The organism is Caulobacter vibrioides OR37 (genome assembly GCF_000372645.1).
In the GTDB taxonomy this organism is placed as follows: domain Bacteria; phylum Pseudomonadota; class Alphaproteobacteria; order Caulobacterales; family Caulobacteraceae; genus Caulobacter; species Caulobacter vibrioides_E.
The window spans coordinates 56,948-143,965 of sequence record NZ_APMP01000008.1 but is presented as its reverse complement, the minus strand read 5'-3'; the positions used below and the strand labels follow the sequence as shown (position 1 = coordinate 143,965).

At 67.8% G+C, this 87,018-nt stretch carries 71 protein-coding genes and 1 riboswitch (1 of these 72 running past the window's edge); of the genes, 29 read left to right on the top strand and 42 right to left on the bottom strand.

Annotated features, from left to right (window positions below; genetic code table 11):
• Positions 1-46: 46 nt before the first annotated feature.
• Entirely contained in the window at positions 47-1,030 is a 984-nt protein-coding gene (gene galE / locus OR37_RS09285; RefSeq protein ID WP_004618541.1) for a UDP-glucose 4-epimerase GalE, read from the bottom strand.
• Between the two features lie 51 nt (positions 1,031-1,081).
• Positions 1,082-1,735, bottom strand: a complete 654-nt coding sequence (locus OR37_RS09280) for an exopolysaccharide biosynthesis polyprenyl glycosylphosphotransferase (RefSeq protein WP_035017136.1) — start codon at positions 1,733-1,735, stop codon at positions 1,082-1,084.
• Between the two features lie 330 nt (positions 1,736-2,065).
• On the opposite strand from OR37_RS09280, the gene OR37_RS09275 reads away from it, so the two are divergent.
• Positions 2,066-2,428, top strand: coding sequence for a CZB domain-containing protein (locus tag OR37_RS09275; protein WP_004618538.1), 363 nt, complete (start codon positions 2,066-2,068; stop codon positions 2,426-2,428).
• Positions 2,429-2,518: 90 nt separating this feature from the next.
• Here OR37_RS09275 and OR37_RS09270 read toward each other — a convergent pair whose 3' ends face one another.
• The 4 genes from OR37_RS09270 to OR37_RS09255 form a co-directional block, all read right to left on the bottom strand.
• Complete coding sequence (locus tag OR37_RS09270; protein ID WP_004618536.1) at positions 2,519-3,502, bottom strand: glycerophosphodiester phosphodiesterase family protein; 984 nt, start codon at positions 3,500-3,502, stop codon at positions 2,519-2,521.
• 193 nt (positions 3,503-3,695) lie between these two features.
• Entirely contained in the window at positions 3,696-6,446 is a 2,751-nt protein-coding gene (locus OR37_RS09265) for a TonB-dependent receptor (protein ID WP_004618535.1), read from the bottom strand.
• 101 nt (positions 6,447-6,547) lie between these two features.
• Positions 6,548-7,690 carry an ROK family transcriptional regulator gene (locus OR37_RS09260; protein WP_004618533.1) on the bottom strand — a complete coding sequence of 381 codons (1,143 nt, stop codon included), beginning with the start codon at positions 7,688-7,690 and terminating at the stop codon, positions 6,548-6,550.
• Positions 7,691-7,744: 54 nt separating this feature from the next.
• Positions 7,745-9,013, bottom strand: a complete 1,269-nt coding sequence (locus OR37_RS09255; protein ID WP_004618532.1) for an MFS transporter — start codon at positions 9,011-9,013, stop codon at positions 7,745-7,747.
• A gap of 387 nt (positions 9,014-9,400) precedes the next feature.
• On the opposite strand from OR37_RS09255, the gene OR37_RS09250 reads away from it, so the two are divergent.
• From OR37_RS09250 to OR37_RS09240, 3 genes are all read left to right on the top strand, one after another.
• Positions 9,401-11,215 carry a methyl-accepting chemotaxis protein gene (locus OR37_RS09250; protein ID WP_004618530.1) on the top strand — a complete coding sequence of 605 codons (1,815 nt, stop codon included), beginning with the start codon at positions 9,401-9,403 and terminating at the stop codon, positions 11,213-11,215.
• 73 nt (positions 11,216-11,288) lie between these two features.
• Entirely contained in the window at positions 11,289-11,519 is a 231-nt protein-coding gene (locus OR37_RS09245; protein WP_004618528.1) for a hypothetical protein, read from the top strand.
• Between the two features lie 426 nt (positions 11,520-11,945).
• Positions 11,946-13,844 (top strand): methyl-accepting chemotaxis protein, encoded by a 1,899-nt coding sequence (locus OR37_RS09240; protein ID WP_004618526.1) that lies wholly within the window; start codon positions 11,946-11,948, stop codon positions 13,842-13,844.
• 113 nt (positions 13,845-13,957) lie between these two features.
• Here OR37_RS09240 and OR37_RS09235 read toward each other — a convergent pair whose 3' ends face one another.
• From OR37_RS09235 to OR37_RS09215, 5 genes are all read right to left on the bottom strand, one after another.
• Complete coding sequence (locus tag OR37_RS09235) at positions 13,958-16,639, bottom strand: TonB-dependent receptor plug domain-containing protein (RefSeq protein ID WP_004618524.1); 2,682 nt, start codon at positions 16,637-16,639, stop codon at positions 13,958-13,960.
• A 335-nt stretch (positions 16,640-16,974) separates the two neighbouring features.
• The gene (locus OR37_RS09230; protein WP_004618521.1) at positions 16,975-18,348 is read right to left on the bottom strand and encodes a S41 family peptidase; all 1,374 of its coding nucleotides are present in this window, start codon (positions 18,346-18,348) and stop codon (positions 16,975-16,977) included.
• Between the two features lie 56 nt (positions 18,349-18,404).
• Positions 18,405-19,475, bottom strand: a complete 1,071-nt coding sequence (locus OR37_RS09225) for an Acg family FMN-binding oxidoreductase (RefSeq protein WP_004618520.1) — start codon at positions 19,473-19,475, stop codon at positions 18,405-18,407.
• Between the two features lie 67 nt (positions 19,476-19,542).
• Positions 19,543-21,381, bottom strand: coding sequence for a phosphomethylpyrimidine synthase ThiC (gene thiC, locus OR37_RS09220; protein ID WP_004618518.1), 1,839 nt, complete (start codon positions 21,379-21,381; stop codon positions 19,543-19,545).
• A 71-nt stretch (positions 21,382-21,452) separates the two neighbouring features.
• Positions 21,453-21,558, bottom strand: a riboswitch (TPP riboswitch).
• A 55-nt stretch (positions 21,559-21,613) separates the two neighbouring features.
• Entirely contained in the window at positions 21,614-21,814 is a 201-nt protein-coding gene (locus OR37_RS09215) for a hypothetical protein (protein ID WP_004618516.1), read from the bottom strand.
• A 392-nt stretch (positions 21,815-22,206) separates the two neighbouring features.
• On the opposite strand from OR37_RS09215, the gene OR37_RS21020 reads away from it, so the two are divergent.
• Positions 22,207-22,776 (top strand): ester cyclase, encoded by a 570-nt coding sequence (locus OR37_RS21020; RefSeq protein ID WP_165570593.1) that lies wholly within the window; start codon positions 22,207-22,209, stop codon positions 22,774-22,776.
• Between the two features lie 291 nt (positions 22,777-23,067).
• On the opposite strand, the gene ypfJ is transcribed toward OR37_RS21020, so the two are convergent.
• The 3 genes from ypfJ to OR37_RS09195 are packed head-to-tail and all read right to left on the bottom strand — an operon-like array spanning position 23,068 to position 24,960.
• The gene (ypfJ, locus tag OR37_RS09205; protein ID WP_004618512.1) at positions 23,068-23,922 is read right to left on the bottom strand and encodes a KPN_02809 family neutral zinc metallopeptidase; all 855 of its coding nucleotides are present in this window, start codon (positions 23,920-23,922) and stop codon (positions 23,068-23,070) included.
• Positions 23,923-23,941: 19 nt separating this feature from the next.
• A complete protein-coding gene (locus OR37_RS09200) occupies positions 23,942-24,352 on the bottom strand; it encodes a hypothetical protein (protein WP_004618511.1) in 411 nt (136 codons plus the stop codon).
• A gap of 47 nt (positions 24,353-24,399) precedes the next feature.
• Positions 24,400-24,960, bottom strand: coding sequence for a tetratricopeptide repeat protein (locus OR37_RS09195; RefSeq protein ID WP_004618509.1), 561 nt, complete (start codon positions 24,958-24,960; stop codon positions 24,400-24,402).
• A 138-nt stretch (positions 24,961-25,098) separates the two neighbouring features.
• On the opposite strand from OR37_RS09195, the gene OR37_RS09190 reads away from it, so the two are divergent.
• Together OR37_RS09190 and OR37_RS09185 are read left to right on the top strand one after the other, a co-directional pair.
• Positions 25,099-26,100, top strand: coding sequence for a D-cysteine desulfhydrase (locus tag OR37_RS09190; RefSeq protein WP_004618507.1), 1,002 nt, complete (start codon positions 25,099-25,101; stop codon positions 26,098-26,100).
• A gap of 41 nt (positions 26,101-26,141) precedes the next feature.
• The gene (locus tag OR37_RS09185) at positions 26,142-26,837 is read left to right on the top strand and encodes an aspartate/glutamate racemase family protein (RefSeq protein WP_004618505.1); all 696 of its coding nucleotides are present in this window, start codon (positions 26,142-26,144) and stop codon (positions 26,835-26,837) included.
• 46 nt (positions 26,838-26,883) lie between these two features.
• Here OR37_RS09185 and OR37_RS09180 read toward each other — a convergent pair whose 3' ends face one another.
• From OR37_RS09180 to OR37_RS21660, 6 genes are all read right to left on the bottom strand, one after another.
• Positions 26,884-27,066: a hypothetical protein gene (locus OR37_RS09180; RefSeq protein WP_035017134.1), complete on the bottom strand. Its 183-nt coding sequence runs from the start codon at positions 27,064-27,066 to the stop codon at positions 26,884-26,886.
• A gap of 312 nt (positions 27,067-27,378) precedes the next feature.
• On the bottom strand, positions 27,379-28,134 hold the full coding sequence (locus OR37_RS09175) for a hypothetical protein (protein ID WP_419144080.1): 756 nt from the start codon (positions 28,132-28,134) through the stop codon (positions 27,379-27,381).
• A gap of 299 nt (positions 28,135-28,433) precedes the next feature.
• Entirely contained in the window at positions 28,434-28,700 is a 267-nt protein-coding gene (locus OR37_RS09170) for a helix-turn-helix domain-containing protein (RefSeq protein WP_004618499.1), read from the bottom strand.
• 77 nt (positions 28,701-28,777) lie between these two features.
• Entirely contained in the window at positions 28,778-29,233 is a 456-nt protein-coding gene (locus OR37_RS09165) for a hypothetical protein (RefSeq protein ID WP_004618496.1), read from the bottom strand.
• Between the two features lie 29 nt (positions 29,234-29,262).
• Positions 29,263-32,088: an ATP-dependent DNA helicase gene (locus OR37_RS09160; RefSeq protein ID WP_035017132.1), complete on the bottom strand. Its 2,826-nt coding sequence runs from the start codon at positions 32,086-32,088 to the stop codon at positions 29,263-29,265.
• A gap of 54 nt (positions 32,089-32,142) precedes the next feature.
• Positions 32,143-33,114, bottom strand: a complete 972-nt coding sequence (locus tag OR37_RS21660; protein WP_004618491.1) for a tetratricopeptide repeat protein — start codon at positions 33,112-33,114, stop codon at positions 32,143-32,145.
• 117 nt (positions 33,115-33,231) lie between these two features.
• On the opposite strand from OR37_RS21660, the gene OR37_RS09150 reads away from it, so the two are divergent.
• Both OR37_RS09150 and pdeM read left to right on the top strand, forming a co-directional pair.
• Entirely contained in the window at positions 33,232-35,772 is a 2,541-nt protein-coding gene (locus tag OR37_RS09150; RefSeq protein WP_004618489.1) for a ligase-associated DNA damage response DEXH box helicase, read from the top strand.
• The gene (gene pdeM / locus OR37_RS09145) at positions 35,769-36,476 is read left to right on the top strand and encodes a ligase-associated DNA damage response endonuclease PdeM (protein WP_004618487.1); all 708 of its coding nucleotides are present in this window, start codon (positions 35,769-35,771) and stop codon (positions 36,474-36,476) included. The genes OR37_RS09150 and pdeM overlap by 4 nt, the downstream gene beginning before the upstream one ends.
• A gap of 10 nt (positions 36,477-36,486) precedes the next feature.
• Here the strand turns inward: pdeM and OR37_RS09140 are convergent, their stop codons facing one another.
• Both OR37_RS09140 and OR37_RS09135 read right to left on the bottom strand, forming a co-directional pair.
• On the bottom strand, positions 36,487-36,951 hold the full coding sequence (locus tag OR37_RS09140) for a DUF3429 domain-containing protein (RefSeq protein WP_004618485.1): 465 nt from the start codon (positions 36,949-36,951) through the stop codon (positions 36,487-36,489).
• A 172-nt stretch (positions 36,952-37,123) separates the two neighbouring features.
• Positions 37,124-40,108, bottom strand: coding sequence for a peptidoglycan-binding protein (locus tag OR37_RS09135; RefSeq protein ID WP_004618483.1), 2,985 nt, complete (start codon positions 40,106-40,108; stop codon positions 37,124-37,126).
• Between the two features lie 208 nt (positions 40,109-40,316).
• On the opposite strand from OR37_RS09135, the gene OR37_RS09130 reads away from it, so the two are divergent.
• Complete coding sequence (locus OR37_RS09130; RefSeq protein ID WP_004618481.1) at positions 40,317-40,532, top strand: hypothetical protein; 216 nt, start codon at positions 40,317-40,319, stop codon at positions 40,530-40,532.
• On the opposite strand, the gene OR37_RS09125 is transcribed toward OR37_RS09130, so the two are convergent.
• Positions 40,529-42,181: a phosphatidylglycerol lysyltransferase domain-containing protein gene (locus OR37_RS09125; RefSeq protein WP_004618479.1), complete on the bottom strand. Its 1,653-nt coding sequence runs from the start codon at positions 42,179-42,181 to the stop codon at positions 40,529-40,531. The two genes, OR37_RS09130 and OR37_RS09125, sit on opposite strands and share 4 nt — an antisense overlap.
• A gap of 289 nt (positions 42,182-42,470) precedes the next feature.
• Here OR37_RS09125 and OR37_RS09120 point away from each other — a divergent pair, with 289 nt between their 5' ends.
• The 4 genes from OR37_RS09120 (at position 42,471) to OR37_RS09105 (ending at position 46,911) form a co-directional block, all read left to right on the top strand.
• Entirely contained in the window at positions 42,471-43,676 is a 1,206-nt protein-coding gene (locus OR37_RS09120) for an acyl-CoA dehydrogenase family protein (protein ID WP_004618477.1), read from the top strand.
• Between the two features lie 458 nt (positions 43,677-44,134).
• Positions 44,135-44,746 carry a 2-hydroxychromene-2-carboxylate isomerase gene (locus tag OR37_RS09115; RefSeq protein WP_004618475.1) on the top strand — a complete coding sequence of 204 codons (612 nt, stop codon included), beginning with the start codon at positions 44,135-44,137 and terminating at the stop codon, positions 44,744-44,746.
• Complete coding sequence (locus OR37_RS09110; RefSeq protein ID WP_004618473.1) at positions 44,746-45,888, top strand: acyl-CoA dehydrogenase family protein; 1,143 nt, start codon at positions 44,746-44,748, stop codon at positions 45,886-45,888. The genes OR37_RS09115 and OR37_RS09110 overlap by 1 nt, the downstream gene beginning before the upstream one ends.
• 300 nt (positions 45,889-46,188) lie before the next feature.
• Entirely contained in the window at positions 46,189-46,911 is a 723-nt protein-coding gene (locus OR37_RS09105; protein ID WP_004618471.1) for a Crp/Fnr family transcriptional regulator, read from the top strand.
• Here the strand turns inward: OR37_RS09105 and pyk are convergent.
• The 3 genes from pyk to OR37_RS09085 all read right to left on the bottom strand — a co-directional run bounded on the left by pyk (position 46,908) and on the right by OR37_RS09085 (position 52,197).
• The gene (gene pyk, locus OR37_RS09100; protein ID WP_004618469.1) at positions 46,908-48,338 is read right to left on the bottom strand and encodes a pyruvate kinase; all 1,431 of its coding nucleotides are present in this window, start codon (positions 48,336-48,338) and stop codon (positions 46,908-46,910) included. The genes OR37_RS09105 and pyk overlap by 4 nt on opposite strands.
• A gap of 40 nt (positions 48,339-48,378) precedes the next feature.
• On the bottom strand, positions 48,379-50,847 hold the full coding sequence (locus tag OR37_RS09095; protein ID WP_004618467.1) for a glycoside hydrolase family 3 protein: 2,469 nt from the start codon (positions 50,845-50,847) through the stop codon (positions 48,379-48,381).
• A 330-nt stretch (positions 50,848-51,177) separates the two neighbouring features.
• Complete coding sequence (locus OR37_RS09085) at positions 51,178-52,197, bottom strand: LacI family DNA-binding transcriptional regulator (protein WP_004618465.1); 1,020 nt, start codon at positions 52,195-52,197, stop codon at positions 51,178-51,180.
• A 184-nt stretch (positions 52,198-52,381) separates the two neighbouring features.
• Between OR37_RS09085 and OR37_RS09080 the strand changes: the two genes are divergently transcribed.
• Entirely contained in the window at positions 52,382-53,128 is a 747-nt protein-coding gene (locus OR37_RS09080) for a hypothetical protein (RefSeq protein ID WP_235046560.1), read from the top strand.
• Positions 53,129-53,137: 9 nt separating this feature from the next.
• Here the strand turns inward: OR37_RS09080 and glk are convergent, their stop codons facing one another.
• From glk to fliL, 9 genes are all read right to left on the bottom strand, one after another.
• A complete protein-coding gene (glk, locus tag OR37_RS09075) occupies positions 53,138-54,133 on the bottom strand; it encodes a glucokinase (RefSeq protein WP_004618461.1) in 996 nt (331 codons plus the stop codon).
• 14 nt (positions 54,134-54,147) lie between these two features.
• Positions 54,148-55,956: a phosphogluconate dehydratase gene (gene edd / locus OR37_RS09070; protein WP_004618459.1), complete on the bottom strand. Its 1,809-nt coding sequence runs from the start codon at positions 55,954-55,956 to the stop codon at positions 54,148-54,150.
• Positions 55,957-55,961: 5 nt separating this feature from the next.
• Positions 55,962-56,654 (bottom strand): 6-phosphogluconolactonase, encoded by a 693-nt coding sequence (pgl, locus tag OR37_RS09065; RefSeq protein WP_004618458.1) that lies wholly within the window; start codon positions 56,652-56,654, stop codon positions 55,962-55,964.
• A gap of 4 nt (positions 56,655-56,658) precedes the next feature.
• Entirely contained in the window at positions 56,659-58,122 is a 1,464-nt protein-coding gene (gene zwf, locus OR37_RS09060; protein ID WP_004618456.1) for a glucose-6-phosphate dehydrogenase, read from the bottom strand.
• A gap of 246 nt (positions 58,123-58,368) precedes the next feature.
• Positions 58,369-61,242 (bottom strand): tetratricopeptide repeat protein, encoded by a 2,874-nt coding sequence (locus tag OR37_RS09055; RefSeq protein ID WP_004618454.1) that lies wholly within the window; start codon positions 61,240-61,242, stop codon positions 58,369-58,371.
• Between the two features lie 9 nt (positions 61,243-61,251).
• Positions 61,252-62,112, bottom strand: a complete 861-nt coding sequence (locus OR37_RS09050; RefSeq protein ID WP_004618451.1) for a MotE family protein — start codon at positions 62,110-62,112, stop codon at positions 61,252-61,254.
• Positions 62,109-62,699 carry a DUF6468 domain-containing protein gene (locus tag OR37_RS09045; protein WP_004618450.1) on the bottom strand — a complete coding sequence of 197 codons (591 nt, stop codon included), beginning with the start codon at positions 62,697-62,699 and terminating at the stop codon, positions 62,109-62,111. The genes OR37_RS09050 and OR37_RS09045 overlap by 4 nt, the downstream gene beginning before the upstream one ends.
• Positions 62,696-63,832: a flagellar motor switch protein FliM gene (fliM, locus tag OR37_RS09040; protein ID WP_035017130.1), complete on the bottom strand. Its 1,137-nt coding sequence runs from the start codon at positions 63,830-63,832 to the stop codon at positions 62,696-62,698. Before fliM ends, OR37_RS09045 begins: the two co-directional genes overlap by 4 nt.
• Positions 63,833-63,858: 26 nt before the next feature.
• A complete protein-coding gene (fliL, locus tag OR37_RS09035; protein WP_004618447.1) occupies positions 63,859-64,482 on the bottom strand; it encodes a flagellar basal body-associated protein FliL in 624 nt (207 codons plus the stop codon).
• A 226-nt stretch (positions 64,483-64,708) separates the two neighbouring features.
• Between fliL and flgF the strand changes: the two genes are divergently transcribed.
• From flgF to OR37_RS09010, 5 genes are all read left to right on the top strand, one after another.
• Positions 64,709-65,446: a flagellar basal-body rod protein FlgF gene (gene flgF / locus OR37_RS09030; protein WP_004618446.1), complete on the top strand. Its 738-nt coding sequence runs from the start codon at positions 64,709-64,711 to the stop codon at positions 65,444-65,446.
• A gap of 13 nt (positions 65,447-65,459) precedes the next feature.
• Complete coding sequence (flgG, locus tag OR37_RS09025; protein ID WP_004618443.1) at positions 65,460-66,248, top strand: flagellar basal-body rod protein FlgG; 789 nt, start codon at positions 65,460-65,462, stop codon at positions 66,246-66,248.
• A 4-nt stretch (positions 66,249-66,252) separates the two neighbouring features.
• Positions 66,253-67,029, top strand: a complete 777-nt coding sequence (gene flgA, locus OR37_RS09020) for a flagellar basal body P-ring formation chaperone FlgA (RefSeq protein WP_004618441.1) — start codon at positions 66,253-66,255, stop codon at positions 67,027-67,029.
• Between the two features lie 12 nt (positions 67,030-67,041).
• Complete coding sequence (flgH, locus tag OR37_RS09015; protein ID WP_004618439.1) at positions 67,042-67,776, top strand: flagellar basal body L-ring protein FlgH; 735 nt, start codon at positions 67,042-67,044, stop codon at positions 67,774-67,776.
• A 114-nt stretch (positions 67,777-67,890) separates the two neighbouring features.
• Positions 67,891-68,352: a hypothetical protein gene (locus tag OR37_RS09010; protein ID WP_004618437.1), complete on the top strand. Its 462-nt coding sequence runs from the start codon at positions 67,891-67,893 to the stop codon at positions 68,350-68,352.
• Positions 68,353-68,565: 213 nt separating this feature from the next.
• On the opposite strand, the gene OR37_RS20705 is transcribed toward OR37_RS09010, so the two are convergent.
• From OR37_RS20705 to OR37_RS08980, 5 genes are all read right to left on the bottom strand, one after another.
• Positions 68,566-69,540 (bottom strand): DUF6624 domain-containing protein, encoded by a 975-nt coding sequence (locus OR37_RS20705; protein WP_054508534.1) that lies wholly within the window; start codon positions 69,538-69,540, stop codon positions 68,566-68,568.
• Between the two features lie 456 nt (positions 69,541-69,996).
• The gene (gene dxs, locus OR37_RS08995) at positions 69,997-71,919 is read right to left on the bottom strand and encodes a 1-deoxy-D-xylulose-5-phosphate synthase (protein WP_004618432.1); all 1,923 of its coding nucleotides are present in this window, start codon (positions 71,917-71,919) and stop codon (positions 69,997-69,999) included.
• 17 nt (positions 71,920-71,936) lie between these two features.
• The gene (locus OR37_RS08990; protein WP_004618430.1) at positions 71,937-72,821 is read right to left on the bottom strand and encodes a polyprenyl synthetase family protein; all 885 of its coding nucleotides are present in this window, start codon (positions 72,819-72,821) and stop codon (positions 71,937-71,939) included.
• Positions 72,822-72,858: 37 nt separating this feature from the next.
• A complete protein-coding gene (locus OR37_RS08985; RefSeq protein WP_004618428.1) occupies positions 72,859-73,113 on the bottom strand; it encodes an exodeoxyribonuclease VII small subunit in 255 nt (84 codons plus the stop codon).
• A 98-nt stretch (positions 73,114-73,211) separates the two neighbouring features.
• Entirely contained in the window at positions 73,212-73,826 is a 615-nt protein-coding gene (locus tag OR37_RS08980; protein ID WP_004618426.1) for a histidine phosphatase family protein, read from the bottom strand.
• 212 nt (positions 73,827-74,038) lie between these two features.
• Between OR37_RS08980 and OR37_RS08975 the strand changes: the two genes are divergently transcribed.
• Together OR37_RS08975 and OR37_RS08970 are read left to right on the top strand one after the other, a co-directional pair.
• Positions 74,039-74,560, top strand: a complete 522-nt coding sequence (locus tag OR37_RS08975; protein WP_004618424.1) for a GNAT family N-acetyltransferase — start codon at positions 74,039-74,041, stop codon at positions 74,558-74,560.
• 109 nt (positions 74,561-74,669) lie between these two features.
• The gene (locus OR37_RS08970) at positions 74,670-75,848 is read left to right on the top strand and encodes a vWA domain-containing protein (protein WP_004618422.1); all 1,179 of its coding nucleotides are present in this window, start codon (positions 74,670-74,672) and stop codon (positions 75,846-75,848) included.
• An 89-nt stretch (positions 75,849-75,937) separates the two neighbouring features.
• Here OR37_RS08970 and OR37_RS08965 read toward each other — a convergent pair whose 3' ends face one another.
• Positions 75,938-76,546, bottom strand: a complete 609-nt coding sequence (locus tag OR37_RS08965) for a TetR/AcrR family transcriptional regulator (protein WP_004618419.1) — start codon at positions 76,544-76,546, stop codon at positions 75,938-75,940.
• A 112-nt stretch (positions 76,547-76,658) separates the two neighbouring features.
• Between OR37_RS08965 and OR37_RS08960 the strand changes: the two genes are divergently transcribed.
• From OR37_RS08960 to OR37_RS08950, 3 genes are read left to right on the top strand one after another with little or no spacing between them, the layout of a single operon-like run.
• A complete protein-coding gene (locus OR37_RS08960; protein WP_004618417.1) occupies positions 76,659-78,086 on the top strand; it encodes an efflux transporter outer membrane subunit in 1,428 nt (475 codons plus the stop codon).
• A 26-nt stretch (positions 78,087-78,112) separates the two neighbouring features.
• A complete protein-coding gene (locus OR37_RS08955; protein WP_004618415.1) occupies positions 78,113-79,276 on the top strand; it encodes an HlyD family secretion protein in 1,164 nt (387 codons plus the stop codon).
• 29 nt (positions 79,277-79,305) lie between these two features.
• Positions 79,306-80,841: a DHA2 family efflux MFS transporter permease subunit gene (locus tag OR37_RS08950; RefSeq protein WP_004618413.1), complete on the top strand. Its 1,536-nt coding sequence runs from the start codon at positions 79,306-79,308 to the stop codon at positions 80,839-80,841.
• Between the two features lie 141 nt (positions 80,842-80,982).
• On the opposite strand, the gene OR37_RS08945 is transcribed toward OR37_RS08950, so the two are convergent.
• Positions 80,983-83,997 (bottom strand): TonB-dependent receptor, encoded by a 3,015-nt coding sequence (locus tag OR37_RS08945; protein WP_004618412.1) that lies wholly within the window; start codon positions 83,995-83,997, stop codon positions 80,983-80,985.
• 248 nt (positions 83,998-84,245) lie between these two features.
• Here OR37_RS08945 and OR37_RS21800 point away from each other — a divergent pair, with 248 nt between their 5' ends.
• The 4 genes from OR37_RS21800 to OR37_RS08930 form a co-directional block, all read left to right on the top strand.
• Positions 84,246-84,383 carry a hypothetical protein gene (locus OR37_RS21800; protein ID WP_165570592.1) on the top strand — a complete coding sequence of 46 codons (138 nt, stop codon included), beginning with the start codon at positions 84,246-84,248 and terminating at the stop codon, positions 84,381-84,383.
• Positions 84,384-84,521: 138 nt separating this feature from the next.
• Entirely contained in the window at positions 84,522-85,742 is a 1,221-nt protein-coding gene (locus OR37_RS08940) for a rhamnogalacturonan acetylesterase (protein ID WP_004618409.1), read from the top strand.
• On the top strand, positions 85,738-86,700 hold the full coding sequence (locus tag OR37_RS08935; protein WP_035017145.1) for an alpha/beta hydrolase: 963 nt from the start codon (positions 85,738-85,740) through the stop codon (positions 86,698-86,700). Before OR37_RS08940 ends, OR37_RS08935 begins: the two co-directional genes overlap by 5 nt.
• On the top strand, positions 86,697-87,018 hold the 5' portion of the coding sequence (locus OR37_RS08930) for a rhamnogalacturonidase (RefSeq protein ID WP_004618406.1). 1,061 nt of this gene lie beyond the right edge of the window; 322 of the gene's 1,383 nt are visible here — the first part of the coding sequence; the start codon lies at positions 86,697-86,699; its stop codon lies off the right edge, out of view. Before OR37_RS08935 ends, OR37_RS08930 begins: the two co-directional genes overlap by 4 nt.

Genomic DNA, 87,018 nt, shown 5'->3' with positions numbered 1-87,018 from the left:
TTGAGCGTCCATGGGGGTTGGGCGCGGGCCTTGACCGCCCGCCCCCTTATCGTCCGGCCAGAGCCTGGGCCTGGTGCCAGCGCCAGGCGCTGGACAGGATGGCGTCCAGGTCGCGCGACGGCCTCCAGCCCAGTTGCTCGCGGGCCTTGGCGTTGTCGCCGACCAGCACCGGCGCGTCGCCTGGGCGTCGCCCGGCGACCTGGACCGGCAGCGCTTGACCCACCGCCCGGCCGACGCCATCGACCAGTTCGCGCACGGTGGTGCCCGCGCCGGTGCCGAGGTTGTAAGACTCCGACGCGCCGCCAGACAGCAACCGACGCAGCGCCGAAACGTGGGCGTCGGCGAGGTCCAGCACGTGCACGTAGTCGCGAACGGCCGTGCCGTCCCGCGTGTCGTAATCGTCGCCGAAGATCGTGAAATGCGGGCGCTGGCCCAGCGCGACCTGGATCGCCAGCGGAATGGCGTGGGTCTCCGGCTCGTGCCACTCGCCGATACGGCCTTGAGGATCGGCGCCCGCCGCGTTGAAGTAGCGCATCACCGCGCTGCGGAATCCGACATAGCGGTCGTAGTCCGCCAAGGCCTGTTCGACCATCAGCTTGCTGCGGCCATACGGATTCAGGGGCGCTTGCGGATGGGTCTCGGGCATCGGCAGGATCACCGGATCGCCGAAAGTCGCGCAGGTCGACGAAAAGACCAGGGCGTTCACCCCCGCCCGCCTCGCCGCCTCGATCAGGGTGATCGTCCCGCCAACATTGTTGTCGAAGAAGGCCCCGGGGTTCTTGACCGACTCACCGACCTCGATGCGGGCGGCGAAGTGCAGAACCGCCACGGGCCTGTGGGCGGCGAACACCGCGTCCAGGCGAGCGCGGTCGCGGATATCGCCCGCCTCGAATGGCCCCCACTGGACATGCTCCCTATGTCCATTGGACAGATCATCGAACACGACGGGGCGAAACCCAGCCTCGGCCAGGGCCAAGCAGCAGTGCGAGCCCACATAGCCAGCGCCGCCGGCCACCAGAACGGTTTGCATGAAATCCCCTCGAACGCGGCGCGGCCATCATCCGCTTCGCCGACGGAAAACCTAGTAGGCGTTTTCCGTCATCAACAGGTGCGGCGCGGTCATCAGGAGAATTCCGATGTCGCCCGCCAGCGTCCAGCGTTCGATATATTCGTTGTCGGCGTCGATCCGCGCCGCCATCGCTTCGATCGCGCTGGTTCCGCCCCGCAGACCCTTGATCTGGGCCAAGCCCGTCAGGCCCGGGCGCGCGCGGAAGCGCAGGTGATAGTTCGGGATCAGCGCGCCGTAATGTTCGTCATGGGCCAGGGCGTGCGGACGCGGGCCGACGATCGACATGTCGCCCTTCAGGACGTTGAGCAGTTGGGGCAACTCGTCGATGCTGGTCTTGCGGATGATCCGGCCGATCGCCGTGATGCGGTCGTCCTCACGCTGGGCCTGCACGACCTTGGCGCCGTTTTCCTGGCACCGCATCGAACGGAACTTGAGGATCGTGAACGCCTGACCATTCAGCCCACCGCGCGACTGCCGAAACAGCACCGGCCCCGGCGACTCGAGCTTGATCAGGACGGCGACGAGCGCCAGCAAGGGCGCGAAGAACAGCAGGGCGCCGCCCGCCACCAGAATATCCATCGCGCGCTTGAGCGGATCTTGCGCGACCGGCGACGCTTTCACGACGCGTGTTCGCGGCTCCGCCGACGAATTAGAAGCGGTTAGCACGTGGTCCCCACCAGTCTATCGCTCGGGTCTTTGCCCGAAAATTTAAAAAGTCTTTACTAAATCGGCGTTCGTCAAACAACCGCGCATGGAGGTTGTTAACCAACCTTTTTCGCCTCGCGACGTTTCTCGCACGCTCCGATGACAATCTTGCCTCATCGGCGCCGCCAAAAGGGGCGAGCGCCGCGCTCCGACTGGAGATCAGCCCGCCTATAAAGCCTCCCCCAGACCGTGGATAAGCCGGCGTCGCTGTGGATGGAGAGGCCTCCTGAAAACCATTCGGAAACCACGCCGTTGGACAATCAGGGCGTGATTGAACCGAGAGGTTTGGCCATGGATTTTCACGAACAAGCGCAGACGCACACTCAAATCCGCGAAACCCTGAGCGCGGCGATCGCCGACCAGATCCCGCTGGACGCTTCCACCCTGAAGTCCGACCGCCTGTGCCCCACGGGCTGCTGGCTGCATGGAAACGGCGCGCGGCGCTGGGCCGGCAATCACGCCTTCATGGGCCTACTGGAAGCCCATCGGGCGTTCCACGCCCAGGCCGGCGCCCTGGCCGACCAGATCAATCGCGGGCACTATAACGAAGCCCAGCGGGCCCTGCGAAATGGGACGCCCTTCGCCCAAGCGCTGGCCGACCTCAACGCCGCGTTTCGGCGCATGAGGACCGCCGCCACCTCGATAGCGGCGTAGCCGCGCGGCGGCGCTCAAGCTCGGACAGGCGATACGCCGCGACGACCTTCGACTTCCCCTCGAAGACGCCGCGGCGCGGTTGGCGATCACTCAGCGCGCGCTTTGGGCGCCCCGCCGCACGGCCAGATAGTCCAGGAGAGCGGCGGGTTCGTCGGTCTGGAAGGCCGAGACGCCAGCGGTGATCTGGCGTCCCCAGACCAGGTCCGGGGCGCGCATGGCGTCCTGATCACCGCCATAGCCGATCACGCCCGTGACGCCGACGGAGGTTAGGGTGTTGTTCCAGAGCCTGACGCCCGCTCGGCGGGCGGCGTCCCGTACAGCCTCGAAGTCCTGGGCGCGAACGAATACGAGTTCGACCGCCGGAATGCGATGTTGTCCCGAGGCTTGCCGCGTCAGGATCGCGGCGAGGTCCGCCCCTTCGCCGGTCCGGACCGTATTCAGCATCGGCATGAACAGGGCGTCGCGATAAGGCGCCTGGTCGCTCAACGGCGGAGCGCCTGGCAAGGCGTCCGCCTTGATCAGCATCTGTTGGACCAGTCCCGCCTTGACCACGGCCGCCACCACCTCGGGGTAGATCGCCTCCTTGATATCGAGATTGAGCATGATGCGTCCCTTGGCGCGCGCCATGAACTCGTCGAGGGTCGAAGGCGCCTCGTCGGTCAAGGTGGGCGACATCAGACCGCCGAAGTTCTGGCGCAGGCGCAGGCGCTTGAACTCGGCCGCCGTCATGTCGGCCACGCGACCAGTTCCGTTGGTCGTGCGATTGACCGTCTCGTCGTGCATGATCACCAGGACACCATCCTTGGTGCGGCGCACGTCGGTTTCGACCATGTCCACGCCCAAGGCCACGCACCGCTCGAGAGCCTGCAGCGAGTTCTCCGGCGTCGGATCATAAAGGCCCCGGGACGGCGCGGGATTGTGGCAGCCGCGATGGGCCACCACGAAGATCCCGCCCTGGGGATCGTTCAGCTTCGCCACCGCCTGGTCCGCCGAGGCGCTGGCGGCCGACGTCAAGCCGGTCGTCATCAGCACGGTCGCCAAGGCTCCAATCAGTCGGGTCGTGTGTCTGCGCATGGGAGCCGTCTCCATTGGCGTCGTAATTTCTGAAAGGGGCGCGGGGCGGCGCCAAGGGGATCAAGCGCCGCCCCGCGAAGACGCGCGAAGGACGCGCGCCTGTCGGTGGGCCGGGGCCCGCCTCCGGTTCGAGAAGCGGGCACCGACTTCAATCATTGGAGCGCGGTCCGACGATCCGACCGCGCGACGCGTTCTAGAAGCGCGGCGTGAACCGCACGCCCAGCCAGAAGACCGTCGGCACCGAATAGGTGTCCTTCAGCAGGTTCTTGTTCGGTCCATAGAAGCTGGTCATGCGCGTATGGGTCAGGTTGCTGGCCTGGCCGTACACCATCAGGCCGGGGCGAACCTCGTAGGTCGCCTGGAAATCCACCTGATCGCGCGGCGCCCAGTAGAGGTCCTGCCAGGCGATGTCCGGCGTGATGGACCTAAGCGCCCTGCCCTGGTGGTTATAGGCGGCGCGGAGCTCCAGACCGGCATGGCTGTAGAAGATGGTCGCGTTGCGGGTCTCGTCCGGCTGGCCGGTCAGGCGGTCGAGAGTCCGCGAAACGCCATTGCCGCGCAGCACCTTCAGCTCGCCGTCCAGCTGGCTCCAGTTGCCGCTGACGCCGATGTTCTTGAGCCAGGGATGGACCCACTCCAGCGAGTTGACGATTAGGTTCGCCTCGACCCCGCGCACCGACGCCTTGCTGGCGTTGACCGGCCGGGTGACCACCGCGTTGGCATAGGTCACGCCGTCATAGGTGAAGCCCTGCGAGCTGGCGTTGAAGATCTCGTCCTTGATGTCCTTGTTGAACACCGCGACCGAGAAGAGGCCGCCGTAGCGGTTCGACAGACGCCAATCCATGGCGAGATCGAGATTGGTCGACAGACGCGGCTTGATGTCCGGATTGCCGACCGTGACGGTTACGCCCGTCGCGTTGGCGTTCCCCTTATCGCTCGCCTGGGTGAAGTTGATCGCGGTGCGGGCGGCGTAGCTGTCGTAGCTGGGGCGACCGATCGTCTGGCTGGCGCCGAAGCGCACATCGATCGTCGGCGTGATGTCGTAGGTCACCAGCGCGGAAGGCAGCAGGAAGTCGTAGGAGGACTTGGTCGGCAGCTTGGTCCAGACACCGGCCACGCGCGCGCGCCCGGTCGTTTCCTGCTGGGTGGAGTCCTCATGCAGGCCGAACTGAGCCTTCAGCTTCTCCCCGGCATAGGCGGCGACGCCATAGGCGCCGATGGTCTTCTCGCGGTGCTCGAAGTTATCCTGGTTGCTGAAGTTGCTCTGGTCGGTGCTGTTCAGCCCGCCGGCCGCTCGGACCGCCTCCCACTGAGCGGCGGCCTTGACCGGATCGATGGTCAGCAGGAACAGCCCGTTGGAATAGCGCATCGGCGCGCCCGCCGGACCGGCGGCGTTGTTCAGCGTCATGAGCGGCGCATTGGCGTTCGGACCGTACTCGACGCGGTACACATTGTACTCAGGCGTGTCCTGCGTATAGCTGACGCCCGCCGAGAAGCCCCAGCCGCGCGCGTCGCGCGCCATGTTCTTCCGCCAGTCGATCCGGCCGCTGTAGATGTTGTCGCTGGCCGAACGCTTATAGTCCGGGCGGTAGTAGAAGGCCTTGTACGCCGACAGATCGTAGAACGCCGCCGGGTTCATGTTGAAGCGTTGGTTGAAGCGGCTGGTGTCGTAGGTGAAGGCGTAGGCCGCCGTCGGGACCACCACGGCTCCGGCGTTGGCGCCGGGCGTCCCGTAGGCCGCGTTGGTGATGTATTTGATCATCGTGATCGGCTCGCGATAGGTCGCGCGCGAAGCCGACCCGCGCGCGCTGAGCACCTGGTCGTCGCCGATCTTCCAGTCCAACCCGGCCTGGAGCAGTTGGGTGTTGGTGATGATGTTGGCGTGCTCGAAGCCGACTTCGACGTCGCCCTTGGGATATTGGCCGCTGGTGGCGGTCTGGTTGAACACCGTCCCGCGCTGGTTGGCGTCCATGATGAGCTCGTTGCGCTCCATGGTGTCCTGGAAGCGGTAGAGGCCGCCGGTCACGAAGCCGTACAGCGCGTCGGTGAAGTTGGCCTCGCCCTTCAGGGTCAGGCCATAGCGCGAGCGGCGGTCCTGGACGTACCAGTACTTGTCCTGCTGCGGCACCGCGAAGCCATTGCCCAGATTCTCGCCGCTCTGGGCCACGCCGGCGTCATTGTAGAAGACCGCGTGAACCGTGTCGGTGGTCATGTGGGTTTCGGTGAAGGTGTCCAGCTTCTGATAGTTGGCCGAAGCGGTCAGGCCGTACTTGCCGTCGGGACCGAAGGTGAAGCTGCCGGTTGTCTGAACCCGTCCGCCGATCGGCGCCTGCTTGCGCGGCTGCCCCTGGTCGTTGGCGCCGCCGCCGGCGATTTCGAAGGTGAAGAACGGCTTGCCGCCGCCCGCGAAGGCGCTGCGCGTGCGCAGATCGATGGCGCCGCCCACGGCGTTGGGATCGAGATCGGCGGTGAAGGTCTTGGTGACCGCCATCTCGCTGATCATCGACGACGGCAGGATGTCCAGGCGCACGCCGCGACCGATCGAGCCCAGATTGCCGTTCGGCGTGCCCGGCGAGGCGATCGGAGAACCGTCGATCGTGACGTTGTTATAGGCCGGGCCCAGGCCGCGGATCACAGGCGTGGCCGCCTCGTCGCGCGGGTGTTCGTTATCGGTGGCCGGAAGGACCGAAAGACCCGGCACGCGCCGCAGGGCTTCGACGATGGTCAGGTCCGGCAGGGCCTGGACCTCGTTGGAGCTGACGACGTCGACCACGCCCGTCGCCTTCAACTTGCTGTCGATGGCCTTGACGTTGGCGCGACGGATGCCGGTGACGACGACCGCGTCGACCGTCGCGTTCGGATCACCGACCGCCTGCGCCAAGGCTGGCGCCGCCGCGCCGAGAAGCGCGCAGAACGCGACCCCGTGAACAAGATACTTCTTCATTGCCGACCCCAGATTTTTCTCGCGCCCGACAGCGCTATGGGACGGCCGAGTAAGGTCGGGCGGCGACAGATTTATTTATTTCTGTTGAAATAAATAACCTATTAGCTCGCCCCCGGCCGACCGATCTCGTGGATGGGCAACAGAGCCGCGCCGATGGAGACGGCGCTGCTGCCCAGGGTCGAGGCCTTGACCAGCGGCGGCGCCAGATGCGGCGGCTCATCGGGCGTCATGAACAGGCGCGTCGAGCTCTCGAGGTGACTCGCCAGGCCTTCCAGGATCGACAGCGGCAAGGCGCCGGAGATCACCACGGCCCCGGGGTCCATCCAGACGATGCCGGCGTTGACCACCAATTCCAGCTGTCGCGCCGCGCGGTCGATCCAGGCCGAGATCACCTCGGGATGTGTGCGCAGACAGCCTTCCACGTCCAGAAGGGACGTGACCTCGGCGCCCGCGGCCCGCAGCGACGCCAGCAGATCGATGCCCGAGGGACGCGGTCTTCCGCCGGGATAGAGACGCCCCACCTCCCCGGCGTTGCCGTACTCGCCGACGAACATCTCACGGCCCGCGATGACCCCGCCGCCGACGCCGTGTCCGATGAACAGGGCCAGGGCGGAGTCGCAGACCTTGAGGAGATTTCCCGTATAGTATTCCGCCAGCGCCGCGGCGCTGGAGTCGTTCTGGAGCCAGACCGGCAGGCCCAGCCGATCCGTCAGAAAGGCGACCAGATCCAGGTCGCGCCAGCCCTTCAGCCACTCCACGGCCCACCAATGGTTCGGCCGCCCTACGATCGCCGGTCCCGGAATTCCGACGCCCAGCCCCAGGAAGCGGGAGCGCAGCATGTTGTGATTGACGGCCAGCCCGCGCAGGCGTCGCTCGACCGCCTCGGCGAAGATGGCCGGGTCATCGCTCTCCATCGGTTCGATGTCGCGCGCCACCACTTCGCCCGCGAAATTGACCAGCGAAATCTCCAGCCAACCTGGGTGCACCGTCGCGCCAGCGGCATAGCCCGCGCGGTCCGACACCGTCAGCGGCACGGTGGGCCGCCCCCGCGCCGCCCGCTCATTCTGGTTCTGCTCCTCGACCACGCCAAGGGCGACCAATTCGCGGCTGAGCCGGGTCAGGGCGCCGTTGTGAATGCCCAGCTCGCGCGCCAATTCCGTGCGAGACGCGGGTCCGCCGGTCCGAAGACGCCAGACAATTCGCTTTTGATCCTCGGAAAGATGAATGACGGGCGACGGCCGCATGGACTTCACCAAAGCGTGTAAGGAGCCTCGCACATATTTCTTTTGTGAGAACTATTAAACAAGCTTCGGCGCGAAGCGGCGCGGCGCGAACAGTGCGAGAAAGCCCACGCCTCCGACGGTCACGAGCGCGCCCAAGGCGAGCGCGGTCGCGGGGGCGCCGGCGCGAAATCCGTCCAGAGCCAACCCCACCGCGCCGCCAGAGAGCGCCGAGGCCAGTTTCAGGACGGCGGTCAGCAGCGCGAAGGCGGCCAGGTCGGTGCGCACGCCCGTGCGCAGGGCGTGCTCTCGGACCGCGACGCTCATGCCCCGCCAGAATAGGGTCATGGTTCCGCCAAGACCGACCCCATAGGCCAAGCAAGCCGCGAGGGCCGGCGCGCCCGACCGGGGAGCGACCGCGAAACCGACGCCGCCGAAGACGGCCAGCGCCGTAAAGACCAGCGCGGCGCGAAACTCTCCGTCCTCGAAGCGCATACGACCGAGGCCGATCGGACCCATCAACGTGCCTAGCACCAGCGCGAACAGCAGAGCGGCCCCCGTGTGATCGTCCGCGCCCGCGCCTTGAACGAAGGTCACCATGCGCGCGGCCATGCTGAAAGGTCCGGAGTGGATCGCCGCCGCCAGCAATAGCCGCCCAGCGCCTCTGGGCAGGCGAAGACCAGGGACGCTCCGTCGCTCGACGCCTCCCGAGGCGGGCCCCGCCCAAGCCAGGATCCACCCGCCCGTCGCGACGATCAGCACCGCGATCACGGCGACCAACCCGGCTTCGCGCCCCATCGGCGCGGTCTTGCTGATGATCAGGAACGATAGGGCCGCCACGCAGAGGCGCGCCACGGCGCTGAGCGTTTGACGCAGGATCACGTACCGATGAGCGTCTGCTTCATTGGCCGGCAGCAACGACACCAGGGCGTTCTGAGCCACGTCGTAGACCGCGTAGGCAGTTCTCAGAAAGAAGAGAGCCGCGAGAAGATAGGCGAAAGATCCGACGCCCTCGACCGGCGGCAAGAACACCACCAGCAAGGCGCCGGCCGTCAGCACTCCAGCCAAGAACTGGATTTGCAGAATGCGACGTCGGCTTCCTTCGGCGTGACGCAGGAAATAGGCGACGGCCGGGTCCAGTCCCGCCCCATAAGCCATGGACAGGAACAGCAAGAGACCCGTCTGATGCGCCGAAAGACCTACGTGAACGTTCGCGTAATAGGCCAGAAGCAGGTCGGTGAACGTCCAGGCCAGACTCTTGGCGAAATGGCCAGCGCCATAGGCCGAACGCCGGGGCGCTTCTCCCTTGGCGTCGCTGTGTTGGCTCGGCGTCTGGATCACTCCCATGCACGGTCTATGACGCCGCGCGGAAACGATTCAATGACAGTCGAAGCCGAGGCCCCGGCGATGCGGCGAAGAGACGCGAGGAGCCAGCTCGCTCGGCCAAGGCTAACGCCGCCCGAGGGCGGCGGCCGACGACTTGAATTTCCGATCACGGCAATTTTCATCAACGCCATAGGACAAATTGTCACTGGTCGCGGCAGGCAATACAAAAAATGCAATTATCCATTGCAATGGAACCACCAAAGAATGCCTCGCAACCGAATATACCATCCCCTTTTTGGGTCCGGTTTTATTCGCTCCCAAGCGCCTAATCTTTGAGTTTAAGCCGTCGTTAAAGGATTCAAGTCAGGCATTTAAGGAACGACACTACGAGATGGGATGAGGCCGAAGATGATCAATTTTAAAGGCGCCGCCCGCAAACGGGCCTCCGACACCGCCTCGGCGCTCGCCGCGCTCCGCGCGAAGGTGATGATCGCCGACGCCAATCTGAACATCACCTACATGAACCCGGCGCTCGAAGAGCTGATGCGCGAGGCCGAACAGGAATTGCGCGCCGACCTGCCGCAATTCCGCGCCGACCGGATCATCGGCAGCAATATCGACATCTTCCACAAGAACCCCGCGCACCAGAGGGCCCTGCTGGCCAAGCTGACCCAAGCCTATGACGCGACGATCAATGTCGGCGGCCGAGCGTTCGATCTGCGCGTCATGCCGCTGCGGCAAGGCGACAAGATCACCGGCTATGTCGTCGAATGGGCCGACGCCAAGGAGCGCCTGCTCAATCTCGACTACATGGGTCAGATCGCCGCGATCGGCCGCTCGCAGGCGATGATCGAATTCAAGGTGACCGGCGAGGTCGTCAACGCCAACGAAAACTTCCTCGACGCCATGGGCTACCGTCTCGAGGAGATCCAGGGACGACACCACAGCCTGTTCGTCGCCCCCGGGGAACGCGACACGGAGGCCTATCGCGCGTTCTGGGCCGATCTGGCGCGCGGCCAGTTCTTCTCCGGCGAGTTCAAGCGGATCGGCAAGGCCGGCAACGACGTCTGGATCCAAGGGGCCTACAATCCGATCCTCGATCACAGGGGCGTGGTGAGCAAGGTCGTCAAGTTCGCGACGGTCGTCACCGGCCGGGTCGAGGCGGTTAACGCCATCAGCTTGGGCCTTGAGCGCCTGGCGGCCAACGATCTGACCTATCGCATCGAGCAAACGGTGGATCCGGCCTTCGCGAAGGTCCGGGACGACTTCAACGCCGCGATGCGCGTGCTTGACGACACCCTGGCGTCCGTGGCCCAGGTCACCGACACCGTCGGCGCCGGAGCCGGCGAGATTTCCAATGCGTCGGACGATTTGTCGCGTCGCACCGAGCAGCAGGCCGCCACGCTGGAAGAGACCGCCGCGGCCCTGGACGAGATCACCTCGACGGTCAAGCGCAGCGCCGAAGGCGCCAAGCAGGCCTCCAGCGTGGCCTCGACCACGCGGATCGACGCCACGCGCTCGGGCGACATTGTCGCCGAGGCCGTTTCGGCCATGGGCGAGATCGAGTCTGGCTCTAACCAGATCACCCAGATCATCGGGGTGATCGACGAAATCGCTTTCCAGACGAACCTCCTGGCGCTCAACGCGGGCGTCGAGGCGGCCCGCGCTGGCGAGGCTGGCCGCGGCTTCGCGGTCGTGGCTCAGGAAGTGCGGGCGCTGGCGCAACGCTCGGCCGACGCCGCCAAGGAGATCAAGACCTTGATCTCCAACAGCACCGCCCAGGTCGAGCGCGGGGTGCGCCTGGTGGGCGACACCGGCAAGGCGCTCAACACCATCGTTGATAAGGTCGGTCAGATCGACGCGCTGATCGCCGAAATCGCCAAGTCCTCACAGGAACAGGCCACGGGGATCAATCAGGTCAACACCGCCGTCAATCAGATGGACCAGGTCACCCAGCAGAACGCCGCGATGGTCGAAGAGGCCACCGCCGCCGCCTCCGGTCTGAAATCCGAGGCGCGCGAGCTGGCCGGCATGGTGGGGCGCTTCCAAACCAGCAAAGCCTCGGCCGCGCCGAGGGCGGTTGGCGATCAACGCAATCCGGTGGTCAGCACCCCGCGCAAGCCGGAGGTCAGCGCCCGCCCCGGCGCGGCCGTAACCGCCTCGCCCGCTCGCCGCCTTCAGCAGAGCGCCGCGCTGGCCGTGGAGACCTGGGAGGAATTCTAGAGCGGGTTAATCGCCGGAACACGCCAGCGGTCGCCGCCCGCGCGGATCACTCCTTGAAGGCGTAAGACCGACCATGAAGGCTGAAGACGAGCTCCTCTTTCTGATCAAGTATCAAACCGGGCTCTTTACCGCGCTCGCCGGCATTCTCATCGCGCGCGGCGTGACGGAAAGAGCGGAACTGGCGGCGGCCTTGTCGTTGGTCGCCCAGCAGGAGGCCGATGCGAGACTGCGGGCTTTCTACGGGTCGGTCATAGACACGTTGGAGGATCGGAACGCCCCGCCCATCGGCGCGGCCCTCAACTAGAGCGTGACGCCGAAAGTGGGAACCAGTTTCGGCGCGAGTCACGCTCTAAGTATTTGATTTAAAGCCCCAAGGCAGGCCGAACCACGCCGGACACGATGATGATCCAGATGGTCCCTGACGGCCACCCGCATCTCACCCCGGTTAGATTTCACAAAAATTCAATATTATCCCAGGCCAAGCCGACAAGCGGATTCGGATATTTTCGAATTCAGCTCACACCTGATCTATGCAATTATCGGTTGATACAACCGTGAATATTCAGAAATTGCAGGAATAGATCGCGGAATACATGTGACAAATTGATCATTCACCTGCGCGGTAACTCCACCTTAACCAACACAAATCGTATTCTTAAGGCGAAGCTTCGCTTTATCGTCGCGCGGTCCGTCGCGCGCATTCAGTGCGCCAAGTTTGGGGGAGTTCGAAGTGGCCAACTTGAAGATTGGGCAAAAGCTCAGCCTCGCCTTCACGCTGATGACCTTGATCTCGGTCGTGGTCGCGATCGTCGTGTTCATCAATCTCAGGGATATCCGCTCGACCTCCCAATGGAACGACCACACCCGGCTGGTGCTCGATCAGGTCGATCGCGTGGGCGCGGCCATGGTCGATCAGGAGACAGGGGTTCGCGGCTACCTGATCTCGAACAATTCGAACTTCCTGGAGCCCTATCGCAAGGGCGCCGCGAGCGCCGACGCGGCCTTGGAGCAGCTTACGTCCCTCACCGCCGACAACGCTCAGCAACAGGCGCGGATCGCGACCCTCAAGGGGCATATCGCCACCTGGCGCGCCAAGGTCGCCGCCGTTGAGATCTCGCAAATGCAGTCCGTCGGCGGGGCCGAAGCCGCCCGAAGCCTGGAGGCGTCCGGCGCCGGCAAGAAGGCGATGGACGGCGTGCGAACCACCTTGGGCGAGATGCGCGACGCCGAAACGGGGCTTCTGGCGGTTCGTTCGGCCAAACGCGATCAGGCGATCTCCCTCGGCCAGGTCGCCCTGATCGTGAGCGGCCTGATCTCGGCGAGCATCTCGGTTGTGCTGGGCTTCTTGATGTCGCGCTCGATCGCCCGTCCGATCGGCCAGATGACCGGCGTCATGGGCCGACTCGCCGCTGGCGATCTGGACGCCGAGGTCAACGGCCTGAACCGCGGCGACGAGATCGGGTCGATGGCCCGCGCCGTTCAAGTCTTCCGAGACAATGGCAAGCGCGCCCGCGCGCTCGAAGAGGAAACCGAGAAGATGCGCGCGTCGGCGGAAACCGAACGCGGCCGAACCGAAGCCGAACGTCGCAAGATCGAGGCCGAACAGGCCGCCGTCGTCGCGACCCTGGCCGCCAACCTCGGACGCCTGTCGAAGGGCGACCTGACCTGCATTATCTCCGAGGATTTCCAAGGCCAGTACCGCCAGATCAAGACCGACTTCAACACCGCCGTCGAGAGCCTGAAGGCCGCGATGACCACCATCGCCCAGGCGACCGGCGGCATCCGCGGCGGCTCCGAGGAAATCGCCGCCGCCTCCAATGACCTGTCGCGCCGCACCGAGCAGCAGGCCGCCAGCCTTGAGGAAACCGCCGCCGCGCTCGACCAGATCACGGCGACCGTCAAGACCAGCGCCGAGGGCGCCAAGCAGGTGTCCGCCGCGGCGTCCGCCGCCAAGGGCGACGCAGAGCGCTCCGAGACCGTGATGCGCGACGCCGTCACGGCCATGAGCGAAATCTCGGAAAGCTCGGGTCAGATCAGCCAGATCATCGGCGTCATCGATGAGATCGCCTTCCAAACCAACCTTCTGGCGCTCAACGCCGGCGTGGAGGCCGCGCGCGCCGGCGAGGCCGGCAAGGGCTTCGCCGTCGTCGCTCAGGAAGTCCGGGCCCTGGCCCAGCGCTCGGCCGAGGCCGCCAAGGAGATCAAGACCTTGATCGCCAGCAGCTCCGACCAGGTCGAACGCGGCGTCAAGCTGGTGGCCGAAACGGGCGTCGCGCTCAACGCGATCTCCGCCAAGGTCAACGAAATCGACAAGTTGATCTCCGAGATCGCCCGATCGTCACAGCAGCAGGCCACGGGGCTCAGCGAAGTCAATGTCGCGGTCAACCAGATGGATCAGGTGACCCAGCAGAACGCGGCGATGGTCGAGCAAGCCACCGCGGCCGCCGCCAGCCTGAAGGGCGAGGCCGGCGAGCTGGAACGCCTGGTCGCCCGGTTCGAAACCGGGGCGGGATCCTCATCCGCCCGTGCTGTCGCCAAGCCCCAGCCGGCCCGACCGGCCCCTTCGCCCAGAGTCAAGCTGGTCGCCGGCGGACAGCAGGCCCTGGCCGAGCGTTGGGACGAGTTCTGAAGCGACCGAGCCTGTTTGGTTTAGATGGTCCCATCCAAACCAAACAGGCTCTAAATCTTGGACTTGGAGCGCGTTCGAGCGGCTTAGCCGCTCGCACTTAAACCTAATGCGCTCTAGCTGATCAGCTTTCGAAAGCTGATGCGCACCGTGCGCCCCAGGGGATCCAGATAGTCGCGCTGGTAAGCCTGGGGCGTGACGCCGTTCTGGTCATGCACGGTCTGCTTGGCGTTGGTCAGGTTGTCGAAGCTCAGCGCCAGACGGCCGCCCTTAAGCCAGGGATGGGCCGCCACCAGCTTCTTCTGCGAGGTGTTGAGGTCGGCGAAGAAATTCAGCCCCACCGTCGCCAGGTCCGAGAAATACAGCGTCTGGCCGCCGGTCGAACCGCCATTGACCCAGGTCGAGCTGGACCAGTTGCCGGTGAAGCGCGCGCCCATGCCGTTCCTGAAGTAGCCGCCCTGGATCTGCACCTGGTGTCGCGCCTGACCGTTGCGCGATGTGATCGCCGCGCCGTCCAGTTGGTCCAGCGTCGCCATGCCCTTGCGGATGGTGACTTCGTCGCTGAGACGCCAGGTGTGGTAGATCGAGAACTGGAACATGCCCTGGCCAGGACGGATCGGCGGCGGACCGCCCATGCCGCCGCCGGGCCCGCCAGGGCCGCCGCCAGGGGGGCCGCCGCCAGGACGTCCGCCCATGCCGCCGAACCCGCCCGGCGTCGGCTGGCCGAACGGCTTGAACAGGTTGAAGCCCCAGCGGATCGTCTCGTTCTCGGCGCTGTCGAAGTTCACCGGCCGCGCGTCGATCGACAATAGCCGCCCGGTGGCGTCGCGCACGAAGCGGTCGGGGAAGGCGCGCTCCAGGTCGGGCGTGATGGCCGGGAAGCTGGCGATGACGTCGCGCGTCTCGGCGCGGGTATAGGCGGCGTTGAAGGTCAGTTCGACCTTCTCGAACGGCTTATAGTTGGCCGCCAGCTTGATGACCTTGCGATCGTCGTTGCGCAGGTTCGGATTGCCGCCGTCGGTCCGGACGATGGTCACCGTCTGGCCGGAGGTGAAGTCGAACACCGAGACGTTCGGGGTCACGACCACCGGATCGTTGATCTGGTTGGTGGTCGGCGCGCCCTCTTCGTCGGTGTAACTGACGATGAAGCTGAGCGGCTTGATCGGCGCCCAGTTCACGCCGGCGCCCAGGGTGGTCAGGCCGCCCAGGTCGGACAGGTTCTCGTAGCCCAGATTGAAATTGATCGAGAGATCGCCGGCCTTGGCCAGAAAGTTCTGGCGGGTGCTGGTCAGGGGGATGTTGAAGCTGCTCTGGAAACTCTCGCTGTTGCGCGTCACGTCGCGCGCGGTCGAGACGCCCGAGCGGACAGTCTTGGAGTCCAACCCCTTGCTGTTGGCCCCGACCTTGAGGGTGGTCTGCAGGCCGCCGGCCGGCAGCTGGAACAGGTTGCCGTTGGCGACCAGCTCGGCGGTGGCCGCGGTCGAGATCGAGCGGGCCGTGTCGGCCGCGACGCTCTTGTAGAGGTTCGAGGCGATCGGACCGAACGGATTGACGGGGGGATCGCCCGCCGCCACCGCCGCCTGGAACGCCGAGGCGTCGACGCCCCGCCCCGTGGTGGTGTCGGTCTTGATGCGGTCGAAGTCGCCGGTCAGGTTCCAGCGCCAGTCCTTGATGCGGCCGTTGGCGGCCATGCTGACCTGGGTGCGCAGGGTATCGACATCGCGCGCCAGGGCGCCGGGCGCGTCGATGTATCGGTAACCGGTTACTGCGTTCGAAAACGGCGAGAACGGGCTTCCCGCGGGCAGGGCGAAGACGACTCCGGGCAGGCCCAGCAGCGAGTGGCTGCTGCTGTCTTCCAAGTTGCCGCTGACGGTCAGCTGGGTGTCGCGATTGATGTCGCGGCTCATCGAACCGCGCAGCGTCCCCTTGTCGGAACGCGCGATCAGGCTGCGGTCGGCGGTCAGGTCGCCGGTATTGGCCCGCCCGGCCAGGGGCGCGAAATCGCTGATCCCGACGCGGCCGTTCAAGGCCGCGCGCGGAACGCCCGCGATAGTCACCAGGGTTCCGGCCTGCCTGGACAGCACCGGATCGATCTCGCCGCCGTTCGCGCCGGTGACATTGCCCAGCAGGTCGAAGGGAAGGCCGTTCGGCGAGCGGACGATGTCGCGGTCGGTTTCCAGCAGCGACGGCTCGTGCTGCAGCGTCACGTCGACGTTCCAGCGCTTGTTGCCGTCGATGGTCAGGCGGTTGCCCTGGAAGCTGGGAACGGTGCGGCCGCCGTCGGTGGCCACCCTGGCCGCGCCTTCCATGGCCAGCGCCTTGAAATTCTTTTTCAGGATGAAGTTCACCACCCGCTGCTCGGCCTTGTAGCCGTAGCTTAGGGCGACCTCCTCGGGCAGGATCTCGACCTTCTGGATCGCCTCGGGCGGGATGCCCTGGATCTCCTGGAAGCCCGAGATACGGCGACCGTTGACCAGCAGCACCGGGCCGGCGCTGGCGTCCCGGCCCCGGGTGCTGGTGGTCTGAGGCGTCAGCATCGTCAGCAGGTCGGCGATGTTCGACGCGCCAAAGCTCTTGATGTCTTCTTCGTTCAGCGTCAGATCCGGCTCGATCGGCCCCTCGACCTTGCCGCGCTTCTCCGCCTCGATGACCAGCCCCTCCACCTCGTTGGGGACCTCCTTGACCTGGGGCGTCTTGGGTCCTTCCTCGACGACCGGAGCGGACGCGATCGGCGCGGCGACGGCGGGGTCCAGCGAGGCGGCCGCCAGCCCGTAGAAAAGCATGGTCGAAAGGGTCATGAGGCCCACGGAAAACAAGATCAGGGAGGGCGCCGGCGCCCGACACGCCAACGCGAAGTTGTTGCTCCTTACGAGCGCGAGCGCCCCGCCGCAACGCTTGAGCGGATTAAGAAAAGGCAATGCGGACGATTGCCCGCCAAGCTGTGGCTTTCGGGCGCCGCATCGCGCTCAAGCATTGAAATCACGTCACAATTCGGACGACGACTTAGCGAGCGGCGCAAACATGTTTCCCATTGGAAATATTGTCCGCAACCTTGATGCGGCTTGGCGGAAAGAGGGATTCGGCGATCCCCCAACGCCATCGCCGCAACCTAGGATCGGCCCCGAGCAGCGATCTAGTTGGCGCCGGCCCGGATCTTCTGGATCAAGGCTTCGATCGCCTTGGCGTGACCGCCGGAGAGGTCGTTTTCCGGGAATATCGTCAGGGGCAGGTCCGGCTTCAGCCCCTGCCCCTCCACGTCGTCCCCGTTGGGAGCCTTGTAGAGCTCGGCCGGCAAGGCCAGGGCCCAGCCGTTGGGCAGCGGCTTAGGCAGCTGGTCCGAGAACGCCCCGTGCGTGATCCCCCCCGCCAGCTTCACATTGGGCAGGGCCTTCATCATCAGGGTGAAAGTCTCGCCCGCGCTGACGGTGATGTCGCTGGTCACCACATAGACCGGACCGGTGAACCGCGCGCCCGGGGCGGGCTCGACCTTGACCGGCTGGAGCGGCGCCTTGGCCCCGACGCCGACCTTGGAATAGGCTAGGCGCGGCTGGTCGGTGAAGCGGCCGGCGATCCGACGGCTGATCCCGTCATAGCCGCCGCGATTGTTGCTGACGTCGACGATGACCGCCTTGGCGCCGACGAACGCGGCCATGGCCTCGTCCAGCACGGCGTCCAGCGGACGCGGATCGTCCGGGGCGGCGTTCTTGGCGAAGGCGCCCATGGTCACCACGTTCAGATAGCCGATATCGTCGACCCGTCCCCAGAAGATCCGATTGTTGGCGGCCTGCCGCCCGCGCCCCTTCAGGATCCCGGTCAGGATCCCTTCGCGATAGGCTTGCAGCCACGCCTTCTCGTCGCCTTGCGGATCGGCGGCGTGGACCCTGGACAGGGTCGGTGAAAGGCCGGGCTCCAGGTCGCGGCGCTCGCCGCCCACCATGCCATGCAGCTCGACATGCGGATCGTCGAGCCCCGCCAGCAGGCCCGACAGCGCCGTCCAGAGCTGGGCCTCGGAGGCGTTCGGCGAGACCTGGGCCAAGGCGGCTGTCTTGCGGGCCTGCCAGTCCAGCCCGCGCTCGGCCGAGCGGGGATAGAACGCGGCGAAGGTGTCGGCGGCGAAGGCGACGATGCGATCAGGCGTCCAGCCGGCGGCGCTGATGCAGGCGTTGGGCAGGTTAGGCAGCCGGTCGAACAGATAGCGCGCGGCGTCCGGATCGCCGGTCAGGGTGATCGTCCCCTGCCCTTCGGCGCGCCAGCCGGTCATGATCCCGTCCGGATCGAACTCGCGGCGCGGATCGGGATAGCAGGCCTCGCCGACGGTCTGGAACAGTTGCGCGCCCTCGGGCCCGAACTGCACAATCCAGCCATAGCCCCTCGATTTCCAGACGCCGTTCAGCTCCGGCGCGACCGCGCCGCCCTTGGCCTTGACCGGCCAGAACGGGCTTTCGGCGAAGGCCGGCGCGGTGATGGACAGGGCGGCCGCGACCGCGATCAGACTCAGGCGCTTCATGCCGCCGAAGGTGACGGCGTCGGGGCCTCGCCGCCAGCGAATTCGCCTCAAGCCGATCAGGAGACGAGGAGGTCCCTGGACGGGCGACGCAAGGACCGCGGCAGATCCGGGCCTCGACCAAAGCGAACGACGAGATCGGGGCGCTTGGCCGGCTCGCCCAGCCAGGCCGCCAACCGGCGCCGGGTCGACAAGTCCTCGACCGGCTGGTTCATAAAGGCCAGTTTCAGGCCCTCGGCGGTGGCGGTCAGCGCGAACCGGGTGAAGGCGCGGCCCACGGCGATCCACGCTTCAGGGGTTTCGGCGGGGCCGGTGAAGATCGCCAAGCCCGGCGAGCTTGCGACCACGCGACGAAGCCGATCGGCCTCGCTGCGCCGGGTCATGACGAGCGGCAGCAGACGCTGGCCCAGCCAACGCGGCGCGGCGAGATTGCCCGACGCGGCCGTGAACAGTCCATCGCGTCGCGCCAGGGCCTCGCCGGCGTCGAAGCGGATCCAGGCGACGAGCTCGCGCATGAAGGCCGGATCGGCCAGTTGGGCGTCATTGCCGGCCACGATCATGTCGCTCAGCTTCGCGCGCGCGTCGCCGTCGAGCACGAGGCGAAGTCCGACAGACTGTCCGACGGCGGCTTCCAGCCGCCGCAGCGTGGCCGCGTCCACGGGCGTTCCATCATAGGGCGTCCGGGTCGAGGCGCGATGGGGAATGGCCTGGAACAGGGCGTCGGGCCGGGCCGGGACGCTGGAGAAGACCACGCGGACGCCGCCTCCCGACAGAACCGCCGGCTCGCCCGCCCAGCCATAGCCCAGCCCCGCCTGGAGAAGGGTTTCCAGGGCGCAGCCCAGGCTGACGAAAAGGTGGTGGTTGTCGGGATCCACGACCGGCGTGCGTCGTGTCGGGTCCGGCAGGATCTCGATGACGCGAGGCTCGACCTTGAACCGCCAGGGCTGGGTGTTGTGCCCATTCGCCGCCAGGGTCGCGGCCCCGATCAAGGCCATGGCCGGAAAGCCGCCGCCGCTCAGGTCGGGCAGACGCCAAAGGCTCCGCACCGCCTCGTCATAGGGCGAAGCGCAGCGCGAGCATCCGGCGACCAGCAGGGGCGCGGCGGTGATCAGGGCGCGGCGGGTCGGCATGGCGGGGGCTCCGAAAGCGCGATCCTAGCCCCCGCCCGCCGCGTCGCCCTTGCGACGCCTCAATCGCCTATTCGGTCTTCAGATAGATCTCCGAGCCCTGCTCGCGGAACTTCTCGCTCATCTGCGCCATGCCCAGTTCGGCGCTGTTGGGCGCCTTGCCGGCCGCGAAGTCGCGGACCTCCTGGCTGATCTTCATCGAGCAGAACTTGGGACCGCACATCGAGCAGAAGTGGGCGGTCTTGTGCGCTTCCTTCGGCAGGGTCTCGTCGTGGAACTTGCGAGCGGTTTCAGGATCGAGGCCCAGGTTGAACTGGTCCTCCCAGCGGAACTCGAAGCGCGCGCGGCTAATGGCGTCATCCCACATCGCCGCGCCCGGGTGGCCCTTGGCGAGGTCGGCGGCGTGGGCGGCCAGCTTGTAGGTGATGACGCCGGTCTTCACGTCGTCGCGGTCGGGCAGACCGAGGTGCTCCTTAGGCGTGACGTAGCAGAGCATCGCCGTGCCGAACCAGCCGATCATCGCCGCGCCAATGGCCGAGGTGATGTGGTCGTAGCCAGGCGCGATGTCCGTGGTCAACGGGCCGAGCGTGTAGAACGGGGCCTCGTGGCAGTGCTTCAGCTGCTCGTCCATGTTGGCCTTGATCTTGTGCATGGCCACGTGCCCCGGCCCCTCGATCATCACCTGAACGCCGTGGCTCCAAGCCACCTTGGTCAGCTCGCCCAGGGTGCGCAGCTCGGCGAACTGGGCCTCGTCGTTGGCGTCGGCGGTCGAGCCTGGACGCAGGCCGTCGCCCAGCGAGAACGACACGTCGTAGGCGCGCATGATCTCGCAGATGTCCTCGAAGTGTTCGTAGAGGAAGTTCTCCTTGTGGTGCGCCAGGCACCACTTGGCCATGATCGAGCCGCCGCGCGAAACGATCCCCGTGACCCGCTTGGCGGTCAGTGGCACGAACGGCAGGCGTACGCCGGCGTGGATCGTGAAGTAGTCGACGCCCTGCTCGCACTGCTCGATCAGGGTGTCGCGGAAGACCTCCCAATTCAGGTCCTCGGCGACGCCGTTGACCTTCTCCAGCGCCTGGTAGATCGGCACCGTGCCGATCGGCACCGAGCTGTTGCGGATAATCCAGTCGCGGATGTTGTGGATGTTGCGGCCGGTCGACAGGTCCATGACCGTATCGGCGCCCCAGCGCGTGGCCCAGACCAGCTTGTCGACCTCGTCGGCGACGGTCGACAGCACCGCCGAATTGCCGATGTTGGCGTTGATCTTGACCAGGAAGTTGCGGCCGATCGCCATCGGCTCCAGCTCGCCGTGGTTGATGTTGGCCGGGATGATGGCGCGGCCGCGAGCCACTTCCTGGCGGACGAACTCGGGCGTCACGAAGTCGGGGATCGACGCGCCGAAGTCCTCGCCGTCGCGGACGCACGGAGCGTTCTGCTCGCGGCGCAGGTTCTCGCGGATGGCGACATATTCCATCTCGGCGGTGATGATCCCGGCGCGGGCGTATTCCAGCTGAGTGACCAGCTTGCCCGGCTTGGCGCGATAGATCTTGCGGCCGGTGTCGGGGAACTCGGGGGCCAGGTGCTTGCCCTGGGCGAAGCCGTTGTCCTCGGGCTTGACCTGGCGGGGATCGGTCACGACCTCCACGTCGCCGCGCGCCACGACCAAGGCTTCGCGTGAGCGCGGCAGGCCCTTCTCGATGTCGATGGTCACGCTGGGATCGCTATAGGGACCCGACGGGTCGTAGATCGTCACCGGCGGTTCGTTGGCCGAAGGGTGAACGGCCACCTCGCGGAACGGCACGCGGATGTCGGGGAACAGCTCGCCGGCCTGATAGACCTTGCGCGAGCCGGGGATCGGGCCGGTCGAGATGGTCTCGGCCACGGCCTTTATGGTCGTCTGAACGTTCATTTCGGGCGCTCCTCAAGCGGCAAGGAGACCCGGACGTGTCGTGCTTGAGTCGGTCTGACGGACGCCACTAGGCCGCGCCCGCGTTCCCTCCCTTCGCCGGCATGACCCGGATCAGGTTCTACGGGTCAGGGCGAAAACCCAATCTCAGCCGCGCGCGCGGCCCCCCGGTGAACAGAGGGCGCAGACTAGGCGCGTTGACGCTCAGGTCAAGCGTTGTCGCGAGCCGCGCTTCTCAGGCGTCGTCGCCGGCCTCGACGATCCCGCGCATATGGGCCATGACGCCGAACGCGTTGCGCCCGACCTGGACGAAGGTTTCCGCCAGTTCCTTGGTCGCGTCCCGCAGATCGTACCGTTCGTCGGCGAACCTCAGCAGGACGCTCTCGATGTAGCGCTCCAGCAGGGCCCGATCTTCATCCGTGAAGGTCATGTGCATGGCGCGATCCTAGGCCGCCGCGCCCTGGACGCGCCTTGACCGTGATCAAAGCCTATCGGCCGAGAACGTACCCGCCGCATCGCAAGATCATGAAATCTCGACCGATAATTTTGACTCAGACACTCAAGATGCCGATGCACGATGTTTCCGCATCGCTCAGCAAATTGGACGCGAGCCGTTGCACCGGGGCAGGAAAGCGGGGATGTTGGCTTAGTCGATCACGGTACCTTGGCAGATCAGCGATATCGAATCCCACGCGAACAGGCTGTCGAACATGCAGCTAAAGCGCCCCGAATGTTGTTCTTTTGCGGCCGGAACGGCGGCCCCAGCCATTTGGGGGCATGCATAGATGGGTCTCGATTTGCAACCCTGTCTTGCGAAGGAGAAACCTTTTGAACTTTGTCCTCCTGGCGCTTGCGGCGGGGTCGGTAGGATCGGGTGCGGCACCGCCCAGGGCTAACTGGGTCGCGACCTGCATCGCTTCATGCTCGCAAGAGAATTTGAGGGGAAAGACGCCGATGGGCACAATGATGACGGCTGCCGATCCTGCCTTTGCCCCATCGGATGAAGCGGTGGTTCGCGCGTTTATCGACCAAGCCTGGAACAAGGGCGATTATCGCCATCTGCCGTCGCAGCTTGCGCCGGTCGTCACCCTGCATTTCCATGGCAAGGACATTCCGCTGCGCGTCGAAGATATGATCGGCTTCGTCGAACGGTTCCGCAATGCGTTCGCCGACTTTAATTGGCAGGTTGATGAGGCGGTCTCCCAAGGCGGAACGGTCGCGATGCGAACGACCTTCTCGGGCACCATGACGGGCTCGTTCGATGGTCATCCGCCCAACGGCAAGCAAATGCGGGTTTCCTTTCAGCTTTTCGCCCATGTTCGTGACGGCCGAATTCAGGAATTATGGGAAGAATATGATGTCGCGGGCATGCGCCGGCAGCTTGGTCTGGAGCCTTAAATCGGCTGAACTCTTCCTTACCGAGAGCGGTGCGAGCGCATGCTCTAATTGCTCCGGTCTCAGCTCCGGGCTAAAGCACCGGCGTCGCTAGAGGCTTCAGGCCGTGCAAGCGCGTCCCCCGGACACTCGGAGCCGTGCAAATCGCTGACGCCCGACGAAACAAAAAAGGCCCCGGAGTCGCTTCCGGGGCCTTCTCGGTCTTGGAGGTCGCCTTACGCCTTCTTCATCCGTGAAGGTCATGTGCATGGCCCGACCCTAGGCCGCCGCGCCCTGGACGCGCCTTGACCGTGATCAAAGCCTCTCGGCCGAGAACGTATCGCAGGCTGCCGGATCGCCCTGGTCGTAGCCGCGCGTGAACCAGCGCATCCGCTGGGCGCTGGTGCCGTGGGTGAAGCTGTCGGGCACGACCTGGCCCTGGGTTTCCTTCTGCAGGGTGTCGTCGCCAACCGCCGCCGCCGCGCCCAGGCCGTCGCGGATGTCGGCGCGGTCGATGACGATCTTGCCGCCCGAGGCCTCGCCCGCGTGGGCCGCCCAGACGCCGGCGTAGCAGTCGGCCTGCAGCTCCAGCCGCACCGAGCCGCTTTCGGCGCCGCGCGCGCCCAGGCGGCGGGCCTGGTCGGAGGTTCCCAGCAGGGTCTGCACGTGGTGGCCGATCTCGTGGCTGATCACATAGGCCCGGGCGAAGCGACCCTTGGCGCCGAAGCGGCTTTCCAGCTCGTTCCAGAACGACAGGTCCAGATAGACCTTCTGGTCGGCCGGGCAATAGAACGGCCCCATGGCCGACTGCCCCGTCCCGCAGCCCGTGGGCGTGGCCCGATCATACAGCACCACCGCGCGCGGCGGCCGATAGCGAACGCCCTGCTGGGCCAGGATCGGGGTCCAGACGTCGCGGTTCGAGGTCTCGATCACGTCGACGAAACGGCCCTCCTGATCGGTGACCCGCCCGCGCGCGCCCTCCTGCTGTACGGCCGCTGGCTCCTGGAGTTGTTGGGTCGCCTGCAGGGTCGCGCGCGGGTCGATGCCGAACACGAAATAGCCGATCGCCGCCAGAACCACCGCCCCGACGCCGCCCCCGACCACGCCGACCGGCCCCATGCCGCGCCGATCCTCGATATTGCCTTCCTGGCGGCCGTCTTCCCACTCCATGAAACCTCGACCTCCTCGATCAGCGCATCTTGGGCTGGCTGGCCGGGCCGATGGCCCGCATCCGCGCGTTGCTCCGCGCCAAGGCGTCCTGAGTCAAGCGCTCAAGGCGGTCCATCGAGGCGGTCAGGTCCGCGTCGCGCCGGTCGACCTCTTCCGCCGGCCGAGGCGGCGTCACGGTCAGAGCGCCGGAAGGCTGGCCGGCGCCCGCTAGCCGCTGATCGTTCAGATCGCGCAGCAGCACCTGGCTGCGCGCCCGCTCCTGGGCGGCGACCGCCTCCATTTGGGTCGAGAGCTGGTCGCGGCGCGCGGCGTCGGCGGCCTGGTGAGCGGCGTTGCGGGCCTGGATGTCCCAAAGGGCGTTCTGCGCCGCGACCGACCAGGCGCCGGTCAGGGCCAGAAGGCCGACGGTCAGAAACAGAACCTGGCGCATGTTCGAGCTCCTCGCCCGCGGCCGGCGCGAACGCATGACGCGTCAGCTCAGGGCCGCTTGACCGAGAAACGCGCCAGTTCGGTTTTCGGCGCCGCCCAGTCGGGCTTCAGCTCGGCCGCCCGCGAATAGTCCCGATAGGCCGCCTGCAGATCGCCGAGGGCCTCGTTGGCCAGGCCCCGGTTGAAGAAGGCCTTTTCCGGATCCTTGACGCCCAGGGACAGGCCTTTGTCGATCTGCTCGACGCCTTCGCGGAAGCGGTCCTCGCCAACCAGTGTCGCGCCCCGGTTCACATAGGCCTCGCCCAGCTGCGGATCGATGCCGGTCGCTTGGTCGAAGTCGGCCCGAGCCGCCGCGAACTGGCGCTGGCGCATCTGAAGAACGCCCCGGTTCACATAGGTGCGGGCGCGGTCGCGGAAATTCAGGGTCTCGACCTCAAGGGCCGTGGTGCAGGCCATGATCGCGTGGCTGTCGGCCTTGCCGCCGAGGGCCGCGTCGGAGCATTCCTTGGCCTCGCCATTGCCGATCACGAGGGTCGAGGCGCCGGCCATGCCCGCGCCGGCCAGCAGGGCCACGGCGCAGAGACCGGCGATGGGGATCGCTCGGGTCATTTCGTCTTCCTCCCGGCGGGCGGCCTCGTGGATTGGGACGGCCTCGCCAGGATTCATCATAGCACGCGCGACACGGCGGGTCGCGCGCGGCGCTGAGCGTGCTAACACAGCCGGCGAGTCTTTCGAGGAACCTTCCCCATGCACCTCGCCCGCTTTCCCCGCGCCCGCTTCGCCCACCTGCCCACGCCGCTGGAGCCCCTGCCCCGTCTGGGCGCGGCGCTGGACGTCGACCTTTGGGTCAAGCGCGACGATTGCACGGGCCTGGCCGGCGGCGGCAACAAGACCCGCAAGCTGGAATTTCTGCTGGGCGAGGCCCTGAAGCAGGGCGCCGACACCCTGGTCACCCAGGGCGCGGTCCAGTCCAACCACGTGCGCCAGACCATCGCGGCCGGCGCCCGCTTCGGCCTCAAGACCGAGGTGATCCTGGAAGAGCGCACGGGCTCCAAGGCCGGCGACTACATGGGCAACGGCAACGTTTTGCTCGACAAGCTGATGGGCGCGGCGATCCGCCATGTTCCGGCTGGCAGCGACATGGTCGCCGAGCTGGAAAGCAGCGCCGAGAGCGTCCGCCAGCGGGGCGGCAAGCCCTATGTCATCCCCGGCGGCGGCTCGAACACGATCGGCGCGCTGGGCTATGTCGACTGCGCCCGCGAGCTGGTGGTTCAGGCCGACCAGATGGATCTGAAGATCGACCGCCTGGTCACGGCCACCGGCAGCGCCGGCACCCATGCGGGCCTGGTCGCCGGCTTCGCGGCGCTGTCGGTCGACATCCCGATCCTGGGCTTCGGCGTGCGCGCGCCCAAGCCCAAGCAGGAAGAGAACGTCTTCAACCTGGCCGTCGCCACGGCCGAGACCATCGGCGCGGCCGGCCGCGTTACGCGCGAGATGGTCGTGGCCGACTGCGACTATGTCGGCGAAGGCTATGGCCTGGTCGACCAGGGCGTCATCGACGCCTTGACCCTGGCCGCCCGCGCGGAAGGGCTGCTGCTGGATCCGGTCTATTCGGGCAAGGCCATGAAGGGCCTGATCGACCAGGCGCGAAAGGGCGCGTTCACGGGCGAGCGCGTGGTGTTCCTGCACACCGGCGGGGCGCAGGGTCTGTTCGGCTATCAGTCGGTGCTCGAACCCGCTCTGGGCTAACGGCGATTCACGCTCCCGTGTCCGATCGAGAGACCCCCATCATGAGCACGACACCCCACGGCAAGGTTCTGGGCGTCCTCGGCGGCATGGGTCCGGCGGCGACCCTGGACTTCCTGGCCAAGCTCCAGGCGGCCACGCCGGTCAAGCGCGAGCAGGACCACCTGCGCGTGCTTGCGGACATCAATCCCAAGGTCCCCGACCGCAACGTTTCGACGTCCGATCCCGGCCCCGTGCTGGCCGCGATGGCGGTCGGACTGCGCGATGCCGGCGCCCAGGTGCTGGCCATCGCCTGCAATACCGCCCATGCCTACGCTCGAGCGGTCGAGGCTTCGGGCCTGCCGCTGGTCGACATGCTGGAAACCGCCGGCCTGGCCGCCCAAGCGCGCGGCGCCCGGGTGGTCGGCGTGCTGGGCACCAGCCTGGCCCTGGCGCTCTATCGCGACCGCTTCTCGCACATGGGGCTCGAGGTGGTGATGCTGGACGACCACGAGCAGGTCGAGTTCATGGCCCTGCTGTATCGGATCAAGCAGGGCGACCTGGGCGCGGCCTCGCGCGAGACCATGGCCGCCCTGGCCCATCGCCTGGTCGGCAAGGGCGCGCAAAGCGTGGTGGCCGGATGCACCGAAGTGCCCCTGGTGCTGTCGGCGGCCGACCTGTCGGTTCCGTTCCTGGACGCGACGGAGGAACTGGCCAAGCGTTGCGTGGCGGTCTGCCTGGAGACTCCGGCCGAGGTCTAGAACCCGCATATCTGGTTTAGAGGGCGCCCTCTAAACCAGACGGGCTCTAAGGCCGAAGCGGCGAGGGGCCGTCTTCACGACAGGCCTCGAACATGCGCGCCAAGGCGGCCGCGCCGCGAGACGCCTGGGCCATGCGCAGCAACGCCGCGCGCGCGTGCGCGCTATCGGCGATCTCGGCCTGGCGCTCGAGCCGCTCGGCTTCTCGCAAGTGATCGTCGCGTTTCCCCATGGGCGCGAAGGTTTATAGGACCCTAACGCCGCCGCCATGCGACCACTGGACGCACGCCGTTCATTGACCGCGGCTCGATAGCGGGAAAGCCGACATGAAAACGCCCCCGGCCCTGGGGCGCGGGGGCGTCGTCCTGTTCCCCAACAGGACGGCGTCGGTCGCGCTGAGCTCCGAGCGCGGCGGCGTCGCCTCAAAGCCGACGCGCTCATTTCGCTGAACACGGAAGTAGAGACAACGCGTCCGCGTGTCGCAGACCCCAGAATGGGTAGACGCCACGCTCAGAAATCGTTTGCGAGGCCGGCCCCGTGGCGCCTACGCGATCAGCCGCACTTCGACCGGCGCGGTCTCGGTCAGCAGGCGGTCCAGAGCGTGGCGGTAGATGGCGATATCGTTCTGGTTCTGGGCCAGCAGCTGCCGATAAGCCCTTGGGCCCAGAGCCGCGCTGTGTGACTCCGCCTGGGTGACGTTCAGCCGCGCGACGTCGCCCAGGCGCCCTTCGAAGGCGGTCTGGGCCCAGTCCAGAGACTCGTAGGGATGCTCGCAGACATAGAACCACACCATCTGGTCGATCAGGTCCCTCGCCGCCTTCAGGTCGCGCTCGTAGTGCGGCGACCAGCCCGACCCCGTCAGCTGGCGATAGTGGTGGTCATAGGTGTGGATCACCACCGCCGGGTCGTCGCAGGTGACGAAGTCGTCCAGCGCCAGCCGCTTGGCCAGGGCCACCGCGCGATAACGCGGATCGCGCGCCTGCTCGTCGGAAATCTCGACCATGTAGCGGAAGTAGCGATGCACCGAGACAACGCGGTCGATCGGCCAACGGAAGTTGGTGGCCATGGGCATGCGCGGCCCCACGACGTCGCGGATGTCGCGTCCATAGTGGCCGGCATAGAGGTCATAGCCTCGGAAGACCCCATAGCGCCCGCCGCGATCGGCGTGCTCGGTGGCGTCGTTCTCGATGCGCGGACACTGTCGCTCTTCCGGAAACAACCGCTTCAACGCGTCGACGACCGATGTGCCGCCGGCTTTCGGGTTGTGAAAGAAGAAGAGCTGCTCGACCAAGTTCCACACTCCGGCGTCGGAAATCCACGCCCCTTTCCCCGTCTCTAACGGGCGAGCGTCACCATTCCGTCGCGGCTGCGAAACATTCCATACTTAAAATTCTAGTTTCCAAGCGCCTTAACTCTTTGCGAGGCAAATAGTCGGGCGCCACCGGTTTCCCTCATGGGAAGACGCCAGTGAGAAATCGCCGTTCTCCAAAAATCGGCCAATATTGCCGACCTCTTCGAGCCGGGGGCGCGAGTCGCTAAAGACGAGCTTCAGCCGAAATCAGGCCCGTTCGTGACTGATCAGGGCTAGCGCCGGACGCTTCAGCCCGGCGCGCGCCGCAAGGCCTCAAGAACCGCCTCGGGCGCGTGATCAATGACCCGCAGATAGGCGGTGAGCGCGGTGTCGGGACGGGCGTCGCCGCGCTCCAGGTCTTCCAGCAGCGTCAGATCTATCCGGAACACGCGGGCGAAATCGGCTTGGGAGAGGCCGGTGCGCCAGCGCACCGCCTGGATCAGGGCCCGAGCCGAGCGGGCCCGGGCGGGCGTGGCGGCTTCGTCGATCGCGGGGTCGGCGGGTCGAGTCATCATCGGTACGCTCCTGAACTGTTCCCTCCCTATGAAGGGCTTCTAGGGCGTGGCGATTGCAGAATTTCGACGGCTTTGAGTCAGTGCGTCGTCGTCAGCGCTCGCGCCTTGGTCTCCACCTGGTCCACGCCCCGCAGAGCGTCGCCGGAGGCGTTCAGTATCCCGTTGAAAACCCGCAGATCGCGGGTGTCGATCCGGCGGATCTTCTTTTCGCGAGACCACTCCAAGCCGATCAGCTGACCCAGCCGACAAGCCTTGGGCAGCAAGGCCGACTGCTCGGACGGACCGCCCTTGACCACGAGCTTGCCGACGATGTCGTTCCAGTTCGGCGCGCCCGAGATGCAGAAGAAGGGCAGATTCGCGCAATCGCCCGTCCAGAAGCGCCGATACCAGAGGGCGTGCTCGGGGGTATCGAACTTGAGGCTGGACGTGGGCGCGACCGCGCCGCGACAGTCGGGGCGGACGAACTCGTCGGCCTGGGCGACATTGGCGGCCAGAAGGGCGGCGGCGAAGAGCGGCGCGGCGAGACGGACCAACGGGATTTCTCCAGCGAAACTGGACGGTTCTAGGCTTTCGTCTTCGATAAAAATGCGGCGGTCGCCTCGATGGCGTCAACCAGGCCGACGCGCTCGATGCTGACGCCCTCGGGCAGGCTCGAAAACAGGCGGGTGGGCGCGGCGGCGTCCAGCATGACGAAGACGCCGCGGTCGTCGGCCCGGCGGATCAGGCGGCCAAAGGCCTGGCTGATCCGCGCCCGCGCCACCGCGTCGTCATAGCCCTTGCCGCCGAACCGCAGCCGGCGGGCCTTGTGCAGAACATCCGGACGCGGCCAGGGCACCCGGTCGAACACCAGCAGTCGCAGCGAGCGGCCTGGCACGTCGACGCCATCCCGGATCGCGTCGGTGCCCAGCAGACAGGCGTCCTCCTCGGCGCGGAAGATGTCGACCAGCGCCCCGACTTCCAGCGGATCGACGTGCTGGGCGTAGAGAGCCAGGCCGTTATCGGCCAGCGGCGCGGCGATGCGCTCATGCACCGCCTTCAGACGGCGGATGGCGGTGAAGAGCCCCAGCCCCCCGCCCCCGGCCGCCAGGAAGAGCTCGCGCATGGCCGCCGAGACCTGGCGCGGGTCTTCCTTGTTGACGTCGGTGACGACGAAGGCCCTCGCGTTGTTCTCGTAGTCGAACGGCGAGACCAAGCGAAGCACCTTGGGCGCGGACGGCAGGCGCGCCGCGCCGGTGCGCATCTCGGCCAGGGCGAACGGGTCCTGCAGGGCCGGATCGACCAGGGTGGCGCTGGTGACCAGCACGCCATGGGCGGGCGACAGCACCGCCGCGCGCAGCGGCTCGGTCGGATCGACCCAGTGACGCCGGCACGCGGCGTCGACGACACGGCCATAGAGGAACGTCGCCTCGAACCAGTCGACGAAGTCCGGATCGGTCTCGGTCGGCTCGATATCGTCGTCCTCGATGGCCTTCAGGATCGAGCGCCAGGCCGGCAGGGTCATGCGGGCCCGGCGATCCAGGCCTCGCAGCGCGCCTTCGATGCGGGCGCGCTCGGACGGCCCCAGATGCTCGGCGTCCTCGTCCAGCACGTCCTCCAGAGCGCGGGCCAGGGCCAGCAGCGGCGCCTCGATGGCCGCCAAGGCCTTGGCCGCCTCCGGCGCGCGCTCGCGGACGAGGTCGATCGCGGGTCGGGCGTCGCACTGCAGGCCCAGATCGGCGCCGCCCCGCTCGCTGGTGCGGGCGCGTAGCTGTTCAATGACGGCGACGAGGAAACTCTCGATCGGTCCGATCGGATTGACCTGGCCGTCCGGCGGCGCGACGCGGCCCGACCAGCCCTCGCCCGGCAAGGCGGCGGCGGCCCGCAGCGCCTGGTTCATCGCCTCGCGCGCGCCCTCGCGATCGCCCAGGATGTCCAGCAGGCGCGCTTCGAGACCCCTGCCCCGCCGCCCGCGCCCTTCGGGGCCCCGGATCCAGCGGCGCAGCTCGGCGGCCTCGGCGCCGGACAGGGCGGCCGAGAAGGCGCTGTCGGCGGCCTCGAACAGGTGGTGGCCCTCGTCGAAGACGATGCGCTTGAGGCTGGTGGTCTCGTTGTCGCCCTTCAGGCCCCGCGCCGTCCGCGCGCCGTCGAACGCCGCCTGGGTCAGGACAAGCGCGTGGTTGGCGATCACCAGGTCGGCCCGCTTGGACGCCCGCACGGCTTTCTCGATGAAGCAGATGCGATAGTGCTGGCAGCCGGCGTGAATGCATTCCCCGCGCCGGTCGACCAGGTTCGACGGACTCGCCTGGGCCGAAGGCGGCACAGCGGAAAGCGTCGGCAGCCAGGCCGGAAAGTCGCCGCCGGTCATGTCGCCGTCCCGCGTCGCCCGCGCCCATCGGGCGGTCAGGGCCAGGCCGATCAGGTCGCCATTGCCCAGCTGGGCGCCGTTGATCTGCTCCTGGAAATTCAGCAGGCAGAGATAGTTCTCGCGCCCCTTGCGGACGACGGCCTTGCGGGCTCGCTCCTTGGGGTCGGGATAGATCGAGCGGCTCTCGCGCTCGATCTGGCGCTGTAGGGCGCGGGTGTAGGTGCTGACCCAGACCGACGGCCCGTTGGCCTCGGCCCACAGCGAAGCCGGGGCCAGATAGCCCAGGGTCTTGCCGACGCCGGTGCCGGCCTCGGCCAGCATCATGCGCGGCTCGCCCTCGCGCTCACGCGGCTGGAAGGCGTAGGACGCCTCCTTCGCGAAGGTCGCCTGGGCTTCGCGCACCTCCTCGAGGCCCGAGCGTTGCAGCAGTTCGGCCAGGCGCTGGCCGGCGCGCTCGGGATCGATCGGCCGCGAGCCGGCCTCGCCGGGCGGGGCCTGATCCTCCCATTCCGTCAGTCGCGCCCAGACGTCCAGGCCCGAGCCCCGGAACTGGTTGCCGGCCTGCACCGAGCGCAGCGCGCCGATCACCCAGGCGCCCCAGGACCAACCGGCCTTGGCCAGGGTCTCGGCCACGGCCAGGGCCTCCTCGCGCGAGGGGACCGGCGTCAGGGCCAGTTCGCGCAGCAGGGCGTCCGCGCTTTCGCGCAAGCTCTGGGCCTGCTCGGCCGCGCCGTGCGGTTCACGAAGCCCCAGGGCCATGGCCAAGCCCACCGCCGACGGCGCGCAGAACGCGGCCGGCCGGACAAAGGCGTGGAGCTCCAGAACGTCGAACAGCCTGGGCCCGCGCGAGGGCGGCGCCAAATTGAGGCGGCGGGCGGTCATGGCCGCGTGGGCCACCAGCACCGGGCCGTGCTCGAAGAGGTCGCGCGCGTCGGGGGCCCTCAGCATCCGCGCCTCGCCGCTTCCGTCGGCCACGCCCGCGCGCGGCCCCGGCAGCACCACGAGCGCGGGAGCGAGATCCAGAGTCGGCGGGGAGACGGTCACGCGAGTCTGTTAGCAAAAACCCGCCCGAAACAGAATCGGAACGTTCGCGCGGCGTCAGGTCACCGGCGCGCGGGAGGCCAGCTCGTCCTCCAGCCGGTCGACCGCCGCCTGGGCTTCCTCCTGCTGGTCGGCGTCGGGATCCTCGGCCGTCTTGCGATAGAGGGCCAGGGCCGCGTCCTTGTTCTTCTTCACGCCTTCACCGGCCTCGTACATCAGGCCGATCCTATAATAGGCGTCGGTGTCGCCGGCGTTGGCGGCCGCCTTGTACCACTTCAGCGCCTCGGCGTAGTCGACGGGCACCCCCTCGCCGTTGTGATAGACCACAGCCACATTGGCCATGCCCGTCGCCGAGCCCTGGTCGGCCGCGGCCTTGTACAGCGCCAACGCCTTGCCGTGATCGACGGCCACGCCATAGCCGTCGGAATAGAAGTCTCCCAGGTCGTTCAGCGCGTCGACGAACCCGGCCTCGGCGGACTTGCGCATCCAGGCGGCGGCCTGGGCCTTGTCCTCGGCCACGCCGCGCCCGTTCTGATAGGCCTTGGCCAGGTCGTACATGCCTTCGCGATCGCCGGCCGCCGCGGCGCGGCGGAACCAGCGAACCGCCTGGGCGAAGTCCTCCTGGACCCCTTCCGCGCCGCTGTAGACGAGGCCCATCCGGTCGTAGGCGCGGGCATAGCCCTTGCGCGCGGCGGCCTGGTAGAGCTTGGCGGCCTCCGCCGCGCTGGCGTCGACACCTTCGCCGTCCAGATACAGATCGCCCAGGTCGACCATGCTGGCCGGGTCGCCGGCCGCCACGCCGGCCTTCAGCCAGTGCAGAGCCTTGTCGAGGTCGTAGTCCTCGTCGGGTCCGTCCAGATAGCGCAGGGCCAGCGCATCGTAGGCCGAGACGTCCCCCGCCCGGGCGCGGCGCGTGAGCTCGGCCAGATCGGCGGGCGCGGCGCTCTTGGCGGTTGCCGGCGGCGAGGCCGCTCCGGCGACGGGCGCCTGCCCAAGAGCCAGCGCCAGAACAAAAGCCAGTCCGATCAAGTCCGAACCCCGTGTTTCGATCTTCTCAAGGTGTGGCGATATCGATCGTCTCGCGCAAGGGCGCGCGGCGCGCGAAAGACAGGTGAAACAGAAAGGGAACATGCTATATCGGCCACAATGCTCGCGGCCGACGCCCTTCCTCCCAAGTTTCAGCAATGGTTCGCCAGCCGAGGCTGGAGCCCCCGCGCGCATCAGCTCGAGATGCTGGAGAAGGCCCGGGCCGGGCGTGGCGCCCTGCTGATCGCGCCCACCGGCGGCGGCAAGACCCTGGCGGGCTTCCTGCCCAGCCTGATCGAGCTGACCGAACGGCCCAAGCGCAACGCCCCGGCCGGCGTGCACACCCTCTACATCTCGCCGCTGAAGGCGCTGGCGGTCGATGTCGAGCGCAACCTGCTGACGCCCATCCGCGAGATGGACCTGCCCATCGTCGCCGAGAGCCGGACCGGCGACACCGGCGAGGCCCGCAAGGCGCGCCAGCGGGTGCGCCCGCCCGACATCCTGCTGACCACGCCCGAGCAACTGGCCCTGTTCTGCGCCTGGGAAGGCGCGCGCGAATACTTCGCCGACCTGCGGTGCGTGATCATCGACGAGGCCCACGCCATCTGGCCCAGCAAGCGCGGCGACCTGCTGGCGTTGGGCCTGGCCAGGCTGCAGGCCTTCGCGCCGGGGATGCGGCGCGTGGGCCTTTCGGCGACGGTCGATGATCCGGATCTGGTGCGGCGGTGGCTGGGATGCAACTCCCCTCCCCCTCGCGGGGAGGGGGCTGGGGGTGGGGGCGCCGGCTCCGAGTTAACACCCCCATCCCCAACCCCTTCCCCGCAGGGGGGAAGGGGCTCGAATATCGACCTCGTGCTCGGCTCGGGCGGCGCGCGACCGGTCGTGGAGGTGCTGATCTCCGGCGGTCGCGTCCCCTGGGCGGGCCACACGGCCGAGCACGCCATGGCCGAGGTCTATGAGATCATCAAGAGCGCTAAGACGGCCCTCGTCTTCGTCAACACCCGGTTCCAGGCCGAGTTCGCCTTCCAACGCCTGTGGGAGCTGAACGACGAGGGTTTGCCGATCGCCCTGCATCATGGCAGCCTGTCGGCCGAACAGCGGCGCAAGGTCGAGGCGGCCATGGCGCGCGGCGCGCTGCGAGCCGTGGTCTGCACCTCGACCCTGGACATGGGCATCGACTGGGGCGACGTCGATCTCGTCATCCAGCTCGCCGCGCCCAAGGGGGCGTCGCGGATGGTGCAGCGCATCGGTCGCGCCAACCACCGCCTGGACGAGCCCAGCCGCGCCCTGTTCGTGCCGGCCAGCCGCTTTGAAATGCTGGAGTGCCGCGCCGCCGCCGACGCGATCCTGGAGAACCACCTGGATGGCGAGCCGCCGCGCGTCGGCGCGCTGGACGTCCTGGCCCAGCACGTCATGGGCTGCGCCTGCTCAGAACCCTTCGAGCTTACCGCTCTCTACCAGGAGATCCGCTCGGCGGGTCCCTACGCGGACCTCTCCTGGGAGGACTTCGAAACCGTCGTCGACTTCGTCTCGACCGGCGGCTACGCCCTGCGCACCTACGACAAGTTCCGGCGCATCGTGAGGAACGCCGACGGTCTTTGGACTGCCCGCAACGCCCAGGCCCGGCAGCAGCATCGGATGAACGTCGGGGCCATTGTCTCGCCGGGCATGATCAATATCCGCGTCGGCGGCGGAAAGAGACCGATGGGGGGCAGGAAGATCGGCGAGGCCGAGGAAGGCTATTTCGAGCAGCTGACGCCGGGCGACACCTTCGTCTTCGCGGGGCAGGTGTGGCGCTATAACAGCCTCGTGGGCGCCGACGCCTTCGTTTCGCCCGCCCCGAACGACGACCCGAAGATGCCCAGCTGGGGCGGCTCGAAATTCCCGCTTTCCACCTATCTGGCCAGCCGTGTGCGCCAGATGATGCACGACGAGCGCGAATGGGCCGCCCTGCCGCCGGACGTTCAGGAATGGCTGACCTGGCAGAAGGTCCGCTCGGCCATCCCGAACGAGGGCGAGATGCTGCTGGAGACCTTCCCGCGCGGGAAGCGCTTCCATCTGGTCTGCTATCCGTTCGACGGCCGCCTGGCCCACACCACCCTGGCCATGCTGCTGACCCGGCGGCTGGATCGCCTGGGCGTCGGCCCGCTGGGCTTCGTCTGCAACGACTACGCCCTCAACATCTGGTCCCTGCGGCCGATGGACGACCTGGACCTCGACGAGCTGTTCGCCCAGGACATGCTGGGCGACGACCTGGAGGCCTGGCTGGACGAGAGCTTCATGATGAAGCGCGCCTTCAAGCACTGCGCCCTGATCGCCGGCTTGATCGAGCGTCGCCATCCCGGCGCCGAGAAGTCGGGGCGGCAGGTGACCTTTTCGACGGATTTGATCTACGACGTGCTGCGCAAACACCAGCCCGACCATCTGATGTTGCGCTGCGCCCGCCACGACGCTGCCACTGGAATGCTGGACATCGCCCGCCTGGGCGACATGCTGGCGCGGGTGAAAGGCCATATTCGCCACAAGTCGCTCGATCGCGTGTCTCCCTTCGCCGTGCCGATCATGCTGGAGATCGGCCGCGAGCGCGCGCCAGGCGACGCCGCCGGCGAGATGATCCTGGCCGAGGCCGAGGAAGACCTGATCGCCGAGGCCATGCCATGACTCGCTTTCAGCCCTCCGCCTGCGGCGGTCTGCGGATCCATCTGGCCAATGTCGAGGTCATGCTGCGCTGGTCGGGCGCCCTGTGGCTGGAGACCGAATGCGCCCTGGTCGTCGCCGACCTGCACTTCGAGAAAGGCAGCAGCTACGCGGCGCGCTTCGGCCAGATGCTGCCGCCCTACGACACGCGCGAGACCCTGGACCGCCTGGACCGCGAGATCGCCCTGCTCTCGCCCGCCCGGCTGCTGTTCCTCGGCGACAGCTTCCACGACGGCGGCGGCGAGGCCCGGCTGGCGCCCGACGAGGCCCGGCGGCTGGAGGGATTGGCCATGGGGCGCGAGCTGGTCTGGGCGGTGGGCAACCACGACGCCGACGGCCCCAAGACCCTGCCGGGCGCGGTCATCGATGAAGCCAGCCTGGCCGGCTTGGTCTTTCGCCACGAACCCGAACCCGGCGCGCGGCCCGGCGAGGTGGCCGGCCACCTGCACCCAGCCGCCAGGATCACCAGCGGCCGGGCGACCACGCGCCGCCGCTGCTTCGTCACGGATGGCCAACGCCTGGTCCTGCCGGCGTTCGGCGCCTATACGGGCGGGCTCAACATTCTGGACGAAGCCTTCTCGAACCTGTTCGCCGGACCGATGCTGGCGGGCGCCCTGGGACCTCGGCGCGTCCACGCGGTGGGGCCAAGGTCGTTGCGTCCGGATTAGAGCGCTCGCCTTACGGCATGTGCAGCGCCTGCTCCAGCGCGAAGGCCAGCGAAACCGCCGCGCCAGCGGTCATCAGAGTGCGCATCCTAGGACGCCAAGCTGGGCCCTCGTGATTGGTGACGTCCCACAGCCATTGCAGCAAAAAGAGCAGCAGAAAGCCCGACAACTGCCAGGCCGGCTCGAACATCAGTTCCCCTAGCAGCAGGCCGAACGCGGCCAAGGGGAACAGCAATGAGATGCCCAGAACCGACCAGCGTGGGCTGGGATTCTCGATCTCCAGCCCGGTCCGCACCCCGCCGAAATACGAGACCATCGCCGCCGCATAGGCCAGCATCGCCGTCAGGCTGCCGTTCTGGACGCTCTCGGGGCCATAGCAGAACAGGGCCGAGGTGACGAAAAAGGGAATGAGGGTCGACAGACCGAGGACCCAAACCGCCGGCGGCGCCGGCGCCCGCTCCTCCGCGGACTGGCTCATGGTGTTACTCCTTCGAAGGCGACCAGACCCGCCTCCCTGCCCGGAGCGCGACTATTACCGACCCGACGCCAGAGGTCCACGGACCATTTTCGGCTAAAAACCGGAAATTTCAGGTCATTCCGAACCCTTGGGTCGGGCTTCGCCCGGACGACTTCGACGCCGGGCGACCCGATCAGCGGGCGTAGACGGACAGGCGCTTATAGGTCTCGGCGTCCACCGAACCGTTGGCCGGCAGGCCCTGGTCGCGCTGATAGGCCGAGATGGCCATCTGCAGGGCCGGCGACGGCACGCCATCGCGGGGACCTTGGTAATAGCCGAGCTGCGACAGCACCCGCTGGGCCATGCCCAGGTTCGTGCTGGCGGCGGTCGAGGCGGCCGCGCTGGCGGTCTGGACCTGGGTCTGGGGACGGAAGGCCAGGGCGGAGCGTTCGGCCGTGCGCTGCGCCTCGGCGGTCAGCTGGTTGCGAAGGCTGGCGGCGCGGCCGCGCGCGGTGGCGTCGCCGGAGCGGCCGGCGATCTCGAACCACTTGTAGGCCTCGGCCGGATTCTGGCTGACGCCCAGGCCTTGCTCGTAAAGCTGGGCCAGATTGAACTGACTGTCGACCAGGCCCATGTCGGCGGCCTTGCGGAACCAAGTCGCGGCCGTGGTCGTGTTGCGCGGACCGCCCTCGCCCTTGAAGTAGTAGAGGGCCAGGTTGTGCATGGCGCGCGGATCGCCGGCGTTGGCGGCCCGCTCGCTCCAGCGACGCGCCTCGGCCATGTCCTTCTTCACGCCGCCCTTGCCGCTCTCGTACATCTTCGACAGGTAGAACTGCGCGGCCGGGTGGCCCAGGTTGGCGGCGCGTTTCAGGATCTCGACGCCCGAGCGGTCGCCGCTCTCGATCTTGCGAACGCCGTCCTCGAACAGCGCCTTGGCGTTTTCGGCGGCCTGGCCGGCGGCCGGCGGGGGGGTGTCGACCCGCGCGGGATCGGCGGGCTGAGCCTGGGCCGACATGGCCACGGCGACGCGCGGCGCGCCCGGCGTGGTGTCAGCCTCGGGCGTGTTGACGACCGCGTCGGCCTTGCGGCCGGCGATGGCCTCGGCGACTCGAGCCGGCGTGGCGCTGGAATTGTCGGCGTTCACCAGCAGCAGACCGCCGACCCCGGCGCCCAGGGCCGTGGCGGTGGCGACAGCGACCGCGACGGTGGCGACCGTCGCGCCTAGACGCGGCTTGGGCTTCTTGACCCCGAAGCCGCCAAAGCCGCTGAACAGCGACGAACTGGGCGCCTTCTCCTCGGGGATCTTGGCCGCCTTCGACGCCTTGTCCTTCTTGGCCGGCTTCGCGCTCTTGCCGCCCTTGGCGTCGGCGGCGGCGGCGGCGCGCGCGGCGGCGCGGGCTTGCTCGATGATGTCGCGCGTCGACATCGGGCGCGACGGCTCGGCCGGCGCGAAGTCCGACATCTCGGACTCGGCCGCGTAGACCGGTTCCGGGTCGGGTTCGAAACCGTCGGCGACGGCGTAGTCGTCGTGGCCGAACGAACGATGCTCGGGCTCGACGGCGGGGAACTCGGCGACCTCGAACGCCGGGGCGCGGGACGTCGGCGCCGGCATGTCGAAGACGTCGTCCGGCTCTTCGACGGGCCCGCCATGGCTGAACGAGGCGGCCTGGCCGAAGCCATACCCGTCGACGGCGAACGGCGAAGCCGGCGCGGACGGACGGACCGGCGCCGGCGCCGGCGCGGCGACGACCGGCGCGGCGGCGGCCTGCTCGACCTTGCGCTGAGCCTCGTGCAGGCGGCTGTCGATCTTCTCGCGCGCCTCTTCCAGTAGACGGACCGTGCGCTCCTCGCTCTGGCGGATGCGGTCGATCAGTTCCTGGCTGGAACGCTCGTGGCGCTGGTTCAGGCGTTCGGTGACGCGGGCCACCTGCTCGCCGACATCGTCGATGGCCAGGGCGTTGCGGCGCTCGGCGGCGCCGATGCGCTCGGCCAGTTTCTCGGTGATGCGAGCGATCTCGCCGCCGAGCTTTTCCAAGGCCTGAGCCTGGACGCTGTCAGCGCGGTTCAGCTTGTGCTCGACAGTCGAGGCGATGCGGGCCACCTCTCCGCCGATCTGTTCGATGGCGGCGCTGTTACGGGTCTCGGCGGCCTGGACGCGACGGTTGAAGGCGTCGGCGACGCCCACGACCTCGCGGCCCATGCGCTCGATGGCCTGGGCCGAGCGCTGCTCGGCGGCCTGAACATGCGCGGCCATCTCGCCGAGCTTGCGCTCCATGCGGTCGAAGCGGCCGTCCGCGCTTTCGCGCAGCTTGGCGGCCATTTCGAGACGGGCGGCCTCCATCTTCTGGCTCAGGCTGGCGGCCAGGCTGTCCAGACGCTCCTGCACGCCGGCGGTCGGATTGGCCCCCTCGACCGCGCCGATGCGCTTGTCGAGAGCCGCGAAGGACGAGCCGAGCTCGCGCAGAGCCTCGTTGGTGCGGGACTCGGCCGCTTCCAGGCGTTCGCCCAGACGGGCCACGACGGCGTCGACCACGGCGGCGGGATCCTGGGGCGCGGGGGCGGACTGTTCGTTCAGGCGGGCTTCCAGGGCCGCGATCGCCTCGCGGGTCCGGGCCTCGCCATCATAGAGATGGCTGGCGACCTTGCCCAAGGCCCCCTCCAGCGCGCGCAGGGCTTCGGCCGAACGCGGCCCGGCGGCCTCGGTCTCGATGCGGCGCATCCGCTCGGCGGCGCGGGCCTGCTCGGTCTTGAGTTCGTCCACCGCCCCTTCGAAGCGGGCGGCGACGGCGATCTGTTCGCGCTCGGCCTGCCCCAGGCGGGTCAGGGCGTCGCGGACCGAATGGTCGATGCCGGTGATGGCGGCGGCGTTGCGGCCTTCGGCGGCTTCGATCCGCTGAGTCAGGCGATCCAGGGCGATGGCCACGCGCCCCACCTCGTCGGCGGGGTGCCCGGCGATCTCCATCCGGGTGGGCGCGTCGCCGTTGGCGATCTCGAGATAGGCGCGGTTCGGAGCATCCTCGCCGGCGGCGCGTGTGTCCGCAGGCTGACCATCGCCCTCGATGATCATGCGATTGAGCCACTCGCCCAGAGTCATGCCGGAGCGACGCGCGAGGTCCTTGGCGACCTCCCGTGCCTTGGGATCAATCCCTTTAACGCTCCATGGCGAAGCCGCCGTCATGCGAATCGATCTCCCCGCATATGGGGAAAACGCTAGTCACCGATTCCTAGGGTGTAAACGCGACGAACACGCCAGATGTAGTGGCCGAGCGATTCACTGTGGAGGAATCAGGACAGAGTCTTGACGTTCTGTAGCGCGCTTCAAATGCAAGAGGGTTAACGCATGTTAACCATTTGCCAGGCCGATTGTCGCAGGCCTACAAGCCGCCATGGATCTGGCGACGACTCTCATCGCGGCCTCGGCGCTCTTCGTGCTCGCCGCGTTCTTCGGATGGCGAGGAGCCCGTCCGGCCGATGTTTCAAAGGGCCCGCGCATGGTTCCGTGGCGCCCGATGATGATGGTCTGCGTGGTCGGACTGATGCTGATGATCGTGCATCTGGTGAACCTGCTGGGCGTCCAGACCGGCAACGCCCCGCGCTACTAGGTCGCGGCCTTCTTGGGCCGCTTGGCCAGCCCCGAAACCCCGCCCGAGGACAGCAGACCGATGTCGGCGAGCAGAAAAGGGATGGCCCATTTCTGAGGCGCGGCAATGTAGCGCGGCTGCCAGACGGGGTCGTACTTGTCCTTGTAGCGCCGCACGCCCTGGAAATTATAGATCTCCTCGCCGCGCTCGTAGAGCAGTCGACCGACGCGCGACATGATCGGCGCCAGCGGCCGGTCATCCAGCCCCGCCAGCGGCGCCATGCCGAACTCGAACGCCTGATAGCCCTCGTCCTTGCCCCAGTGCAGGAGCTCGACGAACAGGTAGTCCATGACGTTCTTGGGCGCCTCGTCGGAATAGCGCATCAGGTCCATCGAGAACGAGGTCTTCGACGCCGTCAGCCACAGGGTGGCGAAAGCGACGATCTTGCCCTCCTCGCCCCGCACGATCGCCACCGGGAACTCGGCGACGTAGCGACGGTCGAAGCCGCCCATGGAGAAGCTCTTCTCGCCGCCGGCGTGGTGGGCCAGCCAGGCGTCGGAGATCGCCGCCAGTTCGTCCATGATCTCCACGGCGCCGCCGACCGGCAGCACCTCGAAGGCCGCCCCGCCCTCCCCGGCCTTGCGCCAGTTGCGCCGGAGCACCTCGCGGCGGCGGCCGGCCAGGCTGAACGCCTCCAACGGCACGGCGGCGCTCTCGCCGGTCTTCTGAATGGCCAGACCCAGGTCGACGGAGTCCGGCAGGTCGTCGGGACCCAGGGCGTAGAAGCCCGCGCGGGCGGCGTGGGCGTCGGCCAGCTCGCGGAACCGCCAGAACAGCTCCATGCGCTCCTCGCGCTTGCCGACCGGCGCGCCGAGGGCGATCCACGACCGGCCGCGCACGCCGAACATCAGGAAGCTCTCGCCCGAGGCCGAGAACAGGAAGCGCTTGTCGCCCAGCAGCGCCAGGTTGGCTGCGGGCTCGGCGTCCTCGGCCTTGGCCAGGATGGCGCGGACGCGCCCGAACTCGGGATCGGTGTCGTCGACCACGGCGGGCGTGGCGGCGGTCGAGATCATGCGCCAGACGCCGACGGCCAGCAGCACGACGGCGGCCGCGACCGAGGATCGGATCGCGCGTCCGGCCTCGTCGTGATCCTGCAGCAGCTTGATCACCGACTTGTCGGCGAATTCGGTGTGGGTGAACGACCACCAGCCCAGCAGACCGGCGCCCGCGATAGCCGCGCCGGCCGACAGCAGCCAGCCAGGCGTGATCTCCATCCGCGTCAGGGCCGCCTTGCGCGGGAACGCGTCATGGAACGGAACGATGGCCAGGAAGCAGACCGACAGCATCGCCGTCTCTTCCCAGTTCAGGCCCTTGAAGATCGCCAGCACCGCCGAGGCCGCCAGCACGATCAGCGCCGCCCACCAGGCCGCGCCCAGGCGCGCCCGCAGGCCAAAGGCCAGCATCAGCAGGACAATGCCCAGGATCGAGGAGAAGAAGTGGCTGATCTCGATCAGCAGGTCCGGCGCGAAGGCCAGAAGAAGCAGAAAGCGCGTCGGGTCCGACGGCGTGGCGCCCGAAGCCAGCAGCATGACACCGGCGCACGCGGCCAAGATCGCCGCCAGGGTTGGGGCGATCGCCAGGGCCGCGGGCCTGAAAACCGTCGAGGACATTCAGATCCCGAAGTGACGAATCCCGAGGGGGATCCAGCTTTGGCCTCTCTATAGCGCGCGAACGCCGGGGCGGTCCCGCTTCAAGACGCGAACGATCGTTTGAATCGACTTGCCCGCGCCGCGCGCTGGCGTAGTGTGTCGCCAAAGACGTCCGCCTCGGAGCCTTATCCACTCGAATGGAATCATTCGAGTGGAAAATAAGGCTCTAAATCAAACATTTAGAGCGTGATAACCACCGAAACCGCTTACACTTTCGGCTATCACGCTCTAGGAATTAGGGAGAACGACCATGGCCGACTTCGGGGGAACCGAACTCGACGCCTTCCGCGCCGAGACGCGCGCCTGGCTGGAGGCCAACTATCCGCCGTCCCTGAACGCCCCGATGAGCGAGGACGAGGCCCCGTGGGGCGGCCGCAAGATGGTCTGGAAGAATCCCGACGCCAAGCTGTGGCTGGACCGTATGGCCGAGCGCGGCTGGACCGCGCCGATGTGGCCAAAGGAATACGGCGGCGGCGGCCTCTCCAAGGCCCAGAACAAGGTGCTGGAGCAGGAGCTGCGCCGGATCAAGGCCCGCCCCGCCCTGATGAGCTTCGGGGTCTGGATGCTGGGCCCGGTGCTGCTGGAATACGCCACCGAGGAACAGAAGCAGCGCTTCCTGCCGCAGATCGTGCGCGGCGAGATCCGCTGGTGCCAGGGCTATAGCGAGCCTGGGGCGGGCTCGGACCTCGCCTCGCTGCAAACCAAGTGCGAGGACAAGGGCGATCATTACCTGATCAACGGTCAGAAGGTCTGGACCAGCTACGCCGACCAGGCCGACTGGATTTTCTGCCTGGTTCGCACCGACACGTCGAAGAAGCACGAGGGCATTTCGTTCGTGCTGTTCGACATGACCACGCCCGGCGTCGAGGCCCGCCCGATCAAGCTGATCAGCGGCTCCTCGCCCTTCTGCGAGACCTTCTTCGACAATGTGAAGGTTCCCAAGGACCAGTTGGTCGGCAAGCTGAACGGCGGCTGGGACATCGCCAAGCGCCTGCTGCAGTACGAGCGCCAGAACATCAGCGCCTCGGGTTTTGGCGGCGGCGGCGGTCTCTCGCCCGTCGAGGCGGCCAAGACGGAGATCGGCGTCGATGGCGAGGGCCGCATCGCCGATGGCGACTTCCGCGCGCGCCTCGCGGCCCATTCCATGGACGCCCACGCCTTCATGCTGACCGTGCGCCGGGCCGAGGCGGAGTCCAAGCAGGGCTCGGGCCCCAGCGCCGCCGTCTCGATCATCAAGTACGCCGCCGCCAAGATGAACCAGGAGCGCACCGAGCTGCTGGTCGAGGCCCTGGGCCTGCAAGGCCTGGGCTGGGAGGGCGAAGGCTTCAGCGGCGAAGAGCTGGCCGCGCCGCGCGCCATGCTCCGCGCCAAGGGCAACTCGATCGAGGGCGGCACCAGCGAGGTGAACCTCAACGTCGTCGCCAAGCGCGTCCTGGGCCTGCTGGACCACCAGTAGGATGATCGAGTTCTGGTACGAGTTCGCCTCGGTCAATTGGGAGGTTGCAGCAGCAAGACGGGAAAAAAGGGAACCGTCAGGCTCGATTAGCGGACCAAGATCGAGGCACAAAAGAGCAGAAGCATTAGAGTGAAAAGCCCCCTCGCGAGAGACACGTCACGTTTCAATCGCACATCACCCGCCGCTCTATAATTGTTGGACCACAGCCAGAAGAATATTGTTCCAGTCAGAAAATGAGCCTGCGAAGGTAGACCGGACGAAATACCTTCGTTCCGTAAGCTCCCGACCCTGAACCAGATCGCAATTACACTGGCCATGTAACCAACTGCTGCAAGAAAGAAGCCCGTGTGTATCAAGACCATCGCCGCCACCTACCACCCAAGGAAGTATAGGCGCATGTCTTTCAACCCTCCGCAACACAGTGGACAGCAAGGCGACCGCGCAAAGGAGCAGGCCGCTTGCTGAGCTTTTTCTATGACATGGCCTCGACCTACTCCTACCCTGCGGCCATGCGCATCGAGCGGCTGGCCGCCGACAAGGGCGTGGCGGTGGCTTGGCGGCCGTTTATCCTGGGTCCGCTGTTCCACGAGCAGCAGGGGATGAACGACAGTCCGTTCAACGTCGTGCCGGTCAAAGGCCAGTATATGTGGCGGGACCTGGAGCGGGTCTGCGAGGACTCGGGCTTGCCGCTGCGCCGCCCCAGCCAGTTTCCGCGGGGCAGCCTTCTGGCCGCGCGCGTGGCGCTGGTCGGGCTGGAGGACGGCTGGACGCCCGCCTTCAGCCGCGCGGTCTACCAAGCCAATTTCGTCGATGACCTCGACATCGCCAGCCCGGACGTTCTCGCCCCACTGATCGCCGAGGTCGGCGCGGGTCCCGAGCACGTGCTCGCCGCCGCCCAATCCGACCCGATCAAGGCCCTGCTGAAGGACCATGTCCGCATGGCCAAGGAACGCGGCCTGTTCGGGGCGCCCAGCTTCTTAACCGCCGACGGCGAGCTCTTCTGGGGCAACGACCGTCTGGAACAGGCCCTCGACTGGGCCGCCCGTCATCAATCCAGGGAGCACGCCTGATGGCCGTCCTGACCGAAGAACAGACGATGCTGCGCGACGCCGCCAAGGGCTGGGCCAGCGAAAGCGCCCCCGTCGGCGCCCTGCGCAAGCTGCGCGACGGCGGCTCCAAACGGAGCTTCGATCCCGCCGCCTGGAGCGAGATGGGCGAGATGGGCTGGGCCGGGGTCATCGTCCCCGAGGAGCATGACGGCTCGGCCTTCGGCTATCTGGGCCTCGGCCTGATCCTGGAAGAAACCGGCCGCACCCTGGTCGCCTCGCCCCTGCTCTCCACCGCCATGATCGGCGCCTCGGCCCTGAAGTTGGGCGGCTCGGACGCCCAGAAGTCGGCCTGGCTGCCCAAGATCGCCACCGGCGCGGCCGTCGCCACCCTGGCCATCGACGAGGGCTCGCACCATAACCCGGCCCGCACGGCCCTGACCGCGACCAAGAGCGGTTCGGGCTATGTGCTGAACGGGACCAAGACCTTCGTGCTGGACGGCGAGGCCGCCGACCTGCTGATCGTCGTGGCCCGCACCGGCGGCGCGGGGACCTCCCCGAGTGATACTGGCGGCCTGACCCTGTTCCTGGTCCCCGGCGACGCCCCCGGCGTGTCGCGAAGCCATCTGTCGCTGCTGGACTCGCGCGGCGCGGCCCGGATCGCCTTCGATGGCGTCGAGGTCGGCGCCGACGCGGTGCTGGGCGAGGTCGACAAGGGCTGGTCCGTGCTGGAGCCGGTTCTGGACCGCGCCTATGCCGGTCTCGCGGCCGAAATGCTGGGCAGCGCCTCGCAGGCCTTCGACATCACGCTGGAGTATCTGAAGACCCGCACCCAGTTCGGCCAGGTCATCGGCACGTTCCAGGCGCTGCAACACCGCGCCGCCAAGTGGTTCACCGACCTGGAGACCACCCGCTCGTGCGTCGAGGCCGCCCTGGAGGCCCTGGACGCCGGCGCCGACAGCCGCGCCCTCGCCTCGCTGGCCAAGGCCAAGGCTTCGGACCTCGTCCATCTGGCCTCCAACGAGATGGTCCAGATGCACGGGGGCATCGGCATGACCGACGCCCACGACGCCGGCCTCTACATGAAGCGCGCCCGCGTCACCGAGGCCCTGTTCGGCGGCGCCAGCTTCCACCGCGACCGCTACGCTCGACTGATGGGCTTCTGATTTCCATCCTCGAGCCGCCCTCGCGGGCGTCCCGCATCGCTTCGAAAAAGCCGTCCTTTGGGCGGCTTTTTTATTGGCCGACGCCAAGATTTCGAAGGTCGATGACCCACTCTATTGAGCAGTTTTGTCGGGAATCCGACAGATGCTCTAGGGGTCTAATGATGGCGAAAAGCAGACCCTTTCGAGGCGTCGCCTGCTTTCGTCGAGCATCTTGCTGGATTGTGTCGGCTAAGCGACGGCGCCACGAGGACGACCTGCCTATAGCTTGCAACCCTTGCCGCGAGACGGCGTTCGATTCCCATGACTGGGCCGTTAGCGACCTTGAAGAACCGCCTGCTTTCCGCCCTGCCGCCCGAAGACAGGGCTCTGCTCTCGCCGCACCTTTTCACCACGGATCTCGAAAAGGGTCGCCTGCTGTGCGACCCCGGCGACCCTATCGAACAGGTCTATTTCCCAAACGACTGCGTCATCTCGCTGATGACCTTGATGGAGAACGGCGCGGCGATCGAGTCGGCCACGATCGGCCGCGAGGGCGCGATGGGCCTGATGGCGGCCGCGGCCCCGCGCGCGTCGCTGAGCCGGGCGATCGTCCAGGCGCCCGGGTCGGCCCTGCGCATCGGCGCGGCCGCGCTGCATGACGTCTGGAAGCGGAGCGCCGCCCTGCGCGACCTGGTCGATCGCCATAACGAGGCCCTGTTCGGCCACGCGATCCAGTCGGTGGCCTGCAACGCCCTGCACGCCGTCGAGGCGCGCTTCTGCCGCTGGCTGCTGGGCTGTCACGACCGGATCGACAGCAACACGGTCAACCTGACCCAGGAGTTCCTGGCCGACATGCTGGGCGTCCAGCGCACCACGGTGACCGCGGTGGCCGGCTCGCTGAAAGGCAAGGGGCTGATCCGCTACCGGCGCGGCGTGGTCGATATCCTGGACCGCCCCGGCCTCGAGGCCATGGCCTGCGAGTGCTACGGCGCGGTCCGCAGAGGCTACGAGCGGCTGCTGCCGGCGTCCTTCACGAGACTCTAGCGACGACGCGCGGGGGCCGGCGCGTGGGCCAGGCGTAGCAGGTTGGCCGCGCCAGGCGCGCCGAACGGCGTGCCGGCCACGACCAGCAGGCGCTCGCCCGGCGCCACCAGCCCCAGGTCCAGCGCCTTGCTCGAGGCGTCGGTGGTGACGACCTCCAGGCTGTCGGGCTGGGCGCTGACCCGGGGCTCGACGCCCCAGACCAGGGCCATGCGGCGCACCGCGTCGATATTGGGCGACAGGGCCAGCACCGGCTGCAGCGGCCGTTCCCGAGACAGGCGCCGCGCGGTGGCGCCGGTGGTGGTGAAGGCCACCAGGCATTTTGTCGAGCCGGCCTTGGCCGCGCCAGCGGCGGCGACCACCAGCACGTCGGCGTCGACGTCGTCGTGCACCTGCTCGGCCTGCATCAGCTCGGGCCAGCGCGGGTCGCGCTCCACCCGTTCGATGATGCGGTTCATCATCGACACCGACTCGATCGGATAATCGCCGGCCGCCGATTCCGCCGACAGCATCACCGCGTCCGCGCCCTCATAGACGGCGTTGGCCACGTCGGAGGCCTCGGCGCGGGTCGGGGTGGGCGAGCTGATCATCGACTCCAGCATCTGGGTGGCGACGATCACCGGAATGCCGCGCTCGCGGGCCGCGCGCAGAATGCCCTTCTGGGCCACGGGCACTTCCTCGGGCGCCATCTCGACGCCAAGGTCGCCGCGGGCCACCATGACGCCGTCGCAGAGGTCGAGGATCGGACCCAGCACCTTCAGCGCCTGGGGCTTTTCGATCTTGGCCAGCACGGCGGCGCGCCCTTCGACGATGCGACGCAGTTCGGCCATGTCCTCGGGGGCCTGGACGAATGACAACGCGACCCAGTCGACGCCGAGACGCAGGGCGAAGGCCAGGTCCTCGCGGTCCTTGGCCGTCAGGGGCGACATCGGGATGACGACGTCCGGAACGGCCACACCCTTGCGCTCGGAGAGCTTGCCGCCGTTGACCACGGTGGTCTCGGCATAGCCCGGCCCGGCGTCGGTCACGGTCATGCGCAGCTTGCCGTCGTCCAGCAAAAGGGTCGCGCCGGGCCGCATGGCGGTCAGGATTTCCGGATGCGGCAGGTGCACCCGGGTCTCGTCGCCCGGCGTCGGATCGTCGTCGAAGCGGAAGGCCTGCCCCGGCTTCAGCATGACCGGGCCGTCCTTGAACTTGCCGACGCGCAGCTTTGGCCCCTGCAGGTCCGCCAGGATGCCCAGCGGACGTCCAACCACGGCCTCGGCCTCGCGGATGGCGGCATAGACGGCGGCGTGGGTCTCGTGCGCGCCGTGACTGAAGTTCAGACGGAAGACGTCCGCCCCGGCCTTGGCCAGGGCGACGATCATCTCGGGTGAACTGGAGGCCGGACCGATCGTGGCGACGATGCGGGAGCGACGGGCGCGGATCATGCCGTCGCTCCTTCTTTTCGTGTCAGGCGGGCTTTTTGCGTCAGGTGGGCGGGCAGACGGCGTCGCCCTCGTTGGACGCCAAGCGGATTTCCGTGAACGTCAGGGTCATGCGCCCCGAGCTGGATAGCGTGAAGGGGGACGAAACATGCGTCATGTCCGCGCCCTTGGCCTTGAAGCAGGAAAGTTTGATCTTGGCCGTACGCCATTCGCCGATTTTCGCACCTGACAACGTTGACGTTACGTCTACCGCCGCCCCGCAGGATTCGCCACAGGCCAGCGCCAGGGAAACGGGCTTATCCGGCGAAGCGTCCACACGGAATTTGATCGAGATCGCCATGTCGCCGGTGGTCTGCCGCGACAGATCCGCCGGCGGCCCGACGACGCCGAGGGCGCCGTTCCCCTCGCCGCTCCAGACGGCTTGCCGCGCGTTTTCCTGGGCCCCAGCGTCCAGGGTCTTCAGCGCCACGGCCCCGGCGGCGTTCAGCGTCCAGGGCGCGGGGACCCGTCCCGCCACGAAGTAGCGATCGACATTGACCGCCGCCGACACCGCGCCGGGATCCTCGGACAGCGTCCCGACCTTGCCCGGCCTGGCGTAGCCGAGGCCATAGCCATAGGCGAACTGGGGGTCATAGCCGGGGTCGCCGACATTGATCGGCTCCTGGTCGGCGCGCTTGGGCCAGCTGTACGATAGACGTCCCTGGAAATCGTGGCGCGGCCTGCCGGCCTTGTCGCCGATCAGCACATCGGCGATCCCGCCCCCCTCGCTGCCGGGCAGCCAGGCCGCGACGAAGGCGTCCGAGGCGTTGATTTCCGGGTTGGTCCACAGCGGCCGGCCGCTGATGAACACCGACACCACCGGAATGCCCGCCGCCTTCAACCGCTTCAGCAGGGCCAGGTCGCGCTTGTCGCCGGGCTGATATTCGACATTGGTCAGATCGCCCTGGAATTCGGCGTAGGGGTTCTCGCCGAAGACGACGATGGCGACGTCGGGCTTGACCTTGAACGCCCCATCCACCGCCAGTTCGGCGCTGCCCCCGCCGGCCTTTACCGCCTCGGCGATGCCGGCATAGATCGACTGACCGTGCGGGAAGTCGCTGTTCTTGTTGCCCGTGCCCTGCCAGGTCAGGGTCCAGCCGCCCGACGCCTTGCCGATGTCGTCGGCTCCGTCGCCGGCCACCAGCACGCGGGCCGAGCTCTTGACCGGCAGGACGCCGTTGTTCTTCAGCAGAACGAGCGACTTGCGCACCGCTTCGCGGGCCACGGCCCGGTGCTCGGGCGCGCCCAAGAGGTCGAAGCGGCCCTCCAGCGGCCGGTTGTCGTCGAACAGACCCGCCTTGATCTTGACCCGCAACACCCGGCGCACCGCGTCGTCCAGGCGCGTCATCGGGATCGCGCCATCCTTCACCTGCGCCAGGGTGTTCTCGAACAAGCCTTTCCAGCTGTCCGGCGCCATCACCATGTCCATGCCCGCGTTCCAGGCCTGAGCGCAGTTGGTGTTGCTGCAGCCCTCGACCTGGCCGTGGGCGTTCCAGTCGCCGACCACGAAGCCCTGGAAGCCCATTCGGCCCTTCAACACGTCGGTCTGCAGGCTCTTGTTGCCGGTGTGCTTGACCCCGTTCCAGCTGGAGAACGAGACCATGACGGTCAGCACGCCCGCGTCGATGGCCGGCGGGTAGCCCTGAGCGTGCAGGCGGATCAGCTCGGTCTCGGCGATCTGGGCGTCGCCCTGGTCCTTGCCGCCCGCCGTGCCGCCATCCGCGAGAAAGTGCTTGGCCGAGCCGACTACGTGGCCAGGGGCCAGCGGCTTGCCGGCGACGAGCGCGCCCTGCAGGCCCAAGGTCATGGGCCCGGCATAGGTCTTCACCACCTCCGGATCCTCGGCGTAGCCCTCGTAGGCGCGGCCCCATCGCTCGTCGCGCGGCACGGCCACCGTGGGACCGAAAGTCCAGTCGGCGCCGGTGGCGGCCACCTCGCGGGCCGTCACCTCGCCGATGCGGCGGATCAGGTCCGGATCGCGCGCCGCGCCCAGGCCGATATTGTGCGGAAAGATCGTCGCGCCGACGATGTTGTTGTGGCCGTGCACGGCGTCGATTCCGAAGATGATCGGGATCGGCGTGTGGCCCGGACGCTTCTCCAGCGCCACGGCGCGATAGGCCTTGATCCAGTCCACCCACAGCGGCGGCGCGGCGCGATCATCGCCGCCGGGCGCGGTGTTGCCGCCGGCCTCCACGGAGCCCAGCGGATACTTGCGCAGGTCTTCCGGCGTGATCGAGGCCGCATCGGCCTGGATGGTCTGCCCGACCTTTTCCTCAAGCGTCATCCGGCTCATCAGCGCGGTAATGAAGGCCTCGGTCCGAGCGTCGGTGATCGCCGCCGGACTGGCGGCCTTGGGCCAGAGATCGGGATGGGCCAGGGCCGAAGACTTGCCCTGGGCCAAGGCCACGCCCGCAAGGCCGCCGGCGAGAACGAGAGCCAGGGCGGAGACCCGGCCGAGACGGACTGAGGACATGGTTCTTCCCAAGATGCGCCCGCGCCCGGCGGACCATGGTGGTGCGATGTCGAGAAAGGCGCTCGGCGCGGCGCTTGCGGGGGGTGACCGCGCCGAGCGAAAGAGCGGTCAGGGCCGCTTGGAGGGGATTGATCGCGCGCGAGAAGCGCGACGGACGCGGGTCCGGTCAGGCGGGGTCATGTCGTTTCCTCCCGACGCCGCCTTACCGTGGGCGACCGTCTTGATCGCCATCATGACACGATGATTGGACAGCGCTGTCAAGTATCAATGATTGCGGTAACAAGTCCACTCACGCACGCGTTTGACGGATTTGCGGCCTGGAGGCGCGTCCTATGCCGGCGCCTGGCCCGTCGACTCCCGGACCACCAGCTCGAAGTCGAGAACCTTGGACGGCGGCGGCGCGCCCTCTTCCCGCTCAACGCCATCCATCAACATGTCGGCGGCGGCGCCGGCCATGGCGAAGATCGGCTGGCGGACGGTGGTCAGCTGCGGCCAGGTGATCCGCGCGCCGGGCGTGTCGTCGAAGCCGGCGATGGACAGGGCGTTCGGAACGTCCAGGCGCAGACGGTTGGCCACGGCCATGACGCCCAGGGCCATGTCGTCGTTCGAGGCGAAGATCGCGGTCGGGCGATCCGAGCCGCCCAGCAACCGCTCGGCCGCTTCGAAGCCCGAGCGGAACGAGAACATGCCCTGCTCCACCCGCCCGTCGCGCACCGCCAGACCCGCGTCGCGCATCGCGTCGAGAAAGCCCTGGTGACGCAGGCGCGAGGCCCCGTGGTCGGGGTGTCCGATGATGAAGCCGATGTCGCGGTGACCCAGGTCGATCAGATGCTTGGTCATCTCGTAGGCGGCCAGGCGGTCATCCATGCTGACCCACGGCGCGCGGTCGATATCCCCGCCTGGCGCGATGCGGACATAGGACACGCCCTCTCGCTCCAGCGCGGACAGCACCACCGGATGGTCGCTGAGCGGCGGGGTCAGGATCACCCCGTCCATGCGCAGCGTCGCCAGCATCGGCGCGACCTGGTCCTCGACGTCCGCCGTCGAGTCGATCGGCTCGACGATCAGGTGATAGCCCTCCTGCCGGCAGCGCGCGATCGCGCCCAGCTGCACGTCGGTGACGTAGCCGGGGCTGGGGTTGTCGAAGAAGACGCCGATCAGATAAGCCTTCGAGCCCGCCAGGCTGCGGGCCGAGATGTTGGGACGATAGTTCAAGGCCGCCACGGCCGCCTGGACCCGGTCGCGCGTATCGGCCTTGACGTTGGGCTCGCGATTAAGCACCCGCGAAACGGTCTTGATCGAAACTCCGCTTTCGCGGGCGACATCATGGATCGTGACTTTGGCGCTCAATTCCGTCCCTCGACGCCCCGATTCGACCGGGTTCGCGTTACTAAGCCATGACAACCTTGTCATGGCGAGCCCTTCTCAAGCCCCGCCTCGAAACTGTCAAATCCGTGGGGTTGCGTGCTCGCCACGACCGGGCGAGAAGGCGTCGCCAGGGTATGTGGGGCTCTGAACGATGAAATCCGTGGGCATGTTCGCCGCGCTCGCCGTGGGCGCCTGGATCGCGCCGACGCTGGCCAGCGCCCAGCCTTCGCCGCTGGTCATGGGGCGTCTGGAGACCTATGGCCGCTTCGCGGGCGACGCGCCGTTCTGCGAGGCGGCCGGCTACAAGCGGCTGGACCCGAGCGGCGAGGCCTATCGCCAGGCCGTCGACAAGGTCGCCGACCGCGCGGGCGTCGGGGCCCAGGACGCGGAGGCCGCCGCCGCCGCCGCCCAAGCTCGGGAAAGCCAGGAGATGCAGGCCGGCCTCGACAAGGTGAAGGCCAGGTTGGCCGATCCCAGCGGCGACGCGGACCTGCGCCTGTTCGCGACCGAGGTCGCCGCCCGCTGCCACCGCGTCGCCGACGATCCTCTGGGCTCGATCCTGCTGGAACCGCCGCCGCGCAGCCGCGCCTCGTCGGTGGCTCTGCGCTATGCCGACAGCCTGCTCGAGCCGCTCGGCCGCGCGGGCTGGCAGACGCCGTTGATCAAGGCCGGCGCGGCCTTGGCCGAGGCGGCCGGCGCGTGCGAGGCGCATCTCGGCAAGGGGGCGGCGGACGCCGCCATGGCGCCGCTGCGCGAGCCGTATGTCGTGCCGCCCGACATCTACGACCAGGCCTTCGCCTATTTCGACAAGCGCCGCGCCGCCGGCCGCGCGCACCCGGAAACCGCGGCCCAATGCCGAGGCCTGATCGCCAAGCGCGCGGCGGAGTTTCGGAAGATCCCGAAGCTGAAGTAGGCTAACGCCTTATGACACCGCCGCCCTGCCCTCCGGCGTCAGGGCCACCGCCGCGCCGATCAGGGCGGTGTGCGGGTGCAGGATGACGTGGGTCGGGATCGCCTTGGTAAAGCCCGACAGACGCCCCTTGGCCTCGAAGCGCTCGCGGAACGGACTCTTTTCCAGGATGTCGATGATGCGGGGCGCGATGCCGCCAGCGACGAACACGCCGCCGCGCGCGCCCAGGGTCAGGGCGATGTCGCCCGCCGTCGAGCCCAGCACCGCGCAGAACCGGTTCACCGTGGCCAGGCTGTCGGCGCAGCCCTCGACGGCGTGTTCGGTGATCTGCTTGGCGGTCAGGGCCTCGACCTGACGTCCCTCGGCCGCGCCCAGCGCGACGTGCAGGTCTTCCATGCCCGGGCCCGACAGGATGCGCTCGACCGAGACGCGGCCGCCTTGCAGATCCTTGGTCAAGGCACACAGCACCTCGATCTCGACCTCGTCGACCGGGGCGAAGGCCACGTGACCGCCCTCGGTGGCCAGCGGGATCTCCTGACCGTGGCGACGCACGAGGCCCGCGACGCCGAAGCCGGTGCCGGGCCCGAGGATCGCCAGATCCCCCTCGCCCGAGGTCGGCAGGGGACCGATTTGGCGCAGGTCCTTGGGGCCCAAGCGCGGCGCCGCCAGGGCTTGGGCGGTGAAGTCGTTGATAAGCTTGGCGTTTCGGAAGCCGCCGGCGCGACGCAGGCTGTCTTCCGAGATCCGCCAGTCCAGGTTGGTCATGTGGACCGAGCCATGCTCGATCGGACCGGCGACGGCCACCACAGCCTGGTCCGGATGTCGGACGCCGACCTTCTGGAGATAATGCTCGATGGCGTCCTCGGCCGTGCGGTAGTCCCCGCCCCTGTAGGCCGTGGGCTCGATCAGGCGCGGGTCCTGACCGTCGAATTCGACCAGGGCGAAGCGGGCGTTGGTGCCGCCGATGTCGCCGACGAGGCCAAGCCCCCCGCTGTGATTGCCATCCATGCGTTAGCGCTTCCTCAAGCGAAGACGGACGCGCCGGCGTCGGCCGCGCCGACTCCGTTCCGCATCCATCCGAACAGTTCCCTACCAAAGCCCGGCTTGGACGCCGGAACGCTCGCTGGCGCGCGGGCGAACAGAGCCGCCTCGTCCACCAGGATTTTCAGTTCGCCGGTTTCGGCATTGACGCTGATCATGTCGCCGTCCTGGACATAGGCCAGGGGACCGCCCTTGGCGGCCTCGGGCGTCACGTGGATGGCGGCCGGGGTCTTGCCCGAGGCGCCCGACATGCGGCCGTCGGTGACCAGGGCCACCTTGTAGCCCCGATCCAGCAGCACCGAGATCGACGGCGACAGGTTGTGCAGCTCAGGCATCCCGTTGGCCGACGGCCCCTGGAAGCGGACGACCACGACGACGTCGCGGTTCAGCTCGCCGCGCTTGAAGGCGGCGATAAAGTCTTCCTGTTCCTGGAACACCGCCGCCGGAGCGGTGATGACGTGGTGCTCGGGCTTGACCGCCGAGATCTTCATGACGCCGCGGCCCAGGTTGCCGGCCATCAGGCGCAGGCCGCCCTCGGGGCTGAACGGGTCGGACGCCGGACGGACGATGGCGGTGTCTAGGCTTTCGGTCGCGCCATCGCGCCACTTCAGCGCGCCGTCCTCGAGGAACGGCTCCTGGGCGTAGAGCGACAGGCCCTGGCCGGCGATGGTCTGGACGTCCTCGTGAACCAGCCCGGCCTTCAGCAGTTCGCGGATCACGAAAGCCATGCCGCCGGCGGCCTGGAAGTGGTTCACGTCGGCCGAGCCGTTCGGATAGACGCGGGCCAGAAGCGGCGTGGCGCGCGAGATCTGATCCATGTCCTCCAGCGTCAGGATCACGCCGGCCGCGTGGGCCATGGCCACCAGGTGCAGCGCCAGATTGGTCGAGCCGCCGGTGGCCATCAGGCCGACCACGCCGTTGACGATCGACTTCTCGTCGATCATCCGGCCGACCGGCAGGAACGCATTGCCCTTGTTGGTGACGGCGGCGGCGCGACGCGCGGCTTCCTTGACCAGGGCCTCGCGCAGCGGGGTGTTGGGATGGACGAAGGCCGAGCCGGGCAGATGGAAGCCCATCAGTTCCATCAGCATCTGGTTGGTGTTGGCCGTGCCATAGAAGGTGCAGGTGCCCGGGCCGTGATAGCTGGCCTGCTCGGCTTCCAGCAGTTCGGCGCGGCCGACCTTGCCCTCGGCGTAGAGCGCGCGGATGCGGGCCTTTTCCGAGTTCGGCAGGCCCGAGGTCATCGGTCCCGCCGGCACGAACACCGCCGGCAGGTGGCTGAAGGTCAGGGCGCCGATGACGAGACCGGGCACGATCTTGTCGCAGACGCCGAGATAGAGGCCGGCGTCGAACGCGTCGTGCGACAGGGCGACGGCCGTCGCCATGGCGATCACCTCGCGCGAGAACAAGGAGAGCTCCATGCCCGGCCGGCCCTGGGTGACGCCGTCGCACATGGCCGGCACGCCGCCGGCGAACTGGGCGGTGCCCCCCACCTCGCGGGCCGCGTCCTTGATCAGGGCCGGATAGGCCTCCAGCGGCTGGTGGGCCGACAGCATATCGTTATAGGCCGAGACGATGCCGAGGTTCGGGGCGTTCGGGTCCAGCGCCCGCACCTTGTCGACGCCGGGCGAGGCGGCGAAGGCGTGGGCCCAGTTGGCGCACGACAGCTTGGCGCGGCCCGGCTGGCTCTCGATCGCGTGCTCCATGTTGGCCAGGTACGCGGCTCGGCTGTCCTTGCTGCGCGCGACGATGCGGGCCGTGACTTCGGCGATGACGGGATTGAGAGCCATGGCGATTACTCCGCCCAGAGGATGCGGACCTTGGCGCGGTCCTGGTTCAGAATGGCGGCGACCGGCAGCGCCGGATCGACGTCGCCTTCCAACAACGCGCGTTTGGCCTGACCGGTGATCAAAAGCACGATCAGATCCGTCTGGAGCAGCGCCTTGAGGGTCAGGCTGAGCCGGGGAATGTCCGGCGCCGGGTCGCCGGGCGGCACGGCCAGCACCAGCCGGTCGGACTCCGGATCCAGACCGCGCGCCAGCTCGGGATTGCCCGGAAACAGCGAGGCGACGTGGCCGTCGGGTCCCACGCCCAGCAGCACCACGCCGAACGGCGCGGCGGCGGCGACGCCGGCCTGGGCCTTCAGCGCGGCCTCCTCGTGGCCGACGCCCGCGAAGAACAGCGGCGAAAAGCCGGCCTTGGCCGCCTGGCCGGTCAGCAGGTGGCGACGCACCAGGCCCTCGTTGCTGCCGGGATCGGTCGGCGGCACCCAGCGCTCGTCGGTTAGGGTGACCATGACCTTGTCCCACGGCGCGGTCAGGGTCGAAAGGCGATCATAGACCGGCGCCGGGGTCGTGCCGCCGGTCGCCGCGAAGCCCGCGACGCCATGGACGGCCACCGCCGTGTTCAGCGCCTGGACGATCGTCGAGGCCGCCGCGTCGTAGAGCGCCTCGCGCGTCGGAAAGGATTCGATCCGGGGCTTGGGCATCGCATCAGGCCTTCCAGGACCGACCGCCGGGCGAGATCAGGCCCTGCGCCGACTGCGGCCCCCACGTGCCCGCCGCGTAGTGGGCCGGCTCGATCTTAGCCTCTTCCCAGGCGGCCGAGACGGCGTCGATGAACTTCCACGCCTGCTCGACCTCGTCCCGGCGCACGAACAGGGTGCGGTCGCCGCGGAAGGCGTCCAGGAACAGCTTCTCATAGGCGATCCGGCGGCGACCGCCGCTCTGGCCGAACGACAGCGACAGCGGCAGCGACTGCAGGCGCATTCCCTCCTCGGAAAGGCCGGGGCGCTTGTTCATGATCGTCAGCGAGATGTCCTCGTCCGGTTGCAGGTCGATGACCAGACGGTTGGCGCACAGCTCGCCGTCGGTGGCGGGCCCGAAGATATTGTGCGGCAGAGGCTTGAACTGCACGACGATCTGGGTGCGGCGGTCAGGCAGGTTCTTGCCGGTGCGCAGGAAGAACGGCACGCCGTCCCAGCGCCAGTTGTCGATCGCCACCTTCATGGCCACGAAGGTCTCGGTCTTGGTGGGCTTGCCGACTTCATCGACATAGCCGACGCGCGCGGCGCCCTCGACCACGCCGGCCACGTACTGGCCGCGCACGGTGTCGTGGGCCACCGTCTCCTTGGTGAACGGGCGCAGCGACCGCAGCACCTTGACCTTCTCGTCGCGCACCGCGTCGGGATCGAAGCCCGATGGGGCCTCCATGGCGACGAGGCAGAGCAGTTGCAGCATGTGGTTCTGCACCATGTCCCGAAGCGCGCCGTACTCGTCGTAATAGGGCCAACGGTCGCCGACCTTCTCGGTCTCGGCGATGGTGATCTGCACGTGGTCGATCGTGTTGCGATCCCACAAGGGCTCGAACAGCACGTTGGCGAAGCGCAGGGCGGTCAGGTTCTGGACGGTTTCCTTGCCCAGATAGTGGTCGATGCGGAAAACTTGGCTCTCGTCGACCACGGCGGCCACGGCGGCGTTGGTGGCGCGCGAGCTTTCCAGGTCGCGGCCCAGCGGCTTTTCCAGGATCAGGCGCGTCTTGGGCCCGGTCAGACCCGCCGCCTGAAGCGCCTGGCAGGCCGGGCCATACAGGCTGGGCGACAGCGAGAAGAAGATAACCAGATCGCCATGCGCGCCAATGCGTTCGGCCAACTTCTTGGTGTCGTCCTCGCTGGTGATGTTGGCGGGCACGTAGTCGAGACGGGCGGCCAGGCGGTTCCAGACCGCCTCCTCGACCGTCGCGCGCTTGCCCAGCTGCTCGCGGACAAGAGCCTTGTAGCTGGCGGCGTCATGGTCGGCGCGCGCCACCCCGATGATCCGCAGGTCATGGGGCAGCAGACGGTCAAGTTCGAGGAAATAGAGGGAAGGCAGCAGCATCCGCAGGGCCAGATCGCCCGCGCCGCCGAGCAGCACCAACACCTCGCGGCCGGTCTCGCCGCCTTCGTTTTTCTTAGCCAATGTCTTCCACCCTATGACAACGTTGTCATGACATGCCCGCGGCAGAAAGGCAAGCGTCCAGGGAACGCGTCCCTGGCCACGGGCCACACATGGGAGTTCGGGCGGCCCTAACTAGGATAAACGCCCGGACGCCGCCACAGGACCAATCGCCTTTTGCGAGGTGTTTTCGCGCTTCGAGCAGCCCATTCCAGGGCGCCTCGTGCCTCGAACCGGCTTTCAAACCGTTGTTTGAGGAAATCCCCTGCCCTATTTGCTCGCGCGGGCGGGCGAGCCGGCGGGTTGACCGGTGCGGAACTTGTCCTTCATGCGCCCGACCCAGCCGTTGAAGGCTTCATTGTCGGCGGTCACGCGGCTGAAGTCCGAAGGCGACAGCGACTCGATATTCACCCCCTGCAACGCCACGCGCAGGCCGTCGGGATTGCCGGCGCCCTCGACGAAGCCGGACCAGCGCTGGCGAAGCCGCGCGAGCGCCGCGTTGTCGTCGGCCAGGCTGTAGGCGACGCCGGCGCGCAGCAGCCGGGCCTCGTCGCCGGGGCTCAGAGCGCCCGGGGTCTTGAAACGATCGCCCAGCGCCTTCTCGTACAGCGCCCCGGCCAAGGGCCAGCTGTGCTGCTTCCAGGCGATCTCGGCGCGGATCTCCTGGCCGTCCTTGCTGGGGTCCTTCTCGACCAGATCCAGCGCGGCGTCATAGCGCCCCAGGCCCATCAGGGCGCGGGCCGAGGCCAGACGGCGCTCGGCGTTCAGAGCCGGCGGCAGGATGGTCGTGCGCGTCGCGTTGATCGCGTCCAGCGCATCCTCCGGCTTCTTGTTCATCAGGTAGATCCAGGCCAGGTCGGTGGCGACCTGAGCCTTGGGCACGCCGTTCAAGCGGTTGTCGACCTGGTATTTCAAGAGCTTGGCCGCATCGTCCAGAAGATCGACATCGACCAGGCGACGCACAAGATTGCGGACCATCTGGTCGCCGTCGGCGCCGATCGGCGTCAGGTCCTGGAAGTCATAGAACAGACCCACCGCCTGCACAGGCTGCATCCCGTCGGCCAGGCCCTGCAGGAACAGCTGCCGGAAGGTGTTGGAAAGGTCGTTCTGCAACGCCACCGCTTCCGGTCGGTCGGGCAGTTGCCGGCCGGCCGAGCGCAACACTTCCAGCGCCTCGCGATAGCGGCCCTGGTCGATATACAGCTTGCCCAGCGCCCGGATGACCTCCAGCTCCACCCCGTCGCCGCGCCAGCGATAGCGCAGCTGGTTCAGGGTGTCGGCGGCCTTGGGCGCGTTGATCTGACCGCGGGCATATTGCAGCTGGGCGGCGTGCAGTTGAGCCGGGGTCGACTGACGTTCATAGGGCGAGCGCCCTATGGCCTCGAACATCTTCTGGGCGCGGTTCTTGTCGCCCTGGGCCTCGAAGATCCGGGCCTGGGTCAGGCGGATGTCCAGCTGGTCCTCGACGGGGACCTTCGGCTGGGCCAGGGCCTTGGTCACGAACTGCATGGCGCCGGTCAGGTCGCCGACGCCGAGCGCCGCCTGGGCCTCGGCCAGGAGGAAACGGGCGCGCCAGATCGGCGGGAACAGGTCCAAAGCCCGCCCCCCATTGACGAACTTGGTTCGCGCGTCGGCGTACTGGCCCTGCTTGGTCGAGATATAGCCTCGCCACAGCGCGCTGGACGGATCGTCCGACAGCACCGGCGAGGAGAAGTCGGCGTCCGCCTCGGCCAGGCGTCCGGCCATGACCTTGGCCATGCCCCGAAGGCCCCGGAACTCGGCGTCGCCCAGCAGGGTCTGATGCTTGCGACCCGCCGCGTTGAGAACGCCGATCGCCTCGAACGACATCTGCGAGCCGACCAGGAAGCGGGCCAGGGCCATGCGAGCGCCGACGTCGCCGTCCTTGCCGTCGCCGGCCGGCGCGGCGGGGATGGCGTTCTGCAAGGCGTTGTAGCGGGCCAGGAAGCCGCCCGAACCGGTCTTGGGCCAGTTGTCCAGGTCGATCAAGGCCGGCATCGACATCGGCTGCGGCGCGCCGGCGGCCGCCTCCTCCGGCGGGGTCGAGGCCGAGATCGGCGACAGCACCAGCCCCTTGGGCCGGCCGATGCGCAGCAGGTCGCCCTGCGCCTGCACCATGAGATCCTGAGCGTAGGTTTCCAGCGCCATGCCCTGCGCCGAGGGCAGCAGGGCCATTTCGACATATTCGCGACGCGACGGCAGGCCCTTGGACGGCGCCAGGGCCGGGGCGACAATCATCTTGTCGCCGACCGCCGGGTCGTCGACCCAGACCGCCTTGGTCACGCCCGAGATCCGGGCCGACAAGGTGGCGGGGTGGACGCTCTCGTCGCGCGCCACCTTGATCACGTCGGGGGTCGCCTGCGAACCCGGCCCCAGGCTGATCTTCCAGGCGCCGCCCAGCCCTTCGGCGACATAGGGCGTCCCCGACGGCGCGACGATCCGAAGGGCGCTGTAGTCGGCGCCCTTGAACGCCTGGATCTTCGAATAGCGGATGCTGGAGGTCGGCAGTTTGCCGATGTCGATCCGGGCCGGGGTGTCGAACACGACCCAGATCGCCTCCCCCCGCCGGAAGACCGCGACGCCGGCCGGCGCCGCCCAGTCGAACGTCAGGGTGACCTGCTGGTCCTGCTTGGAAAACTCGGGACGCACGACGCCGCCGGCGGGCATCGGGTTGGGCCGACCGACCGGCGCGGCGGCGGGCGCGGCCTGGGCGGCCGGCGCCGCGCCCGGCCGGGCGAAGATGTTGACGAAGTCGACGCCGTCCGCGTTGCCCAGCCGCGCGTCGGCGTCGTCGGTCAGGGTGACGACGATCTCCAGCACGCCGTTGACGTGGCGAGCCTCGGACGACTTGACCCAGCGCGGCGGGGCGATCGTCAGCGTGGAGAGATCGGGATTGGCGTCGCGGCTGAACCGCATCACCAGCGTCTGCCCCTCGCGGTGCGAGACCATCTTCGCGCCGCCGATCCAGTGGAACTCCAGGCGCGAGAAGTCGGCTGCCTGCGCCACGCGCACGTCCAGCGCGCCGCGCGCCGCGACGGGCGGCGGGCCGGCTTGCACGGACGGCGCCAGCGTCCCCGCGATGCACGCGGCGGCGACGCTGGAGCGCAGGAGCTGGCGAAGGGTCATGGGCCTCCCTTAACCGGCCTTCTTGGGCGCGGGCTTGCCGGCCTTGGCGCCCTTGGCCTTCGCCGCGTCCGGCGCGTCGCCGGCCAGGCCCGCGTCGGCCTGCTGGGCCGGAGCGGCGGCGTTCGGCGCGGCGGCGTTGGCCGAGGCGTTGTCGGCGATGGCCGCCTTGCCCTTCTCGACGACGGGGTTGGCCATCCGCGCGGCCAGACGCTCGGTCAGGATCTTGGCCTCGTTCGGCGCCATGTTGGCCAGGATCTGCGACAGCGCGCGCTCCTTCATCTTGGCGGCGATCGGCAGGCGGACGTCGTCGGACAGCAGCGTCATCCGGGCCGCGGCGTCCTTGGGCTTCATGCCCTGATAGACGGTGACCAGGCGGTCGACCTCGGCCTGCTTCTTGGCGTCGACCTGGCCCAGCAGGCCCTGGATGTCGCCCTTCAGGCCGGTCAGGGCCTTCATCTTGGCGTCCAGCTTGGCCTCGGCGGCGGCCAGCAGCTGCAGCTGGACATCGATGTCTTGCTCGCGCTGGTCCAATTGGCCCCGCCGGGCGCCCAGGCTTTGCAAAACGCGCAGTTCGGCGGGCGAAAGACCCGCCTCCTTGGCCAAGGCGTCGGCCGAAGGGGCGCAGACGCGCGGCGGCGGCGCGTTGGCGGCGGCCGGCTGGCCCGCGCCCTCGGCAGAGGGCGCTTCCTCGCCGCCCTTCGAGTCCGCTTTGGCGTCCTTCTTCGCGTCAGGCTTGGCCACGCCCTCGGCGAAGGCCTTGGCCCCGCTCACCAGGTCCGGCAGCGACTTGGCGCCGGCGATGGCGTTGATCGCCAGGACGCCCCCGACAGCGACGCCGACCAGGGGCAGGATACGCGGAACGTTCTTCATCGGCGGGGCGCTCTGGGATTGCTTCCGGGACGCAGGCCATCGCCCGGTCCCTCGAAGAGGTCATCATCGATCCGCGCCCGTGAACGCGGGGTTTCGCGGGGCGCGCTCGGCGTCCCCAGGACGGGGCGCGCGGCCGGCGGGAGGCGGTCCTCGCGCTCCAGCAGACGCTCGAAATCCTCGGCCTTCAGGCGGCGCCGCTCGGCCAGGGCGTCGGGCTCGGGGTCGCGGAGGCCGCGCTCGGACGGCGCCGGACGCGGCGGCGCCAGCGGACCGCCGCGCGGGGACCGCTCGACGACGGGCGCGGATAGCGGCCGGTTGATCCGCTCGTCCAGCTGGGCCGCCAGGGCCTGGGCGCGTTCGATGCGCACAGCCAGGGTCTCGGCCGCCTCGTCGGTGGCCGCGCGCAGATCGGCCAGCCCCTGTTCGGCCCGCGCGGCGGCCTGGTCCAGTTCCTTGACGGCCTTGGCGAAGCCCTCGTGGCTGTCGCGCAGAGCCTTCAGGCGGCGCTCCAGACGCCAGCCAAAGGCCAGGGCCGCGATCAGCAGCACCGCCAGGAACCCGTTCATGGCGAAGGCGACGAGGCTCATTTCAGTTTCTGCACGGCCTTCTTGGCGGCCGGCGTCAGCGGCGCCTCGGCCCGGATGGCGATCGCGTGGTTGCGCCGGCCCATGCGGCCGCGCGTCAGCGGAATGGCCCCGGCGCGCAGCTCGACCAGGCTGTCGGGCGTGGCGTTCAGCATCAGGGTGTCGCCGACCTGCATGTTCAGCACGCGCGAGAGCGGCACCTGCTGCTCGTCCAGCACGGCGCGGACCTCCATCTGGGTGGTCCACAGCTCGGTGGCCAAGTGGCCTTCCCAGATGTTGTCTCGGCCGAACTTCTCGCCCATGAACTGCTGCAGCAGCATCTTCCGGATGGGCTCCAGCGTGGCGTAGGGCAGCAGGAGCTCGATGCGTCCGCCCCGGTCTTCCATGTCGATGCGCAGCTTGACCAGGATCGCCGCGTTGGCCGGCCGGGCGATGGCGGCGAAGCGCGGGTTGGTCTCCAGACGGTCCAGCGAGAAGCTGACCGGGTGCAGCGGCTCGAAGGCGCTCTTCAGATCGTGCAGCACCACCTCGATCATCCGCTGCACCAGCACGCGCTCGATCGTGGTGTAGGGCCGCCCCTCGATGCGCATCGCCGCCGTGCCGCGACGGCCGCCCAGCAGCACGTCGACGATCGAGTAGATCAGGTTGGAGTCGACCGTCAGCAGGCCGTAGTTGTCCAGCTCCTCGGCCCGGAACACCGCCAGGATCGCCGGCAGCGGGATCGAGTTCAGATAGTCGCCAAAACGGATCGAACTGATGTTGTCGAGGCTGACCTCGACGTTGTCGGAGGTGAAGTTCCGCAGGGACGTCGTCATCAACCGCACCAGGCGGTCGAAGACGATTTCCAGCATCGGCAGGCGCTCGTAGCTGACCAGCGCCGAGTTGATGATGGCGCGGATGCCGGTGCGGTCGTCGCCGCCGTCGCCCGAGAGATCGAAGCCCAGAAGACTGTCGATCTCGTCCTGGTTCAGGATGCGCTCGGAGCCCGCCTCGCCGCCGCCGTCGTCCCAGCCGCCCATGCCGCCCGAGAAGTCGCCGAACGCGTTGGTCCCCTCGCCGCCCTCGCCAAGAGCGCCCGTGGGGTTCTGCTCGGCCCATTGGGCCATCGCCGCCTGATCGTCGAGTTCGTCCGCCATGATCCTTCGCCCAACCGGCCAGAGGCCTAGTTGATCAGCATCTCCTCGATGAGGACCGCGTTCACCTTGGCCGGCGCGGCGACCAGGTTCACGCGTCGCAGCAATTCGACGCGCAGCTGGTAGGTGCCCTGCGAACCGTTCAGGTCCTCGGGGCGCAGCTCGCGCAGGAAGGTCTGGAACATGTCCTGCAGCCTGGGCAGATTCGGCGTCAAAGCATCGGCCGTATCGTGGTCCGGCAGCTCGAAGGTCAATTTCAGCTTCAGGAAGGTCGACTTGCCGTCGGCCGTCTGCATGTTCACGACGATGTCGGGCAGGGTGTAGAACACCACCCCATCGGGGCCGTCCTTGATGACCGGGACGCCGGCGCCGCCGGCGGCGCCTTCCTTGCCCTTTTCGCCTTCCTTGCCCTTCTCTTCCTTCTTTTCTTCCTTCTTCTTTTCCTTCTTTTCCTTGCCGTGCTCGCCCGCCGCCGCTTCGGGCTTGGGCTTCAGCAGGAAGAAGGCCGCGGCCCCGCCGCCGCCCAGCACCAGAACGCCCGCCGCGATGGCGATGATCAGGATCGGCGGCTTCTTCTTGGCGGGGGCTTCGCCTTCCGCGGCGCCGTCTTCGCCTTCGGGAGCGGGAGCTTCCTTTTCGGGTTTCTTGGCCACGCGCGCGGTTCCTTGGAATCTATGCCCATACACATGCGCGAGACATGGTTAACGATGTGTTTTGGCGGCCATTTGGTCGCAGGCTGAATCTGCCCGGCAGACTCCGCCCCACACCCCGGCGTTAACCTTCCTATTCATTGATTTATAAGGTGTTTTGGCGCTGGCACGAAGGTTGCTTCAAGGGTTGCGGCGCATTTGTCGCGCCAGCCGCCCGAGTTAACTCGCCATGGACAACGCGCTCTACGTGGGCCTGTCGCGTCAGATGACGCTGCGCCGCCAGCTCGACATCGTGGCCAACAACATCGCCAACGCCAACACGATCGGCTTCAAGACCGAGGACCTGATGGTCCGCACCGAGGAGGCCAAGCCGGCCAAGACCCTGGACGGGAGCTCGCCGGTCAAGTTCGTGCTGGATTCGGGCCTCGCCCGCGACTTCACGCAAGGTGCCCTGACCAAGACCGGCGGCGACCTGGACGTGGCCATCGAGGGCAAGGGCTTCTTCCGAGTCCAGACGCCGGCCGGCGAGCGCTACACCCGCGACGGCCGCTTCACGACCAACCCCGAAGGCAAGCTGGTCACCCAGGGCGGCAATTCCGTCCTGGACGAGGGCGGCGGCGAACTGACCATCGACCCGGCCCTGGGCCCGGTCTCGATCGGCAAGGACGGCACGGTCACGCAAGGCGCGGTCCGGGTCGGCAAGATCGCCGTGGTCCGCCCCGACGACCTGTCCAGCTTCGCCAAGGACGGCGACAACCTGTTTCGCAATACGTCCAACACGACCCCGCAGGTCGCGCCCGACGCCCAGGTCCAGCAGGGAATGCTGGAAGCCAGCAACGTCAACTCCGTCGTCGAGATCACCAAGCTGATCGAGGTTCAGCGCGCCTACGAGGGCGTGTCGAAGATGATGGACAACACTTCCGAACTCTCCCGCACGGCCGTCGATCGGCTGGGCAAGGTCAATTAAGGGACGCTAGCCGATGCAAGCTCTCCGCACCGCCGCCTCGGGCATGGCCGCCCAGCAGCTGAACGTCGAGGTCATCTCGAACAACATCGCCAACATGAACACCGTGGGCTTCAAGCGCCAACGGGCCGAGTTCCAGGACCTCCTGTACCAGACCTACGAGCGGGCCGGCGCCCAGTCGTCCAGCAACGGCAACATTGTCCCGACCGGCGTTCAGGTCGGCGGCGGCGTCAAGGCCGGCTCGGTCTATCGGATCACCGAGCAGGGTACCCCGACCCTGACCAACAACCCGCTGGACGTCGCCATCCAGGGCAAGGGTTACCTGCCGATCCTGCTGCCCTCGGGCGAGACGGCCTATACGCGCGCCGGCAACTTCTCGACCAACGACCAGGGCCAGGTGGTCACCGAGGACGGCTACGTCGTCCAGCCGGGCATCACCATTCCGCAGAACGCCACCGGCATCACGATCAGCAAGACCGGCCTGGTGCAGGTCACGCTGGACGGCCAACCCGCGCCGCAGACCGTCGGCCAGCTGCAACTGGCCAACTTCATGAACGAGGGCGGGCTGGAAGCGATCGGCGACAACCTGTTCCTGGAAACGGGCGGTTCGGGCGCGGCCAACCTGGCGGCGCCGGGCCAGCCGGGTTTCGGGACCCTGCTGCAGAACTACACCGAAGCCTCGAACGTCGACTCGGTCTCGGAAATCACCGCCCTGATCACGGCCCAGCGCGCCTACGAGATGAACTCGAAGGTGATCACCACGGCCGATCAGATGCTGCAAACCACCTCGCAGATGAGGTCGTAAGCTCATGAAGAACTTCCTGATCCTGACCGCCGCCGCCCTGGCCTTCGCCACGCCAGCCACCGCCGGAAACCCGGTGACCCTGCGGATGGACACCACCGACGCCGACGGCCGCATCACCCTGGGCGACCTGTTCGACGGCGTCAGCGGCCCGGCCGCCAACCTGATGGTCGGCCAGCGTCTGGGCCCGACCGCCGTGCTGGACGCGGGCCAGGTGCAGGTCATGGCCCACCGCGCCGGCTTCGACTGGAACAACGCCAACGGCGTTCGCCGCATCATCGTCCGCGAGGGCGCCGACAACGGCGGCGTTTCGCAAGGCGGCGCGCCGGGGGCCCGCCCCACGGCGGCGCGCGGCAATGTGGAAGTTCTTGCCTACGCCCGCGGCATCGCCACCGGGGAGGTCTTGCAGCCCGAGGACCTGATCTGGGTGAAAATGGCCGGCGCGCCGTTCGACGCCCCCCGCGACGCCGACGCCATGATCGGCATGGTCGCCAAGCGCCCCCTGCGTGAAGGCGCCGCGGCCCAGAGCCACGACGTCTCGGCCGCCCAGGTCATCAAGACCGGCGAGCTGATCACTGTCACCTATGAAGACGACGGAATTTCCCTTTCGCTTCAAGGCAAGGCGATGACCAACGCCGCCGCCGGCGAGATCTTCACCGTCCAGAACACCCTGTCCAAGAAGATCATCCAGGCCGTCGCGACCGGCCCGGGGGCCGCCGTCGTCGGTCCGCAGGCCCAGGCCTTGCAAGCTCGCTCGCAACCCGTCCGCTTCGCCGCTCGCTAGGAGTTTCCGCCCATGCGTCGCCCCGTCCTCATCGCCGCCGCCCTCCTCCTGGCCCCGCTGGCCGCCTGCTCGACCGTCAAGGAAGCCGTCAAGGGCCCCGACCTGGCCCCGGTCGGCTATCCCGCCCAGCTGGCCCCGATCCAGCAGCAGTTCGTCTCCGCCCGCGAGCCGGCGCCCCAGCCGGCCTCGGCCAACTCGCTGTGGCGCGTCGGCGCCCGCGCCTTCTTCAACGACCAGCGCGCCAGCCGGGTCGGCGACATCCTGACCGTGCTGATCGACATCGACGACAGCGCAAACACCAAGAACCAGACCGCCAGCTCGCGCACCTCGGGCACCAAGGCGGGCGTGCCGCACCTGCTGGGCCTTGAATCGAGCCTCGGGAAGATCCTGCCGGGCGGCTTCAGCGCCGCGAACGCGCTGGAAACCAACTCGACGACCAACAACGCCGGCGCCGGCAGCGTGCAGCGCTCGGAAAAGATCAGCCTGACCATCGCCGCCGTGGTCAGCTCGGTCCTGCCGAACGGCAACATGGTCATCCAGGGCACCCAGGAAGTCCGCACCAACGCCGAGGTGCGCCAGCTGACCGTCGCCGGCATCGTGCGTCCCGAGGACATCTCGTCGGCCAACACGATCAAGCACACCCAGATCGCCGAGGCCCGCATCAGCTACGGCGGCCGCGGCGACATCAGCCGCGTCCAGAAGACCCCGGCCGGCCAGTCGCTGATCGAGAAGTTCTCGCCGTTCTAAGCGCGCCAGAGACTTGCAAGACCTTCGGGCGCGGCGCCGCGAGGCTTCCGCGCCCGATCCGTTTCAGGAGCCGTTCAGGTCTCTCCGGCGTTGATCGCCGTAGGAGGGGCCGTCATGAAACGCCGCATCGCCTTCGCCGCCCTGGGATTCGCCACGCTGCTGGCGGGCTGCGCGCATGAGAAGGCGGGCCTCGACGGCTACCGCTGGGCCTATCTCGAAGGCGGCTCCGAGCCCCCTCGCCTGGCCTATGGCCGCCCCGACAGCGACGACGTTGTGCTGATGTTCACCTGCCAGCCGGGTCGCGACGAGATCACGGCATGGGTCGAGGCGTCCGACAAGGAACTGGTCCTGGCGTCGGGGCGGGCCGAGAGCCGCTTCCCCGGCGCGCACGTGGCCGACGAGATGAGCGAGACCGGCCACCTCGAAGCCCAAGGCAAGGCCAGCGCGCCGGCGCTGGCGGCGTTCAAGCGCACGGGCGAGCTGACGCTGGTGACCGAGGGCGAGCGGCACAGCCTGGCGGCGACAGGCGCCGACCGTGGCCGCGTGCGGGCGTTCTTCAAAGCGTGTGGAGCTTAGTGGATCTTGATACCCGTCATCCCGCGCTTCATGCGCGGGACCCATGGTTCAGCTTTCACTTAAGAAGGCCATTCGGGCGCGCCCTGCGGCGGACGAATGGGTCCCGCGCATGAAGCGCGGGATGACGATAAATTGAAGTTCTGAAATGGGTGGTTAGGCGACCTTCAGCGCTCTTCGATCATCCCACAGCGACCCATCATCGAGGCGCGCGGATCATGGCACACACCCCTTGCTGCGCATCGCGACGTACTGGGCAAGAGGCGGCATTCCGGCCTTCTTGCGCCACAAGTCGACAGCATTTGGGTCTTCGAGGGGTTTAGGGGACCAAACACCCGGAGCCGTGCAATCGCCCATGACGCCGAAGCGACCAGGGCGTCCCGCATAGTGCGCCGTCTGATCGTACAGCATGGCGTAGTTCTGCCCCTTCGTTTCGCCGGTCTCCCAGAGCGGCTCGAGCATGGCGAGCACCTCACGCTGGAAGGCCAGGTCATGTCGGGCGTGCTGGACGATCAGCCAGGCGGCGCCGTCCGCGTCAGCGCCATAGATCGAGATTTTGTACCAGCCGTGCTCTCTGAGTTGGCCTTTCAGCCAATCGGCGTTGGCAACGTTCATGGGGCACCATTCGCCTGCGATCATCGCGTCCAGATAGGCAAGGGCGCCCTCGTCCAAGCCCTTCTCCCACGCGGTATGGATGCCCGGCCCAAAGAAAGCTCGCAATTGAAGGGTGTCCATGGTGGAAAACTGATCCTCGGCCATCCGCCGATACAGTTCCGCCAGTCGGGGATCGGGTTCGGTTTTGGCGCGGGCCGCCATTCTTCCCACGAGGCCATACGGCGAGGCGACCTGCGCGCCGTCGAGGTACGGCGCCCTCAAGGCTTGTCGACGAGCCAGCGCGCCCTCGGCGTCGGCAAGTGACCGAGCATAAGCTTGAGGATCGGACGTCCGACGAACAAGCTCCATTTGCGCCGAGGCGGCGATCTGGACTGGGCTTGCGCAAGGGCCAGCGACCTTGGCCTGCTTAAAGCGCCCGTTTTGAAGTCGCCCAACCGCAGCGTCCACCTCAGCGGCGAACGCGGCGTCGCCTTTCTCCCGCTTTAGCGCGAAGGCTTGCTCGACGGGGATCGGGCCGCGCTCCAGCCTGATGGGCTCAGACGCTAGCAACGCCGCAATGACGACAAGGAAGATCATAGTCCACCGTCGCTGGAAGATGTTGTTCCGTGGGCGCCGCCCACAACCGCGACCCTAGGTCAGCGATCACACCTTGCGCAATCGAGCCCATCCCGGCGTCCGACTTGCGTGGATGGCGGCCTAAAGACTTCAGTGCCCTGACAGCAGGACCAGGAAAAACAAGCACCCCACAACTGCGTTGAGCAGATAGAACGCCACACCGAACCAAAAGTAGATGGGCGTCTGGGCCTCAGTCACAGACCAGCCCAATCCGTATACGACCCGCGTACGGAAGGCCTTCCTCGCAAGCCAAGCAAATAGGCCGACAAACGAGGCCAAGAAGCCCATGGCGAAGTAGATCATAGGTAATGATAGCGCATGGATCAGAGTCCGCTCAGGGTCGAAAATCGCCTCGGGTCTCCTTTCAGAAACCCGACCTTCACCACTCGCCGGAAGCCAGCCCCTCTCAGAGCGCCCCTAAGCCCGCCGCCCCGCCCCCGCCGCGCTGACATTGTCCATGCCCAGCGCCGAGAGCGCCCCGCGCAGGATGCCGTCGGCGTCGAGGCCGGCTTCGGCGTACATCGCGTCGGGCTTGTCCTGGTCCTGGAAGACGTCGGGCAGGCACAGGGTGCGGATCTTCAGGCCGCGATCCAGAGCGCCGTGCTGGGCCAGGGCCTGCAGCACGAAGCCGCCAAAACCGCCCATGGCGCCCTCCTCCACCGTGACGATCGCCTCGTGTTCGCGCGCCAGGCGCAGCAACAGGTCGAGGTCGAGCGGCTTGGCGAAGCGGGCGTCGCAGACCGTGGCCGACAAGCCGCGCGCGGCCAGCAGATCGGCGGCCTTCAGGCTTTCGGAGAGGCGCGCGCCGAACGAGACGATGGCGACGCTGGTCCCCTCGCGGACGATGCGGCCCTTGCCGATCTCCAGCGGCTCGGCGATCTCGGGCAGGTCCAGGCCCAGGCCCTCGCCGCGCGGATAGCGGAAGGCGCTGGGGCGATCGTCGATGGCGGCGGCGGTGGCGACCATGCGGGCCAGCTCGACCTCGTCGGCGGCGGCCATCAGCACCATGCCGGGCAAGGCCCCCATGAAGCCGATGTCGAAGCTGCCGGCGTGGGTCGGACCATCGGCGCCCACCAGGCCGGCGCGGTCCATGGCGAAACGCACCGGCAGACGCTGGATGGCCACATCGTGGACCACCTGGTCATAGCCGCGCTGCAGGAAGGTCGAATAGATCGCCGCGAACGGCTTCATGCCGTCGGCGGCCAGGCCGGCGGCGAAGGTCACCGCGTGCTGCTCGGCGATGCCGACGTCGAAGGTGCGCTCCGGATAGGCCTTCTGGAACAGATCCAGGCCCGTGCCCGACGGCATGGCGGCGGTGATGGCGACGATCTTGTCGTCCTTGGCCGCCTGCTTGATCAGCTCCTGGGCGAAGACCTTGGTATAGCTGGGCGGGCCGCCGGCCGCCTTCTGCTGCTGGCCGGTGACCACGTCGAACTTGGCCACGGCGTGCAGCTTGTCGGCCGCGCCCTCGGCCGGGGCGTAGCCCTTGCCCTTCTGGGTGACGCAGTGGACCAGCACCGGCTTGTCCTGGAACGCCTTGGCGTTCTTCAGCACGCTGACCAGGGCGTCCATGTCGTGGCCGTCGATCGGGCCGATATAGTAGAAGCCCAGCTCCTCGAAGAAGGTGCCGCCGGTGACCATCCCCCGGGCGTATTCCTCGGCCTTTCGGGCCGCTTCCCGCATCGGGGTCGGCAGTTTCTCGACGACGGTCTTGCCCAGCTTGCGCACCGAGCGATAGGCGCCGCCCGAGACCAGGTTGGCCAGATAGGCGCTCATGCCGCCGACCGGAGGGGCGATCGACATGTCGTTGTCGTTGAGGATGACGATCAGGCGCTTGGTGGCGTCGGTCGCCGCGTTCATCGCCTCATAGGCCATGCCCGCGCCCAGCGAACCGTCGCCGATCACGGCGATGACGCTGTTGTCCTCGCCTTTCGCGTCGCGCGCGGCGCAGAAGCCCAGGGCCGCCGAGATCGAGGTGGCCGCGTGGGCCGCGCCGAACGGGTCGTATTCGCTCTCGGCCCGCTTGGTGAAGCCCGACAGCCCGCCGCCCTGGCGCAGGGTGCGGATGCGGTCGCGCCGGCCGGTCAGGATCTTGTGCGGATAGGCCTGATGCCCGACGTCCCAGATCAGGATGTCCTTGGGCGTGTCGAATACGTGGTGCAGCGCCACGGTCAGCTCGACCACGCCCAGCCCCGCGCCCAGGTGGCCGCCCGTCACCGACACCGCGTCGATCGTCTCGGCGCGCACGTCGGCCGCCAGCTGCTTCAGCTCGGCGATCGAAAGCCCCCGCGTGTCGGCGGGCGAAGCAATGGTGTCGAGCAAGGGGGTCTTGGAGGGCATGTCGGAAGAAAGCGCGGTCAGTTGCGGCGGTCCAGCACGAAATCAACGCTTTCGCGAAGATGTTCGGCGCGGTCGCCAAAGATTTCGAGATGGGAACGGGTCTGCTCGGCCAAAAGCGTCACGCGCTCCTTGGCCGCGTCGAGGCCCAGCAGCGTGACATAGTTGGTCTTGCCCATGGCGGCGTCCTTGCCGCCGGCGGCCTTGCCCAGCGTCTTGGGGTCGCCCTCGGCGTCCAGGATGTCGTCGACGATCTGGTAGGCCAGCCCCAGGTCCTGGGCGAAGGCCATCAGGGCGGCGCGCTCGCCTTCCTTGGCGCGGGCGATGATCAGCGGGATCTCGAAGGCGAAGGCGATCAGGGCGCCGGTCTTCAACCGCTGCATCCGCGCCACCGCGCCCAGGTCGTCGCGGACGCCCAGGATGTCGATCATCTGGCCGCCGACCATGCCGCGCGCGCCCGAGGCGATGGCCAGCTTTCGCACCAGCTCCGAACGGACATGGCCGTCGTCGTGGGTGTCGGGATGGGCCATGATCTCGAAGGCCGCCGTCTGCAGCGCGTCGCCCGCCAGGATGGCGGTGGCTTCGTCATAGGCCTTGTGCACCGTCGGACGGCCGCGGCGGACGTCGTCGTCGTCCATGGCCGGCAGGTCGTCGTGCACCAGGCTGTAGGCGTGAATGCACTCCAGCGCGCAGGCGGCCCGCAGCACCGGCCGCTCGGCCAAATCGAACATCTTGCCGGTCTCGAGAGCGAAGAACGGCCGCAAGCGCTTGCCGGGGCCCAAGGCGGCGTATCGCATGGCCTCGGTCAGGCGGCTTTCTGGCCCGTCGGCGCGCGGCAGCAGCTCGTCGAGCGCCACCGTGACGATATCCGCGGCCTGGACGATCCGCCTGGCGAGGTGGGTCACGCGCGCCTCCCTTCGCTATCCGGGCGGTGTGGGGTCATCAGTTGAACTCCGCCGGCTCGGCGGCGACGGTTCCGCCCTGGCCCAGGACGATCTTCTCGACTTTCAGACGCGCGGCTTCCAGCTTCTTCTCGCAGTGGGCCTTCAGCGCTGCCCCGCGCTCATAGATGTCGATCGAGCGCTCCAGCGGCGCCTGGCCCGATTCCAGCTCGGCCACGATCCGTTCCAGCTGCGCCAGGGCTTCCTCGAAGCTCAGGCCAGAGATGTCGGCGGGGATGGCGGCGGCGTCGGTCATTTCAACTCTCGGGGGAACGGCGATCAACCTAGTGGCCCAGGCCGATGCGGGCAACGGCGTAGAGCCATGGCATGGTAAAGGGAAGAGGCTTTGCGCGATCAGGTCCGGCGGAACCGCTTCAGGCTCCAATAGCCGTGCCCCTGGTCGAGCAACTTGGTCAGCCCACGTCGCTTCAGCGACCGGGCGATCATCCAATTGAAGAACCCGTGCGCCAGGACCAGCACGTCCTGGCCCTGGTCGGCCAGCGCGATCAGCCGATCGGCCACCTGGTCGGCGCGGACCTCGGCCTGGGCGCGGGTCTCCTGACCGCCGTGATGGTCGAAGAACCACCACCAGAACCGGGCGAAGAACCCCAGGCGCTTGGGCGACATGCGGATCCAGGTCGGCCAGGGCGGCGGCGGCAAAGGCGCCTCGATGAAGGCCTCGTCGGCGGCGTAGGCCTTGCCCGCGACCACCGCGTTGGCGGTCTCGATCGCGCGGCGGCGGGTCGAGGCGATGATCACGTCGGCGTCGCGGGCGATCTGGATCAGCCCGTCCGGCGGGCTCTGGCCGTCCTTGAGGCCGCCTACTTCGTATCGCGCCCACCACGCGCCGTATTCGGGGGCGTTCAGCCTGACCTTGCGCGACAGCGCCGGTTCGCCGTGGCGGGCCAGGGTGATGATCCCCGTCCTGGCGGCGGGAGATGCGTGGTCGGCGATGGTGACGTCGGCCATGTTGTAGAGAAGCCGGCGGGCGATGAAGCCGCTCCGTCCCCTCCCCCTCCTGAACAGCGCGCGCGGACGCGGCCGCCAAGCGGCCAAGCGCCGGACGGTGGTACTCGCCCGCGCGAGAGGACACAAGCCGTCCGCGCGTCGGCGGTCGGCCGTCGATGGCCCCGACGCGCCGAACGGGTATAGAGGGCGACGGACAAGGGAGGAGTCAGACCGTGAACGCCGTCACCACCATCCGCCGCGCGACGGTCGAGGACGCCGACACGGTGTCCAGCCTGGGCGCGCGCACCTTCGCGGAAACCTTCGCCCACCTCTATCCGCCCGAGGATCTGGAAACCTTCCTGGCCTATGCCTACGGCCTGGAGCGCACGCGGAACGATCTGGCCCATCCCGACAAGGCGACCTGGCTGATGGAGGACGAGAACGGCGAAGCGATCGGCTACGCGCTGGCGGGTCCCTGCGACTTGCCGCACGACGACGTCCGGCCCGAACATGGCGAGCTGAAGCGCCTCTATGTGCTGCGAAGCCGCCAAGGCGGCGGGCGCGGTTCGGCCCTGCTGAAGACGGCTCTGGACTGGCTGGAAAAGGACGGGCCCCGCCCGCTGTGGATCGGCGTCTGGTCCGAGAACTTCGGCGCCCAGAAACTGTATGGCCGCCTGGGGTTCGAGAAGGTCGGCGAATACTATTTCCCGGTCGGCGAGACGCGAGACCTGGAGTTCATCCTGCGGCGAGGCTGAGCGGGCGTCACCAGCCCGAGGCGGTTCGGCGGGCCCGCGCCGACTCGCCCGGTTGCGTCTCGTTTCAGAACCCTCCATTCTCTCGAACATCTGTTCGAAAGCGCCGCCGATGTTCCTCCGCTTCTTCTCCGAGCTCCGCCAGGCCAAGGTGCCGGTGTCCTTGCGCGAATACCTCCTCTTGATGGAGGCCCTCGACAAGGACGTCATCGACCGCTCGGTCGAGGACTTCTACTTCCTGTCCCGCGCCAGCCTGGTGAAGGACGAGAAGAACCTCGACAAGTTCGACCGCGTGTTCGGCCACGTCTTCAAGGGCCTGGAAACCGTCGGCGAAGGCGTCACGGCCGACATCCCCGAGGAGTGGCTCAAAGCCCTGACCGAGCGGTTCCTGACAGACGAGGAGAAGGCCGCGATCGAGGCCATGGGCGGCTTCGAGAAACTGATGGAGACGCTGCAGGAGCGGCTGCGCGAGCAGAAGAAGCGCCACGAGGGCGGCAACAAGATGATCGGCTCGGGCGGGACCTCGCCGTTCGGCAACAATGGCTACAATCCCGAGGGCGTGCGCATCGGCCAGGACAAGAGCCGCCATGGCCGCGCGGTGAAGGTCTGGGACAAGCGCGAGTACAAGAACCTCGACGACAGCGTCGAGCTGGGCACCCGCAACATCAAGGTCGCCCTGCGCCGCCTGCGCAAGTTCGCCCGCACCGGCGCGGCCGACGAGCTGGACCTGCCCGGCACGATCAAGGGCACGGCCGAGAAGGGCTATCTGGACATCCAGCTGCGCCCCGAGCGTCGCAACGCCATCAAGGTGCTGATCTTCTTCGACATCGGCGGCTCGATGGACGGCCACATCAAGCTCTGCGAGGAGCTATTCAGCGCCGCCAAAACCGAGTTCAAGAACCTGGAGTTCTACTACTTCCACAACTGCCTCTACGAGGCGGTCTGGAAGGACAACAAGCGGCGTCACACCGAGAAAATCCCGACCTTCGACGTGCTCCACAAGTTCCCGGCCGACTACAAGGTGATCTTCGTCGGCGACGCGACCATGAGCCCCTACGAGATCACCTATCCGGGCGGCAGCGTCGAGCACTGGAACGAGGAACCCGGCGCCGTCTGGATGCAGCGGGTCAACGACATCTATCAGAGCTGCGTCTGGCTGAACCCGACGCCCGAGCGGCACTGGGATTACACCCAGTCGATCGGCGTCATGAAGCAGATCATGGCGGGCCGCATGTTCCCCTTGACCCTGGAAGGCCTGGACAAGGCCATGCGGGAGCTGGTGCGCGGGTAGCGACCCCGCCGCGTCGCCCTTCGCGCGTCTTCAAACGCCGCGGCGCCGCGCGGCTTGACGAGGACCAACGCCCAGGGCGCCGCCGCCAGCTACCGCGCCTGGACCTCGTAGGCGCGAATGAAGGTGTCGGTCGCGGCGTCCGCGACGGCCAGAAGCGTGGCCTCGTCGATCGGGCCGCCCGAGCCCTCCAGCAGACGTTGGACGGGTCCGGCCTCGCAGAGCGCGTGAAGCTGGTAAACCGCCGTCCACGGATCGGCGCGGCGCATGCGGCCGGCGTCCATCGCCTGTTCGAAGTCCTCGGCCATCCGCGTCCAGCCCCGCTTGGGCCCGTTCTCGTAGAACAATTTCCCGAGGTCCGACTTGGCGCCTTCGGCATAGACGATCCGGCGGAAAGCCACGACCTCGTCCGTCGTGATGAAGCGCAGGAACGCCAGAACGAAGTCGTGAATCGCCTCCGCCAGGTTGTCGTTCTCGTGCAGGATGTCGAACAGCGGCTGCACCTGGGCGGCCCCCTTCTCGATCATCACCGCGACGAACAAATCCTCCTTGGACGCGAAGTAGCTATAGAGCGTCTGCTTGGAGCCGCCCACGCGCGCGGACACCTCGGCCATGCTGGCCGAGTCATAACCGCGCTCCAGGAACACGCTCTTGGCCGCCTCTAAAATGGCCAGCCGCTTCTCCTCGCTCTTCACCCGCATCGGTTCGCGGCCTCCCAATCTCTTTTCTGGACCAAGCTGTACACTTTTCGCTTGACGCCGTCATGCCGAAATATAATTAGACCATACTGTACGGTTTGAAAACGAGCAGCCGATGCCCTCCCCAAGCTCCCTCCGCGCCGTGATCGCCAGCCTGTTGCTGGCCAGCGGCCTTGGCGCTTGCGCCGCCCTCCCCGCCGTCACGCCCGCGCAGGCGCCGAAGCCCCCCGCCGCCTATGCCTCGGCGACCAGCCTTTCGGCGCCCGCCGCCGATTGGCCCCGGGACCGGTGGTGGACGACCTACGGTGATGCGCAACTGAACGCTCTGATGGACGAGGCCCTGGCCGACGCGCCGGATCTGGCGGTCGCCAAGGCCCGCTTGGCCAAGGCGGAGGCCGCCGCCGGTCAAGCTCGCGCGGCGACGCTGCCCAGCCTCGCGGCCAACGGCGCCTATGCCTCGGTCAAGCAGAGCTACAACAACGGCGTCCCTCCGGCGTTCGTGCCGCACGGCTATAACGACAGTGGCCGGACCACCCTGGATTTCGGCTGGGAGCTGGACTTCTTCGGCAAGAATCGCGCGGCCCTCGCCGCGGCGACATCGGACGCCGACGCCGCCGAGGCCGACGCCGCCGAAGCGCGCCTGGCGCTCTCCACCAACATCGCCGCCGCCTATGCCGATCTCGCGCGGCTCTTCGCCGACCGCGACGCCGGTCAGGACGCGGTCCGCATCCGGCGACAATCCGCCAGCCTCACGGCCGAACGGGTCGCCAACGGCCTGGAAAACCAGGGCGCGGCCGACCAGGCCGAGGCGCGCCTGGCCTCGGCGCGCGCCGACCTGGCCTCGGTGGACGAACAGATCGGCCTGACCCGCAATCGCCTGGCCGCCCTCTTGGGCGCGGGTCCCGACAGGGGTCTGGCCATCGCCCGTCCCACGGTCGGCGCGATCAAGGCCTTCGGCCTGCCGACGGATCTGAGCGTCGACCTGATCGGTCGACGCCCCGACGTCGTGGCCGCCCGCCTGCGCGCCGAGGCGGCGAGCCATCGCATCAAGCAGGCCAAGGCCCAGTTCTACCCCGATGTGAACCTGTCGGCCTATTTCGGCCAGCAGGCGCTGGGCCTGGATCTCCTGACCAAGGCCGGATCACGGATCGGCTCGATCGGCCCGGCCGTGCGCCTGCCGATCTTCGAGGGCGGGGCCTTGCGCGCCAACTATCGCGGCGCGGCCGCCGACCGCGACGCCGCCGTGGCCACCTACAACGCGACCCTGGCCAAGGCTCTTCAGGATGTGGCCGACGCCGCCGTCAGCGCTCGCGCCCTGGACGTTCGCCTGAGCGAAAGCCGAGCGGCCCTGCGCGCCTCCGCCGCCGCTCACGACATCGCCGTCCAGCGCTATCGCGGCGCTCTGTCGACCTATCTCGACGTACTGACCGCGGAGGACGCGATGATCGCCGACCAACGCGCCGTCGCCGACCTCGAGACCCGCGCCTTCACCCTCGACATCGCGCTCGTGCGCGCCCTCGGCGGCGGCTTCCGCGCCGCCTGACCCAAATTCTCTCCGGAGCCGCTCCCATGTTCGACAACGAAGCTTCTGGCCAAATCCCGGCCGCCAATACCCCCGTCGCCGTGTCCGCGCCCAAGGCCGCCGACACTTCGAAACGGAAGCAGCTGTTCGCGGGCCTGGCGGGTCTGACGTTGGCCGCCGGCCTCGGCTACGGCGCCTGGTACGCCCTGGTCGGATCCCACCACGTCGAGACCGACAACGCCTATGTCGCCGCCGATGTCGCCCAGATCACGCCGCTGGTCGGCGGGCCCGTGCGCAGCGTCGAGGTTCGGGACACTCAGACCGTCACGCGCGGTCAGGTGCTGGTGACCCTCGATGACAGCGACGCCCGCATCGCCTTGGCCTCGGCCCAAGCCGATCTCGCCAAGGCCGAGCGTCGCGTGCGGGGCTACCTCGCCACCGACCAGAGCCTGGCCGCTCAGATCACAGCGCGCGAGGCCGACCAGACCCGCGCCGCCGCGAGCCTGGCCTCGGCCCAAGCCGACCTTGAGCGCGCCCGCATTGATCTTGAGCGCCGCAAGGCCTTGGCCGCCAACGGCGCGGTGTCCGGCGACGAATTGACCCGCGCCCAGAACGCCTTCGCCAACGCCCAGGCCGCCGCGGCCTCGGCCAAGGCGGCCGAGACACAGGCCCAGGCCAATCGCGCCGCCGCCGTCGGCTCGCTGACCGCCAACGCCGCCCTGACCGACGGGACCACGGTCGACACCAATCCCGAGGTCGCGTCCGCCCGCGCCCGGGTCGAGCAGGCCAAGCTGGACCTCGAGCGCACGGTCATCCGCGCGCCGATCGACGGCGTCGTCACCCGCCGCAATGTCCAGATCGGCCAGCGCGTCGCGCCCGGCGCGCCGCTGATGCAGGTCGCGCCGATCCAGCAGGCCTATGTCGACGCCAACTTCAAGGAAGGCCAGCTGCGCAAGGTGGCCATCGGCCAGCCGGTCGAGTTGAAGTCCGACCTTTACGGAGGCTCGGTGACCTATCACGGCAAGGTCGTGGGACTGTCGGGCGGCACGGGCTCGGCCTTCGCCATGATCCCCGCGCAGAACGCCACGGGCAACTGGATCAAGGTGGTGCAGCGGCTGCCGGTGCGCATCGCGCTGGATCCCGCCGAGCTGAAGGCCCGTCCGCTACGCGTCGGTCTGTCGATGACCGCCGCCATCGACACCCGCCGCTGATCACCCGCGAGCCTCCAAGGATCACCGTCATGGCCCAGGCTTCCCCGACTCCCGCGCCGCCCCTGTCCGGTCCGATGATGATCTTCGCGGGCCTCATCCTGGCCGCCGCCAACTTCCTGGTGGTGCTGGACACCACCATCGCCAATGTCTCGGTCTCGAACATCGCCGGCGCGCTGGGCGTTTCGCCCAGCCAGGGCACATGGGTGATCACCTCCTACGCCGTCGCCGAGGCCGTCGTCGTGCCGCTGACGGGCTGGCTGTCGGCGCGGTTCGGGGCGGTCAAGGTGTTCGTGCTGGGCATGTTGGGCTTTGGCCTCTTCTCGTTCCTGTGCGGCCTGGCGCCGTCCTTGAGCCTCCTGGTGCTGTTCCGGGTGTTGCAAGGCGCCTGCGGCGGCCCCCTGATGCCGTTGTCCCAAACCCTGCTCCTGAAGGTCTTCCCGCCAAAGTACGCTCCGGCGGCGACGGGTCTCTGGGCGATGACGACCCTGGTGGCGCCGATCCTGGGCCCGATCCTCGGCGGCGTCCTGTGCGACAATGTCGGCTGGGCGTTCATCTTCTGGATCAACGTGCCCGTGGCCGCGATCTGCGGCTGGCTGGCCTGGAAGCTCTTGAACCGCTACGAAACGCCGCTGGCCCCGGCCAGGGTCGATGTCGTGGGCCTGGCGCTGCTGACCATCTGGGTCGGCGCGCTGCAGGTCATGGTCGACCTGGGCAAGGAGCACGAGTGGTTCGCCTCGCCCCTGATCGTGACCCTGGCCGTCATCGCCCTGCTGGGCTTCTTGGCCTTTCTGATCTGGGAGCTGACCGACGCCAATCCGATCGTCGATCTGCGCGTCTTCCGGCATAGGGGCTACAGCGCCAGCGTCGTCACCCTCAGCGTCGCCTTCGGGGCCTTCTTCGGGATCAATGTGCTGACCCCGCTGTGGCTGCAGCAGAACATGGGCTACACGGCCACCGACGCCGGTCACGTTTCGGCGTTGCTGGGCGTCACGGCGGTGATGATGGCCCCGTTCGCGGCCAGCCTTTCGGCCAAGGTCGACCCCCGCCGCCTGGTGTTCGCCGGCCTGGTCTGGATGGGCCTGATCACGGTGATGCGCAGCCAGGCCAATTCGCAGATGGGCTTCTTCGACATCGGCCAATGGCTGCTGCTGCAAGGCTTTGGAATGCCGCTGTTCTTCGTGCCCCTGACCGGCCTGGCCCTGGCTTGCGTCGACGAGCCGGAAACCGCCAGCGCGGCGGGTTTGATGAACTTCTGCCGCACCCTGTCGGGCGCGATCGCCACCTCGATCGTCAGCACGGTGTGGACCGACAACGCCAGCCGCAATCACAACGACTTGGCGGGCGTGCTGAACGATCCTCAGGCGGTCATGGACCAGATGGGCGCCGTCGGCATGTCGACCGAGCAGGCGCGCGGGACCGTGGACCAACTGGTCCAGGGCCAGAGCGTGATGCTGGCGACCAACCAGGTCTTCCTGGCCATGGCCGTGCTTTTCGTGGCCGCGGCCTTGATCATTTGGCTGGCCCCGAAGCCAACCCGCGTGGTCGACACCTCGGCGGTGCACTAACCGAACACAGCGGCGCTTTCGCGCCGGTCAAGGTCCCTCAAGGGCAGATCACCTTGCCGGCGATAGAGGTCATGGCGTTGTTAGGATCCAGGCGCGGGCCTTTCGACCCGCGCCTGGCGACCTTCGGGGGAGCGAAGGACTTTAGAAGGTGTACGAAGCGCCGAGGAAGAACTGGCGCCCCGTCACGCTGAACACCCGCTGGGCGCGGCGGACCTTGCCGCTCCACTGGTCCGCGGCCTGGTTGGTCAGGTTGAGCGCGTCAAAGGTCAGCTTCAGGTGGGGCGTCAGCTTGTAGGAGGCCGACGCGTCGACGTTGGTGGTGGCGTAGCTGCCGTTGGCGTCCGGCACTTCGGACTTGAACGGCAGGGCCGTCAGGTACTCGTCGCGATAGGCCACCGACACGCGGGCCGACAGTTTCTGGTCTTCGTAGTACAGGGTAGCGTTCACCGAGTGCGGCGAGACGTTCAGGAACTGGTCGTGGATCTGGGTCGCCGGCGTCGTGGCCGTACCGGACGACAGATAGTAGAGCACCGAGCTGTCCACATAGGTGTAGTTCAGCATCGTGCCGGTGTTCTTTAGGAGGCCCGGCAGGAAGTGGAACGGCTGCTGGTAGTTGATTTCCAGGCCCCGGATATACCCGCCCTGGGTGTTGCGCGAACGGGTGACCAGATAGGGCGTCGAGGCGTCCTGACCGGCCGGCAGCAGGGCCAGCGGCAGGCCGGTCGTGCCGTAAGCCTCGGTCGTCGCGATCGTTTGGATCGAGCTCTCGATCTGCTTGTCGAAGACCGCGACCGAGACGATCGAGCCTTCGGAGGGGTACCATTCCAGGCTGAGGTCGTAGTTCTTGGCGCGATAGGGATCCAGGAACGGGTTGCCGATCGAGGCCGATTGCGCGCCGAAGTTCGTGTTCACCGAGCCGCCGGGCGTCAGATTGCCGAAGCTGGGGCGGGCCATGACACGGGCCGCGGCGAAGCGGGCGACCAGGTTTTCCCGAAGGTCCAGGGCCAGGTTCAGAGACGGCAGCCAGTCGCTGTACTTGTGGTTCACCGTGATCTGCGAGGTCAGCGAGGTGTAGCCCGTGGCGTCCAGATCGGTCTTGACGTAGCGCACCCCGGCGTTGCCGCGCAGGCGGTGGCCGCCCAGGATCTCGGTGTCGAAGTCGGCTTGCAGGTAGGCGGCGGTGTCCTTCTCCTCGACCGAGCGGTTGTTGCCCAGGGCCGAGTTGATGGCCAGGGTGAAGTCGCCGTACTTGTTGGCGCAGTTGCAGAGCAGGCCCAGCTTGTCGATGTAGGCCGAGACGTTCGGCACGACCCAGCCGGTGACCGAGCCGGCCGGCAGGCCCAGCTGCTTGCCGAAGCCGGTGACCTGCTCGCTCAGCGGCGCCGTGCCGGGGAAGTCGGCGGCGAACTGCGCGAAGTTGAACGGGATCGTGCCCGTGGCCGTCACGGCCGTGGAGCTGTTATTGGCGTAGAGGCGCTGCACCTGCTTGGACTGGAAGTCGAACGCCTTCAGCGACACGCCGCCCTTGATCGTGAAGACGTCGTTCAGGCGGTACTTGGCGTTGGCTTCGCCGGTCCAGAGCGTGTTGAACACCGCGGCCTTCACGACTCGGATGTCGGGCGTCAGGCCCGTGCCGGCATTGGTGAAGGTGACGTTGGCGGGGTTGGTGACGTCGTAGCCGTAGTTGATGTACGGGCGGCGGGCGTCGTTACGCGCATCCCAGATGTAGCCCGGCTTGTTGAAGCCGTCATAGGACATCAGCACGTCCCAGGGCTGCTGGAAGTCCGATCCCGAGTGGCCGACCTTGGCGTTGACGCTGAGGCGGTCGTTGAAGCGGTGGTCCAGGGTTAGGCCGATCTGGTGGGTCTTGGTGGTGGTCTGACTCTTTTCCTCGATGTGTTTGATGTCGACGTTGTTGATCTTCATGTAGTCGACCTGCCCGGTGTCCTGGACGTGCACGTCCATGATCTGGGAGTCGACCCGGCCGGCGAACAGCGGGAAGGCCGCGCTGGCGCCGTTGACGTTGCGGTTCAGCGAAGCGTTCGACAGGGCGTAGTCGGAGCGGTCCTGGTCGAACTGCGAGTAGACCAGATCCAGGGTCACGTCGGTCTTGTCGCTCGGCCGCCATTGCAGGCCGCCGGTCATGCCCAGGCGCTTCTGGTCTAGCTGGAAGCGGCCCAGGCCGGGGTTGCGGGGCAGGAAGACGTTGGGCCGGTTGATGGCCGCATAGGCGGTCGGATCCGACGGCAGGCCCGAGAAGCACTGGCCGGCCGGACGGTTACCCGAGCCCGACAGGGGATTCACATACGGGATGGGGGTGTTGATCACCGTGTTGCCGGATTGGCCGGCGATATTGGTCGCGGTGCCGCAGAAGCCGTTGTTCGCGTCCGAATAGTCCGACTGCGAGGTGTCGCTATAGCCCTCTTCCATGGCCTTGCGCTTGCTGTAGGCCAGGGAGAACAAGGCGCCGAAATTGCCCCAGGTGTCGCTGATCAGACCGGCGAAACGCGGGGCTTTGGTCTTGTTGTTGTCGTAGTAGGCGCCCTGCAGCGAGGCGGCGGCGCGGAAGCCCTTCTTGTCGAACGGACGGCCGGTCTGCAGGTCGACCGTGGCGGCCAGCGAGCCTTCGTCCATCTCGGCCGACTGCGACTTGCTGACGGTGACGCTGTTGAACAGCTCCGAGGCGAAGGTCGAGAAGTCGAAGCCGCGCGAGCGATTGATGCCGGCGACCACGCCAAGCGTCGAGCCCGTGGTGGCCGAATAGGCCTCGATGCCGTTGAGCGTGGTGCGGACGAAGTCGCCGCCCAGGCCCCGAACCGTGATGTTGCGGCCCTCCCCGCCATCACGGGTGATCGACACGCCTGGAATGCGCTGGATGGACTCGGCCAGGTTCGCATCGGGGAAGCTGGCCATGTCGTCGGCCTTGATCACGTCGACGATGTTGTTGGAGACCCGCTTGGTGTTGATGGCGCTGGTCAAGCTGGCGCGGAAGCCGGTGACCACGACCTCCTCGACCGCGGTGTTGTCTTGCGCGACTGGCGTCGGGGCGGTTTGCGCCGCCGCCGCGAAGGCCGTCAGCAGCGAAGCGCCGACCGAAAGCGCGAGCACCGAGCATCCCGTCCGCAAGGCGCCATTGTTCTTGGACTGCGAGCCCATGGTTTTCCTCTCCCTTGGCGGCCCCGCTCGCGCGCGGCCGTGTTGATCGTCCGGCCGCTTTGACAGCGGCTCGCCATTGGGAAAGACGGGCTTGGCCTATTGAGCCAACGCTAGAACGGAACTGCCCAAATCTCATATAATGAGAGATCATCCCAACTTGTAGGGAGAATAGCGTTGCTTTGGCGTTTATCCAGCCCAAATTGCGTTCGGCGCGCATTTATTGCGGATGAGCGACAGCGACTTGGCCAGTGTCGGAGATGAATCTGGAAGCCCGCGACCTGCTTCTGGGCGAGGCGATGGGCCGGACGCATGACCGGACCCTTGCCTTGTCGCCGCCGCGCCGCCCGCGCGAACGCCCCCTCGACGCCATCGGCCTGGAGCTTTGATGGACGACCGCTCGAGGAACGCGGAATGCGCCAGATTAAGTCCCGTATTTCAGGATACTGTCCTGTATTTTGGCATTGAACCCTTTCCGTCGCGGCGTTACCAAGGTCGCCGGACTCTGCACGCGAAAGGGAGGCGGCATGATCCTGGACCGGCGCACCCTGCTGGCTGGCCTCGTTCTCGCGCCGAGCGCCGCGCTGGCCAGGGAGGACGCCCCCGTGTGGGCCTTCGATTTCAAGACGCCCATCGGTCCTTATGACCCCGCCGTCGGCCACGGCTTCGAGCCAGGCCCCGGACGCCTATTCTCGGTCAAGGTTCCCGAAGGCGACTACCGCGTCACCCTGGAGCTGGGCGGCGACAAGGCTTCGGAGACCACGGTCAAGGCCGAGTCGCGACGGCTGATGCTGGAGACCGTCCGCGTCGGCGCGGGCAAAACCGAAACTCGCGTCATCGTCGTCAATGTCCGCCGGCCGGAATTGGCGCCGCCGCCGGCCAACGCGCCCGGCGGCAAGCGCGTGGCGCTGAACGCGCGCGAGGACGGCAGCTATGACTGGGACGATAAGCTGACCCTGGAGTTCTGCGGTCCCGCCGCCGCCGTGCGCTGGCTGAAGATCGAGCCCGTCACCGTCCCGACCCTATTCCTGGCTGGCGACTCCACCGTCACCGACCAGCGCTTCGAGCCCGCCGCCGGCTGGGGCCAGATGCTGCCGCGCTTCTTCAAGCCGGACCTGTCGGTCTCGAACCAGGCCGAGTCTGGGGAGACCTTGAAGGCGTTCCTGATCGAGCGGCGGCTGGACAAGATCCTCGGCAAGATCAAGCGGGGCGACTGGCTGATGATCCAGTTCGGCCACAACGACCAGAAGTCCCAGTGGCCGCAGACCTATGTCGACGCCGCCACCACCTATCGCGACTATCTGCGCGCCTATGTCGGCGAGGCCCGCCTGCGCGGCGCGACGCCGGTTCTGGTCACCTCGATGCACCGCCGCAAGTTCGACGAGACCGGCAAGATCGTGAACACCCACGGCGACTATCCGCGGGCGGTGCGCGAGACGGCGAAGGCTCTGGACGTCCCGCTGATCGACCTGCACGCGATGAGCGCGACCTTCTACGAAGCCCTGGGCCCAAGGGACGCCTGGAAGGCCTTCAATGACGGCGGCAAGGACGCCACCCACCACAACAACTACGGCGCCTATCAGCTGGCGCGCTGCGTGATCGAGGGGATCCGGGCCACCATGCCCGACCTCGCCGCTCATCTGGTGACGGATCTGCCGCCCTTCGATCCGGCCAAGCCGCCCTCGCCCGACACCTTCGCCGTGCCCGCCAGCGCGACGTCCAGCCAGGAAACGCCCCGTGGGAATTAAAGTGGAAACCGATCGCCGCGCCCTGCTAGGCCTCGCCGCCAGCCTGATGGCGGCCCCTGCCCTGGCCCGCGCCGCCGAAAGCCCGGTGGAAACGGTCGACCTCTGGCCCGGCGCGGCGCCCGGCGGCCAGAAGGTCACCGTCACCGAAAGCGTGATCCTCCGCACGCCTGGCGGCGATCCGAACGACACCGCCTTCCTGAACGTGACCCGGCCCTGGCTCACCATGCGGCGGCCGGCCAAACCGAACGGCGCGGCGGTGCTGATGATCCCCGGCGGCGGCTATGTGCGCGTGGCGGTGGGCAAGAACGGCGGACCGATCGACGCCTGGCTGGCCAGCCTCGGGATCACCGCCTTCGTGATGGACTACCGCCTGCCCGCCGACGGCTGGGCGGCGGGGCCCGATGTCGCCCTGCAGGACGCCCAGCGGGCCATGCGCCTGATCCGCGCCCGCGCCCCGTCTCTGGGTGTCGATCCGGCCAAGGTGGCTGCGATCGGCTTTTCGGCGGGCGGCCACGTCGCCGCGCGTCTGGCCACGCAGTTCGGCCGCGAGACCTACGCCCCCGTCGACGCCGCCGACTCGCTGCCGACCCGGCCCTTCGCGGCGGGCCTGTTCTATCCGGTGATCACCGGAACGCTCCCCTACGCCCATGGCCAGTCGGTGAAGGCGCTGTTGGGCGCGACGCCCACGGACGCCCAGCGCCTGGCGGTCTCGGCGGAACAGCATGTGCCCGCCGACGCGCCGCCGACCTTCATCGCCGCCGCGGCCGACGACAAGGTCGTTCCGGTCGAGAACAGCGTCCTGATGTGGCAAGCCCTGCGCGCCCGCGGGATCCCCGTCGAGATGCACCTGCAAGAGGTGGGCGGCCACGGCTTTGGCCTTAGGGACCGCGACGGCGATCTGGCCCCGGCGATGATCGCGCTCGACGCCTTCTTCAAGCGCCACGGCCTCTACGCGTGAAGCTCGCGACCGACGCCATCAACGCCGCCATCGTCGCCGCCCACGCGCGCGGCGGCGGCGAGGTCGTGCTGCCGGCGGGCCGCCACCTGTCGTTCTCGATCCGCCTGCTCAGCGGCGTCACCCTGCGGCTGGAAGAGGGCTGCGTGCTGGAAGCGGCCGACCCGGCCCGACACGGCGGCGCCTACGATCCCGCCGAGCCCAATCCGCATGACCTCTGGCAGGATTTCGGCCACTCGCACTGGCATAACAGCCTGATCTGGGGCGAGGACGTCGAGGATGTCGCCATTATCGGTCCCGGCCGCATCGACGGCGCCGGCC

Coding starts and splice junctions, on each gene's coding strand:
- OR37_RS09200 (WP_004618511.1), bottom strand. CDS start 24,352: ATGCGCCAGGTTCTGTTTCTGACCGTCGGCCTTCTGGCCCTGACCGGC.
- edd (WP_004618459.1), bottom strand. CDS start 55,956: ATGGCTCTCAATCCCGTCATCGCCGAAGTCACGGCCCGCATCGTCGCG.
- OR37_RS09150 (WP_004618489.1), top strand. CDS start 33,232: ATGCTCGCGGCCGACGCCCTTCCTCCCAAGTTTCAGCAATGGTTCGCC.
- OR37_RS09225 (WP_004618520.1), bottom strand. CDS start 19,475: ATGCCGACCCGCCGCGCCCTGATCACCGCCGCGCCCCTGCTGGTCGCC.
- OR37_RS09105 (WP_004618471.1), top strand. CDS start 46,189: ATGACTGGGCCGTTAGCGACCTTGAAGAACCGCCTGCTTTCCGCCCTG.
- OR37_RS09255 (WP_004618532.1), bottom strand. CDS start 9,013: ATGGGAGTGATCCAGACGCCGAGCCAACACAGCGACGCCAAGGGAGAA.
- OR37_RS09130 (WP_004618481.1), top strand. CDS start 40,317: ATGGATCTGGCGACGACTCTCATCGCGGCCTCGGCGCTCTTCGTGCTC.
- OR37_RS09215 (WP_004618516.1), bottom strand. CDS start 21,814: ATGCACATGACCTTCACGGATGAAGATCGGGCCCTGCTGGAGCGCTAC.
- thiC (WP_004618518.1), bottom strand. CDS start 21,381: ATGAACGTTCAGACGACCATAAAGGCCGTGGCCGAGACCATCTCGACC.
- pyk (WP_004618469.1), bottom strand. CDS start 48,338: ATGATCCGCGCCCGTCGCTCCCGCATCGTCGCCACGATCGGTCCGGCC.
- galE (WP_004618541.1), bottom strand. CDS start 1,030: ATGCAAACCGTTCTGGTGGCCGGCGGCGCTGGCTATGTGGGCTCGCAC.
- OR37_RS09195 (WP_004618509.1), bottom strand. CDS start 24,960: ATGACCCGAGCGATCCCCATCGCCGGTCTCTGCGCCGTGGCCCTGCTG.
- OR37_RS09055 (WP_004618454.1), bottom strand. CDS start 61,242: ATGACCCTTCGCCAGCTCCTGCGCTCCAGCGTCGCCGCCGCGTGCATC.
- OR37_RS09270 (WP_004618536.1), bottom strand. CDS start 3,502: ATGCGCAGACACACGACCCGACTGATTGGAGCCTTGGCGACCGTGCTG.
- OR37_RS08960 (WP_004618417.1), top strand. CDS start 76,659: ATGCCCTCCCCAAGCTCCCTCCGCGCCGTGATCGCCAGCCTGTTGCTG.
- flgF (WP_004618446.1), top strand. CDS start 64,709: ATGGACAACGCGCTCTACGTGGGCCTGTCGCGTCAGATGACGCTGCGC.
- OR37_RS09080 (WP_235046560.1), top strand. CDS start 52,382: ATGTTCGCCGCGCTCGCCGTGGGCGCCTGGATCGCGCCGACGCTGGCC.
- OR37_RS09260 (WP_004618533.1), bottom strand. CDS start 7,690: ATGCGGCCGTCGCCCGTCATTCATCTTTCCGAGGATCAAAAGCGAATT.
- OR37_RS09190 (WP_004618507.1), top strand. CDS start 25,099: ATGCACCTCGCCCGCTTTCCCCGCGCCCGCTTCGCCCACCTGCCCACG.
- OR37_RS09185 (WP_004618505.1), top strand. CDS start 26,142: ATGAGCACGACACCCCACGGCAAGGTTCTGGGCGTCCTCGGCGGCATG.
- OR37_RS08955 (WP_004618415.1), top strand. CDS start 78,113: ATGTTCGACAACGAAGCTTCTGGCCAAATCCCGGCCGCCAATACCCCC.
- pdeM (WP_004618487.1), top strand. CDS start 35,769: ATGACTCGCTTTCAGCCCTCCGCCTGCGGCGGTCTGCGGATCCATCTG.
- OR37_RS08945 (WP_004618412.1), bottom strand. CDS start 83,997: ATGGGCTCGCAGTCCAAGAACAATGGCGCCTTGCGGACGGGATGCTCG.
- OR37_RS09045 (WP_004618450.1), bottom strand. CDS start 62,699: ATGAGCCTCGTCGCCTTCGCCATGAACGGGTTCCTGGCGGTGCTGCTG.
- OR37_RS09135 (WP_004618483.1), bottom strand. CDS start 40,108: ATGACGGCGGCTTCGCCATGGAGCGTTAAAGGGATTGATCCCAAGGCA.
- pgl (WP_004618458.1), bottom strand. CDS start 56,654: ATGCCCAAGCCCCGGATCGAATCCTTTCCGACGCGCGAGGCGCTCTAC.
- flgG (WP_004618443.1), top strand. CDS start 65,460: ATGCAAGCTCTCCGCACCGCCGCCTCGGGCATGGCCGCCCAGCAGCTG.
- OR37_RS09275 (WP_004618538.1), top strand. CDS start 2,066: ATGGATTTTCACGAACAAGCGCAGACGCACACTCAAATCCGCGAAACC.
- flgA (WP_004618441.1), top strand. CDS start 66,253: ATGAAGAACTTCCTGATCCTGACCGCCGCCGCCCTGGCCTTCGCCACG.
- OR37_RS09110 (WP_004618473.1), top strand. CDS start 44,746: ATGGCCGTCCTGACCGAAGAACAGACGATGCTGCGCGACGCCGCCAAG.
- OR37_RS08965 (WP_004618419.1), bottom strand. CDS start 76,546: ATGCGGGTGAAGAGCGAGGAGAAGCGGCTGGCCATTTTAGAGGCGGCC.
- OR37_RS08940 (WP_004618409.1), top strand. CDS start 84,522: ATGATCCTGGACCGGCGCACCCTGCTGGCTGGCCTCGTTCTCGCGCCG.
- OR37_RS09170 (WP_004618499.1), bottom strand. CDS start 28,700: ATGATGACTCGACCCGCCGACCCCGCGATCGACGAAGCCGCCACGCCC.
- OR37_RS09180 (WP_035017134.1), bottom strand. CDS start 27,066: ATGGGGAAACGCGACGATCACTTGCGAGAAGCCGAGCGGCTCGAGCGC.
- OR37_RS08980 (WP_004618426.1), bottom strand. CDS start 73,826: ATGGCCGACGTCACCATCGCCGACCACGCATCTCCCGCCGCCAGGACG.
- OR37_RS09125 (WP_004618479.1), bottom strand. CDS start 42,181: ATGTCCTCGACGGTTTTCAGGCCCGCGGCCCTGGCGATCGCCCCAACC.
- OR37_RS09250 (WP_004618530.1), top strand. CDS start 9,401: ATGATCAATTTTAAAGGCGCCGCCCGCAAACGGGCCTCCGACACCGCC.
- dxs (WP_004618432.1), bottom strand. CDS start 71,919: ATGCCCTCCAAGACCCCCTTGCTCGACACCATTGCTTCGCCCGCCGAC.
- fliM (WP_035017130.1), bottom strand. CDS start 63,832: ATGGCGGACGAACTCGACGATCAGGCGGCGATGGCCCAATGGGCCGAG.
- ypfJ (WP_004618512.1), bottom strand. CDS start 23,922: ATGGAGTGGGAAGACGGCCGCCAGGAAGGCAATATCGAGGATCGGCGC.
- OR37_RS20705 (WP_054508534.1), bottom strand. CDS start 69,540: ATGATCTTCCTTGTCGTCATTGCGGCGTTGCTAGCGTCTGAGCCCATC.
- flgH (WP_004618439.1), top strand. CDS start 67,042: ATGCGTCGCCCCGTCCTCATCGCCGCCGCCCTCCTCCTGGCCCCGCTG.
- OR37_RS08950 (WP_004618413.1), top strand. CDS start 79,306: ATGGCCCAGGCTTCCCCGACTCCCGCGCCGCCCCTGTCCGGTCCGATG.
- OR37_RS09235 (WP_004618524.1), bottom strand. CDS start 16,639: ATGACCCTTTCGACCATGCTTTTCTACGGGCTGGCGGCCGCCTCGCTG.
- OR37_RS09265 (WP_004618535.1), bottom strand. CDS start 6,446: ATGAAGAAGTATCTTGTTCACGGGGTCGCGTTCTGCGCGCTTCTCGGC.
- glk (WP_004618461.1), bottom strand. CDS start 54,133: ATGGATGGCAATCACAGCGGGGGGCTTGGCCTCGTCGGCGACATCGGC.
- OR37_RS09120 (WP_004618477.1), top strand. CDS start 42,471: ATGGCCGACTTCGGGGGAACCGAACTCGACGCCTTCCGCGCCGAGACG.
- OR37_RS09010 (WP_004618437.1), top strand. CDS start 67,891: ATGAAACGCCGCATCGCCTTCGCCGCCCTGGGATTCGCCACGCTGCTG.
- OR37_RS09245 (WP_004618528.1), top strand. CDS start 11,289: ATGAAGGCTGAAGACGAGCTCCTCTTTCTGATCAAGTATCAAACCGGG.
- OR37_RS09095 (WP_004618467.1), bottom strand. CDS start 50,847: ATGTCCTCAGTCCGTCTCGGCCGGGTCTCCGCCCTGGCTCTCGTTCTC.
- OR37_RS09050 (WP_004618451.1), bottom strand. CDS start 62,112: ATGAAGAACGTTCCGCGTATCCTGCCCCTGGTCGGCGTCGCTGTCGGG.
- OR37_RS08985 (WP_004618428.1), bottom strand. CDS start 73,113: ATGACCGACGCCGCCGCCATCCCCGCCGACATCTCTGGCCTGAGCTTC.
- OR37_RS08970 (WP_004618422.1), top strand. CDS start 74,670: ATGTTCCTCCGCTTCTTCTCCGAGCTCCGCCAGGCCAAGGTGCCGGTG.
- OR37_RS09230 (WP_004618521.1), bottom strand. CDS start 18,348: ATGAAGCGCCTGAGTCTGATCGCGGTCGCGGCCGCCCTGTCCATCACC.
- OR37_RS09140 (WP_004618485.1), bottom strand. CDS start 36,951: ATGAGCCAGTCCGCGGAGGAGCGGGCGCCGGCGCCGCCGGCGGTTTGG.